The sequence below is a fragment of the Flavobacterium sp. CG_23.5 genome, assembly GCF_017875765.1.
Lineage (GTDB): Bacteria > Bacteroidota > Bacteroidia > Flavobacteriales > Flavobacteriaceae > Flavobacterium.
In genome coordinates this window covers 3,439,799-3,555,141 of the sequence record NZ_JAGGNA010000001.1, presented here as the reverse complement: position 1 = coordinate 3,555,141, position 115,343 = coordinate 3,439,799, and the positions used below count along the sequence as shown (strand labels likewise).

Below are 115,343 nucleotides of genomic sequence, written 5' to 3'. Positions count from 1 at the left end.
AGACTGGCTTTATAAAACGATTCCTTATTTTAAAAATCCAAAAATTGGAGTAGTTCAAACCCGCTGGGGACACCTGAACCGCAATTATTCGGTTTTGACAAGGATTCAGGCTTTTGCTTTAGATGCTCATTTCACTTTAGAACAAGTGGGACGAAATTCTAAATTGCATTTCATCAATTTTAATGGAACTGCTGGAGTATGGAGAAAGCAATGCATCCTTGATGCGGGGAACTGGGAGAGTGATACCCTGACCGAAGACTTGGATTTGAGTTATCGCGCTCAGTTAAAAAACTGGGAATTCAAATATCTAGAAAATGTAGTTACACCTGCTGAATTACCTGCTATTATTAGTGCCACCCGATCCCAACAGTTTAGGTGGAATAAAGGAGGCGCCGAAAATTTTAGCAAGAATGCCACTCGCGTTCTACAATCAAAATCTATTGGATTCAAAACAAAAGCTCATGGAATGTTGCATTTATTGAACAGCACTATGTTTCTGGCTATTTTTACAATGGCCGTTTTAAGTGTACCTATGTTGTATATCAAAAATGAGTTCTCGCAATTTGAAAAAGTTTTTGACTTGTTAGTCTTTTTTGTCATTACGTCCATCCTCTTTTTTATTAGTTACTGGGCGACATACAAAAGTATTCATGGAGGCGGTTTTAAAAATTTTCTAACATATATTGCTTTATTCATCACATTTTATACCATCGCTATGGGATTTTCATTTCACAACTCCATCGCAGTATTAGAAGGTTTGTGGGGTAAGAAAAGCGAATTCGTGCGTACTCCAAAATTGAATATCGAAGGATTTAAAGAAAAATGGAAACAGAATAGCTATATTTCAGATACTATTTCAAAAAACATCATTGTTGAAGGAATATTGATCCTCTACTTTATTTTTGCGATGTATAGTGCTTTTCGATTAAATGATTACAGCTTGATTGCTTTACATTTAATGCTTTTCCTCGGTTTTAGTTTTGTATTTGTCAAATCAATACAAATCAATAAATGAGTTTGAATTCTTCAAAGAACATAAAGTCCTATGGCTTTCTAGCATTAAGCACTCTAATCTATGCCTATATCGCTTATGTTTTAAAACGAACCGATTTCCTCTATTTACTGCTTTCTTATAGTTTTTTGTTTGTCTCTTTTTATCAAATTATAAAATTGCAGAAAGACAATCTCCCTTTTTTAATTGGAGCAGCAATGGTATTTCGCTTGGTTTTTCTTTTGTCTTTACCCAATTTATCTCAAGATTATTTTCGCTTTATATGGGATGGAAACCTTATCCTTGAAAATATAAATCCCTATTTGCAGTTGCCGAAAGACTTAATCAATCAAAGCACCTTTATTATTCCGAATGCCGATGAATTGTATCAAGGAATGGGAAGTTTGAGCGCAGGACATTATTCTAATTATCCACCCGTAAACCAATTATTTTTTGCTGTTGCGGCCTTTTTTAGTCAGCAATCTATACTGGTAACAGCAATAGGTATGCGACTCCTTATTATTGCTGCCGATTTTGGGACGTTTTATTTTGGTGGTAAATTACTTGTCCGCTTAGGAATGGAGAAGCACCGTATTTTTTGGTATATATTAAATCCATTGATAATTATAGAACTAACCGGCAATTTGCATTTTGAAGGAATCATGCTTTTCTTTTTTGTTTGCGCAATGTACCTATTAGATCAAAATAAATGGAAATTAGCTGCCTTAATTTTGGCGTTATCTATTTCTGTGAAATTGCTCCCATTATTACTTTTGCCTCTCTATTTTAGAAAATTAGGATGGAAAAAGGCTATTTGGTTTTACACTATTGTTATTGGTGTAAATGTGTTGCTCTTCCTCCCCTTTCTTTCGAAAGAATTAATTCAGAATTATAGCGAAACCATTGGATTGTGGTTTACTAATTTTGAATTCAACGCCAGTATCTATTACATTATCCGTCAGATTGGTTTCTGGATAACTGGATACAACATCATTCATATCAGTGGAAAAATCATTCCTGTTTTTATGGTTGCTTATATTGCTTTCCAAGGTTTAAAAGAGAAAAACAAAAATAGTGTCACACTGTTCAACAGCATGTTATTAGTTTTGACTGTCTATTTTTTCACTTCCACGACAGTGCATCCCTGGTATGTAATCAACCTTATTTTGATTGGTGTTTTTACATCCTACAAATACCCTCTTTTATGGAGCTACACAATAATTCTCAGCTATAGCGCCTACTCAAAAACCGAATTCTCGGAAAATTATTGGTTAATTGCTATCGAATATAGTACGGTTTTCCTTTTCCTTTTTTATGAAAAAAGTAAGATTTTAAGGTCGGAAAAAAGAGTATATTTGGATTTTTAACCAAATAGGCAAAATTAATGGACCTGATAAAAGAAAATTCAAAATCCGTTTTAGAGCAATGGGTCAATCAATTTAGTGATGAACTCTATTCTTGGGCATTTTTTAAAACTTCTTCCAAAGAAGTTGCCGAAGATCTGGTACAGGATACTTTCTTGGCTGCATTTCATAAAATAGATAGTTTTCAAGGAAAAAGCCAACCAAAGACCTGGTTGTTTTCTATACTCAACAATAAAGTGATTGACTATTACCGATTGACTGCGCGAACTACAAAGAAAAACTTCAGTTTGACCGAAAATAGTGGTTATGAAATTTCTGATGGACTTTTCAATAAATATGGCTGCTGGAAAACGAATGATATCAATGCCGTTTGGGAACAAGAAGAGGAATTATTAGACAATCCTGATTTTAATTCGGTGATGGAAGCATGTATGGAAGACCTGCCACAGAAATGGAAATTAGCCGTAACCTCCAAATATTTAAGCGAAAAAAAAACAGAAACCATTTGTCAGGAATTAGAAATTACTGCGTCTAATTATTGGCAGATTGTTCATCGATCTAAGCTACTTTTAAAAAAATGTCTAGAATTAAAATGGGTTTAATCAAACTTTAATATTCGAAGAAAATGAATACAGTAATGAGAATATTGTTGAGACCCTGCAAAAAGACAACAGAGTTAATCGACAAACAAATGTTCACTCCTTTGACTTTAAAAGAAAAAGTGCAATTACAAGCGCACAAAGCCATGTGTGGAACTTGCAATGCTTATGAAAAACAATCCAAATTACTCGAAGACCTCATAGGGAAATGGTTTGCAACTGACTCCTACAAAAAATATTCAACATTAGACGAGGACAAGAAAAATAAAATTATTGAAGAGATTAAAAAAATCTAAGCTATTTTAATTTGTCAGGAATTAGTAATAATCGTGTCTATACCTTTATTAGAAACCAGTGTATAAAAACATGAAAATGATTGCTGACTTACTTTCCAAAAAGAATTCGCTTTTACTAGGTTTTTTAATCAGTTTAATTGGTGCATTACCCTTAGGATACATCAACGTTATCAGCTTACAAATTTTATTGGAACAAGGAAATTGGGCATCACTCGCCTTTATTCTAGGAATTATTTCTATCCAATACTTTGTACTGACAACAGTAAATAAAATAGCGCGCTGGCTCGTTAATCAAGAAAAATTACTGTTACTCATTGACCTTTTCACCATTATATTCCTTTTAGCAATTGGCTTATACTTCATTACTACTACAGATAATCATGAAAATAGTAATGTATCTCAATTTAAACTGGCACAATATCCTTTTCTTTTAGCACTATTTTTAAATAGTTTAAATTTTATCCAGTGGCCCTATTGGTCCGGAATTTATATCTACCTTTTTAGAACGGCTAAACTAGATACCAATAAAATGACTAACAATAAATTTGTCCTAGGAGCTCTTCTGGGAACTAGTTTAGGGATGTTTGTTTTTGCGCATGTTGGACAATTTTTAATAGTAGCAAATCATATCAAAATGAGTACTTACCTTAACCCTATTTTTATGATTCTTTTCTTGTTATTAGCTTTAATACAAACGGTGAAATTTATTTTAAAAAGGAATTTGGTACTCCGTAAAAAAATAAACCGATTTTAAAACCTGCAAAAAAATCTTAAATTTCATGTAGAAATTAGTATTCCCTTTTTTAATAATTAACTTTACTGTTATGAAAAAAGCTTTTTTTATACTAGCTCTACTTTTATTGATAATTGTGAGCGGATATTCTTTCTATCACTCCTCTACTACTACCGAGTCACCTGATAAAACCAAACTAGAATATAAAGGAATGAATTTGGTCGCGCCAATCAAGGAATTAAAAAACACCACTTTTGATGAATTGACAGCGAATCATATTAATTCGATATCTTTAATTCCATACGCTTTTGTTGATGTAGATGATGCCTCGGTCCACTACAATAATAAACGACAATGGTGGGGAGAAAGAACCGAAGGAATCAAAGCTAGTAATCAAATCGCCCATGATTATAAAATGACAGTAATGCTAAAACCTCATCTTTGGATAAACCACAATTTTTATACAGGGAATTTAGATTTTTCAACGGATGCCGAGTGGAAAAAATGGGAATCTGATTATGAGAAATATATTCTTGATTTTGCCAAACTAGCCCAAAAAGAAAACATCGAACTCTTTTGTTTCGGAACTGAATTAGGAAATTCCGTTGAAAAACGACCTAAATACTGGTTGCAGCTAATTCAGAAAATTAAAAAAATATACTCCGGAAAACTAACCTATGCCGCAAATTGGGATGATTTTGACAAAGTACCATTTTGGAATGAGTTGGATTACATCGGGATTGACGCCTATTTTCCTTTGTCTGACGCTAAAACCCCCGCAGTATCTGATCTTAATGAAGCTTGGAAAAAATACATTATAAAAATGGAAAAGCTTCAAGCAAAAACAAGCAAGAAAATACTCTTTACAGAGTTTGGCTATCGCAACTCTGATCAAGCAGCCAAAGAACCTTGGACAGAAAATCAAAATAGCATTAATAATTTGGCGCAGGCCAATGCGTATGAATCCTTATTTCAAACCTTAACACAAAAGGCTTGGTTTGCTGGGGGTTATGCTTGGAAATGGTATGCGGATGCTTATCATAAAGAAAAAAGAAATAGTGTTGATTATACTCCGCAGGAAAAACCCGCGCTACAAACCATTAAAAAATGGTACAAATAATTTAAAATTTAAGCAATGACGATACAAAAAAGTAAACCCGTAATAATTTTTGATGTAAATGAGACCTTACTAGACATGAGTCCATTAAAAAAGTCCATTAATACACTACTTGGTAATGAGCAGGGATTCCGAATCTGGTTTGGAATGTTACTGCTCTACTCCACTGTATCGAATAGCATTAATGAGTATCATGACTTTGGTACAATTGCAGCAGCTACATTAGCGATGGCAGCTACCTCCATGAATAAAAAAGTTAATGAGGATGAAATTAAAGAAGCCCTTTCAACAATTTTAACATTACAAGCTTACCCAGATGTAGAGAAAGGATTAAAGTTCTTGAAGGATCATGGTTTTAGATTGGTTACATTGACCAATTCCCCACCACAAGCGCTAAAACAACAGTTACTCAATTCAAATTTAACCGATTACTTTGAGCAAGCATTAAGCATCGATAGTCTTAAAAAATACAAACCAGAAGCAGAAACCTATTTATGGGCGGCAAAAAAACTAGCGGCAACTCCCCAAGAAATGCTAATGATTGCAGCACATGGTTGGGACATAGCGGGTGCCTCACATGCTGGCTTATCTACTGGCTTCATTGCCCGCGAAGGGCAATCATTATACACTTTATCCAACAAGCCAAATTTTCAGGCCAATGATATTTTAGCAATGGCACAACTATTAGTTGCTTTCTATAGCGAATAGCTTAACAATACATAATAAAAAAGGGAGATTGTTTCATCTGAAACAATCTCCCTTTTTTGAATTAAACGTTTAACCACTATTTATTTTGACTCTTTGAATAACATCGCTGCAGAATTCATACAATATCTTAATCCGGTTGGTTGAGGTCCATCGTCAAAAAGATGTCCCAAATGCCCTTCACAACGCGCACATACAATCTCGCCACGCACCATTCCCATGCTTTTGTCCACCACTTCTTTAACTCTATTTTTATTTATAGGAGCATAAAAACTAGGCCATCCTGTCCCTGAATTAAATTTTGTTTCAGAAGCAAAAAGAGGCAATTTACATGCCGCACAAAAATAGTTTCCTTTTTTATGGTTCTCATTAAATTCATTTTGAAAAGGACGCTCCGTTCCTTTTTTTCGCAAAATATTATATTGTTTGTCCGTGAGTATCTTTTTCCATTGTGCATCCGTTTTTATAACTTTCTTCAAAGAGGTATCCGTCAATGATAATGCGGGTTGCTGCTGCATAGTTGTTTCTACTGCTGCGCTTTCTTTATCTGTTTTATTTGCTTGCATACATGCCATAAAGCTAAAAGCGATTACTGGTAATAGTAAGATTTGCTGATATATTTTCATAATTTTAATGATTTGGTTTTAATTTTCCTTTGTATGTTTTTATAAACTTGTTGTATCGCGGTAATGAAACCCCTTTTACATAAGGCTGATTGGGATTGTTTTTTACATAATTTTGGTGGTACCCCTCGGCTTCATAAAAATCAGAAACGGGCTTAACCTCGGTAACAATAGGATTTGCGAAGACTTTATTGGCGGTAAGCTCCTTAATTTTGTCTTCAATAATTTTTTTCTCAGCTGCATTTTTATAAAAGGCAATCGAGCGGTAGGAAGAACCACGATCAGGACCTTGCTGGTTTGGTGTTGTAGGGTCTTGTGAGGCAAAAAACACAGTCACTAATTCTTTGTACGAAACAACTTTAGGGTCATAATAGACCGCTACAGACTCGGCATGTCCTGTCCTTTCAGCGCCCACTTGCTCATAGGAAGGATTTTTTATTTTTCCTCCAGAATATCCAGAAACTGCTTCGTCAACTCCTACCACAGCTTCAAAAACGTGTTCACTGCACCAAAAGCAACCCTCGGCAAAAACAGCAACTGCTTTCCCTTTCTTGGGTTCTAATGACAATTTCTTTGTTTGCGCGTTACAACTTATAATTGTAAACAACACTACTACGTAACTTGCTAATTTAATTTTCATTTGTTTGCTTTTATTTGTTTTATCTAATCTCCTAACTACTTTGCTACTACTGATTTTACATCTTCTAGTAAACTTGCTCGTCTTATAACCTAATCTCTCCTAATTTACGGCTTATTTCCAGTTTTGGTTTTAAAATAAACCTTAAAGTTTTGTTAGTTTTTTACACGTAGCGTTTCTAATATCTTTTCCTCAAATCCTTGCAACGCTCTTCGGGCGTATTTTACCTTCTTTTGGCTTTTAAATTTATAGGAAACCTCAAGAAAATTTTTAAAAGGTTTATTTGGTTGAATGGCTAAGGCATCGTTCTTTTTATAGGTGACTTTTATGGGAATATTTTCATAATAAGTAAAATATTCCGGATGGGTTACAATACCCAAAGTTGAGCAGTCAAAAGGTATGAATCCACGAACACCAAAATAGCGTTCGTTCAACTCCATCCACGGTTGCACAATGTCATACAGCCACTTATCTGCTTCATTTGTTAAATCTAAACTAGCTAAATCAATTTTCCCAATATGCGTGTAAGAACTCGGATCATATCCTGCAAACTCTAACGGAATAGTAGAATGCAACAATACATCCATGGAAGCGGTATCGAATTCATAGTTATAATCAAATACATTTAATTTTCCGTTGCCAGGATTAAAAAGTAATCCGGGCGTTCTGGCAGCACAAATCACCACACGATCAATTTGCGGAATAATGTCAGGATGGTTTTTGACTAAAGTCGCAATATTGGTCATTGGTCCAAGTGCCAAAATAGTGAGTTTTTCTTTTTTCAATGCTTGGTACAACGCTCTCGTTCCATCATTTTCGGTTCCTAAATCATTGGCGAAAGCCGAGCCTTTATAAACCGGAATTGCGGTTCCTTTGTTGTGCCAATTCAAAATTTTATTAATGACCCCAAAACCATAATCCACATAGGTGATATTGCTGATGCCCACAATTTGAATTTGAGGTTGTTTGAGTGCCATAATAAGTGTGATACCATCATCAACTTCACGAGCTTCTTTATCTGGCATTCCAATCATGATATCAGTGTCGAACCAAACTTTGGTTTGTGCCGTAATACCAGTTGTCAGTAGTAGAAAAAACAGTATTTTATAAATTTTCATCTTTATTTCATTATTAATTGATTTGCTAATTCTAGCAGTTTTCCTTTCTCATTTAACTCCATTTGTAATGGCAATTGCGCTAATCCTATTAAGCGACGCATGATTTCGACACCTACAAAACCATTCAAAATTTCAGGATTTAAGTCTGCAAAAGCAGCGTATTCTTTTTCTATGACAGTTATTAAATGCAGATCTTGTTGACTCAGATACAAATGGGCGATTAAAACACCCAAATCAAATTCTCTAGAACCAAAGTAGCAAAATTCCGGATCAATAATTTTAATGCCATCATCGGTTTTTAACCAACTCCCGGGATAATAATCACCGTGCAGTAGATATTTCCCCTTAGAAAGATACAAAGACCCCAACAGTTCCACCTTGCTTTTTAGTGCCGCATTTTTTTTGTACGGTAGCGCTAATTCTTGTAAACCCATTTGAACGGAATTCAAATCAAACCCATTCTCTTCAAGAAATGGATATCTAAATATATGTTCATAATTCAGTTTTCTCAATTCCAAATTAGCCAATTCATCGTCCATTTTCGTTTTCTGAAAACGAGTGTGCAATTCGTTCAAATAAGAAACCAATACTGTAATTTCTTCGGCGGTCAATCGCTGTTTCAAATCATACAAAACACTGTAGTCATTGGATTTCCCCAAATCTTCCAACAGCAAAATATTACTTACTGTATCCAATCCCAACAAATGAGGCATTCTACTTTGAACGGCGTTCACGCTGGCAATTTTTTGATAAAAACCAGCTTCGGTAATCACACGTTCCGCTGGAGCTGGGACTTGCGGATATTTTTCAACGTAAGCACGAGATTGCTTAATGATAAATGTTCGCAAATTAGTAGTAACTCGCAACACATAATTCATATTTCCTTCCCCTGGCTTTGTCAACGAAAGAATAGATTCTGCATCAGCTAACCATTGATTTTCTTTTAAATATTGAGCCAATTCTTTCGGCTCACTGGCATTAAGTATAAACATAATTTATTGTTATTAATTTGGGCGTTTCCGCCAAAAAAAGGCGGTCAGGCTATCCGCTGCAATCTTTTTTGGGCCAAAAAGCCCAAAAAAGGATTTTCACTTCTATCCTTAACGCAAAAAAAACATAGGTTCAAAATCCTGCGAAATTCCACAACCTTGCAGGACTGAAATTTCTAGAATAAATACCGCACTCCAAATTGAAACTGTCTTGGTGGCGAAGCATTTCGCTTCGTAAACAATCCACTAGCCATAGAACCACCTTGAATTTGGTTACTTTGGGTCGCATTGTTGCTATACCCACTTAAATTTTCAGCATTAAACAAATTGAAAATATCTGCACGCAATTCGATTTTATTGTTTCCCGATATTTTAAATTGATGTTGCAAACCAATATCAAAAGTAGTACTCCAAGGCAAACGATCGCTATTTCTGGTTTCTCCAGGATAACGGTCGCTATTCCCTTGGTACGCATCACTAAAACCAGAACCATCCCCATTCAAATCCGTAGTTCCAAAACCAAGAGGAATCCGATTTATCGGTTGACCACTTTGTAACAGTCCAGCCAAAGTTAACGTCGTTGCAGTAAACGGATAATAGCTATAAATTCCGTTAATATTGTGTGTTCTGTCGTTTATCGAGGGTCCCCATTCATTACCGTAATTATTCCCATCCATTGCTCTAAAGTTAATGTCTTCAGTATCATTTTTTAAAGAAGATAAGGTGTAATTCAAACGATACGAATACTTGTCTTCTCCCCTAGCTTTTTGATAATTCAAACTCATCGCATAGTATCTTGACTTCCCTTCTGTTTCACTAATAACCACATTTCTGGCCACTCCTGTCACGGTTTGTCCATTAATAGTTGCTACTCCATTTGAGATTGGTATAGGTCTTGTTGCGTCCGCTTGAGATGGTGTTCTAACAATCACGTTATTCGGATCAACAGTGTACTCAGCAGCAGCGTTCAAATTTCTCAAACGAAACAAATTTTCCCCGCGATTATGCACTAAATCAACAAAAAACAATTTATTTTCATCAACTTGTAGTTGGTATCCCAATGAAAACTGTTGAGAATAAGGATTGTTATACCCGTTCGGATTTAAAATACGTCTTTCATTAGAAAAAACTCCTTCTCGTTGCGCTTGCAATTGGTCGCCACTTGGTCCTTGTAAATAGGTAACATTTGGTTCACTTGCTGATATGTTTCCGTTGAAAGTAATCGCATCCAGATTAGTATTTGCGGGCAGTATTCCTAAGGTTATAAATTGTTGCAATTGCTTTCTATAATCTGCTGATTTTGTGTTTTGTTGCAAGGCATCACTATAAATTGCATAATTAATTTTGTCGTAAGCAATCCCATAACCCCCGCGAAAACTGCTGTTATTGGTTAATTTATAATTAAAATTAAATCGGGGAGCCAGATTGTTATTATCCCCTTTGTTGCTTCCTCCTTTAGACAAATTGTCATAATCATACCGCAATCCAAGAGTAATATTTAGTTTTTCAGTCGCAGACCATAAATCCTCCACATAAGCGGAATATATATCTTGATGCGTTCCAAAAGAAGCGGGACGCAATTCTACATTATAATTTACGACCGTCGCATTTGATGGAATATCATCAAAAGACAAACTACTTCCCACACCACTATTATTTATTGCATCAATTTGAGATTGTGTCAATTTAACAGTATAATTTCCATTAGGATTCCCACCACCAAACAGATCATGATTCCCTCTAATGTAATTCAATCCCCCTTTCAAAGTATGATTATCTAAATAGTATTTGATTTTTTGTTGTATTTGAACTGTATTTTCAACAGCTTTAAACAAATATCCTGGATGGCCTAAAACAGCTAACGTTTCATCATTAGTTCCTAAAACCACTACTTGTGGGTCTTTCACATTCTGAGGATTGGCATAATCCCAATTAAAATGACTGTATTGAATGTTAGTTTCTCCACTTATTTTACCAAAACTATATGAGTTTTTCAAAGCCAATAAAACACTATTTCTCTTTTGCGTATTAGCCGAAGATGGAAAAGCAACGCCTCCTTCAAGTCCTCCGCCTTGTCTCTCGATATCCACTAAACCAACATTGGCACGAATCGAACTTCTGAAATTCTTGTTCCAATTTTGGTCTATTTTAGAAGAAAAATAATTAAACGTATTGGTTCCTCTTACCGTTTCATTCACACCCAAAGCAGGAACATTCAATAAATTATCTTTTATATCAGTAGTATGTTCAAAATTGAAATAATAGAACGTCTTATCTTTTACAAAAGCTCCACCAACTCCGCCACCTGCTTGATATCTAGCAAAACCATCTTTAACTTGATTCCCTGACAAATCACGTTGCGCAAATGAAGAATGTCCATCAATGGTGGGTCCAGGCCGTGTAATAAAAAAAGCTTCTCCTCGCAATTCGTTAGAACCGGAACGAGGCGTAATATCGATGATTCCACTTCCTGTCAAGCCATATTCTGCCGAAAAATTACTGGTCAAAACGGTAATATCTTTTACAAAACCGGATGGTATGGCAAACTTTTGACCTCCTAGAAATCGTTCGTTATTGTCTAATCCGTCAATCAAATAGGAGGTAAATAAACCATTGATTCCATTAATACTCACGTTGGGCGCTTCCGGATAAAATCCTGTGGCTTGCGAAACATTGGGTAATCGATACAAAACCCGCGTAATATCTCGACCTTCAACTGGAATTTCTTGAATTTCAGCAGCTTTTAGTTCCGAAGAAACTTCGGCATCACGACGATTTATTTTGGAAGTCGAACCAGTAGAAATTACAACCTCATCTAATTGTTGTGCGTTCCTTTTTCTTAAAATTAAAGTCACATTTGGATTTTGATTGGAACGAATACTGATAAAATCAGAACTCTGGGCAGCAAAATCCTGACTTCCTTCAGAAATGATTTGGTACCCATCAAGCGCTTCCAAGTTTCTAAAAATCACTTTACCTTGTATGTTTGAACTTTGAATTAAGTGTAGGTTTCTACTTTTATTTACTAAAACTATGGATAAATTAGAAACTGGTTTTTGTGTTGCTGCATCAATAACAGAAACGGTTAAATCTTGTTGAGCCATCGCTATTGTTGATACAAACAGCACTGCCCAAATATAAAATTGCTTCATTTGGCTTGAATAATTAATTTAAAAAAGTTTTAAACGGAAGTTGATGAGCTAACAGGCGACCCTTTGTTAAAGTTCAAAGGATGATAATCATAGGAAAAAAATCCTATTTCAAAATAATTTTGAATTTTATTTATGGACAAAAAAGAAAGAAGTATTTTTCTAAAAGCATCGGAGAATGATAATTTATGAGTAGCTTTTTTAAAATCAAAAGCGTCATTGCAATCATTCAAACAAGCAAGATAAGCGATTGATTGCGTTTTGTAAAGTGTTTGTAAAGCTGTCAAAACCCCTTTTGTTTGCCAAGGCAAAGTTTCAAATAAATCGGCATTAAATTCCGATTTTGAAATACCTATTAAATAAGCGCCACCGGAATAATCGGAACCAATAACTAAATCATTGGTTTTTAAATCCTTTTCGGCTTGAAGCAAATGCTGTACTTTCAATTCAATACAATCATTTCCAATGACAATAACTTTTGCAAAACCTTTAACAAAAACGGCTTGGATAGCATGCGTTATTTTTTCTCCAAAAGTGGTGCCAACTTGACTATTTTCATCTGAAACAAAATAAGGTAATTTGGATTTTTGAATAAGTTTTGTAACATTACCATTCATTTTTTTCCACAATAATACGTTTTGCTTTGAACAAGATGCAATTGGTTTTAAACCACTTTCTATCTTTTCACTTTGAGCAAAAAGCAGGACGGCAGTAGTTGTAGAATAATCCTTTATTGTATACATAAACGTATAGACGAAACTCTCTGTTAAAACTGACAAAAAAAATAAACTATTCAAATTTCACTTCAGTTTTCAGGAATTGAATTTTTATTGGTTCCTAAAGATAATATTTTAATATTCAAATATATGAAAACACTCCTTTTATAAGCTTACAAATTGTCGTTGCATTTTATCCGCTTAACTAACTATTTTAAATTAGACCAATAAATTTTCATAACTTAGTTTTGTCTAAGCGAAAAAAATATAAAAAGCCTCTCAACCTTTTTATCACTTAGATTTGCAAGACAGCTTATGAAAAATTCAATGTACTTAAATGAAACTCGACACTCAACCTGGCTCGAACTCTTTTTTGATCTAATCTTCGTTGTGGCATTGGGAAAGGTGACGCATCTCTTCGCCCACACTCATAACAATGAATTAGACAGTCGAGTATTTTTAACATTCATTATATTGTTTTTACCTTTTTGGTGGATTTGGGTACTGCACACCTCGTTTTCAAATAGGTTTGATAATGATAGTCGGTTCCATAGAATATTTACGCTGCTCATTATGTTTGTTCTTATAATTTTATCTACGACCATCGATTCTGGAATTGACAATAACTATTCAGTTTTTTTAATGGTGTATGGAATAGCAAAAATAATAACTGCTGGACTATACGCTAAGGATATTCAGAAAATAAAAGGTAGATCAATCAACGGTCGAATTATTGGGGTATTGGCTTTTGGAACGACGCTTGCTTTATCTGGCATATTTTTCTCATTTAAAATAGCTGCATTACTGCTAACCTTCAGCATTATTATAGAAATTATTATTATTCAGACTACTCTTAATTCTAAAAATTCTACAAAACCAGTGGATAAAGAACATTTAGTAGAACGCATAGGGTTATTAGCCATTGTACTTTTAGGTGAGTCTATAGCATCATTGACATCGGGTCTTACTAAAGTAGATTGGACTATTTTAACTATTGCCACTGGACTGGTAGGCTTTTCGATAATCGCTATGATCTGGTGGATTTATTTTGATTCGTTAAACTTATTGATTGAAAGTAAAAGAGATAAATATGGAACTGGTATTATCTACTCACAATTATTAGTTTATATGTCGTTTGCCTTACTCGCTAATACAATAAGGCATGCGATCCTTAACGATTTAAATTTGTTTGAATTTAGAATTTTAGCGATTTCAGGAATGTTGTTACTATATATTGGAAAACAAACCGCATATGCAATCAATGTACCGGAAAATGGCAAATATAGGATAATAAATACATTAATCGTACTTGGTATTGCCACAGCATCCTTGCTTTTAGAAAGAGTGCAATACATTCTTTTTGGGATGGCATTTTCTTTTGCGATTTACATAGTCCTTAATTATAAAACACAAATGAAACTATATGGTAAAGTAAATTTTTGAACTTTTCTTCTATAATTTTATCAACATAAACCTGAGCAAAAACTAAAAAAGGGAGATTGCTCTCCCCTGTTTGTTTTTTATTTCTCATTGCAGTCAACAGCACTAAATTTATATTTCACACGCTCAAAATCGATAGGCTCGCCTTTAGCAAAATCAGAGGCTCCCATCATTGTTTGTATTTTCCCATTACCTAAGATAAGTTGGTTGTTTCGCTTTAGAAATGCCATTGGGTTTTTATACGTTTTTTCTTTATAACCGCCCTGGGTAAACGTATAACTGGCAAATAAAGTATCACCACGAAATTCTCCGACGATTTCACCAACCTTTTTCGGCATGTTAGCAATTGTCATCTCCATATTACCTGTTATTTCTCCATTTTTGAAAGTGTTTATTTTCAAATCAAGTGTATCTTGCTCATAAAGCGCCTTGTAACACTGTACGGACATTGGTTCTTCGGCTTTCTTAGCTTCAATGATTTTTTCACTTTGATTATTTTTACAACTTTGGAGTCCAACACAAGTCAACAGCAAACAAAAAAGGCCTAAGTTTTTCATAATAGTTTCTATTAGTTAATAATTTTGGCAATAGCCAATGCTAATTTACGAATAAATAGCGTGCATTAATGTAGAATTTATATAAAATTTTATGGGTAATTATCTTAATAAAACAATTGTTTATACCCAAAGCTAAACTAGTATGGCATACATTTATATGAAGCAACTACTATCAATTATATTAATTGCAAGACACATCTCAAGCAAAATGGATTATTGCTACTTATTTGAACACAATTTTAAAATTATATTTAACTCCATACATTTTTAATCTATCTATAAAAGACCGGACAGATCTATTCTTATATATAAACTTGGCTAGGTAATTATAGAACCCAATATCTTATAGCCATCCGCTTCTTCTATTGCTATAACTATACCTTAATGTATTCCCAGAGTTATTCCAGAAATTTGAGTTACATTTTGTAAAAATAATTTAGTACCAAAAACATCGAATACTATCTCATCATATTTTATGAAATGATTCAAAAATCAACTCCAAACTCCTCTTAAATAAATTTTAAATTATTCCTTTATTACTTTTTTGCTAATTATCCCTTTGTCGGTAATTACTTTGATTAAATATACACCGCGTTGAACATTAAATGGAATTTCTATTGTATTAAGATTCGGTACTTTTTTCAAAGTGCTTAATTGTTGACCAATGATATTGTAAATTGAAATTTCTTTGATATCAATTGATTGATTTTTACTAACAAACAATTTCTTTTTTACCTCATTATTGTAAATCATCAGCATTGATTCCGGCAATTCGTTTTCTTTTACAGCTAGTGATTTGTCTGTTTGAAAAGTCAATTCAAAACGAGTATTATAAGTTCCCGCAGGCAAATTGACTTCAGCTGCTTTGTTAGTGATATCATAGTAAATTGCCGTTTCCTTATCGTGTATATATATTTTTTGATTTGCAGGCAAAAATTCTGCACTATCAATGACAAACTGAACATTACCCATTGTATCCGTTTTTACACCTACCGGATATGCTTTGCTAACATCAAATGCACCAACACCTTGAATAGTGTATTCCAAATCATTAATCAGAAAATAGGAATCGTTGGTTTGTGTATCTATTTGATAACCATCATACCCTAAATCCAAACCATCAGTTGCTACATTATTCATAAACCCAATCAACAATTGTCTGTGATGATTATTAGCGGTATTGAAGCCTAACCTGATTTTTGGATTATAATCATTATAAACCGGATCATTAGAATTATCTGTAAAGCGATCAACAGTAGTTATTTCTGTCTTTTTCTTAGGACTAAATTTAAACAAAGTATTAGAAATTGGAGCAGACAAATCATCAATATCATTTTCCTTAACAAAAGAACGCTGATTATTATTGAATACAATATCTCCCGAACCTGTACTACTTGCATCTCTATATACAAAAAATCCTTGACCAACAGGAATGTACTGGTATGGTAATTTAGAAGCATTTCCCAAGCCAGCAATCCCTAGTGGAACTTCTGGACCAACAGAACCTGTTAAAGTCAATGTAGCATATCCACCTGTATAACCAGCTAAAAAATGGGTGCTGTTATCGGGCGCATGTTGCCAAAAATATAGGGTTCCATCAATTACGTCAGTAGTGTTGTATCCACCAATATTTTCTCCAGTAATTAAAATATTAGGTTTAATATTATCTTTAATAAATTTAAAACCATCTAAAGCCGAAGGATAAGGATTTCCTACCAAAAATAAGTTATCCGCCAAAACAGAATTGCCATTTATTGGTCCATTGTAAGGTTTTCCCACAAATGTATAATTCTGAGTTGTAGTGTTAGCCCCATCCCCTTTTGAAGTAAATCCTTGAGACGGACGGATCTCCTGTGTTTCATCAAAATGTACCCAATCGGCATATTCTGTACCGTTTTCAAATTTAAACAACCAATATCTGGCTAAACTTAATGGTGAAGTACTTCCATCTAAGCCTGCTACCCAGTTTATATCAGTAGGAGTTGATGTGGTTCCAGATTTAAAAACACCAGTAATCGTGTAATTTTTATTATTAAAACTTGAATCTACTGGTCCTACTGGGGATGACCAGTAATTATAATTAAATTTATTAGCAGTTCCCTGTTGATCTCTTTTTATAAAGCCTTTACTCGTTGGGTCTAGTTCGCTATCAAGGCTCTGTACTAATTGGGAGCGGCCTTTTAAGTCAATTAATCCATCTAATTTTAAATAATGAGAAACTTCAATTTTGGTTCCGTCAGTTTGCAACCCTGAAGAAGATGCTGCTGTCAGAGTTTTATAAGTTGTAGCATCAGTCCCTTCAACAAATAACCCTAAGACCGTTTTGTTTCCTATGGAAGTAATATTGTGTTTGATATTTACGATATTTCCATTAACAGATTTGCTATTATTGATTACAGAAATATCATTTGGAATTGTTTGCACATCCCCATTTTTCCAGGTAGCAGGTAAACTCCATGCGCCATCAGCTATAGTTTCATATGGTAGAGGAGCCGTCTGCGTACTAAGTAACTGTTTATTTTTATTTAAATATTTAATCCTCAAAAAATTTCGCTCACCAGTCAAACCTTCGACAGTGGTACCATAAAAAACATTGAAGTCATAGTACGCGACAAGTAACGACCAATCAACCGTTTTAAATTCATTTTTGGTAATGCTTTGTGGTAACACTTTACCGCTGACTTTACCATCAGAATATTTTTCCATCTCCTGATTCATCAAATAATTTATTTGATTAGATGTTAATGCCATATCCCAAATATTTATTTGGTCAATTTCACCTAGAAATGGATTGATGATATTGTTTTTGTCGACATACAAGGCTCCTACAGAGAACCTGTTAAAATTAGGAGAAGGATTCTGTAAATTAAAACTAGCATTGTCTTTTACCCCATCAATATATAAATCTGCTGCCCCATAATAGTAAACGGCTACTACATTATGCCATTTGCCATCAGCCACAGCCGTTAGAGAGGTAAATCGTGGAACACCATCCCAGCAAGCCTCAACCTTATGCGCGGCATTCAATCGAATTTGCAACTCATTTCCTTTTCCAAAAATCGTCCTATAAGCAGTGCTGGCACCATCATTTCTAATCCAGCAACCCACAGTAAAAGCACCACTCTTTAGATTTAATGCATATTCCCCAACTAAGAAGTCTTTATCCGTAGTACTTCCGGTGATATTTACTAATTGCTTAACTTCATTTCTTTGCGCTACTCCAAGTGTAAAATACTTGGTTCCATCAAAATCATACCATGTTTGATAACTTGCAGTTCCTTGCTTATCTAGTATAGGATTACCATATACATCTTTACTAATCTTAAGTGGAATAATATCAATTATATCAGAATTTGTGAAATTTGAATTATCCGCTACAATTAAAACGTATTCCTCAGTAACAGCTTTAGGTAAATTAGAAAAAGCAGTTTCAGGTATTCCTACAAAAACATTTCCTACATCACCATCGACATCATTCTTAGTTTCTACAATTTTCCATTTTTTATTAATGCGGTTGGCAGTAGTCGTAATTCCTGGAGCAATGGTAACTGTGTTGCTCCCTGCTATGGCAAAAGTACCATTATCAGAGCCCCACACTAGGAAATCGCGGTCTTTTTTAAACTGATTTATATTACCATTATTAGTTGTAGCAATTACTCCCAATCCGATAGTCAATGCATTGACATCATTACTACTTTTGGATTGTTTTTGGTATAGATCAGAAGCCACATCTTTACCTATTCCAGCAATGTTATAATTAAATCCCGCATTTGTAGTTGTATTCCATATAATTGAGCCGGCAGAATCTAGATAATTAGTACTCGTACCATTAATTCCTAGGGTAATACCGTATTTAATGGCCAAATACGATTCGATTTTAGGTCTATTCCCATCTAAAACTCGTGAAGCATAAGAGATAATTTCTGCTACTCTTCCGTTTAAATTTCCATTTGCACCACCGCTATTGATGTTTTTACCAATGTTATAAGGTGTTCCTTTAAATAAATTAGGAGTTACGCTAGTGTCAGTAAATCCCAGGTTAGCAAAGGCTACTGTATTGGTAATCGCCCCTTTAATATTAGTATTGAACAGCATTTCAACACCGTCACTAGCTGTGATGGTTTTATTGCGAGTGTTGATAATTCCAGCAATGGAATAATCTCCTGAACTGTCGGCTACACTATAATGATTCCCTACATTTTCTTGCCATTGGCCAAACCACACACGCTCATTTGCATAACGTGAGGTGAAATTTCCAAGACCAATTCCAGTATGTTCCCCCGTCACTATTGGGTAGGAAGGATTTGCCGCAGAGGTCCCTGATATAATGGTCATAGGTGCAGTTGATCCATCAATGGTTACATCTGGCTGAACAACGACAAATGTCTCATGTGTGTAATAACCATTATCAATGTTATACATAAATTGATTAGTAGTTGCGTCATTCTTAAATTTGACAACAGGATTGTAATTAATATTATTGCTCGTATCATCTAGAAATGTAGGCATATTAGCAGCAGTAGTTTGTGATGCGTCCTTCCCGGTTGACCCTAAGTCTTTCCAAAGTGAAACTGCATAATTTGTCGTTACTGCACTTCCTGAACTTATTCCTCTATTGGATTTTAGCCACAATCTGAAGTCCGGATTTCCTCCTCCAGGTCCATTGATATTAGGGTTGTAACCTTCACCACTAACCACAAAAGTATACGGACTTTTACTGGTGTCATTGCTAGGTATGCTAATTACGGCATACTTTATCCCTGGTGAAAGCGGCAAAAATCTTATTACAAAATAAGAGTTAGCTCCCGGCTGAATTATATTATTTGACGGCGTGCCGGCGGCAGAAGGATAAGGTGTTGGAGCAACAACAATAGCAAAGTCAGTAGATTGTACTCCTGTAATAGGATTATAACCAAAACATGTAAGAGCCCCCAAATCCAAAGGACAAGTCCCTGTATTCGTGATTATATAATTTCTAGTCGCGAAATTACCTACAGTCTGTGTTCCAAACAGCGTTCCGTTAGTAGATGTGGCCACAGTTTGACCATTAGGAACCGTTTGAGTAGGCGATCCGCCCAATACGGAAATGGATGGCTTATTGCTATAAGAAAGTATAAATGAAAATTCTGGATAATTCTTAGCGTTTGAATGAATTGTCAATACGGAACCCGTAAAAGACCCACATTGTGTGTTTAATTTTCTGACTTTGAAGGTCGAAGGACTATCTTTTTTGATATTAAAACCTGGCCTATTCAACAACATAAAGTCGGTACCAGTTATTGTTACCTCTGGATTACTAAGAACAAGAGACGGATTTCCGCTAGTAGTTGGAACATTTGTTATAGTAAATTCTACAATGGTACTCGAACCAAAGTCTACTGTTGATCCATTTAAGATTTCTATTCCGTTACCATAATAGACATGAATGGCTTGGCTAGTCCCTTGAGAAAAAGCCATTAAAGACCAGAGAAGTGCAAATGCAACTAGAATATTTTTTGGGTAGTTTTGTTTCAAAGTGGTATTTTTTTTGTGCAACAATTAAATCTATTTTATGGCTTAAAATTAACACTTTTAATACGAAATGCAAAAATAAATACAAAATTAAACCGATTAAATACAATATTAATCGACTAAGTACACTAATTCATCATTTTTATTACCTCGTGACTTGTTTAATGTACTGACATTCAGCCTAATGATATAATTCACCAATATTAAGAATCATAAATATATTTATTAACAATTCAGCTGTTTGTTTTAGGATTTCTAATTTGGTCTGAAGAAAAACAAATACAAAATAGGTAAAGACCTACTTTAATGTAAAATTTTAGATTCTGAAAAAATAAAAAACGCTCTTTATCAATCTCAATTTTTGTTAAATTTGTATAAAATTGTTTGTTTATGGAAATTCGAATCGAAGCTGTTCAGGTTGCAGAGTCCTTCAATATGAAAAAATTTCGTACGGAATTTGGTGTGGAAATATATTCGGGTTCCACTTCAGAAGTTTTTTACGCCATGGAAGACACAGGGCGCTTTTTATACGTTTTTGACTATGGCGTAGTAGTATTCGCTAATTATGATGTGCATGCCAAAAGTGAATTGATCCGTTTTATAAAAAATTACGCCACAACCCTTGTGGATTTGGATTTGTTCGAGGAATACCGAATTGAGACGGACGAAAAATTGCAAAAGGTCACCGTAAAAAATAATTACGTCACGGTTCCTCAAATAGATTCTTCTATTTTACGCATTGTAATGCTCAATATTGGGCAATCCGTGGCGCTCGAATATTATGAAGTACTGACGGACGAACTTATTTCATCCTCAAAACATTTTATTCTGCAATTGGAACAACACGGCAAAATCAGTATTTCAAAAACCAATTTACTAAAATACATTGGCAAAGTTTTGAATGTAAAAAACAGTATTGTCGACAATTTATACATCTTGGATGATCCGAACTTAGTTTGGGACAATGAAGAACTTGATTTACTAAACCGAAACCTCAAAGCCAATTTTGATATCAATACCCGTTTCAAAGACCTTGATTACCGCTTGCAAATTGTAGAAAATAATCTGACTCTTTTTACTGATGTTTTGAACGTAAGGGAAAGCTCCCGACTGGAATGGATTGTTATTATTTTAATCGCTTTAGAAATAATGATTGCTTTATTTTTTCATTGATGATAATGCAGTAATTACATTTTTATGAAAGCAATTTTATTTCCATTTATATCTTTAAATCTTCCAAAGTCAAATTAGAAACAACCGATTTATTTTCCTCTAAAATATTGGTATTTAGAGCAAAATCATCACTTTTCTTTATCAAAAGCCAAGCATTTTTTTGTTTGATTTTTAATTTCACTAATGCAAATTCTCCTTTTAATTTCTTCCCTTTAAGAATAAAACTAAGGTGTCCTTTTTGCAAATCTGTTTCTAAAATATTTTCAATTTCATCGTTATTTTTTTGTTCCTCCACTAAAGAATAGGTACCATTATCCCAAACAATAACGGAACCTGCACCGTAATTTCCTTCGGGAATTATCCCTTCAAAGTCTTTGTAACTGTACGGATGATCTTCGACCATAATCGCAAGTCTTTTGTCGGCTGGATTCATTGATGGACCTTTAGGTATTGCCCAACTTTTTAATACACCACCCATTTCCAACCGAAAATCATAGTGCAAATGCGATGCTGCATGTTGTTGCACTACAAAAATCAATTCGGTTTCAGACTTTCCAATTTCACCTTCGGGTTCATTGGTCGCATTAAAATCGCGCTTTTTCTTATATTTATCCAAGGACATAGCAAAATGAATTTATCGTTGTACAAGATGAAATTTATGATGTACATTAATAAAACGACACTCTAGAAAAACAGCATTTAAATAATACAATTTTCTAAAGTTCTTTAGCTTTTTATTCCGTCATTTTCATCTAAATCACTGTGGTTATCACCACCAATACTGTAATAATTATTTTCTTCGTCTTCACTTCCTATATTCTCTTCATCATTATCTAATTCTGAACCAGGTATATCCAAATCTCCGCCAGATACATCGTCTTCAAAATCTTTTTCATTAAATTCCGTGACATTATCTATTTCAACGGGTATTTTCTTTTTCGAAATATCTTCCGGGTTAATATCGCTCTCTTTGTGAAACTTATTATAAATATCTTCACTTGGTGGATATAAAAGAGAATCTGGCACTTTATTTATATCTTCTTTATCTGACTTCATTGCATTATGTTTTGATTTATCAGCTTGATTTTCCATTAGATTTTTTTTTAATTTATTGATTACTAAGTTAACCTTTTTTGTCCAAAAATGCATTTTATTTAACTTTAAAAGAAGAGAAACGGACTAAAACCAAGAGACTAAATCCTGACGGGATTTTTAAAATTAACAATAAATCCAAAAAAATAAGCTCTCACAGTATCAATTCCCTTGTGTCAAAAAATATTTTTGTAGCAGTAGTAGAAAATATCATTTTAGAATCTTGAATCTATTTCGTTTTATAATTTATTTAATGACTTATATCATATAATCAATGCTTTAAATAAGCGACCTTTGAGTAGAACAATTACTGCTTTGCAGTTGAATATCACTTATCTCAATATCATAATTGCATCGGCCTTTAGAAGGGTAAGAATTCAAATTTAGGTCGTCACGATAAATTCATTCTAATAATTGAGGAAATAATATTAAAAAAAATAAAAATGGAACAAACTAAAACAATGAAAGCTCTTGTATATGGCGGACCAGGTAAAATTGAATTAAAAGATGTCCCGTTACCTAAAATTGAAAAAACCACTGATGTACTGGTAAAAATACTTAAAACCACTATTTGCGGCACAGACTTAGGCATTTTACACGGAAAAACCCCATCCGTGAAACCTGGAACGACTTTGGGACACGAAGGAGTTGGCGTAATTGAAGAAATTGGAACTTCTGTTAGAAATTTTAAAAAAGGAGACCATGTAATTATCTCCTGCATCACATCAGATGGTAGTTGCGAATATTGCAAAAAACAAATGTATGCGCATTGTGAAGACGGCGGTTGGATTTTAGGACATCTTATTAATGGTACTCAAGCAGAATACGTGCGAATTCCACATGCCGATAACAGTCTCTATCTTATCCCTGATGGATCTGATGAAGAAGCTCTAGTAATGTTAAGCGACATTTTACCTACGGGACACGAAATTGGCGTGATTAATGGCGGTGTAAAACCCGGAGACACCATTGCGATTGTAGGCGCTGGACCTATAGGAATGTCAGCCTTGCTTACGGCGCAGTTCTATTCTCCTGCTAAAATATATATGATTGATATTGATGAAAATCGGTTGGAAATGGCGAAAAAATTTGGAGCGACCCATACTATTAATTCCACCAAAGAAGATGTTGCAAAAAGAATTAAATCGGAAACCAAGGATGGTGTAGATGTGGCTATCGAAGCAGTTGGAGCGCCAGCTACGTTTGATATATGCCAGAAAATTGTTCGTCCCGGTGGACACATTGCCAATATTGGAGTACATGGAAAACCGGTAGAATTGCAAATTCAGGATTTATGGATTCAAAACATCACTATAACAATGGGGTTGGTAAATACGAATACTACTCCAATGCTTTTGAAAACGGTTTCCTCTGGAAAATTAGAACCTTCTAAACTGATAACTCATCATTTTAAATTAAAAGAAGTCCTTAAAGCCTATGAAGTTTTTGGCAATGCAGGGAAAGAAAAAGCGATGAAGGTAATTATTGAACCCTAAAATCTGTTTCGGATTTTGAATCATTTTTTTTTATTATCATCTAATGATAGTAAGAAAGCAAATCATAATTTCAAGACCATTCCAAGAAGTGAAAAGTAATGCAATCGAGGGGAATTCTCTTTACTCCTACTCGATTACATTACTTCTTTATTTTTAAAATTAAAAGATAATTACCGCTTTATAACTTTAAAATTTATTGCTAATTTAACAACAAAGATAATTGCGGTTGCATTAATTATCGTAATATTGCAATATAAATATATAGCGATGGGAATTACTAAAACACAACATTTTACGGAGGAGCAAAACGAATTGGCTATTCTTGCCAAAGCATTGGGTCATCCGGCTCGTATTGCCATAATAGAACATCTTATAAAAGTTGATAGTTGCATCTGCGGAGATATTGTAAACGAATTGCCTTTGGCACAACCTACGGTTTCGCAACATCTGAAAGAATTAAAGAATGCTGGGCTCATTAAAGGAAATTTCGAAGGCGCATCGATTTGCTATTGCCTTAACGAAGAAGGGTTTGAGAAAATAAAAGGCTTTTTTACCCTGATCAATACCTATTTAGAAAACAAGAAAAACCAATGTTGTTAATTTTTAAATTATAAAAAAAATGAAACTATCAGAAATTAAAAAACAGTTGAGCACGTTAGAAAACGTTGTATTTGTATTGCCAAACGGAACTTATGTTCCAGAACATTTTCACGTAACTGAAGTGGGTTTAATCACTAAAAACTTTATTGATTGTGGTGGAAAAGTCCGTAATGAGAACGTTGTGAATTTCCAATTGTGGGATGCCAATGATTTTGATCACCGTCTTAAACCAAAAAAATTATTGGATATAATTGAATTATCTGAAAAAATACTGGGCATTGAAGATAATGAAGTAGAAGTGGAATTTCAGAGAGAAACGATTGGTAAATACGATTTGGGTTTTAACGGTACAGCATTTACCTTATTAAACAAACAAACCGCTTGTTTAGCTGAAGACCAATGTGGCATTCCAGCAGAAAAACAGAAAGTGAAATTGTCTGAGATTTCAAACCAAACCAATAGCTGCACTCCTGGTGGCGGCTGTTGCTAATTCTTTAAAATAATAAAATGACTTTAACCAAAACCATTCTATTCCCGGAAATTGAAAAAGCAATCCTTACTTTAGATTTAAAAAGCATAACAGCAGAACGTAAAATTATTTTGCAACCGCTTGTTGATTTTATCCAAAACAAAGTTTCCAACCAACAAGAAGTTAGGCTGAACTTCATTTGTACCCACAATTCAAGAAGAAGTCATTTGTCACAAATTTGGGCGCAAACAGCAGCAGCTTATTTCAATATAAAAAATGTTTTTTGTTATTCGGGTGGCACTGAAGCGACAGCATTATTCCCTATGGTTGCAAAAGCATTGGAGCAATCCGGATTTAAAATTAAAGCTATTTCTGAAGGAAATAACCCAATTTATACAATAAAATATGGGGAGAATGAACATCCAATTATCGGTTTTTCTAAAACGTATGATGATAATTTTAATGCTCAAAGTGAATTTGCGGCTATACTGACTTGCTCACAAGCGGATGGCGGTTGTCCTTTTATTGCAGGAGCCGAAAAGCGGATTCCAATCACTTTTGAAGATCCAAAAGCATTTGATAATAAACCACAACAAGCCCAAAAATATCAGGAACGCAGTTTGCAAATTGCAACCGAAATGTTTTTTGTATTCTCTCAAATAAAATCTCAATAATGGCCGCTAAAAAAAGATTAAATTTTCTCGATAGTTACCTTACACTTTGGATATTTCTAGCAATGATAATTGGGGTTTGCATAGGATATTTCATCCCTTCCAGTAGCAGTTTTATCAATTCCTTTTCAAGCGGTACGACCAATGTTCCTCTAGCAATCGGGTTAATATTAATGATGTATCCGCCATTGACTAAAATTGATTTTTCGAAAATTCCTTTAATGTTTGAAAAACCAAAATTACTGACCGCCTCTTTCTTAATCACCTGGATTGTAGGTCCATTTTTAATGTTTTTATTAGCAACATTTTTTTTGAAAGATTACCCGGAATACATGACTGGTTTAATCATAATTGGAATTGCACCTTGTATCGCCATGGTAATTGTATGGAACGAATTAGCCGAGGGAAATCGGGAATTAACCGCAGGTTTAATTGGAATAAACAGCTTACTTCAAGTCCTCTTTTTTAGTTTATACGCTTATTTCTATTTGGAAATCATGTTGCCATTATTTGGAATAAAAGGTTTGGAATTAAATATTACAGTTGCTGAGATTGCAACGACAGTCGGAATTTATTTAGGAATTCCATTTGCACTAGCAGTAATTAGTCGCTATACCATCAAAAAATTCATTGGTGACAAATGGTTCAATCAAAAGTTTATTCCGTTTGTTTCTCCCATTACTTTGATTGCTTTGCTTTTTACAATTGTAGTCATGTTCAGTTTAAAAGGCGAAATGATTGTTGACTTGCCTTTTGATGTGATTAGAATTGCTATTCCGCTGGTGATTTTCTTTACTATCATGTTTTTCCTGATGTTTTTTGTTTCCAAAAAAATAGGGGCAAATTATAGAGATGCTGTTGCACTATCATTCACTGCATCTGGAAATAATTTTGAATTGGCAATTGCAGTTTCAATCGGAGTTTTCGGAATCAATAGCGGACAGGCATTTGCAGGAGTTATAGGGCCATTAGTAGAAGTTCCGGCTTTGATAATTCTGGTTAATGTCGCTTTTTGGTTAAGAAAAAAATATTATTCTAATTAAGTTTTAGTAATTTATAAAATAGAAAAAACCCAAAATTAAATAGATTTTGGGTTTTCTTATAATAACTAAAAGCAGCAATAAACTATTCTACCGGTAAAATAAGTGTTGAAGTGATTGCTTCTAATACTTCAAAAGCTGTTTCTGCCATCTTATTTCCTTTGGTGTCCAATAATGGATTTACTTCCACAAATTCGATACAAACTACCTTTTTTGACTCAATAATTTGATTGATAATTGTAATAATTTCGTACTGATCAAATCCTTTAGGAACTGGCGTTCCAGTTCCATAAGAAATCATATCACAATCCATCGAATCCACATCAAAAGAAATATACAATCGATCGCAGTGCGACAACTTTGACAACGCTTCTGTAACACATTTTTCAAGACCTCGGTAGCGCACTTCGGCCACCATATAATTCCTGATTTTTAATTTTTCAATTTGCTTGTCTTCAGCTTCTTCTGTATCACGAACACCAAAGTAAACTAAATTTTCAGCAAGTATTTTAGCACCGTCGCAGCCAATATTTTTCATATCTTCCCAATGCTGTTGCGTTTCCGCAGGAACTTCATTATTCTGACAACTTAAATTATCGTCAGCAATGGCAGCAGATAAAGGCATTCCGTGAATATTTCCAGAAGGCGAAGTGTATGGCGAATGCAAATCCGCATGGGCATCAATCCAAATAACACCTAATGTTTGTTCTGGATAAACCGCTTTTATCCCGCTTATTGTCCCTAACGCCGAAGAATGATCTCCTGATAACACTATTGGAAAAAAATTAGCCGTTAGATTTTTCTTTACCGCATTAGAAACCCGAGTGCATTGTTCTACAACGTGCTCAATTCTTTTGGCAGAAGTACTTCGGTTTTTATCATATATGGATTCGTTATGCGTTTTTACATCTTCAAATTCAAATTGATTAAAATAATCACTGTTTTGATTGATTGCTGCAATTTCGATTGCATCAATACCCATATCGGAACCTCTTGTTCCTGCACCAATATCGGATCTGTTTTTTATTAATTTTATTGCTTTTTCCATTGTAATAACCATTATCTGAAATCGTTTAAGGCCTTTTCAATAATCGCAAGACACTCGTGAATTTGAGTTTCGGTAATCACTAATGGCGGAGCAAATCGAATTTTATTTCCGTGTGTTGGTTTTGCCAATAGACCATAATCTCTAAATTTCATACAAATATCCCAAGCCAAATCGGATTCCTCGTCACTATTAATCACAATAGCATTTAATAATCCTTTACCACGAACCAATGTAATTATAGGATTTCTTGAAGCAATGTCGTTAAGACCTTTTCTCAAAATAACTCCTAATCTTTCAGCATTTTCCGCCAAATTTTCTTCTCTCACAACTTCAAGTGCAGCAATGGCAACGGCCGCTGCAACTGGATTTCCACCAAAAGTTGATCCGTGTTGTCCTGGTTTGATTACATCCATAATCTCGTTATTTGCCAAAACAGCCGAAACCGGATAAACACCACCTGAAATGGCTTTACCTAAAATAAGGATATCTGGTTTTACTTCTGGTTTATTTTCGCAACCTTTTTTACAATCACAATTCCCACAAGTCGCCAATAATCTTCCGGTACGAGCAATTCCTGTTTGAACTTCATCTGCAATAAATAAAACGTTGTGTTGTTCACAAAGTGCTTTGGCTTTCGCCAAATAACCTTCGGTAGGAACGTAAACACCAGCTTCTCCCTGAATTGGTTCCACTAAGAAACCTGCTATATTTTTTGTTGATTTTAAAACATTTTCCAATGCGTCAATATCATCGTATGGTATTTTTATAAATCCTTCTGTAAACGGACCAAAGCTTTTACGTGCATTTTCATCATTCGAAAACGAAATAATAGTAGTGGTTCTTCCGTGGAAATTGTTTTCACAAACTATTATTTGTGCTTGATTTTCAGGAATTCCTTTAACTTCGTACGACCATTTTCTACATATTTTTAAAGCAGTTTCTACTGCTTCAGCTCCCGTATTCATTGGTAAAACCTTATCGAAATAAAAATATTTCGTCATGAATTCTTCATACGGACCCAATTGATCGTTATAAAAAGCACGTGAAGTCAAAGTAAGTGTTTGCGCTTGTTTAACCATAGCACCCACAATTTTAGGATGACAATGTCCTTGATTAACCGCAGAATAAGCAGATAAAAAATCAAAATATTTCTTTCCGTCAATATCCCAAACATGTACTCCTTCTCCTCTTTCCAAAACTACCGGTAAAGGATGGTAATTATGAGCACCGTATTTATTTTCTTTTTCTATCAACTCGTTAGACTTTGAAGAAAGTGTTTGATCAATGTGTTCCATGACTTTATATTTTTTAAAACTTTGAAACAAAAATAACTAATATTTTTTATTTTACAAGAATATTTGATAATTTTGACTTACTTTTAATTAAAAAAAGTTAAATTTACTTTTATTTGTACGAAATTAAGTCATTTTACAATATTTAATGAAATGATTTTCGCCCAATAATATAAAAAATAATAATTACTTTTATACTTCTAAAAATACCCTTACAACTTAAAAATAAATTCCAATGGACGCATTAGATGAATTCGATATAAATATCATTAAAGAATTGGAAAAAGACGGCCGAATGGCGTATTCAGCAATTGCCACTGCTTTGAAAATATCCAATACAATGGTTCACCAGAGGATAAACCGATTAATCGAACAAGGAATAATCGTGGGGATAAAGCCCATTATAAACGAGAAAAAAATAGGATATGACTGGGCCTCATTCACTGGCATCACTTTAAACAAAGACCAGGATTCGAATCGAATTATTGAAGAATTAAAAAACATTCCAGAAATCACAGAATGTTATTATGTAACGGGCTCTTTTACGCTATATATAAAAATTGTCGCGCAAGACCATGAGCACATGAGAAAGATTCTTTACGAAAAAATAGACAACATTCCCGGCATTTCAAAAACAGATTCTATCATAGAGTTGGGATGTGCTTTTAAAAGAAACATATCGCTTTAAAAAGAAATAATTTGGTGTCATTCCAAAGATTAAAGGAGTATTTATAACGAAATTCAAAAATTTAAAATTCAATAAAATGGATCATTTCAAAAGAAAAATCGCTGTACTATTTTTATTTTTTTGCTGTACTACTCAAGTATTTTCTCAAAACAGCAATTTAATAGAAATTAAAAGGCTTCAAAAATCTGCACAACAAGTAACGATTATCCGAGACAATTGGGGAATTGCTCATGTGTATGGAAAAACGGATGCAGATGCGGTTTTTGGCATGCTTTACGCGCAGTGCGAAGACGATTTTAAACGTGTAGAAATGAATTATATAGAAAAACTAGGTCGTCTTTCAGAAATAAAAGGACAGTCGGTTTTATATAATGATTTAGAAATACGACTTTTAATGGATGCCAATGAAGCCAAGGCCGATTATAAAAAAGCAGCACCTTGGCTGAAAAAATTATTGAATAGTTATGCTGATGGAATTAACTTTTACTTGCACAAACACCCCGAAGTGAAACCTGCTTTATTAACTCATTTTGAACCTTGGTTTCCTTTGCTTTGGACAGACGGAAGCATTGGTGCCATCAGCACTGCAGATTTAACGACTGGTGAACTCAAAGCTTTCTACTCTGGAAACACGGATAAGGTTGCTTATGTAGAAAGAGAGAAAGACGTGCAAACTGGTTCTAATGGTTTTGCTTTGGCTCCAGCCAAAACGGCTTCGGGAAATGCTATTCTTTACATTAATCCGCACACGACTTTTTACTTTAGACCTGAAATACAAATGAGCAGCGAAGAAGGATTGAATGCATATGGTGCGGTAACTTGGGGACAATTTTTTATATACCAAGGATTTAATGAAAATTGCGGCTGGATGCACACTTCCTCTAATGTGGATGTCGCCGATATGTATGCCGAAAAAATTATAACCAAAAACAATAAACTTTTCTACGAATACGACTCTAAATTAGTACCCGTTAGCGAAAAAATGATCTCCATTAATTATCTTGAAAGCGGAAAACAAATCACTAAAAAATTCAAAACATACTTTACAAGCCACGGTCCAATTATGGCCAAACGAGATGGGAAATGGATTAGTTTGAAATCGAATAATCGTTCGATGAATAGCTTGGTTCAAAGTTGGGTGAGAACAAAGTCGAAAGGATTTGACGAATATAAAAAAGCAATGGATTTAAAAGCCAACACATCTAATAACACCATTTTTGCTGACAATAAAGGAAACATTGCTTATTGGCACGGGAACTTTATTCCTATTAGAGATAAAAATCTGAATTGGTCAAAAGTTATGGACGGTTCCACATCAAAAACCGACTGGAAAGGATTGCATGATGTTTCTGAAACAGTTCATTTATACAATCCTACAAACGGTTGGTTGCAAAATTGCAATTCAACACCCTATTCCGTAGCGGGTGCCGATAGTCCAAAAAAGAAAGATTATATGCCTTACATGGCTCCTGACGGAGAAAGTTTCAGAGGAATAAATGCTGTTCGCTTGTTAAGCAAAGGCGAAAAATATACTTTAGACAAAATAATTGCCGACGGTTACGATACAAAACTGTCCGCTTTTGAGGTCCTAATTCCTTCTTTAATTTCGAGTTTTGAAAAAAATATTAATAAAAATGAACCCATTTATTCCGAATTATTAGAACCCATTACTACATTAAAAAAATGGGATTATTATTCGAATGAAAGTTCGGTAGCGACGACATTAGCCATTGAATGGGCATCCAAATTAAATCCTATCATTCAAAAAGTATATATTGATGAAGGCGAATTAGACCAAGTGGAAAACACTCAGAATTTTGCAAAAAATGCATCTTCAGATCAACTTATTCCGCAATTACAAATGGTCGTTAATGAATTGAAGGCTAAATTTGGAACCTGGCAAATTCCTTGGGGCGAAATCAATCGCTTCCAAAGACCATCTGGCGACATTGATTTAACTTATAATAATGCATTGGTGAGTTTGCCCATTGGTAATGCACCTGCTCTTTGGGGTTGTTTACCTGCTTATAAAAGCAATTATCAAAAAGGTACCAAAAAGCGTTACGGATATAATGGTAACAGTTTTGTGTGCGCGGTAGAATTTGGACCAAAAATAAAAGCCAAATCATTACTTGCTGGCGGAAACAGCGGTGATCCAAAATCGAAACACTTTTATGACCAGGCAGAAATGTATCGAAAAGGACAATTCAAAGACGTACTTTTTTATAAGGAGGATGTTCAAAAAAATGCGGAACGCACCTATCACCCCGGTGAATAGTTTTTTTCAACTTTTTATCATAAGAATTAAAAATACAGTCATAAGATAAAAAAATCAAAGTCTTAATTTTATGACAAATTAATTGAGAATTTTGTATAAATAAAAATAGCTAATATGAAAAATATATTCTTTGCCTTTTTAGGAATTCTAGTGTTCTCTAATGGCGCATTCGCACAATTGAAAGCCGTAAAATACACTGATGGAAATCAAAAATTAAATGGTTTATCAATTGTACCAAAAAAAGCAAGCAAAACTAAACCTGGAATTTTAATCCTTCCCGCTTGGAAAGGGATTGACACCCATGCAAAACAATCTGCGGAAAAACTTTCAAAAATGGGGTATTATGCCTTTGTCGCTGATATTTATGGTGAAGGAAATTATCCAACAAATATGCAGGAAGCAGGAAAACAAGCCGGTTTTTATAAAAAAAATGTAGCTGATTATCAACGACGCATTCAACTCGCTTTAGATCAATTAGTAAAAGCAGGTGCTAATCGTGATAATATTGTTGTAATAGGATATTGCTTCGGAGGAACGGGGGTACTTGAAGCTGCCAGAGCAGGAATGAAAATTAAAGGAGCAGTTTCTTTTCACGGTGGTTTAGGGCGCGATGCGACCCGAATGAACAATCCAATCACTACAAGAGTTTTAGTTTTACATGGTGCTGATGATCCTTACGAACCCAAAGAAGAAATTACTGCTTTTCAGCAAGAGATGCGTGATACAAAAGCAGATTGGGAAATGATTTATTATGCTAATGCAGTTCACGCCTTTACAGATCCTGAAGCAGGAAATGACAACTCTAAAGGAGCGGCTTACAATGAAAAAGCGGCTAAACGATCTTGGGAACGTATGAATTCTTTCTTAAAAGAAGTTTTGAAATAATTTATTAAATATATATTTTTAAAAAACGGTATAAGTTCTGGATTTTTGTTAGATTTATAAGTTGAAATTTAACAAAATCATAGAATTTATACTCTTTTTTTATGTCAAAAAGTAAAATCAGGAGCGACAAAACTTGTCTGAACTGCAGATATGTGGTCGAAAATAAATTCTGCCCTAATTGCGGACAGGAAAACACGGATACCAGAAAAACATTTCATCATTTGTTTATTCATTTTTTTGAAGATTTGACACATTATGAAAATGCGTTTTGGAAAACCATAAGAAACCTGTTATTCAAACCGGCGACTTTAACCAAGGAATATCTTTCCGGAAAGCGATTATCTTATTTGGCGCCAGTCCGGCTCTACATTTTTATCAGCTTTATTACATTTTTTTTAATTGCCATTTTTCCAAATAAAGAATCGGAACCTATAAAAATTGACGAAAAAAAACCAATCACAATTACAAATAAAGACACCAAAAAAGAATATCAGATTTTTGGGGAGCAATATAAATCAGTCAAAGAACTAGATTCCCTTCAGAAATACGCGCCACAGTCTAATAAATTAGACGATTTTAGTTATTGGATAACCAAGAAAGTATTAACTGTTACCGAAAACAATAGCAATCAAGAAATTATTAAAAAATTCTTGGAATCGTTTCTGCATAATTTACCGAAGGTTTTATTCATATTCATGCCTCTTTTTGCATTTTTTCTATGGCTTTTTCATAACAAGAAACGCTGGTATTACTTTGATCATGGTATATTTACCTTGCATTATTTTTCGTTCTTATTGCTAATTTTTTTAATCTTGTTTTTAATTACAAAGTTATTTTCGTTATTTGCATTGTCAGGTTTCGCCAGTTTCATTGAGGGAACAATTAATTTTATAGGATATAGCTGGATGGTTTATTATTTTTTTCCAGCACACCATAGATTTTACGGTGAAACACGATTAGTTTCCTTTATAAAAAGCAGCATCCTGTTTTTAATCAACGCTATTATAATTGTAATTATTCTTACTTTATATGCCATTTATACATTTATCAATTTACATTAAAATCATGAAAAAAATCCCTTTACTAGGTTTGTTATTCGTTTTAAGCACAAGTTGCACTAGTCAAAAAACCACTGTTGACAATGCTGACCCAACAAAATACATGAATACTATAACTGCCAATGAATTAAAAACACATCTTTATATTGTCGCTTCTGATTCGATGGAAGGCCGTGAAACCGGATCAGCAGGTCAGAAAAAAGCAGGAGTTTATCTTATCAATCAATACAAAAAAAACAATGTTCCTTTTCCTAAAGGAGCCAAAGATTACTACCAAAGAATTCCTGCGGCTTTCTTGAATGCCAAGCGAAATGAAAATTTAGCTGATTCAGAGAATATCTGGGCATTTATTGAAGGTTCTGAAAAACCAAACGAAGTCCTTGTCATTTCAGCGCATTACGATCACGTAGGAATTAAAAATGGCGAAGTATATAACGGTGCTGATGATGACGGTTCTGGAACCGTTGCTTTATTAGAGATTGCACAAGCATTCGAAAAAGCAAAAAAAGAGGGTCACGGTCCTAAACGGTCTATCCTTTTTCTACACGTTACCGGCGAAGAACATGGCTTACACGGATCTCGCTATTATTCTGAAAACCCCTTGTTTCCAATAGCAAACACAATAACTGACATCAATATTGATATGATTGGTCGTCGCGATGAGGCTCATGCAAATACTAATAATTACGTCTATGTAATTGGCGCAAACCGTTTATCAACTGATTTAGATAATATCTCCAGAATGGCAAACGCCAAGTACACCAAGTTAGATTTAGATTATAAATACAACGAATTATCAGATCCTAATCATTTTTATGAGCGTTCTGACCATTATAATTTTGCCAAAAACGGCATTCCTGCTGTTTTCATTTTTAATGGCGTCCATGCAGATTACCATCAAAAAACGGATGAACCAAATAAAATTGAATACGATGCTTTGGCTAAAAGAGCTCAATTTGCATTCGTAATTGCTTGGGAGTTGGCAAACAGAGAAAATAGACCTGTAGTCGATAAAAAAATAGAATAGTTATTTGGGCACATCCACGATTTCACTCCCGATAATTATCGGGAGTGAAATCGTCTTCGGGCTATACGCTACAATCTGCGCTGAAAAAAGCGCAGGATTTTCGCTGCTATCCCTTGTGCAAATCCGATAAAAAAAAAAGCTTTGAATTCCTTCAAAGCTTTTTTTTATATCAATTATAGATTAAACCCTTTCGTCAAATTCAATTTTATCTACACTATCAATTTTATACAAGGGTTGCTCAAGAGGCAATGTAAAATAAAAAGAAGAGCCAATTCCTTCAACACTTTCGACCCAAATTTCACCATCATTTTTTTCTAAAAACCCTTTTACCAATAATAGGCCTATTCCTGCTCCTTTGTTATCTTTCCTTGCTTTAGAGAGTGTGCTCATTTGCGGGGTAAACAGTTTATCTTGTACCTCTTTAGACATTCCAATTCCGGAATCTTTTATCTGAATTATTACTTTTTGTGCTTCAATTTTTGCCGAAACGATAATTTCTCCTCCAGGTAAAGAATGCTTGATAGCATTGGAAATTATATTTTGGAAAACAGACAGCAACATCTTTCCATCGGCAAAAACACTTACATCATCTTCGATTTCATTACGAAGATTTATGGAATTCATAGAAGCCGTTTCACGTAATGATTCAAAAACCTTTTGCACATAAGTAGAAGGCTTAATTTTTGCAGGAGAGAATACTTCCGATGCATATTTTATTCTTGCCCATTCCACTAAATTGTCCAGCATGTTTAACTCATCTACTGCAGTTTTATGGAGTAAATCAAGCATTTCTTTTGCTTTCTGAGTTTCCAATCTGTCTAGATTGGTTTTCAGATATTCTGTAGTTCCAATAATTCCAGACAATGGACTTCTTAAATCATGGGAAACAATTGCAAGCACATTCTCTTTGTGTGCATTGAGATCTTCCAGCTCTTTCACATATTTTTTTATAGCATCCTCTGATTTCTTTCTCTCCGTCAAATCTCGCAGGATTTTAACGTATCCTAACCTCTCCCCTTCAACTCCAATAAGCGGAAAAACTAAACCATAAGCATAAAATACACTTTTGTCCTTACAAATGTGCCATCTGTTATCAGTTGCTCTCCCCTCTATTAATGCAGCTTGAATTTCTGTTTGCGGAATACCATTTTGTATATCTTCTTCAGTAAAAATTACATCAAAATGTTCTCCTATAATTTCATCGGATTCATAACCAAATATTTTTGTTGAACCAGAACTCCAACTATTAATTATAAATTCATTATCAAGAGTGAAAATCGAATAATCTTGTAAACTATCTATTATTTGGCTGTAAAACTCATCTGTTGGAAGGTAATTACTGTTAAGAATTTTAGAATTAATTTTCTCGTTTTTCATTAAATTATATAAATAATATTTAAAATTTTGAAAGCTTATTTTCGGTTTATTTAACTAAGAAATACGCTCAAAGATACACAAAAGAATATAGGAATGATCTATAACTCAAATTATAACCGTTAATACAAGAATGTAGGTCCATGAAAGATACTGCTACAATTTATTTGCTCATTAAATCCTACATAACTTCCTTGAATCCAATATGATACTATTCCTTTTACAAAAGTCAAGCCAATAAATTAGTGAATACAATTTCATGATACATTATCCCACAAAAAAAGCCGCGAATTTCTTCGAGGATTCTGACCTCTAAATTATTCTGTTGTTAAAATATTGCATCCCATTTAACAGTAAAATATATATTAATCCATATAAATTTTCAAATTTCGCTATAAACTGTGTTAAAAAAATCGAGGATTTAGGTAGATAAAAAAAATTAAACGATCAAAAATTTAACTTTAACAATTTTGATAAACTCACTTCTAATATTTAACAATTTTAACTCTATTGTAGTTTAATCAAATTTAATAAAAACTCAGATTAGGCTTATTAATTAAAGTTAACTTATTGTTAAATAATTAATTATAAGGTAATTATGTAAATTTTTTTAAAATTTTTTGTCTAAATTTGAGAGTGATAAATTTTTAGAAAGTGCTATAAGCGTAAAAATAAAAATGAATCATAAAGCATAAGTTGCGTGATTAATAAGATAGTTAATAATGAGATGTCTATTTCTTATTTTTGTCAAAATCAGGGGGTCTACTTTAAGTTTTATTCAATTATTAACCCTTTAGACGTTAAAGATGGAAATCAAACAAATTTTACTTTCTTATTCAACAGCTTCGATTGTATTCCCAAAACATTTAAAAAACCAACATACAACTTTATACGTAAGTAATTATTAAACAGTTGTCTAAAACAGCAACTAACACCTAAAGATCCCAAATCTTCCACAAGTTTAATTAAATGTGATGGTTAATAAATTTTATTATTAACTTTTAAATGTTTAATTATGAAAAATGAAGTAAAAATTCATGAAGTGAGCTCCTCACCCCTCAAAGGCCGACGTGAGTTTCTGAAATTAAGTGGAATGGCAGTTGCCGGAACAGGATTATTTCTGACAGGTTGTAGTTATGACGAAGGAATAGGTCTAAATAATTCTTTTGACAGTACAGCTAAAATTGGAAGTAACGGACACAAGCCTGGTGTTAAAGACGGCGTGTTTGACCTAGGTGGTAATGATTTAGGCGTACTTACATATGCGTATGCGTTGGAGCAGCTAGAAGCCGACTTTTATACCAAAGTAGTAAATGCTTCCGGTTTCACCTCAACATTCAATTCGATCGAGCAACAAGTTATGACTGATTTGTATTATCATGAGGTCATCCATCGAGAATTTTTCAAAGCGGCATTGACAGGAGCACTACCAAATCCAGAAAAGCAGTTGCTACCTAACTTGGCTTTTAATTATGGAAGTTTAAATTTTAACAGTCGTACAGATGTCTTAGCAACTGCGAAAGCACTTGAAGATACTGGAGTAGCTGCCTACAATGGTGCCGGAAGATTACTTTCCAATCCTGATTATTTATTGCTTGCGGGAAAAATCGTTTCTGTAGAAGCAAGACACGCATCAGCAATTAGAAGTTTAATCAATCCTAACTCAAACGATTTTGCTGGTGATGATGTGGTAGATCCCACTACTGGATTAGACGTTAAGTTGAATCCATCGCAAGTACTGCTTATTGCCGGAGGATTTATCACAACAGAATTTACTGCAAAATATTTACCGTAACCTAAAAACTTATCATTATGAATATATTAAAATTTTTAGAGCCGTTTACCAACGACAACTTAATGAACGGTAAAGGTTCCAGAAGAGACAGTTTCAATTTTTTTGGACAATTAGGTAAAAATGCCGCTTATGCTGCAATTCCTTTCGGTCTTGCTGCGTTGACTTCAACTAAAGCATCCGCTGCTGATATTAGCCCTACACCCTCCACTCCAATTGGAGCCTTACAACTGGCTTTGACACTTGAATATTTAGAAAAAGAATTCTATCTTATGGGGTTAGCATCAGGTGTGATTCCAACGGGTGGCCGAGATGAAAAAGTATTTATGCAAATTTCAGCGCATGAAACAGATCACGTAACCTTCCTGATTGCAGGTTTAGGTGGAGCTGGAAGTCCGAATTTTGTTGCCAAACCCACTTTTGACTTTACTGTTGGCGGTGCATTCGATCCCTTTAATGCTACTGGGATTGGAAATACTGCTGCATACGCACAATTCTTAGCATTAGCACAAGCATTTGAAGATACTGGAGTACGAGCGTACAAAGGACAAGCTACAAATCTAATTTCAGCTCCGGATTTATTGACTGCTGCATTACAAATTCATTCAGTTGAAGCGCGACATGCCTCAGAAGTGAGAAGGTTACGTGGCTTAAAAGGATGGATAACCGGAAACGAAAGAGGGGCAGGAATGCCAGCTGCAACACAAGCTGTATATAATGGCGAAGAACTCACAACTCAGGCGGGTTATAATACAGCCACACTTTTTGGAGCAGCCGCAGGATCTGAATCTTATGATGAGCCCTTAACAACTGTTGAAACAGTAACTATCGCAAATCTGTTCATCGTGTAAGTATTGCTTATAATTTCAAGAATATAATTCAATGAATTTCAAATTTTAAATTAAGAAATTTGTTTTTACAAAAAAGCCTCGAAATTCTTCGAGGCTTTACCTTTTTGGGACATTTCTTGTTTAAAAACGGCTTTTCCTTTCATTTAAAACTTGAAGTGTCAAGTAGATAATTTTAAACTGTCCTATGAACTTTCTCTGGAAAATTGCGCTCTTTTAGCAAAAAAACAAACCATTGAAATAGTACTTTGTAACAATATCGAAACGTTTTCTTTAAAACTTTTTCAATTTTAGCACTACATTTTTCTAAACATTAAATTTAATAAAAACTGTACTCAGCCTGTACAAACTAAATCTAACTTATTATTAAATAGTGGTTTAGGAAAAATTATATAAGTTTTTCGGCAAATTATATAAGTTTTTTTTTAAAATTTAAGATTAAATTTGATTTTGAAAAAGTTTTAAATCAATACGAAATCTTTAAAAAAATTAGGGATATCATAAAAACATAATTCACGGACTATTAATTTATACTAAAATACCTATATCAAATTGTTCTGAAAAGCATGGAAAATAATTTAATTTTTATTCAATTATTAACATTCAAATAACCAACGGATAATTTCTAAAGTCAGCACCTTTTCTAAAATATATTTTTTTTTGAATACACATTAATCGTAAGATTCCAAATTCACAGTAAGTCAAAATAAATGCAGTGTTTAATAAATTCTATTACTAATTTTTAAATGTTAAATTATGAAAAATGAAGTTAAAATTCATGAAGTAAGTTCCTCTCCTCTCAAAGGACGACGGGAATTTCTTAAAATCAGCGGACTAGTCGTTGCCAGCACCGGGCTGATTATGATGGGATGTAATGATGATGACAATTCTTCCCCAACAGATGACAAACTACCTGGGGTTCGAAATGGAAAATTCGATTTAGGCGGTAATGATTTAGGCGTACTTAGTTATGCGTATGCTTTGGAACAGCTGGAAGCTGATTTTTATACCAAAGTGGTTAATGCGAGCAATTTCAGAACTGTATTTAATTCGACAGAACAAGAAGTTCTAACCGATTTATACAATCATGAGGTAATTCATCGCGAATTTTTCAAGGCGGCATTGACGGGTGCTCTGCCTAATCCAAGCCTTCAATTACTTCCTAATTTGGCTTTTAATTATGGAACCTTGAATTTTAACAGCCGTGCGGAAGTTTTAGCAACTTCAAAGGCGTTGGAAGATACTGGGGTAGCTGCATATAATGGAGCAGGAAGATTGCTGACGAATCCTGATTATTTATTGCTAGCAGGAAAAATTGTTTCTGTTGAAGCAAGACATGCCTCCGCAATACGAAGTTTAATCAACCCTAATTCAAATGATTTTGCGGGTGATGACGTAATAAACACTAGTACTGGACTGGACGTAATGAAAACTCCTTCTCAAGTTCTGCCAATCGCTGGTGGATTTATCACAACTGCTTTTACAGCACAATTTTTACCATAAACCTTACCTAAAACTTATTATTATGAATATATTAAAATTTTTAGAGCCGTTTACCAACGAAAATTTAATGAACGGTAAAGGTTCAAGAAGAGACAGTTTCACTCAATTTGGACAATTCGGTAAAAACAGCGTACTAGCTGCAATACCTTTTGGACTTGCTGCGCTGACTTCAACAAAAGCATCCGCTGCTGATATCAACCCGACGCCCTCAACACCAATTGGGGCCCTACAACTGGCGCTAACCCTGGAATATTTAGAAAAAGAATACTATATTATGGGGTTAGCATCAGGTGTGATTCCTACGGGTGGCCGAGATGAAAAAGTATTTATGCAAATTTCTGCGCATGAAACGGATCACGTAAGCTTCCTTATTGCAGGTTTAGGTGGAGCTGGAAGTCCTAATTTTGTTGCCAAACCAACATTTGACTTTACAGTTGGCGGTGCATTTGATCCTTTTAATGCTACTGGTATTGGAAAAACGGCAGCATACGCACAGTTCTTGGCATTAGCACAAGCATTTGAGGATACTGGAGTACGTGCGTATAAAGGACAAGCCGCAAATCTAATTTCAGCTCCGGATTTACTGACTGCTGCATTACAAATTCATTCAGTGGAAGCGCGACATGCCTCAGAAGTGAGAAGGTTACGTGGCTTGAAAGGATGGATAACTGGAAACGAAAGAGGGGCAGGAATGCCAGCTGCAACACAAGCTGTATATGACGGGGAACAAGTGACAACTCAAGCGGGTTACAATACAGCTACACTTTTTGGAGCGGCCGCTGGATCTGAAGCTTATGATGAGCCTTTAACGACAGCTCAAACGGTAACAATTGCAAATATTTTTATCGTCTAATCTATTTATTATAATTTCAAAATATGGAATTAAATTAAGAAATTAATTTCCACAAAAAAAGCCTCGAATTTCTTCGAGGCTTTTGCCTTTTTGGGTGGGAGACGGGGCTCGAACCCGCGACCCTCGGTACCACAAACCGATGCTCTAACCAACTGAGCTACAACCACCATAATGCTTAGCGGTGGCAAATATACAACATAAGTTTACTTTTGCAAATAATTTTTTTAAAAATTTACAGCAAAATTACCTCAAATCTGCTAAGCTATTGACTGCCAAATATCTTTCAACTGTAAAACCTTCGGCATGATCTACGCCTACGAGTCTTCCTAAATCCTGCGAACGGTAATTTAGGCTTTCAAAGAAGTTTTTACTGGTAATTGGTGATTCCGGTTCATTAGAATTGGCATCATAAAATTGCGACCGATAAGCTAATATAGCTTCAATCTTCTTATCAGTAAATCCCGAAATGTCAACTACAAAGTCAGGCTCAATATTTTTCCATTGAATATAATGATAAACTAACTTTGGTCTCCATGCCGCTTGAATTTCACCATCCAGAATCGTCTCCACTTTCCTCAAACCTGATAAAAAACAAGCATCCGAAACTAATTTACTGCCTTTTGAATGATCAATATGACGATCATCAATTGCATTACACAATACAATTTCTGGCTGGTATTTGCGAATCATTTTTATAATTTCCAATTGATGCTTTTCATCATTCACAAAAAAACCATCCCGCATACTCAAATTTTCCCTTACAGAAACACCCAATATTTCAGCAGCATCATTTGCTTCCTGATCTCGAATTTCAGCCGAACCTCGCGTTCCTAATTCACCATGTGTCAAATCAATTATTCCTACTTTTTTTCCTAAGGAAATTTCTTTTAAAATAGTTCCGGCACAACCCAATTCTACATCGTCCGGATGCGCACCAAAAGCTAATATATCTAGTTTCATTTTTTTTTGTTTAATTTTAAGAGCTTAGAACAAACTCTTCCTCCTTTTATAATTTAATCCGTACTCTTTAAATATAGAATATTAAATTTTGAATGTACAATCTACCTACTACAAAACTCTTTTCATCGTCATCGATTTATTGACGCTTTCCCCCCACTCTTTTTCCGCAATACTATCTTTTGTTACACCGCAACCCATATACAAATGCGCTTTGGTCATTGCAAGATTCGAAGAAATCTTAATTTGCATACATCGTAAATTGACATACAAATCAGATTTCATTTCTGATTTTTTAAATCCTTCTTTATTTAATTCGCCTAAAAAACCAGTGTAATATTCTCTGTCATAGTCTTCATTTTCCAAAATAAAATCTATTGCAACTTCTTTAGGCAAGCCACATACAGCGGGTGTTGGATGCAAAGCCAAAACTACTTGCTTCAAACTTGAATTCTTATTTATCAGCCCCTCAATATCTGTTTTAATGTGCACTAAGCTTCCCGCTTTCAAATTATAAGGGCTGGAAATAACTATTTTTGAAGTCAATTCTTTTAAACTATTCAAAATAAAATCGGTTACAAATTGCTGTTCCTCGATTTCTTTTTTCTCCCAAACTGCTTCTGCCGTATCTTGAAGTTTTTGCGTTCCCGCCAATGCTGTTGTATAAAATTTATTGTTTTTGGTCTTCAGCAATCGCTCAGGTGTAGCGCCCATCCATAATCCAATTTTTGGGTGAAACCAGCAATAACAAAAAGCAGTTGGATAGGTTTGAACCAATTTTTGAAAAACTGAAACCAAATCAAAATCAGTCAAATCAACAATCTCTTTCCTAGACAGAACTACTTTGTTCATACTCCCTTTTGCAATAGCGTCAATTCCTTTTTGAACAAGAGTTTTAAAATGCTCTTTGGATTCTTTGTTTTCGGAGTTAGCAAAATCTAAATTATTATCCTCTTCAGAAGAAGTTATTAAAGTTTCCCATTTTACAGATTGATCTGCAGGAATAAGTATCATTTGGCTGCCTTCAAAAGGAGCAAAAACAAAACCTGTTTCTTCAAAATTTTCAGCAAAATACAAATGATCATTGTTTTGAAACAAGCCTACTAACTTGATATTATTGGGTTTTTTGTACAATACAAAAGGTAGATTTTGAGCTTCCTGCTGTTTTACTTTTATGAAAAAATCAATCATACTTAATTATTTTTAAAACTAAGTTACAATAAAAAACTAAATTTATTTCTTTTCTTTGGTCAAAACCATATTCGTTAATTTACATAACGAAATCAAGTTTCCGGCTTCATCCGTAATTTTGATTTCCCAAAGATGTAAACTTCTTCCTTTATGAATAATGCGGGCAGTTCCATAAACAACTCCTTCACGAATGCTTCTTAAATGATTCGCCGAAATTTCAATCCCACGCACTTCTTGCTCTTTGTCGTTTATAAAAAAATGAGAAGCCGCACTTCCCACACTTTCAGCCAAAGCTACTGACGCGCCGCCATGCAACAATCCCATAGGCTGATGAACGGATGAATTTACTGGCATTTTGGCCACCAAGAAACCTTCTCCTGCATCAATATATTCAATTTTTAGGGTTTCCATCAATGTGTTTTTCGAAAACTCATTGCAATATTCAAGCATTTTATTTTTATCTAAAGTCATGTATTATATTTTAAAAATGTAAATTTAAAAAAAAGATGAGTTAGAAAACAGTAAATGAATTGTTATTATACCCTCAAAATTAAAATTGCTCTCTATTCAAATGAGTTTTTTCTTATTTTTACAAAAAATAAATCCAAATGCGTCCTATCACTTTATTGTTTTTTATTGGAATATTAATTTCGGTTTGCTCTTGTCGAAGTGATTTTGAGACTGTGAGCAGCACGGGTGATTTGTCATTTTCGAAAGACACCATTTATTTAGATACAGTTTTTACAAACATTGGCTCCAGCACTTACAGACTAAAAGTGTACAACAAAAGTAAAAATGACATTCGTATTCCAACCATTCAATTAGCCAAAGGATTAAACTCAAAGTATAGAATGACCGTTGACGGAATGCAAGGAAATAATGGTAAAATATTCAACAATGTAGATTTATTGGCCAAAGACAGTTTGTATATTTTCATTGAAACCACCGCTAATACTAAGGATGCAAACCCAACCGATTTCCTATACACCGACCAAATTCAGTTTGATAGTGGAGAAAATCTTCAAAAAGTGGAATTAGTTACATTGATTCAAGACGCTGTTTTCTTGTATCCAAAACGTTTTGCTGACGGTACGACGGAAACACTTCCAGTTGGTGATCAAAAAATTGATGGTTTTTATTTGGATGAAAACGATGCTATAAACGGAAACGAACTGCATTTTAAAAATACAAAACCTTACGTCATATATGGCTATGCCGCCGTTCCTTCGGGAAAAACTGTAACTTTTGATGCGGGTTCCAGAGTTCATTTTCATGCAAATTCAGGACTCATTGTGCCCAATAAAGCTTCAATAGTAGTAAACGGAGCAGCATCTACCACCGCCAGACTTGAAAATGAAGTCATTTTTGAAGGCGACCGTCTAGAACCTGATTTCTCGGATGTTCCGGGACAGTGGGGAACTATCTGGCTGACCAATGGCAGCACAAACAACAATTTGAATCATCTTACCATCAAAAATGCCACAATCGGACTATTGATACAAAATAATGACGGAACAACCGTAAACCTAAAAAGTACCCAAATTTATAATTGTGCTAATTATGGGATTTTGGCGCAGACTGCAAAAATTAACGGAGAAAATCTGGTAATCAATAATGCCGGGCAAGCGAGTTTGGCTTGTTCTTATGGAGGAAATTATAAATTTACCCATTGTACTTTCAACAATAATTGGAATAGTTCTGAGCAAGTGGCCGTTTTTCTGAGTAACAATATTACGGGCGCCGTTCCGGAGGTCAAAGATTTAACCGCGGCAACATTCAACAATTGCATTATTTATGGTTCGTATTCCACTGAAATGATACTGAACAAAAAAACAGGTGCGGCTTTCCAATACCAATTCAACAATTGCCTGCTCAAATTTGATAATATTTCCAATTCATTTACCACTAATCCCGATTATCAATTTGGAACTGACACGGCACATTACAACGCAATAATTTTGAACAAAGACCCAAAATTCTTTAAAGTCTCACTAAATAAATTCAATATTGACGATACTTCTGCCGCTTTCGCAAAAGGGAATTCGGCCTATCTCATTCCGTCCGATATTTTAGGAAACACCAGAACTCTTCCTCCAGATTTGGGTGCGTATCAAAACAAAGTATTCCCAAAATAAACATCCCTGAATAACAATCCACGGCATCTAAAACCAAGAAAACATTATTAATTTAATTAAACATTTGGTAACCTTAAATAATAATTAAAATAGTAGTTTTGTCAAAATTTTAACTCCAAAATCTAATCCTTTTTAAAACCAAATTAATCCATTATCAGACTATGAAACAAATCTACTTGCTATTATTTTTATTTCTTTTTACAGCAGGTTTTGCGCAAGCGCCAGCTGGGTATTATAGTAATGCCACAGGAACAGGTTACGCGTTGAAAACACAATTATACAATATTATAAAAGATCATAAGGTAAATGATTACGCAGGTCTGTATGTCACGTACGAAACTTCTGATATTGATAATTTCTTTGAAAATGACGGTTCCGTTTTAGATATGTATTCTGAAAATCCTACTGGTGTTGACCCGTATACTTATAGCATAACATCAACACAACGATGTGGGAACTATACTAATGAAGGAGACTGTTACAATAGAGAACATATCATACCGCAATCAGTATTCAATCAGCAATCCCCAATGGTTTCGGATGCGCATTTTATCACGCCTACAGATGGAAAAGTAAACGGAATTAGGTCCAATTATCCCCATTCAGTGGTAGCAGTTGCTACAGAAACTACTCGAAATGGAAGTAAACTAGGAGCCAGTACAACTGCAGGTTACACCGGTCCAGTTTTTGAACCAATAGATGAATTCAAAGGGGATATTGCCAGAATGTATTTCTATTTTGCTACACGTTATGAAAATACAATTGCTGGATATTCTTACGCTATGTTTAATGGTTCAACCAATAAAGCATTTACTACTGCATTTTTAAATCAATTGCTGGCTTGGCACAATCAAGATCCGGTAAGCGCTAGAGAAATTGCGCGTAACAACGCTATTTATGCGCGTCAAAATAATAGAAATCCTTACATTGATCATCCAGAATATGTAATATCTGTATGGACTACAGAGCCTCTTGATACTCAAGCTCCAACAGCAGCAACAAATCTGACAGTAACTTCTACTACATCAAACTCAGCTACTTTAACTTGGACCGCAGCAACGGATAACATTGGTGTTACCGGTTATGATTTGTATGTAAACGGTACTATTAAATCTACAGAAACAGGATTAACGGCCACAGTAACTGGTTTAACGGCTTCAACTAAATATTCCTTTTATCTTATAGCTAGAGATGCCGAAAGAAATTCTTCAGTTGCCAGTACATCAGTAGATGGGACTACAACTGCAGCACCTATAGGCGGTACAACAGCATCAGAAATATTCTTCTCAGAATACGTAGAGGGAGGTAGTTTCAACAAGGCTTTAGAAATTGCTAATTTCACAGGAGCTTCTGTTGATTTATCCGTTTATTCCATAAAAAAGCAATCAAATGGTGCCGGAGCTTGGAGTGCTGGTTTGAATTTAGCTGGTACATTAAACAACGGAGCCGTATTTATACTTGTAGATCCTGGCATTGCAACGACTTGTTATACAGCTGCCAGCGCAAACCTATCGTCTGCACAAGAAGCATTTAATGGAAATGACCCAATGGGCTTGTTTAAAAATGGTGTACTTATAGATATTATAGGAACATTCAATGGTGGAACGGCAAATTTTGGAGCTGACGAGACCTTGCGAAGAAAACCAAGTATTTCAGCACCAAATACAACTTTCAACAAAAGTGGTGAATGGGATTCATATATTAAGGATACTTGTAATGGTTTAGGAAGTCATTCATTGGCAACCCTTTCTAATATTGATTTTGATTCTAATGAATTTAATATTTATCCAAATCCATCCAATGGAAATGTCAAAATAAATTTCGAAAACTCAAATGAAAAATATTCTGTTCAGGTATTTTCAGTATTAGGACAAAAAGTTTTTGACAAAGAATACACAAACAGTTCCTCTGCAGCGGTAAACAATCTTCAAAAAGGAGTTTACTTCGTTAAGATAACAAACGATACTAAATCAATTACTAAAAAACTTATTGTAAACTAGTTTAAAAGCAAACTATTCATTTAAAGCGGCATCTATTGCCGCTTTTTTTTGGTTTATTTTAAAAAAAAACACCCTTGTCTAATAAATAAAAAGAAGATTTCTTAATCATATATTTCAACTTAGCGCTACGGTTTCATTTCTATTTTTCATAAAGTAAGACTAAAACTACTTTAATTAAAATGTTAATAATTATGTTAAGAAAACCATAATTATGTTAATAATTCCTTAACATAAACCATCGAAAAAGTTATAAATTTGCGCGTCTTAAAAATTTTAAGAATTTAAAATTAAGCTTTCAACCAACCCAAATAACCAAAACCAATTTTTTAAACGATGAAAAAAATCTACTCTTTTTTATTATTAATGTTCTTTACTGCGAGTATTGCCCAAATCCCAACGGGCTATTATTCAACGGCTACCGGAACCGGGTACGCCTTGAAAACCCAATTATACAACATTATTAAAGGTCATGTTGACAACGGATACGCCGGTTTATATACAACTTACCAAACATCTGATGTTGATAATTTTTATGAAAATGATGGCTCCGTTTTAGATATGTATTCAGAAAAACCTGCTGGAACAGACCCTTATAATTATTCTTTGGGAACAACACAAAGATGCGGAACGTATAGTGTTGAAGGAGATTGCTACAATAGAGAGCACATCATTCCTCAATCCTCTTTTGGATCAGCGGCACCAATGGTTTCCGACGCACATTTTATAACACCTACAGATGGAAAAGTAAACGGTCAACGATCTAATTATCCTCACGGAATGGTTGCGTCTCCAACTTGGACCTCTTTAAACGGAAGTAAGCTTGGAGCAAGTACCACCCCTGGATATACGGGAACTGTTTTTGAACCAATCGATGAATTTAAAGGAGACATTGCCAGAATGTATTTTTATTTTGCAACGCGTTATGAAACAACCGTTTCAGGATATACTTTTGCTATGTTCAACGGTACAAGCAATCAAGTTTTTACAACCGCTTTTTTAAACATGCTTTTGGCTTGGAATGCTCAAGATCCAGTAAATGCAAGAGAAATTGCTCGTAATAATGCTATTTATGGCACTCAAAACAATAGAAATCCTTACATAGATCATCCTGAATATGTACAAGCGGTTTGGAATCCAACAGCTGATTCTCAAGCGCCAACTGCGCCAACAAGTTTAGCAGTAACTGGAACAACAACGAGTACAGTTTCAATAAGCTGGTTAGCTTCTACCGATAATGTAGCAGTAACTGGATATAATGTATATATGAATAACGTTTTAAAAACAACGGTAACTGGATTATCAACAACAATAACAGGACTTACCGCTTCAACAGCGTATTCATTCTATGTAACTGCCAAAGATGCTGCCGCGAATTCTTCTACAGCCAGTAATACAGTTAGCGGAACAACCTCTAGTACTAGTGACACGCAAGCTCCTACTGCTCCAACTTCATTACTAGCCTCAGGAACTACTAGTTCATCAACAAATTTAAGTTGGACTGCCTCTACTGATAATACTGGCGTTACCGGGTATGATGTTTATCAAGGAACAACATTAAAAGCAACAGTAACAGGTACAACTTACGCGGTAACCGGCCTAACAGCTGCCACAGCCTATTCTTTTTCAGTAAAAGCAAAAGATGCTGCTGGAAATGTTTCTGCTTCCAGTAATGTAGCTAATGCTACTACTTCAACGGCTTCTATATCGTATTGTGCTTCTGCAGGGACTAGTACCGCAGATGATAAAATCAGCAAAGTTGTTTTTGGGTCTATAAATAACACATCGACAGGAACAGCAGGTTATGAAAATTTCACTTCATTATCTACAAATACTGCACGTGGAACCTCTTATACAATTACTATTACCCCTATTTGGACAAGTACGGTTTATAGCGAAGGATATTCAGTTTGGATTGATTACAACCAAAATGGTGTGTTTACGGATGCTGGTGAGCAAGTTTGGACAAAAGCTATTTCGACAACAACTCCGGTTTCTGGCACTTTCATCATACCTGCAACCGCTACTTTAGGAACAACTAGAATGAGAGTTTCAATGAAATACAATGCAATTCCAACAGCATGTGAAGCAATTCCTTATGGACAAGTAGAAGATTATTCTGTAAATATTATTGCTGCCACTACTGACGCGACGGCTCCAACTGCTCCAACTTCTTTGACAGCTTCTGGAACTACTGCTACAACTACCAATTTATCTTGGACCGCTTCAACTGATAATGTGGGCGTTACTGCCTATAATGTGTACCAAGGTGCAACTTTGAAAGCTACTGTAACTACTACAACTTATGCTGTAAGTGGATTAACAGCTTCAACTGCCTATACTTTTTCTGTGAAAGCCAAAGATGCAGCCGGAAATGTTTCTGTTTCAAGCAATGTAGCAAATGTTACTACTGCTGCCGGTAGTTCAACCGCTACTGACTTATTATTCTCTGAATACATTGAAGGTTCTTCCAATAATAAAGCTTTGGAAATTTCAAATGCAACAGGAAGTGCCGTAAATATGTCACTTTACAGCATTAAAAAACAAGCAAATGGCGCCGGTGCTTGGAGCACAGGATTGACCTTGACTGGAACTTTAAATAATGGAAGTAAATTTACGATTGTAAACAGTTTGATTGCTTTAAGTTGTTATTCTACAAGCACAGCAAACCTTTCTACATCAGCTGCTGAAATGGCTTTTAATGGGAATGATGCTGTAGGTTTATTTAAAAACGGAGTGTTAATCGATATCATAGGAACTTTTAATGGAGGAACGGCTAACTTTGCAATAGATATAACTTTAAGAAGAAAATCGACTGTAACTTCTCCAACCACAACATTCAATATTGCTACGCAATGGGATTCCTATGCCATGGATACTTGCACTAATTTAGGAAGCCGCATTGCTGAAAAACCGGCTAAAACGGCACTAAGTGGAGATTCGAACGACTTTAAAATGTATCCAAATCCTTCTAAAGGTAACTTTTATATAGAAAATTCAAACAAGGCCTTTTCTATTGAAATCTATAACATTGTTGGACAAAAGGTTTATGAAAGAAAGAATACAACTGGCTCAACCTTAACTGTAACTAACCTTAACAAAGGAGTCTATTTAGTAAAAATCACTGATGATTCTAAATCTTTGATTAAGAAACTGATAATTAATTAGTTATTATTAATGAATCAAAAATTAAAAAGCGGCAATTTTGCCGCTTTTTTTTATTAGAAATTTTAATCTTAATTGACTAAATTTGCACCGCAATACAACAAACTATACAACAATGATCCATTTCTTTGAAAACCAAAGCAAAACTGTTTTTGCAGTACAAACGCAAAACGAAATTTCAGCTCAAGACATTTCAAAATTAAACTGGCTTTTTGCCGACTCAAATAAAATCGAAAAATCCGTACTGACGGATTTTTTTGTTGGTCCTCGTGCCGCAATGGTGACTCCATGGAGCACCAATGCCGTGGAAATTACCCAAAATATGGCGATTTCTGGAATCATCAGAATTGAGGAATTTCATTATGCTGCGGCTGATGCGGAGGATTTTGATCCTATGCTTTCTCAAAAATATTCCGAGTTGAATCAAGTTATTTTCACCATAGATATCGCACCGGAAGCAATTTTAGAAATTGATGATATTGCGGCATACAACAAAAAAGAAGGATTGTCTTTAAGTCCGGAAGAAGTAGAATACCTAAATGATTTAGCGATCAAACTAGGTAGAAAACTAACCGATTCTGAAATTTTTGGTTTCTCACAAGCCAACTCAGAGCACTGTCGTCACAAGATTTTTAATGGGAAATTTGTTATAGATGGTGTGGAAAAAGAATCTTCTTTATTCAAAATGATTAAGAAAACATCGTTAGAAAATCCTAATGATATCGTTTCAGCATATAAAGACAACGTTGCTTTTGTAAAAGGGCCTCGTGTAGAGCAATTTGCTCCAAAAAGTGCAGACAAACCTGATTTTTATGAAGTCACTGAATTTGATTCGGTTATATCCTTAAAAGCAGAAACACATAATTTCCCAACAACTGTCGAACCTTTCAATGGCGCCGCAACTGGTTCAGGTGGAGAAATTCGTGATCGTTTAGCAGGGGGACAAGGTTCTTTGCCTATGGCAGGAACAGCAGTTTATATGACTTCCTATTCTCGATTAGAACAAAACAGACCTTGGGAAAACGGAATGACCGAGAGAAAATGGTTGTACCAGACTCCAATGGATATTTTAATCAAAGCCTCTAACGGAGCATCTGATTTTGGAAACAAATTCGGACAACCGCTTATTACAGGTTCTATTCTGACTTTCGAACACGAAGAAGACGCACGCAAATTAGGTTTCGATAAAGTGATTATGCAAGCGGGCGGAATTGGTTACGGAAAATTAGATCAAGCCATTAAAAAAACACCACAAACGGGAGACAAAATCGTTATTCTGGGTGGAGAAAATTATAGAATCGGAATGGGTGGAGCTGCGGTTTCTTCTGCAGATACAGGTGCTTTTAATTCTGGTATCGAATTAAATGCAATCCAACGTTCGAATCCAGAAATGCAAAAAAGAGTAGCCAATGCCATTCGTGGATTGGTAGAAAGCAATGAAAACCCAATCGTTTCCATTCACGATCACGGTGCTGGAGGACATTTAAACTGTCTGTCAGAATTAGTGGAAGATACTGGTGGTTTAATTGATTTGGACAAATTGCCTGTGGGCGATCCTACACTTTCTGCAAAAGAAATCATCGGTAACGAGTCTCAAGAAAGAATGGGATTGGTTATTGGACAAAAAGATATTGACACCTTACAAAAAATTGCCGATAGAGAGCGTGCTCCTATGTACCAAGTAGGTGACGTGACCGGAGATCATCGTTTTACTTTCGAATCAAAAACTACAGGTGCTAAACCAATGGATTTTGCTTTGGAAGACTTTTTTGGAAGTTCCCCAAAAGTAGTTATGACAGATTCAACTATCGACCGAAAATATGCTGATTTAGATTATAACATCACAAATATATCAACCTACTTAGAACAAGTGCTTCAACTGGAAGCCGTGGCCTGTAAAGACTGGTTAACAAACAAAGTAGACCGTTGTGTGGGTGGTAAAGTAGCCAAGCAACAATGTGCCGGACCGTTGCAACTGCCGTTGAATAACTGCGGAGTAATGGCTTTGGATTATAACGGAAAAGAAGGAATAGCTACTTCTATCGGGCATTCGCCTGTAGCCGCTTTGCTTGATCCTGTTGCAGGAAGCAGAACCGCTATTGCTGAGGCTTTATCGAATATTGTTTGGGCTCCAATTAAAAATGGTTTAGACGGAATTTCACTTTCGGCAAACTGGATGTGGGCTTGTAAAAACGAAGGAGAAGATGCTCGTTTGTATGCCGCCGTAGAAAGTTGTTCAAATTTTGCAATTGAATTGGGGATAAATATTCCAACGGGAAAAGATTCACTTTCGATGAAACAAAAATATCCAAACGAAGAAGTAATTGCACCGGGAACGGTTATTATTTCAGCAGGTGGAAACTGTACCGATATCAGAAAAGTGGTAGAACCTGTTTTACAAAAAGACGGTGGTTCTATTTATTATATCAATTTATCGCAAGATGAATACAAACTGGGTGGTTCATCGTTTGCACAAACGTTGAACACAATAGGTAAGGACGCACCAACAATTAAAGATGCGGCCTTTTTCAAAAGAGCTTTCAATACCATTCAGGAATTAATCCTTGAAGACAATATTTTGGCGGGACACGACATAGGAAGTGGTGGTTTAATTACAACTTTATTAGAAATGTGTTTTGCTGATACTAATTTAGGAGCTAAAATAGATTTCTCTCCCGAAGCTTCGGGATTCGAAGAAAAAGATATCATCAAATATCTTTTTGCTGAAAATATCGGGATTGTTTTCCAAGCAAAATCAGATGCTGAAGTAGAATCTAAATTAGAAGCAAATAAAGTTACGTTCTACAAACTTGGAAAAGTGGTCGAAAACGGAACTTTAGACCTTGGACATTTGACTTTTGACATACCTACATACAGAGACATTTGGTTTAAAACTTCGTTTTTATTGGACCAAAAGCAATCTAAAAACGGAATGGCTCAGGCGCGTTTCGAGAATTATAAAAATCAACCTTTAAACTATACTTTTCCAACACATTTTACAGGAAAGAAAGCAGTAATCGACAATTCTAAACCACGTCCAAAAGCGGCTATTATTCGTGAAAAAGGAAGTAATTCCGAGCGTGAAATGGCGAATGCGATGTACTTAGCTGGTTTTGATGTCAAAGATGTTCACATGACTGATTTGATTTCGGGTCGTGAAACCTTGGAAGACATTCAGTTCATTGGTGCTGTGGGAGGATTCTCGAATTCGGATGTATTAGGTTCTGCCAAAGGTTGGGCGGGAGCCTTTTTATACAACGAAAAAGCAAAAACCGCTTTGGATAATTTCTTCAAACGTGAAGATACCTTGTCGGTAGGGATTTGTAACGGTTGCCAGTTATTTGTAGAATTGGGTTTAATTCATTCAGAGCATGAAGAAATGCCAAAAATGCTGCACAACGACAGTAATAAACACGAAAGTATTTTTACCTCTGTAAAAGTACAGGATAACAAATCGGTGATGCTATCTAGCTTGGCTGGAGCCACACTTGGAGTTTGGGTTTCGCATGGAGAAGGAAAATTTGAATTGCCTTTGGGCGAAGAAAATTACAATATCGTTGCCAAATACGGTTACGAAGGCTACCCTGCCAATCCAAACGGTTCTCATTATGATGTGGCGATGCTTTGCGACACCACAGGACGCCATTTAGTTATGATGCCTCACATTGAGCGTTCTACGTTCCAATGGAATTGGGCACATTACCCAAAAGATAGAAACGACGAAGTTTCGCCTTGGCATGAAGCCTTTGTGAATGCGAGATTGTGGATTGATAAAATCTAATTTTTGTTTTTAATAGATAGAAAGCGTTCTCGAAAGGGAACGTTTTTTTTGTGGGATATTATTTATATCTTTAATGCTAAATAAAAATACCCCTTTGAAAAATAGGAAAAGCAATAGATTAAAAGGATATGATTACGCACAGGATAATTTGTATTTTGTTACAATATGCGTTCAGGATAGAAATTGTTGTTTTGGATCGATCGTAGGGACAGGTCGCGACCTGTCTCTACTCTTTATAAAATCAAACCGTTAATGTATCAACAATAGCAGAAACTGGGCGTATTGCCCTCGTGTTTTCAATTGTTGGTCCGGCAACCCAAACCGTTTTATAGGTAACTTCAGTAGCTGCTTTGGTCACTGCATTAGATCCCAACACATATCGAATCATTTTCACCCACTTTTTCAAGCTTTTATTTTTATTTAAAGTGCTTTCTAACCACGTTTGTTTTGTTCCTACTTTTTGAATGTAAGGCGTGTTAATAACCGTACAAGGCGTCCCCGAAATTTTCTCAGTCAAAACAATATCTTTTGCACCATAATCAACACAGGCTTGCTTGTATTCCTCTGAAACGCCAGACTCATGTGAGGCTATAAAAGGACTACCCACAGACACCCCTACCGCACCATAACTCAACATTTTATCTAAATCTGATTTAGTACTAACACCACCAGCGGAAATAACTGGTAATCCCGTATTTAAATTTAACTCTTTAATTAATTCTTCTGGAGCATAATTCCCTCTATGTCCACCAGCCAGTTTGTTAACTGCAATTACGGCATCAGCACCTAAACTTTCCACTTTTTTGGCAAAAGCCAAGTCAGTAACATCACAAAAAACTTTAATACCTACTTTATGGGCTGCCTTAATGGTTTCTTCTGGTGAACCTAAGGAAGTGATTATGAAATCGACTTTTTCTTCGCACAAAACAGCTAATTGATCTTTGTATTTGATATTTGATTTATTCACAATCAAATTATAACCAAAACTACCACCTACAACTTTAGCTGCTCTAAGTTCAATAATTGAAGCGCGCAGTTCCTCTAATGTGCGGTAATTTAAGGCTGGAATACAACCTGCCACACCCGATTTCATTCCTTCAATTACCATTTTAGTATTCGATACTAGAAACATAGGAGCCATTATTAGCGGTTGACTAATATTTAAAATGGAAGTTAAGCTGGGCTTTGTCATTTTTTAAGGTTTTAATGGAACCAAATATAACTAAATATACTATGCGTGCCTAGTATTTTAAAGTAAAAGAAAATGTAGCATTCAAACAAGAAATGGAATGTTTTTAAATAATTTTTTAGCGTGGACTCGGTTCGCAAGTTCCTATTGACTTTGCCTCAAGTCAATAAAATTCCGTCGAATTATATTTCCTTTTTGCTGGCGATGGGCAATAATAAATACTACAGTATGTAAAATCCTTAAACAAAGCTTATTTTTGTAGCGTGAAGAAATCAGTCTCAATTATTGGTGGAGGACCTGCAGCACTTTTGCTTGCCGCATTTCTCGACCCTCAGAAATTTAACGTTACCATTTACGAGAAAAACAAAACGCTGGGAAGAAAATTCCTTGTGGCTGGAAAAGGAGGCTTTAACCTTACTCATTCAGAACCCATTGCGCAACTTGTTGATCGATATACGCCATCGCATTTTTTGCAAGAAGCGCTACTTGATTTTGATAACCTTGATTTTCAAAAATGGATTGATACTATGGGTATCCCAACTTACATAGGTAGTAGTAAACGCATATATCCTGAAATCGGAATTAAACCTATCGAAGTGCTTAACGCTATTTTAGATGTGCTTAGTAAACGAGGTGTTACCATTCAGTATCAAAATACTTGGACAGGCTGGGACAGTGACCATAATCTTGTCTTCAATGATGCCATTGAAGTTCAATCTGACTATACTGTTTTCGCCTTGGGCGGAGGTAGCTGGAAAGTAACAGGCTCTGATGGGACATGGCTCGAACTATTCAAAACACAAGGGATAGAAGTTATTCCTTTTAAAGCCTCCAATTGCGCTTACGGGGTAAACTGGAATCCTGATTTCATTGACTTATATGAAGGAAATCCGCTTAAAAATATAGCAGTTAGCTGTGGCGATAAAAGTCAAAAAGGCGAAGTAGTGCTTACACGTTTTGGTTTAGAAGGAAATGCCATTTATGCAATCAGCCCGCAAATTCGGGAAGAACTTAATGACAAGCAAAATGCTACTATCTTCTTAGATTTAAAACCAACATTAAGCTATGATGATTTGCTTCATAAGCTCAAAAAATCAACCTTAAAAAAAACGAGCGAAAAATTACAAAAAGAGCTTAAAATGAGTCCGGCACAAATTGGACTTTTGAAAATATACCTTTCAAAAGAAACCTATCTTAATTCGGAACTTTTGGCACAAAACATCAAAAAACTCCCAATTGAAATAATGGGTTTTGCCCTATTAGACGAAGCCATATCCACCACTGGAGGAGTTAACTTGAATGCCTTAGATGAAAATTTTGAATTGAAAATGTTGAAGAATCATTTTTGTATTGGAGAAATGATCGATTTGGATGCACCCACGGGCGGCTATCTTCTTCAATCTTGCTTTAGCATGGGCGTTTATCTTGCGCGTCACCTGAATTCGATCCCTTAATTTTTAAAATGATTGGCGAAACGAGGTATTTGATTAGCTTTGGATAAAATAAAAAATTCTATTTAGTAACATCATTATTCAATACTAATTAACGGGTATCAAGCTCGTGTACCGATTCGTTGGTCATAGACGGAAGGTTGGGAAACCTCTATGTACTTGATGCCATTTTGCCAACCTATCAAATTAGCTGTAATATTACTAAACAGAATTTATATATTACAAAGATAAGTAGAACCTACAGCTTGAATTTTATATAATTTTTTGATTATTTTGCAAGATTTACAGTTTATGGTATTTATTGTAAAATCATCACAAAATTCACACTTGTTGGCGTAACAAATCAATTTTTAAAATTCTATAGTAAAGCTATGCAAAAAAGTAATTTTGAACGGATGTTACAACTGGCTGATACTGTTTTTGCCGTCAAAAATGACCCAAGCCAACTTGATGTAGATGACAAGGTAATCGAGCAATTAAAAAGGATACATCCAGAAACAGTTTTAGAATTTGATTTTGGAAATGGTCCTGTGGCGTGGGTTTTACTAATTCCGACGACACTTAATTTAATGCACCAATTTCTTGAAAATAAAATCTCTGAAAAAGAACTATTTGAACTGACGCCTTTGGATACTGCATATGAAGCTTTGTATTTATGCTCCGCGTTAGTCTTAGAAGAATATCGGAGAAAAGGAATTGCAAAGCAACTGACACTGCAGGCAATTGAAAGCATACGCAGCGTTCATCCTTTGAAAGCTTTATTTGTCTGGACATTTAGCAAAGAAGGAGATTTGGGTGCGGAAGCGCTTGCATACTTGACCTCCTTACCTTTATACAAACGACCAAAATAAAAGCAGAAACTAAACATACTAATTAGCCAACAAATGATAATGAAGAATTTGTAATCAAGAGATTTTTATTTCAATTCTGCCAAAAATCAACTTGATTAACACAATAGTTTAAAGGATATTTTATTAGTTTTGTTCCAAGGTCGATGCTATCAATTTGAAATTCTCACCATCAAAACTAAATAATTCCTTAAAATCTTTAAAACATAAATAACCTAAAATGATAAAAACCATTACTCTCCCATTTCTTGCGTTTCTGTTATTTGCAACGCTCTCCAATGCCCAGAACAAAGTCGAAGAAATCACAGCCAAAGATGGACATCATTATATTACTACAGATATAGATTACCCAATAACCGGAACGTATTTATTTGAAGGTGAAACCGAACCCATTGTACAATTAAATCCAGACGGAACAGGAATTTTCCAGTTGAATGATTTGTCAAAAACAGCAATGATTTGGGGTATCGAATGTGATAAAAATGGGGAACCCAAATTTCATAAAGGATTTAATTATGCAGTTTACACACTTTGGTACAAAAACAATGAAGTAATTTCAGAAACTGATGCCGCGAACAATTGGATTAATGTGCATTTTTCCATTCATTTTGAAAAAAAGAAAATGTTTATCTTAGGAGAAAGAAGTAAAGACTACATTGAATAATTGAATTTATCTTTTCTCTTAATTATAAAATCAAAAGCCGAAACAAATTGTTTCGGCTTTTGATTTTATAGAAAATTCCGTTTCATTTACTCATCAATGAATCACTGAAATAGGCCATTTCATCCACAATCATTCCTTCATCATTAAAGGTGTCTATGAATAATATGGGTACAACTACATTTTTCTTATCTGATTTGCGCGTCATTCGCATGTTCCACCAGGATTGCACTACTTTGGAATTTCCCATTTCATAATTTAAATAATCTGGATAACCTACCACATCAATACTTGTTATTTCAAACTCATCCATCATTTTTTTATCGCTATCTTTCATTTGGTCCAAAGTCATACTTTTAGCATCGATGGGCATATTTATATTTCTAAACTGCGCTTTTTTATCATAAAAACTGTATGCTTTTGCAAAATCTTTATTTTCAAATGCACGAATCATCAGCCTGATTTTGTTAATGTAATCATGGTGATTATAGATAGTTCCATTTTTTCGGTCAACAGAACTTTCTCCTATTTCATTATAAATTCCTGAATCGGAATAGGTAGTCATCATTTTGATTTTGTTGTTCTTATCCACGGTAAAAAGTCTGTGAATTGGCATATCTAAGGCAACACCTGTTTTGTTGTGAACTCCTTTTAAGTTATCCCACGTCTGCACCCAAGTCACATCTTTATTGTTCGCATCTTTGTATTCTAAGGCATCAGGATAAGCACCATCGGAACGTTTTATACTCAAGTAATCAATATTACTGTTCCAAAATTTTAATTGATTTATGAAACCCTTTTTATCGATTCCTTTATCCTGTTTATTGGTATTAGATCCATTGAACGATTTGAAATCATCCGTTAAATAACCGGCAACTTTTACAGAGTCACCTTTTACAAATGCCTGTTGCATTGATTCTACCACATTAATTGCCGGATGCTCAACATAAATAGTTCCGTTGACTTTTTTTTGCGCGTAAGTGATGAATGTTAAAACCATCATCACAATCAGTAATGCTTTTTTCATTTTAATAATATTTAGTTGGTTAATACTACTATAAATATACTTATTATTTTTTTAACTAACTGAAATTCAGTTATATAAATTTATTAATTATAATAAAAACTCATGTGTACTGACTGTTCATTTGTAAAATCAAAATAAGGCATACTAACAGTTCTAGCGACGCAAAAATTGATTGTTTTAGCGAATAAATTAAGAAACGTTAAGCCAATTAAAGACGCCTATTTTAAGCTTTTTTTATCAAGTGGCCACGTTTTTTACTTTTCATACAGATATATCTGCATAAATTTAGATTTTATCGCAGCGATTCCAAATGTTCTCTATCAAACTTCGATCTACTATCACAACACTTTTGACACTTAAAATCAATCCTTTATACCAATTTTTAAGAAAACGATTTCGTTGAGTGGGAAAGCTACTGTTTAATTTTGCTATTTAATTTTTGAAAAATAAAAAATATCGTTAATTTTTATTTAATTTGCGATAAAATTCAATAATCTATAATGATAACTATCTCCCGCCTTTTTGATTTTCCTTATTATCAACAAGAAAAATATACTAACATTCCGGATGCTTTAGTAAGCAAGCAGGACGGTGTTTGGGTAAAAACTTCTACTCAGGAATACATTGACAAAGCAAATGCTGTTTCTAGGGCATTTTTGAAAATGGGCATTCAAAAAGATGATAAAATTGCCATTATTTCCACTACTAATAGGACTGAATGGAATATTATGGATATTGGTACTTTGCAAACGGGAGCACAAACCGTTCCTATTTACCCAACAATTAGCGAAGAGGATTATGAATACATCCTGAACCATTCGGGGGCGATTTATTGTTTTGTATCGGATGTTGAAGTACTTAGAAAAGTAAATTTGATTCGAAATAAAATTCCAAATCTAAAAGAAGTTTATTCATTCAACGAAATTGACGGCTGCAAAAACTGGAAGGAATTGCTTATTCTTGGCGACGACCAAAGCAATCAAAATGATGTTGAAAATCGAAAAAACAATGTAAAAACAGAAGATTTAGCAACTATAATTTACACTTCGGGAACGACAGGAAGACCAAAAGGAGTTATGCTCTCGCATAAAAATATCGTATCCAATGTTTTAGACAGTGCAAAGAGAATTCCTTTTGAAGCTGGAAAAAGTCGTGCGTTGAGTTTCCTACCGATCTGTCATATTTTTGAAAGAATGATTTTGTATTTATACCAATATTATGGCGTTTCGGTCTATTTTGGAGAATCAATTGATAAAATCAGTGACAACCTTAAAGAAGTAAAACCAACGGTAATTACAGCTGTTCCAAGACTACTTGAAAAAGTATATGATAAAATTTATGCTAAAGGAACTGAGCTAACTGGAATAAAAAGAAATCTTTTCTTTTGGGCTATTGATTTAGGGTTGAAATTTGAACCGTATGGAGCCAATGGTTTTTGGTATGAAATGCAACTTAAAATTGCCCGAAAATTGATTTTCAGTAAATGGAAAGAAGGTCTAGGCGGAAACTTGGATTTAATGGTCTCTGGAAGTGCAGCCTTACAACCCAGATTAGCTAGAGTTTTTGCAGCTGCCGAAATTCCAGTAATGGAAGGATACGGTTTAACCGAAACTTCTCCAGTAATATCTGTAAATGATATGAGAAACAAAGGTTTCAGAGTAGGGACTGTAGGAAAAGTAATTGATAACGTGGGAGTTAAAATTGCAGAAGACGGCGAAATCCTATGTAAAGGACCTAACGTAATGATGGGTTACTTTAAAGATGAAAAATTAACGAGCGAAGTAATAATAGACGGTTATTTCCACACCGGCGATATAGGAATTTTTGACAATGACGGATTCTTGAAAATCACGGACCGTAAAAAGGAAATGTTTAAAACCTCAGGAGGAAAATATATTGCACCGCAACTTATTGAAAACACAATGAAACAATCGCGTTTCATTGAACAAATAATGGTGATTGGTGATGGACAAAAAATGCCTGCAGCCTTCATTCAGCCTAATTTTGATTTCTTGAAAGAATGGGCTGTCATTCACGGAATTGATATTGGGAAAACAAACGAAGAAATTATCTCTAACGAAAAAGTCATCGAACGAATTCAAGGAGAAATCGATACATTGAATGAAAAATTTGGTAATTGGGAGAAAATCAAACGTTTTGAATTGACTCCTGATGTTTGGTCTATCGAAGGCGGACAATTGACTCCAACTTTGAAATTAAAACGAAAAATAGTTATGGAAAAATACATTATTTTATTCAATAAAATCTATAATTAATTGATTTAATACCCGTAATAATTAAGACTGTAATAAAAATTTAATAAATCGCATTGCTATGAAAATGAAAATCATAATTTGTTCGTTATTAACTGTTCTTATGTTTTCTAATTGTAAAGAAAAAAAAGAAGTAGATTCGATTAAGGCAAACTATTTAGATTTTTCAAAGCGGGATGATCAGTTTACAGGCGGAATTAAAATGATTCCTATTACTACGCCAAAAGGCACCTTTAAGGTCTGGACAAAAACCGTTGGAAATAATCCAACAATAAAAGTGTTACTATTACATGGCGGTCCAGGCGGAACACATGAATTTTTTGAATGCTTTGACGGTTTCTTTCCCAATGAAAGCGTTGAATACATCTACTATGACCAACTAGGCTCTTATTATAGTGATCAGCCCAACGATAATAGCTTATGGACTAATGAACGGTTTGTTGAGGAAGTTGAACAAGTACGCAAAGCATTGAAACTAGACAATTCTAACTTCTACCTGATGGGGCAATCCTGGGGTGGAATTCTAGCAATGGAATATGCTTTAAAATACCAAAAAAATCTAAAAGGATTGATCATTGCCAATATGATGGCGAGTGCTCCGGCATATAACAAATATGCAGATGAAGTACTCGGGCCACAATTAGACCCAAAAGTATTTGTGCAAATTAAAGAATTTGAAAAAAACAAAGATTACACCAATCCTAAATATACTGAACTACTTTATAAATATTATTATACCGAACATATTTTAAGAATGCCGATCGATAAATGGCCGGAATCTATTAATAGAGCTTTCAAACATATAAATCCAAACGTATATGTTTATATGCAAGGTCCAAGTGAATTTGGGATAACTGGAGATGCTACATTAAAAAATTGGGATGTTACTGCAAGACTTAAAACTATAAAAGTTCCTACACTTGTCATCGGTGCAAAATATGACACCATGGATCCAAAACATATGGAATGGATATCCAAAGAAGTTCAAAATGGTCGCTTTTTATATTGTCCAAATGGAAGTCATTGCTCACAATATGATGACCAAGAACATTATTTCCCTGGGGTAATCAAGTTCTTGAAAGACGTGGATAGCGGTAATTTTAAGAAATCATAATCTAAATAATCCATGATTAAACACAAAACTCCTTAATTTTTTAAGGAGTTTTTTTTTATTTTAACAATTCTTAACAAAAAAATAATTGTATTTTATTATGCGTGCATAGTATTTTTTATTATATTTGAAATCGATATAGTTGATAAGTCTAATATATTTGTTAAAACGGAGATTCTTTTTTATTCTTTTACACAATATACTCTTTATATCCCAAATAAAAACAAATATTATCTACATATGAAAGACAAAACAATAGATTATATTTTAAGAGCTACTTGGCAGGCCGTTTCAAGAATGTATAATGAGGAAGCGTCAAAATATGATGCAACAATGGCAACTGGTTTCGCATTGTTGAGTATGGACAAGGAAGATGGAACACCATCAACCGCTTTAGGACCTCGAATGGGTATGGAAGCCACCAGTTTGACTCGTACTTTGAAATCTATGGAGGAAAAAGGATTAATTCTTAAAAAGAAAAATCCAGATGATGGCCGAGGAGTATTGATTTACCTGACTGATTTTGGTAAAGAAAAAAGAGAACTTTCTAAAAATACCGTTTTAAAATTTAACGAAACCATCCGACAACACGTTTCGGAAGACAAACTTAAACATTTCATAGAAGTAGCAGAAACTATCAATGAATTGATTCAAGACAAAAATATATTTAATCACACGAGCGTCAGCGAACTGGCGGAGCAAACTGAAAAAACAGAAAATGACATCGCCATGATTCAAAAAACAATCAATAATTAAGAATGGCGATACCATATTCCAATAAAAAAACAAATATTAACTACGTATGAAACGCACAATTAAAAAAGTTGCAGTAATTGGATCCGGAATTATGGGTTCAGGAATTGCTTGTCATTTTGCTAACATTGGTGTAGAGGTTTTACTTTTGGACATTGTTCCAAGAGAACTTACCGAAGCAGAAGCCAAAAAAGGCCTTACTTTAGAAAGCAAAATCGTAAGAAATCGATTGGTGAATGAGCATTTAGCTAATTCCCTGAAATCGAAGCCCTCTCCTATTTACAGTCAGAAATTTGCAAGCAGAATCACAACTGGAAATACCACTGACGACATGGCAAAAATTGCTACTGTTGATTGGATTATTGAGGTTGTAGTGGAACGTTTGGACATCAAGAAAATGGTTTTCGAACAAATTGAAAAATTCAGAAAACCGGGAACTTTAGTTACTTCAAACACATCCGGAATTCCGATTCACTTTATGAGCGAAGGAAGAAGTGACGATTTCCAAAAGCATTTCTGTGGGACACACTTTTTTAACCCTGCGCGTTATTTAAAGTTATTCGAAATTATTCCTGGTCCACAAACTTCAACTGAAGTATTGGACTTCCTTACTATTTATGGAGAAAAATTCTTGGGAAAAACTTCGGTTGTTGCCAAAGATACTCCTGCATTCATTGGAAATAGAGTTGGGATTTACGGGATTCAGAGTTTGTTTCATTTGGTAAAAGAATTGGGACTTACGATTGAAGAAGTAGATAAATTGACTGGTCCAGTTATTGGCCGACCAAAATCGGCCACTTTTAGAACCGTTGACGTTGTTGGATTGGATACTTTGGTACATGTTGCCAATGGTATTTATGAAAATTGTCCTAACGACGAACAACACGAGTTATTCAAACTACCAGAATTTGTCAACAAAATGATGGAAAACAAATGGTTGGGAAGCAAAACGGGTCAAGGTTTTTATAAAAAAGTAGATAGAGATATTCTTTCTTTGGATTTAGATACTTTAGAGTACCGTCCGGCTAAAAGAGCTTCTTTTGCTACTTTGGAACTTACAAAAACGATCGATAAACCAATTGACCGTTTTAAAGTTCTGGTAAAAGGAAAAGACAAAGCAGGTGAATTCTATAGAAAAAGTTTTGCTGGAATGTTTGCTTATGTTTCGAACAGAATTCCTGAAATCTCAGATGAATTATACAAAATTGACGATGCGATGAAAGCCGGTTTTGGATGGGAAAATGGTCCTTTCGAAATTTGGGATGCAATCGGTGTTGAAAAAGGAATTGAAATCATGAAAGCGGAAGGTCTTGAACCAGCTGCTTGGGTAAATGATATGTTGGCTTCTGGAAGTACTAGCTTCTATTCTGTAAAAGAAGGTGCAACTTTTTTCTACAATATCCCTACAAAATCACAAACTAAAGTTCCAGGTCAGGATTCATTTATTATCCTTAACAACATTCGCGAAAGCAAAAAAGTATGGAGTAATAGCGGTGCGATTATACAAGATTTAGGAGACGGAATTTTGAATTTAGAATTCCAATCTAAAATGAATACGATTGGCGGCGATGTTTTGGTCGCTATCAATAAAGCGATTGATTTATCTGAAAAAGAATATCAAGGATTGGTTATTGGAAATCAAGCAGCGAATTTCTCTGTGGGTGCCAATATTGGAATGATTTTCATGATGGCCGTAGAACAAGAATATGACGAATTGAACATGGCCATCAAAATGTTCCAGGACACTATGATGCGCGTGCGTTATTCTGGAATTCCAGTTGTTGTTGCGCCACACGGAATGACTTTTGGTGGTGGATGCGAAATGAGTTTACATGCTGATAAAGTAGTTGCTGCTGCTGAAACTTACATGGGATTAGTAGAATTTGGAGTTGGTGTACTTCCAGGTGGTGGTGGATCTAAAGAGATGGCGTTAAGAGCATCAGACTTATTCCATAAAAATGATGTTGAGTTGAATGTTCTTCAAGAATATTTCTTGACAATCGCTATGGCTAAGGTATCTACTTCAGGATACGAAGCTTTTGATACCGGACTTTTACAACAAGGGAAAGATATTATTGTGGTAAACAAAGACCGTCAGATTGCCGAAGCGAAGAAACACGCATTATTAATGGCAGAAGCAGGTTATACTCAACCTATTCGCAGAAGTGATGTAAAAGTATTGGGAAAACAAGCCTTAGGTATGTTCTTAGTAGGAACGGACCAAATGGAAGCCGGAAAATACATCTCAGAACATGACAAGAAAATTGCTAATAAACTAGCCTATGTAATGGCTGGTGGTGATTTATCTGAACCAACATTAGTAACGGAACAATATTTATTGGATTTAGAACGAGAAGCATTTTTAAGCTTGTCTACAGAACGTAAGACATTAGAAAGAATTCAATTTATGCTTACAAAAGGTAAACCATTAAGGAATTAGAAAAAGAATTAAGTATTTTGTATTAAGAATTAAGATTTTAAACCAGACAATTATGCATCAGTTTGAAAAATTAAAAATTTGGCAAAAAGCAATGGATATTGCTGAAAACGTATACCGTGTTTGCAAAGATTTGCCAATTGATGAAAAATTTAATTTAACACATCAAATTAAAAAATGCGCAGTTTCTATTCCTTCTAATATCGCAGAAGGTTCAGGAAGAAATTCAAATAATGAATTTGTATATTTTCTTGGTGTTGCTAATGGTTCAACTTATGAATTGATAACTCAATTAATGATTTCAAAAAGACTTGAATTAATTTCAGAAGAACAAATAACACCAATTGTAAATGAATTGGTAGAAGTAAGCAATATGAGTTTCGCTCTTCAAAAATCTCTAAAAAGTAAAAATTTATAACGATTGGCTAGTCTTAATTCTTAATACTCCAATCTTAATACTCAATTTATGAAAACAGCATATATAGTAAAAGCATACAGAACAGCCGTGGGGAAAGCTCCAAAAGGCGTTTTTAGATTCAAACGTCCTGACGAATTGGCAGCAGAAACTATTCAATTTATGATGAATGAGTTGCCTGATTTCGACAAAAAACGTATTGATGACGTGATGGTAGGAAATGCGATGCCGGAAGCAGAACAAGGTTTAAACGTAGGTAGATTGATTTCTTTGATGGGATTGAAAATCGAAGATGTTCCCGGTGTCACCGTAAACCGGTATTGCGCTTCAGGATTAGAAACAATTGGTATGGCTACAGCCAAAATCCAATCGGGAATGGCGGATTGTATCATTGCCGGCGGTGCCGAAAGCATGAGTTTTATTCCAATGGGAGGCTATAAACCTACTCCGGATTATGCTGTAGCAAAAGCTGGAAACGAAGATTACTATTGGGGAATGGGACTTACTGCTGAAGCGGTAGCCCAACAATTCAATGTATCTCGTGCGGACCAAGATGAGTTTGCGTACCAATCACATATGAAAGCCCTGAAAGCGCAAGCCGAAGGTAAATTTGACAAACAAATTGTTCCTATTACTGTGGAACAAACGTTTATCAACGAGAACGGTAAAAAAGAAACTAAATCGTATATCGTAAATAAAGATGAAGGTCCTAGAGCAGGAACTTCTGTGGAAGCTTTGGCAGGTTTAAGACCCGTTTTTGAAGCAAACGGAAGTGTAACTGCAGGAAACTCTTCTCAAATGAGTGATGGAGCAGCATTTGTTTTAATCATGAGCGAAGAAATGGTAAAAGAATTGAACCTTACTCCTATCGCCCGTTTGGTAAACTTTGCATCAGCAGGAGTTGAACCAAGAATCATGGGAATTGGACCGGTAAAAGCGATTCCAAAAGCATTGAAACAAGCCGGATTAACTTTGAATGATATTGATTTAATAGAGTTAAACGAAGCTTTTGCATCACAAGCATTAGCTGTAACGAGAGAATTGAACCTAAATCCTGAAATCATTAATGTTAATGGTGGTGCGATTGCGTTAGGTCACCCTCTGGGTTGCACTGGAGCTAAACTGTCGGTTCAATTATTTGACGAAATGAAACGCAGAGGAAGTAAATACGGAATCGTTTCCATGTGTGTAGGAACAGGACAAGGTTCAGCAGGGATTTACGAATTGTTGTAAAGCCCCCTAACCCCCGAAGGGGGAACACTCCAATATTATAAATAATTTAGACAATCAATAACTTTACACCCTACTGACCCCTAGTAGGAATTCCCCCTTCGGGGGTTAGGGGGCTAATTATGGCAGATACAATTGAAAAAAACGTAACCCGTGGCGGTCAGTTTTTGGTTAAAGAAACAAAGTGCGAAGACATCTTCACTCCAGAAGATTTCAATGAAGAGCAATTAATGATGCGTGACTCAGTAAAAGAGTTTGTTGACAAAGAATTATGGCCAAATAAAGACCGTTTTGAAAAGAAAGATTATGCTTTCACAGAAGAGTCCATGAAAAAAGCCGGTGACTTAGGATTTCTAAGCGTTGCTGTTCCGGAATCTTATGGAGGAATGGGAATGGGCTTTGTAAATACTGTTTTGGTTTGTGATTATATTTCTGGAGCAACGGGTTCATTCTCGACTGCTTTTGGAGCACATACTGGAATTGGAACAATGCCAATTACTTTGTACGGAACTGAGGAACAAAAACAAAAATATGTACCAAAATTAGCTTCTGGCGAATGGTTTGGTGCGTACTGTTTGACTGAACCAGGAGCGGGATCTGATGCCAACTCTGGAAAAACAAAAGCAGTTTTATCTGAAGATGGTAAATATTACTCAATCACAGGACAAAAAATGTGGATTTCGAATGCAGGATTTTGTTCTGTATTTATCGTTTTTGCAAGAATTGGTGATGATAAAAATATTACTGGTTTTATACTTGAAAACACAGCCGATAATGGAATCTCAATGGGTGAAGAAGAACACAAATTAGGTATTCGTGCTTCCTCTACTCGTCAGGTTTTCTTTAATGAAACTAAAGTTCCTGTTGAAAACATGCTTTCTGAAAGAGGAAATGGTTTCAAAATAGCGATGAATGCATTGAACGTGGGTCGTATCAAATTGGCAGCTGCTTGTTTGGACGCACAAAGAAGAGTAATTTCAAGTTCAGTTAAATATGCTAATGAAAGAATTCAGTTTAACACGGCAATTTCACAGTTTGGAGCCATTCGTTCTAAATTAGCAGAGATGGCGACAAGCTGTTATGCTGGAGAAAGCGCGACTTATAGAGCTGCCAAAGATATTGAAGATCGCATTGCATCACGTGAAACTGAAGGATCTACACATCAGGAAGCTGAATTAAAAGGTGTTGAAGAATTTGCTATTGAATGTTCCGTATTGAAAGTGGCGGTTTCTGAAGATGTTCAAAATTGTGCCGACGAAGGAATTCAAATTTTTGGTGGAATGGGATTCTCTGAAGATACGCCGATGGAAAGTGCTTGGAGAGATGCACGTATTGCTCGTATTTATGAAGGAACAAACGAAATCAACAGAATGCTTTCTGTAGGAATGTTGATTAAAAAAGCCATGAAAGGACACGTTGATTTATTAGGTCCTGCAATGAAAGTAACCGAAGAATTAATGGGAATTCCTTCTTTCGAAACACCAGATTATTCTGAATTGTTTGCTGAAGAGAAAGAAATGATTGCTAAATTGAAAAAAGCATTCCTAATGGTTGCCGGAGGTGCGGTTCAAAAATACGGACCAGACTTAGACGCACACCAACAGTTATTGATGGCAGCTTCTGATATCTTGATTGAAATCTACATGGCAGAATCAACGATTTTAAGAACTGAAAAATTAGCTAAAAAAGAAGGCGAAGCTAAAGTACAAGAGCAAATCGCAATGGCAAAATTATACCTTTACCAAGCTGTTGATATTGTAACTCAAAAAGGAAAAGAAAGCATAATCTCTTTTGCCGAAGGCGACGAACAACGTATGATGCTAATGGGCTTAAGACGTTTTACAAAATACACCAATATGCCAAATATTGTTGGGTTAAGAGAAACAATTACAACCAAATTAGTAACAGAAAACCAATACTGTTTCTAATTGTAGAAGATAGTTTTTAGTAGATTTAGTTGTTAAAAAACCGCATCTGTTGTCATAAACAGTGCGGTTTTTTTTTTAAAATTATATAGTTAATTGATTTTAAATCATTACGAGAATTTTAATTATAATTTATCTGAAAATGTGGATTTTACCAAATAAAAACTGAAAGAAATAGCTTGAAATGCAGTTTCTTGTACGCTTACTTATTAGGGTCATTAACGATTAAAGTAGAGCACTTAAACTAAATTTATCAACAACTCACTAATCTAATTTACTGAAATATTTAAAAATAAATTGTAATTTACACAAAAATTGAACTAGTAAAAAAGTTTGAATTTTTACGTTCAAATTCTTCCTTCGATATAATTTTGATGTAGCAATCAATTTGATGTGATTTATTGAAAATAAAACAACTACACATTCAACCAAAAATGGATATCCAAAATGTTGTTGTAAAATTAAAAGCAAATAAATTAAAAGAACGTTATCAGTATTTCTCTGTAAAGAGAAATTCCCAGAATAGGAAAAGGTTAATAAAAGTTAAAAATGAAAAAAAATCTACACACGAAATTAAATCAATTACAAGCAACGGCAATTTGCGGAAATGATATTAGTTCATCTTGCCTATATGTCTCGGCACTTACTATCATGTATGCCGGTCAATATGCATGGATTTCATTATTAATAGTTGCAGTTGTACTTTTTTTGTTCAGAAAAATTTACGGAGAAGTAGTAGGTGCAATTCCTTTGAACGGCGGTGCTTATAATGTTTTATTAAATACTTCAACGAAAAGAATGGCTTCTGTTGCGGCAACGCTAACGGTCTTATCTTATATGGCAACTGCAGTAATTTCAGCGTCAGAGGGAATGCATTACTTGCATGGCATTTTTAGTGGCATTGATGTCACTATTGCAACAATTATTGTTTTAATGGCTTTTACGGGTTTGGCTATTTTAGGTATTGGCGAATCTGCTTTTGTTGCAGTAATTATTTTTATCATCCATTTAATTACATTAAGCACTCTAGTTTTAGCTTCAATATGGTTCCTTACAAATCACGGACTTCAGACTTTTAGCATAAATTGGGCAGTTCCAATTTCTTCTGGAAGCATAATAACCGCTTTATTTTTAGGGTTTTCAGCTGCAATGCTCGGAATTTCAGGATTTGAAAGTTCAGCTAATTTTGTAGAGGAACAAGAACATGGCGTTTTTCCAAAAACTTTACGAAACATGTGGGCTATTGTAAGTTTTTTTAATCCGGTACTAGCATTGCTACTTATATGTATTATTCCACTTGCAGAAGTTGGGGATCACCGTGAATCCCTACTTGCTTATTTGGGTCAAACTACAGGAGGTTATTGGTTAGCTTATCTAATCTCTATTGATGCAGTTTTAGTTCTATGCGGCGCTGTTTTGACTTCATTTGTTGGAGTTTCAGGTTTGCTTAATCGAATGACTTTGGACCGGATTTTACCTAACTACTTTTTGAAACAAAACAAACGTGGTTCAAATTATAGAATAATCATTAGCTTTCTGGTAATGTGCGTTTCAGTATTGTTTGTTACCAAAGGCGATCTCGTATCATTGGCAGGTGTTTATACTTTTTCTTTCCTGGCAGTAATGGGATTATTTGGAATCGGAAATTTATTATTGAAATTTAAACGTAAAAAATTACCACGTCCTGAAAGGGCAGGTGGGATTTCTGTAGTCATAGCCGTCTCGTTTATAGCAGTTGCTTTCATAGGTAATTTATACATGAATATTAATTCATTCTATACATTTATAAAATATCTATTACCTGCGCTATTGTTTATTAGCATTATGTTGAATCGAACAATTTTAATCCAATTATTAATTGACTCATTGGAATATTTCTCTAAACCATTTAGGAAATTAGTTATATTTAGCAATCGTTACTTAGTAAAATTACATTTAAAAATAAATTCACAGGAATTCGTATTCTTTACCAAGGGAGATGATGTTGCCATTCTAAATAAAGTAATGCAATATGTTGAATTCAACGAAACAACGAAGAAATTAAAAATTGTAAATATCAAAAAAGAGGGTGAATCAAATGAATTGCTTATAAAGGATATAGAAGTACTTGATCGTGCATATCCTGATATCGACATTGAATTCATTGAGATTAAAGGTGCTTTTGGTCCTGAAATCATAGATGAATTATCAAAAAAATGGGGCATTCCTAAAAACTTCATGTTTATAGGCTCTCCAGGAGATCGTTTTTCTTACAGGATTTCAGAATTAGGCGGAGTACGGCTAATTATGTAATCAGAAAAAGGAAAAAGAGGCTGAAAAATATTTTTTTGGAAATAAAAAATTTAAAATTAATGAAAGAAATATTGAACTACACCCTCCTGCAATTTGGAGATTTTAATTTCAAATTATCTACAATCTTTAAATTTGCTCTATTTATTGTAATTATTTTCGTTTTGCTGTATGTAATTAAAAAAACAATTTACAAAGCAGTCCATATTGACGTTGCCAAAAAATATTCTATTTACAGTTTAATTAAGTATTTTGTAATCATATTTTCTTTTATCATCAGCTTACAAATATTTGGTTTTAATCTATCAGTTTTAATTGCCGGCTCAGCAGCACTGCTTGTAGGCCTTGGTTTGGGATTACAAAATCTATTTAGCGACTTCATTTCGGGAATTATTATACTAATTGATTCTTCTGTAAAAGTTAATGATATCATTGAAGTAAACGGAATAGTTTGTCAAGTACAAGAAATTGATATCAGAACTACCACTGTTTTAACTAGAGACGACAAATATATTATTCTGCCTAATTCTGACTTAACGAGAAACCAATTGATAAATTGGACACATAGTAAGATTTCCTCTCGCTTCGAAATTACAGTTGGCGTGGACTATTCTTCTGATGTGAAACTAGTCATGAATATTTTGAAAGAAGCAGCTGACAAACAAAATGGTGTCCTTACAACCCCTAGCCCATTCGTACGTTTTACTGACTTTGGAGATTCCTCATTAAATTTTTCCGTAATTTTTTGGTCGGAAGAAGTTTTCAGGGTGGAAAACATTAAAAGTGAAATAAGAATTAGAATATTTGAATTGTTTAATTCGAATGATATTACAATCCCTTTCCCTCAAAGAGTTGTTCAAATAAATAAAGAATAAATAGAAGAGCAAATTCAACGATATCTTTTTAATCCTACGGTAGGTAAGATTGCGGCAATTTTAATTGGGATAGCGATTATCTGGTCAATAATCAAAGTATTTCAACGAAATTTTTTTTCAAAAATAAAGAATCCTGACAATCGGTATCGAACTAAAAAGTTCAGTAATTTCATCGGATATTTTTTAACTATTCTACTTATCACAATAGTTTTCAACGAAAAACTTGGGAATCTTACGGTAGCTTTGGGAGTAGCGGGCGCTGGTATTGCATTTGCTCTTCAGGAGGTGATTGCATCATTTGTCGGTTGGTTAGCAATTCTATTTGGTAATTTTTACAATACAGGAGATCGCGTTCAATTGGGAGGAATTAAGGGTGATGTAATGGATATTGGAGTATTTAGAACAACAATAATGGCAATTGGACAATGGGTTGACGGGAATTTATACACTGGCAGAATTGTGCTTATCGCCAATAGTTTTGTTTTTAAAGAACCGGTATTTAATTATTCTGGTGATTTCCCCTTTTTGTGGGATGAAATTAAATTACCAATTCAATAGGGTAGCAATTATGAAAAAGCCTCGGAAATTTTTCTTAAAATAGGCAAAGAGGTGGCTGGAGATTTGACTGAAAAATCAGAACAAAAATGGAAATCTCTTCAGATTAAATATCGACTGGAAGATGCACAAACAGAACCAATGGTATCGTTAATTGCCAATGATAACTGGGTCGAATTTACTTTAAGATATGTAGTAGGCTATAAAAAACGACGAGCTACAAAAACCATGTTGTTTTCTAAAATTTTAAAAGAAATTGACTCCACAAATGGTGAAATAAAATTTGCTTCAAACACGTTCCACTTAGTTCAGGAACCAGATTTGAATATTGTTATTAAAAAATAATATAGTTCTATTCTTATAAAAAATAGTAGTTTCAAAATTTATCATTAACTAAATACAATGAAGACAGCTAAAAATTTATTTTTTAATTTCTATTACTTCTACTTTAATTCCAACAGCATAAGCATTCGGAACAATTTTATCACCGTGTACATTGGCATAAACTTTGGTGAATTCGGCGCCGAAATACAAAATTATAGCAGAATAATAAACCCAAATTAAAATGATAATTACGGAACCCGCTGCGCCGTAAACCGTAGCTACAGTAGAACTTCCTAAATAAAATCCTATGGCAAACTTACCAAACATAAAGAAAAAAGAGGTAAAACTAGAACCTACTAAAGCATCTTTCCAAGCAATATAGCCATCGGGAAGTGTTTTAAATATAATTGCGAACAAAATTGTCGTGGTAGCAAATAAAACGATGATATTAAGAACATAAAATAAATAAACGGTCGAATCTGGAAAAAATCGCAGTAAACGGGTATTAATGACATCCATAACTGTATTGACCATTAAACTAACTAACAATAGAAAACCAACAGATGCAATCATTGAAAAGGACATTAATCTATTTTTAATGAATTTCATTATTCCTTTATTAGGTTTCGCTTTCAATCCCCAAATAAAGTTAATAGAACTCTGTATTTCAGCAAATACTCCCGAAGCACCTATTACCAGCAAAGTGCCCCCAAATATTGCTGCAAATGTATTGCTGTTAGACAATTCGATATTCTTAATAGTTTCTTGAATTTGAAGTGCTGCTTGGTAACCCACCATCCCATTAATTTGAACATAGAATTTTCCAGTAACTGCTTCAGGTCCAAAGAAAAAACTGAAAATAGATAAAATAATAATTAACAATGGAGGCAATGAAAATATAGTATAGTATGATAATGAAGCACTTAACTTGATACCATTATCATCATCGAATTCTCGATATGTTCTTTTTAATAATTCCCAACCTGACTTGGCTGCTTCGCGTCGTTTCATTTTTTAATAATTTTAAATTCTTTCGAAAGAAGAAAATCCTATCTAGATTTTAATTCTCCATAAATATTGGGCAGTTAATCGTATTCTCGTAAAACTATTATAATTATCAAAACTACAAAGTTATTGGATAGCAATATAAAGTATATTTTGCAAAATTCACGCTAACTATTTGGAATAAATCAGTACTAAAATAAAATGTCAAAAAACAAACAAACTCATTTATAAAAAACGGCTCTGATAAATTGTAAAATATTTTCATACTACTATTTAGTTCTTTTTATTAACACAAATTAAAATGTTTATCACTATCACACCAGTTCGAAAAAAAATAAATAAAAAAATGAAAGAAATCGTAAATAATTTTTTCCTTTTTTATCGCTGCTGAAAAATTTAAAATTAATAATCTTAAATTGAAATTTTATTTTTCATTTACGGAATTCAATAAAAATTAGAGTAACTTTACGTAATAAATTTATTATAATTCACACTCAATATGAAAAAAATAATCCTATCAATTGCTCTAATTTTAGCCGTTATCATTGGATGCAAAACAAGTAGCAGTTCAAAAGATTCTAAAAAATTAGATATAACTTTTGAACCAAAAAGTAACAGTACTGTTTCTGGTACAGCTTCATTTGTAGAAAATAACGGTAAAGTAACTTTTGTTGCTAATCTAGCTGGACTTCAACCAGGAGTGCACGCAATTCACATTCATGAGAAGTCCGATTGTTCGGCAGCAGATGGAAGTTCGGCTGGAGGACATTGGAACCCAACATTTAAAAAACATGGAAAATGGGGAATTGGTGAATATCACAAGGGTGATATCGGAAACTTTACAGCCGATGAAAAAGGTAACGGAACAATTACCTTAACTACAGATGAATGGTGCATAGGTTGTGAAGATGCAACTAAAAACATTCTTGGAAAAGGACTGATTGTACATCAAGGAGCAGACGATTTTGTTACACAACCTACAGGAAATGCTGGAGGTAGAGTAGCATGCTCAGCGATAATTAAATAGTTTTAAAAAAAAATAAAAATACCGTTTCATAGCAATATGAGACGGTATTTTTATTTTAATATAATGACAAAACCGTAAAAAAACATAGCTTTGTAATTTCAAATAATAAAAATGATTAACCCTTCGGCACCCGGTTGGATAGATAAATTTTTTATAGAACAAAAATTTTCAGAGGAGAATGTTTCTCAGACTATTGATACATTTTATCAGCAGGTCCGAGAGACAGGATTTATTTATGGACATATAATTTCTTTTGAAACGGTACGACCTATAGAAACCAAAGGCTGGTTTAAAGAAGAAATTTCTAAAGTCGCATTATTAAATACGCTCTATGCCATTTTTTGTTTAACCGAAAAAGAAATCAGCGCTGAAAATTTCATCAAACAAGCCGTTGCGTTTTACAATCAAATGAATCCGCAAGGATTTAATATCTTTAAAAAAATACTTCCTAAAAATTCACCTCAGTTAACTTTAGAAAAAATAATTGATGAGCGAGTGCAAACCAATGACACAATCATCAGTAAGAATTTTTCTCATTTAGTCACAAATGCCTTATTGTTTATTGATGTTCTTGCTTTTCGACAATATTTAATACACGGAGCAATACCAGAAAAATACCTTAAAAAAATAGAGGAAACCGTGGTTAATATTGTAACCTTAGCTCTAAAAATGAAATCCAATAAAACGCAATATGATGATTTGTTGATTAAACTTTTTGAAGCTTCGATACGTTACAGTAAATTTTCTAAAAATTCAGTTCAAAATTTAGAAACCATTCAATTGGATTATTTTACTAATGATCTTGAGAAATATTATCTTGTAGATATTGCCGGAATGGCTTTATGGAGCGATGGAAAAATTGAAAATAATGAAGCCTACTTTTTACATTCTTTAGCAAACATTCTTTCCATTTCAGAGAATTTTGTCGACAACAGTATTGGTAGCACAAATAATTTTATTACAAAACATAAAAAAGAAATTCCGTATTTTAATTATTCAAATCCCGTAAAACATTTTTACGACCACACGACTCAAAGTGTTATTACGTTGATTCGTAGAAATAAAAAGAGATTAGTTAAGGAAATAGTCCAAAGTAAAGAACTGATGCTCTTGCTTGCCTATTCTACTCGAAGGGATTTAAATGAGAAAGAAAAGAAAAAAGTCAAGAAGCAGATATTAGACATTTGCAAAACTATACCTTCTTTAACTATCTTTTTACTTCCCGGCGGAAGTTTATTATTGCCCATTTTAATAAAATTTATCCCCACACTTTTACCATCGGCTTTTAATGAAAATCTGGAAGAAATTGAATAAAAAAAGCCACTCGAAAGTGGCTTTTTTATCTAAAATTTCAATTTATAAACATCATCTAAATCTTTATCCGAACTTATATTAACGTCCAAATCAGTAATAAATCCGGAGTTTAGTCCGTATGCCCAGCCATGTAGGGTTAGCTCTTGTCCGTTTTTCCAAGCCGATTGTACTATTGACGTTTTTGCCAAATCAAATACTTGTTCTTTTACGTTGATTTCTACAAAAGCGTTAAAACGCTCCGCTTCATCAACAATAGAATCCAAATAAGTATTATGCAAACGATACACATCTTTGATGTGGCGAATCCAGTTGTCTATAATTCCAATCGATTCATTTCCCATAGCCGCTTTTACACCACCACACCCATAATGACCGCAAACAAGTACATGTTTTACCTTTAAAACGTTCACTGCGTAATCCAAGACACTTAACATATTCATATCAGAATGTACAACCATATTGGCAATATTTCTGTGTACAAAAACATCGCCAGGTTTTGCACCAACAATTTCATTTGCCGGAACTCGACTATCAGAGCAACCTATCCATAATAACGGTGGTGTCTGCCCTTTCGCTAAATCCTGAAAATAATTGGGGTCACTAGCCAAAGAGCTTTCTACCCATTTTTTATTATTTTCTATTATCTTTTTATAAAAATCGCTCATAAGGAATTACATTTTTTATTACACCAAATGTAAAACTAAATTTATTCATTTTTACTTTGGAAAATTACATATTAGATTTGAACTGATTTTAAACTTCTAAAAAGCTATTTTACAATTCTTCAACAAGCCACTCTTCCATCATTCTTATTGTTTTTTGTTCGTAAAAAAAATCGCTCAGCATTGAATTTGATTTTTTGCCTTGAATGTCTACTTACTTATTTGTAATTTCTATTTCCATTTTCAAAAAATTTAGATAATAAAAACCACCTCTTTTTACTATAAGTTAAATTGATTGTTTTTATATTTGCATCAGCAATTACTATAAAAATGACAATTACTCAATTAAAATATGTTTTGGCTGTAGCCGAACATAAAAATTTCACACTTGCTGCTGAAAAATGTTTTGTAACTCAGCCTACTTTGAGCATGCAAATTCAAAAAATAGAAGAAGAATTAAGTATTCAAATCTTTGACCGATCCAAAAAACCAATACAACTAACGGATATCGGACAAAAAATCGTGAATCAAGCCAAAAATATTGTCAACGAAGCTGACAGAATTCAAGATATAGTTGAGCAACAAAAAGGGTTTATAGGTGGTGAATTTAGATTAGGAATTATCCCTACTATCATGCCTACTTTATTGCCTATGTTTTTGAATAATTTTATAAAAAAATATCCAAAAGTAAAGCTCATCATAGAAGAGTTAAATACCGAAGAGATTATTACAAAACTCAATAACGGTCACCTTGATGCAGCGATTGCGGCCACGCCATTGATGGAAGAAAAAATCAAGGAAATCGTTTTATACTTTGAACCCTTTGTCGCTTACATCCCGGAAAGTCATCATAATTTTCAAAAAGAAGAAATTGAAGTCTCCGATTTAAACTTAGATGATATTCTATTATTGCAAGACGGACATTGCTTTCGCGACGGCATTTTGAATTTATGTAAAAGTCAGGGCCGAAATGAATTCAACCATTTTCAAATTGAAAGCGGCAGTTTTGAAACTTTGATAAAACTGGCAGATGAAGGTTTAGGAACAACACTACTACCCTATTTACACACATTAGATTTAAAAGAATCCGATAAATTAAAACTGCGCCATTTTAAAGAACCAAAACCAGCTCGTGAAGTCAGTTTGATTTTTCCAAAAAGCGAATTGAAAATCCAGATTATTGATGCCCTTAGAAATACAATTGCAGGAGTTGTAAAAGGAGCAATTGTTTTTCAGAATGTTCAAATTGTAAGTCCACTTCAAAAAAAATAAAAAAAAAGGAACCAATTTATGGTTCCTTTTCTTATTTATTTATTTATAATCAGCAAGCACTGTTTTAATTCTGGTTTTTCGATTGTGAAATTTAGCAACCATTCTCGCAATTGTTCCATTTCGAACGGCAACAATGTTTTAATGGCTTTTTCTAATTCTTTACAGAAAAGTATGGGATCAAAACTTACTCTTTCTAATATTGATTTTGTGTAATCAAACATGATTTTTGACATATTAAATTAAGATTTTAGGTTAGATCATGATTTTAAATTCATGTAAAAATACATTTTAAATAGACAGAAGATAACAAATTAACGTTCTTTTTTATTTTTTATTTATTGTGAAACAATAGTTAAATAAATAGCAAATCTAAGTATTTATTTTTTTCGTGCTCGAAACATTTCTCTCTTACCCGGAGGGCCTGCGAGCTTCTCAACCGTAAAACCAACCTCTATCATGCTCCTTTTCACTACACCTCTAGCGGCGTAAGTAACTAGAACACTGTTCGGTTTAAGTGCATTGTACATCTTTTTGAAGATTTCAGTGCTCCATAATTCTGGTTGCACTCGATAACCAAACGCATCAAAATAAATTAAATCGTATTTTTCAATATCATCAATTGCTTCAAAAAACTGTTTCCTTTTAGTCAATGAAAAATCCGTACTTAAACTGATTTTTTCCTCCCAATTACTGTCATGCATTTTCTTAAAAATGGCACTTTCGCTTATTGCATTCAACTCTTCGACATAGTTCATAGAGAGAATTTCGTCAGGAGACACGGGATATGCCTCTACTCCAACATAATCAATCGTTTGATTTAGTTTTTTTGCTTCTAAAAACGTGATAAAAGCATTTAATCCCGTTCCAAAACCAATTTCTAAAATAGAAACAGGATTAGAATCAAATAAAGACAATCCATTTTTTATAAAAACATGTTTTGCTTCTTGAATCGCTCCGTGTTTAGAATGATAACATTCGTCCCATTCCTCAATCTGAATCGTTGTAGAACCATCTAGAGTTCGGATAATTTCTCTTTTCAAAATTATAATTTAAGTTTGTTAGTACTTTTGGATGCTAAAAGCAGGTCAAATTTAGTCAAAACTAAAACGAATCGTCTAAATAAAATTATATTTTTTATGTATTTCATATAAATTACCTTCAATTATTTCGACTTTTTTAAATATAAATAAATCACAATTAAATCCTATAATTAATAGTTTTATCACAAGGATTTCGATGATTTTTATTTAATTTTGCAAATATTAAAGTTGTCTTTGTGAAAACCAAAGATTTAAAATATTCCAGTTGATCGATTTCAAAAAATATAAAAAAACAATACATTATTATGAGTACAACTCAAACTAACAAAATTGAAACAATAAAAGCAGCAGCTTCAAAAATTAATGAAGTAGACTTTCAAAACTTAAGCTTTGGCTCTGTTTTCACTGATCATTTATTCGAATGTGATTTTATAAATGGAGAATGGCAAAAACCCGTTATTAAGCCTTACGCACCCTTTTTATTAGATCCATCAACAAGAGTTTTCCATTACGGACAAGCTATTTTTGAAGGTATGAAAGCATATAAAGACGTTAATGACGATATTTGGCTTTTTAGACCTGATGAAAATTACAACCGTTTCAATAAATCTGCGGTAAGAATGGCTATGCCTGAGGTTCCTGAAAATATTTTCATGGATGGTTTGAATGAATTGCTGAAAATAGATGAAGCGTGGGTAAAAAAAGGAAAAGGAAATGCCTTGTATATTCGACCTTTTATGATTGCAACTGGTACTGGTGTGATTGCAAATCCATCGAATGATTATAAATTCATGATTATTTTATCTCCCGTAACATCTTACTATTCAGGTGATGTAAAAGTACTTATTGCAGAACACTACAGTAGAGCTGCAAATGGTGGAATTGGTGCTGCAAAAGCTGCCGGTAATTACGCGGCGCAATTTTACCCAACAAGTTTAGCTAATAAAGAAGGCTTCCAACAAGTGATTTGGACTGATGATGCTACACACACTAAACTGGAAGAAGCAGGTACCATGAATGTTTTTATCAGAATCAATGACACTTTACTAACCGCTCCTATTAGCGAAAGAATTCTTGATGGTGTAACCAGAAAGACTCTTATCGATTTAGCTAAAAGTGAAGGTATAAATGTAGAAATTCGTTCTGTTTTAGTATCTGAATTAGTTGAAGCTTCTAGTAACGGTACTTTAAAAGAAATTTTCGGCGCTGGTACAGCTGCTGTTGTAAGCCCAATCTGTGGATTCTCTTATCAAGATATTTATCACGAATTACCAAAACTTGACAATTCCATGGCAATTCAACTAAAAGATAAATTGACAAATATTCAAAATAAATTAGCTGAAGACACTTTTGGCTGGACAGTTAAAGTATAGATTTGAATCCCGAGAATTATCGAGATTAGATTTCCAATAAAAAAGCGATTTTCAATTTGAAAATCGCTTTTTTTTATGTTTTGTATCATCTGCAAACTACTATTCTACAGTGGGTATCTACTCTCCCAATATCTTTGAAAAATTTGGTTTAAAATAGTTAGGACCTTTCATCACTTTCCCGTCTTCACGATAGATAGGTTTACCATCCGCGTCTAACTTGCTCATATTACTGCGTTGAATTTCGTCGAAAACTTCTTCAATTTTATGTTGCAAACCATGTTCTATAATAGTTCCGCAAAGAATATACATCATATCACCAAGTGCATCCGCAATTTCTATCAAATCATTATTTTGAACCGCTTCAAGATATTCTTCATTTTCCTCTTTCATCAAGTTATAACGAAGTGTGTGTTTGCTCTCTCCCAAATCAGCCGTTGGAATTTCTTTATGACCTATTTTAAATGCAGTATGAAATTCCTTAACCGAATCTATTTGTTTTTGCATCTTTTTTATTTTTTAAATGAAAAGCCAAATTAGCAACTATTTCTAAACAATTAACTATTTTTGCTTTAAATAATTTAAACTATGTTTAGTCAAGGACAATTGATATTTGCAGGCTGTTTTTTTGTTGCTTTTGTTATCGCAATGTTTTTTGCTTATCGAAAGGATATAAAAATACACAAAATTTTTTATAAAGGAAATTACAAGATATTAATTGGATTTTTAATTTTTATCGGGCTCTTATTTATGATTAAAATATTTTTTAAACATTAGTTTTTTCCTTTTCGAAATAGAAAATGCCCACTTTATAGCGGGCATTTTTTATTCAAATTGTATTGTAACACTTAATTTTCTAGCGGCAAAAAACCAAAGTTTTTAGAATATTTCATCATTTGTTCCGCAAATGTTTTTGGCTGTTTTACTTTTATTGAAATAATATTTCCTTTTGCATCTAACTTCGGAACCAGCACTGGATTTACAAAACCACTGTACGCTGCCGAAGCAAATTGTTTATTGCGCTCTAAAACTTCCGCATGTAATTTTTGATCTACTTTTACACCGTAATTTTCAACTAATGCTTTTCCTGCATTAAAATCACCTTCAGATTTAATTCTTTGTACTTCTCTTAATAACTGTCCGAATAAATCGTGTAATTTTTCATAATCAGTAATGTTGAAATAAGTTTTTCCATTACGAGTTATCTTTTCGATAACATTGTCTTTTTTTCCTTTTTCAAAAACCCATGAACTTACCCATTGACGGTTTCTCATGTGTGCTTCTTCAATATTAGCGCCTAGTTCCAAACGAACCAATTGAGTCATCAAACCATTTCTGATATAACTATCGTAAGACTCCATTCCCATTTTTTTCCAATCGTCTACTAAACCTATTTCTTGCAATTTCGGGTTGTATAAATAGTGTAGCCCAACTAAATCCGCTCTACCTTCCTCAAGAGTGGAAGCATAACTTTTTAAAGATTCTTTTGGAGTTCCTACACCAGGATTTATTTGTCCTGAGGCATGACCAACTACTTCATGTAAAGCTGTATGCATCTTATCTCCTAGTTCACTATATTTTTTAGCCAAAGTAATTTCTTCTTCATCATTTGCAAATTCTTGCAATTTCCCTTTTCCGGCAGCTTTAGCATAAGCATCAATAATATTTCCTAAAGAAACTGATTTAGAACCATGTTCCGCACGAATCCAATCTGCGTTTGGAAGATTCACTCCAATAGGTGTAGCCGGAGACGAATCGCCAGATTCACCTGCAACAATAACTGTTTTATAAGAAACTCCTACGACATTTTTCTTTTTATGTTCTGGCATTAAAGGGGAATTGTCTTCAAACCATTGCGCATTTTTAGAAACAACTTCCATTTTTGCAGACATATCAAAATCCTTTATTTGTACAACTCCTTCATAAGAACCTCTGTATCCTAATGGATCATTGTATACCTCAATAAAGCCATTGATATAGTCAATGTTACCTTCAGTTGCATCTAGCCAAGCAATATTATAGTCATCCCAAGTTTTTAAACTTCCTGTTTTATAATAGCTAATAAGTAATCCTAGTGCATCTCCTTGTTTTTTATTTTCAGCAACACCTTTAGCTTTTTCTAACCAATAAATAATTTTGTCGATAGCCGCTCCATACATTCCCTTACTTTTCCATACTTTCTCTTCTAGCTGTCCTTTTGCATTTCGAACTAATTTAGAATTTAAACCATAAGAATATGGCTTTTTAGGATCTGGACTTGTTTTTTTGGCATAAAAATCTTCTGCTTCTTTTATAGAAATTCCTTTATCATAAAAGTTAATTGCAGATCCTTGCAATAAACCTTTTGATTCATCAAGATTAACTCTTTTTGTATCCACATCGTTAAAAATAATTGCTGTAACAGAAGGTGATAAAGTCGTTTTAGTAGCTTTCATCAAATTACTTAGATACTCTGGAGAAAATCCTGGTTTAATTTTTTCGCTCGAATAATGATGATGAATTCCATTTGAAAACCAAACTCTCTTGAGGTAAATTTCGAAATTCTTCCAATCTTCTGAAGTTTTATTTCCTTTGTAATTTTGATAAATATTCTCTAATGCTTTTCTAATTTTAAGGTTGTATTTATAATGTTGATCCCACATTATATCACGACCAGAAGTTCCTGCTTGCGTTAAATAATAAACTAACTTCTGTTCCTTTAGTGTCAAATTTTCCCAACCGGGAATTTGATAGCGCAATACTTTGATGTCGGCAAATTGTTCTACAACGTAATCAAAAGGAGCTTTATCTGTGATTTTTACTTCTGTAGTTTTTGCTATTTGAGCATTACAAACAACAGAAACTGCAAGAGTTGCAAAAATGCCTCCAATTTTAAGTAATTTCATTATTAATGATATTTAGATGTTTAATAAATTATTATTTAACAAATATACATATTCTTTGAATAAAACATAAAAAACAAGAATTACATTCTGTTAAACTAAAACCTAAATTAATAATTAGTCCCTCATTTACATACTTTTCGTATACAAATTATTTAAGTAGAATGAATTTTCGAAAAAATAATTCCTGATTTTTAAGATTTGCAAAAATTAATTGCTAGTCAATTTTAAATAAGATTTATTTTATTATTTTATAGTTACTTTACTTTATTAATAAAATTTATAACTTTACAGCATACAACACCCAATATATCATGAAGATTTTAAAATATTTATTTCTTTTACTTTTACTTAGTTTAGTAGCCCTATCCATTTTTATTGCAACACAAAAAGGGGAATTTACAGTTGAAAGAAGTAAAGTTATTAATTCTCCTAAAGCAGCTGTTTTTAATTATGTGAACGACTATAAAAATTGGGCAGATTTTGGTTCATGGATTACCGAAGATCCTGAAATGAAAATGAATTATTCCAAAAATACAATTGGTAAAGGCGGCTCTTATACTTGGGAAGGAAAAGATGGAAATGGAGATATGAAAACTATTTTTGTAAAAGAAAGTGACAGTATAGCTCAAAAAATGAATTATAATGGCACTCCTTCAGAGGTTTTCTGGAGTTTCAAGGATACGCTGGGCGGGACAAAAGTGACTTGGAAAACTACAGGTAAAATGAGTTTTCTTTTCAAAATTTATACTGCTTTTAATGGCGGCGTCGATAAAGTTATTGGTAATATGTATGAAAAAAGCCTTGCCAATTTAGACAAAACACTTGATTATGAAATAAACACATATTCGATAAAAGTAGATGGATTGGTAAAAAAACCAGAGACCTTTTATTTACATCAAACCTTTACCAGTAAAATTTCAAATGTTATTAAAAATTTCAGAATAGTTACTCCTAAAATTATTACTTTCTGTGAAAAAAATAATCTTGAATTGGCAGGAAAACCTTTTATAATTTATCATACCTATGATCTTGTGAATGGACTTGCAAAAATATCTATTTGTGTACCTATCAAAAGCCAAATTTATACTAGTGAAGGAAGTGACCTATTAACCGGAAAACTAGAAACATTTGAAGCCGAGAAAACCACTTTGACAGGAGATTATTCTCATATCACAAAAGCTTTGGACAAAACTCGAGCCTATCTTAATGCAAAACGACTTGCTACTGACCCAACCCTATCTCATATTGAAATTTTCACTATTGGTAAGACTGAAATAAAAAATCCTTCTAAATGGGTAACAGAAATTTATTATCTAATGCAACCAAAAGCAGTTCCATTTAAAATAAATGCTGCTGCAAAGAAACCAGCCGTTTCAACAACTACAGCGGCAACTGCTGTTCCACAAACGAGTACCGAAGTAATTGTTCCAAAAACTACGAACGAAGTAGTGATTCCAAAAGCTAAAACAGATGCAATTGTTCCAAAAGCAAAAACGCAAGTACTTGTTCCAAAACCTAAAAAAGAAGTAGTAGTTCCAAAGGTAAAAAAACCTGTTACGCCTCTTAAAGAAGGTGAAATTCCTGCTGAATTTTAATTTATTTTTCGAAACGATTAAACCTTTTTGATAAATTCCATTCTAAATACATAAAAAGACCTTGCAAGAAGAACAGGAATTCATTAAAAGATTATTGAACCCTAAAACGCAAAACGAAGCGTTCAAACAACTCTTGCTGGATTATCAAAGATCCTTATATAATCATATTCGAAATATTGTTTTGAATCATGATGATGCTGATGATGTTTTGCAAAATACTTTCGTAAAAGTGTTTCAATATTTAAAAAATTTCAAGGGAGAAAGTAAACTTTTTTCATGGATGTATCGCATCGCCACTAATGAAGCGTTAACTTTTTTAAATCAAAAATCAAAAATTAACGGAATTTCCTCAGAAGAATTACAAAACAAAACTCTTGATAACCTGCAAGCTGACGTGTTTTTTGACGGCAACGAAATTCAAATAAAATTACAAAAAGCCATTGCGATTTTACCTGAGAAACAACAATTAGTTTTCAAAATGAAATATTTTCAAGAGTTAAAGTATGAGGAAATATCAGAAATTTTAGGGACTTCTGTAGGGGCGCTGAAAGCCTCATATCATCATGCCGTAAAAAAAATTGAAGCCTTTGTAACGGCAAATTAAACCTTTTGAATTTAATTAAGTCTAATAAGTATTATGAAAGCATTTAAATTAGAAAATGAACCTAGAATTGAGCCAGGATTTAAAACTCCAGACCATTATTTTGATAATTTTTCGGCTAAAGTTTTGCAACAATTGCCAGAAAATGAACCAAAAGTAATTTCGATTTTTCAAAAGAAAAAAACGATAATTATGATGGTTGCAGCAGTTTTAATACTTGCTTTAATGATCCCGATTTACACCAGTATTTCAGCAAACTCAAAAGAACTTGACGAAGCTGCCTTAGAAAATTATCTAGCCTATCAATCTAATCTGAATCAATATGATTTAATTAGTGAATTAAAAACGGAAGATATTAGTAAGATGCAGCCTGTTTCATCACCGGAAGATCAAGCCATTGAAGATGTTTTAGCTGCAAATTCTGATATTGAACACCTTATAACTGAATAAAAATTAAAATTGAACTCGAAAAATAAAACAATGAAACTTAAAAAATTATTACCCATATTACTCCTATTGATTTCCTTTAACTTTTACGCTCAAGGTGAAAGAATGAGGGAAAAGAGAGAACAGATTAAAACTTTGAAAGTAGCCTTTTTGACTACTGAATTAAAATTAACTTCGAATGAAGCGGAGAAATTTTGGCCAGTCTACAATACTTTTGACGACAAACAATTTGAATTGAGACATCAAAAAATGAAATCATTCATGAGAAGAATGAATAATGAAACTTTAGATAAATTGACCGAAAAAGAGGCAGCAACTTTGTTAAATCAAATGGAAAGCACCGAAGAGGAATTATTTACTTTGCGAAAAAATTTCATCGGAACATTGAAAGGAATTATACCGGCGTCAAAAATCATCAAACTGCGTAAATCTGAAGATGATTTCAACAGAAAGTTATTACAACAATATAGAGACAAAGGTCATAAGAGAGAGTAGTTTCATTTTTATTTATTACATACAGAACCCTAAATAAATGATAATATTTATTTAGGGTTTTTTAATTCTTGAAATTAATCCGAATCATTTTATTTTTTCCTGCAGCAATGGCGGTATGATTATCTATAAACCGAATCGTAAAAAGGCTGGAATCAGTAGATAATTGCTTCCAAGAATTACCACTATCCCAAGAATAATATAAACCTGATGCTCCAACGGTAACTAATCCTTTCCCGTCGCTATTGGGAACATATTGAACACAAGAAGCATACCCAAAACCTTGATTTTCTGCTTTCAAAACCCATGTTTTTCCTCCATTTTTTGTTGAAGCTTTATTTCCAAAATTTTGATTGAGAACTTCATAGTTACCTCCAGCAATAAATCCAATTTTAGAATTATAAAAATCAGCTGTGAAAATTCCAGTCATCGTTTTACCTTGAATTATTGGTGTTTCAAAAACCTTCCAATTATTACCCTTATCCGGAGAATAAAAAACTCTAGCTTTTTTTCCGCCAGAAACAATCCAAGTTTTATTTCCTTTAAGAACAATATTAGTGTTGCTTGCCGCAAATGCTGCTTCACCATCACTAACTTTCGGTAATTTACGTGAAGGTATTTTAGTCCACGAATTTCCTCCATCACGAGTAACAATCATAGAAAGACAATCTTCGATAGGATCCCCGATGGCAATTCCTTCCTTGTCGTTCCAAAATTGTAAACAGTCATAAAATACTTTTTTATGCTTTTCCTGATAAACTAATTTTACCTCGGAATCGTCTTTCGCGATTTTATAAAGTAAAGCGGGATTAGAAACACTGAGTATAAAAATATTTTTAGATGTTTGGGCAATACTTCTAAATTCATATTTCAATTTATCAGTGCTAATGTTACTTTCAATTCTTTTATTTTTTTCTAAATCAAAAAAACCAAATTTAGAATTATCAGCGGCATACCAAACCTTATTTGCATCAATAACAACGGCTCGAATGCTGATTTTATCTTGAAAAAGCGTATCAATTTCTACGGATTTAAAATTTATATTTCCTAATTCGTTGTACGTGTAAACTTTTGTTTTACAGGATATTAAAACACTAAAAATCAATAGGATTAAAAAGAAATTTCTCATTTTGTGATAATTATTTATGGCTAATTTACAATAAAAATGTTCAACTAATGTAGCACTATATTTATTGGCACAGTAATTGAATATGGATTTACAATAAATTTAATTACATAAATCATGAAAACAAAACTATTACTATTGAGTCTATTGACTTCTGTTTTCGCAACACAAATACAAGCGCAAGGCAGGACTTCAGTAAACGCAATGAATTCTGAAATAAGCGACAATTTAGATTTAAGAGCTATTGCATCAATTTTTGGAGATTCTCGGAATCTTCAAGATTTTGAAAGACGATTGAATGATCCCAAACTTCAAATATCAAATTTAGATTTGAATAATGATGATGAAGTTGATTATTTACGAGTTATCGAATCCGTAGAAAATCGAACTCACGTTATTATTATACAATCTGTTCTTGATCAAGATTTGTATCAGGATGTTGCTACCATTGATGTTGAAAAAGACAGCTATAATAATGTTCATGTACAATTCATAGGTAATGAATTCTTGTATGGAGAAAATTATATATATGAACCGGTGTACTATACCACACCATTCTTTTATACATCTTTTTGGTCTTTTAACTATCGTGCTTATTATTCTACTTGGAATTGGAATTACTATCCTAGCTACTATTACGCATGGAATCCATATCCAGTTTACAGATACAGAAGCAACATTAATCTTTGCTTGAATATAAACAACAATTACAATTACGTTAGTTCAAGAAGAAGTAGTATAGCAATTGATTTATATAGTTCCCGACGCTCTAATAGCTACGAAAGACAACATCCTAATTATGCTTTCTCAAGAAGAAATGCTGAAGTAACAAATCGTTATGAATTAGATCAAAGAAGAGGGGACAGAAATGTAGGTACAAGAAATGAAGCTGTAAACTCTAGAAACAGAACAAATCCTTCTAGAGAAGCAACTCAAGAAAGAGGAGAACGACAAAGAGATTATTCCCAAAACAGAACAAATCCTTCTAGAGAAGCTAATCCACAAAGAGGAGAAAAACAAAGAGATTATTCACAAAATAGAACTAATCCAGCTGCTGAAGCTTCTCCACAAAGAGGAGAACGACAAAGAGACTTTTCTCAAAACAGAAATAATCCTGCCGCTGGAGCCGCTCCACAAAGAACAGAGCAACCAAGGGATTTTTCTCAAAACAGAAATAATTCCAGAGAGAGTGCTCCGCAAAGAACAGAGCAACCAAGGGATTTTTCTCAAAACAGAAATAATTCAAGAGAAAGTGCTCCGCAAAGAACAGAGCAACCAAGGGATTTTTCTCAAAACAGAAATAATTCCAGAGAAAGTGCTCCGCAAAGAACAGAGCAACCAAGAGATTTTTCTCAAAACAGAAATAATTCGAGAGAGAGTGCTCCGCAAAGAGCAGAGCAACCAAGAGATTTTTCTCAAAACAGAAATAGCCCCAGAGAAAATGCTCCACAAAGAGCAGAACAACAAAGAGGCAACACTGAAAACAGAAATAATTCATCAAGAGGAGAAGCTCCTCAAAGATCAGAACCTCAAAGAGATAATTCTTCTTCACGAAACAATAATAGAAGATCTTAAAAAATTAAATATCAATTTTAAAAACACGGTTTGAACGACCGTGTTTTTTTTATGTCTTTTTTCAAATAAACTGCTCTAATATCTTTTAAAACAGTACCTTTGACGAGTTTTTTAATAAATATACATGAGCGCATCGCACAAAGACCTGCATACTAAATTAACATTAGGCGGGTTATTAGTTTCATTAGGAATAATTTACGGTGACATTGGAACCTCACCTTTATATGTAATGACAGCCATATTAGGCAATCATATTATAAATGCAGATGTAGTTTTAGGAGGTATATCGGCTGTTTTCTGGACACTTACCTTACAAACCACCATCAAGTACGTAATTATCACATTAAGCGCAGACAATCACGGTGAAGGTGGTATTTTTGCTTTATATGCCTTAGTCAAGAAAACAAAAATTCAATGGTTAATTGTCCCCGCAATCATTGGGGGAAGTGCCTTACTTGCCGATGGAATCATTACACCTCCAATCTCGGTATCCTCTGCAGTCGAAGGAATTAGAACTTACTATCCTCAAATGGACACAGTTCCTATTGTTATAGGTATTTTATTTATACTCTTTACTATTCAACAATTTGGAACGAAATTAGTCGGTAAATTTTTCGCACCGATAATGATGATTTGGTTTGGAATGCTTGCTGTTTTAGGTGTAATACAAATCGCACAACATACCGAAGTTTTTAAAGCAATAAATCCATATTATGCGTATCATTTATTAAAAATTCACCCCGATGGTTTTTTTGTGCTGGGTTTTGTATTTCTATGTACTACTGGTGCGGAAGCGTTATATTCGGATATGGGGCATTGTGGGCGTAAAAACATTAGAATAAGCTGGATTTTTGTAAAAACAGCCTTAGTGCTTAACTATTTTGGACAAGGGGCTTATTTAATTCATCATGGAGGTCAAACTCTGCAAAGTTTAGGCGGAAAAAATGCAAATCCATTCTATCTGATTATGCCCAGTTGGTTTCAACCCATAGGAATTGTTATTGCTACCTTGGCTGCTGTAATTGCCTCTCAAGCACTTATCAGCGGTTCATTTACTTTGATAAATGAGGCTATGAGATTAAATTTTTGGCCAAAAGTAAAAATAAAATACCCAACAGAATTAAAAGGACAACTCTACATTCCGTCCATAAACTGGCTATTATTCTTTGGTTGTGTCGGCATCGTATTACACTTCGGAGAATCAAGTAATATGCAGCATGCCTATGGATTGGCCATTATATTATGTATGATCATGACCACTATTTTACTTAATTTTTATTTGATATTGAAAAGAGTAAAACTGTACTTTATTGTCCCTTTAATTACAATTTATTTAACTATCGAATTTAGTTTCCTTGCGGCCAATATAACAAAATTTGCAGAAGGCGGCTACGTAACCCTTTTTATAGCATTAGTATTAATATCGATAATGACTATTTGGTATTCCGCTAAGAAAATCAATAAAACGTATACCAAAATTGTTAAGATTGATGATTATAAGAAAGTCTTAATGGAATTAAGCGCCGATTTATCTATCCCAAAATACGCAACGCATTTAGTTTATATGACAAATGCCAATCGCACTGATGAGATAGAAGAAAAAGTAATGTATTCTATTCTACAAAAAAGACCCAAAAGAGCTGATATGTATTGGTTTGTTCATGTAAACATATTGAGTGAGCCGTATAAAAAAGAATATAAAGTAACCGAAATTCTTAAAGACGATCTTTATCGTGTTGACTTCAATCTAGGCTTTAGGGAACCTACTAAGATTAACCTGATGTTTAGAGAGGTAATAAGAGACATGGTAAAAAAAGGCGAAGTGGATATTACCAGCAGATACGAATCTTTAAATAAAAATAATATTATCGGTGATTTTAAATTTGTTCTATCTGAAAAATTCTTATCCAACGATAGTGACTTACGTTGGCATGAAAAAATAATAATGAACTCTTATTTCTTGATTAAAAAACTAAGTTTATCTGAAGAAAGCGCTTTTGGTCTTGACAGCAGTTCCGTTAAAATAGAAAAATTTCCAATGGTGCTTCATGCCCCGGAAAAAATTGAATTGGTCAGAGTTAAATAAAAAAAATTCCAAATTTATATGAATAAAACACTGTCTAAAAGCAGTGTTTTTTTTTGGATCAAAAATATAAAACCAACAATCATTATTAAAAATATAACATTCAATCAATTAATAGTACCTTTGCACCTCAATTATTTAAAATGAGATTACACAGAAATTTAGTTTATACTACCATTGACGCTTTAAATGCCATTTTTAACGAAGGCGAATATGCTGATAAAGTGGTAGCCAGATCCTTAAAAAAAGACAAACGTTGGGGAAGCTCCGATAGAAAATTTGTTGCGGAAACCATCTACGAAGTCGTTCGTTGGAAAAGATTATATGCAGAAATAGCCGAAGTAAAAGAACCCTTCGATAGAGACAATCTTTGGAGAATGTTCTCCGTATGGGCAGTCTTAAGAGGCTACCCTATTCCTGATTGGCGTCAGCTGGAAGGAACTCCGGAGAGAAAAATAAAAGGCCGTTTTGATGAGCTGTCTAAAGTTAGAGCTTTGAAAGAATCTATTCCGGATTGGATGGATGAATTAGGGGTTAAAGAATTAGGTGAAAAAGTTTGGGCTACGGAAATCACAGCTCAAAACCAACCAGCAAAAGTTATTTTAAGAGTAAACACCCTTAAGACAAATAGAGAAGCATTACGTGCTATTTTGATGGATTTAAACATCGAAACAGAAACATTAAAAAATCAACCTGATGCTTTAGTTTTAAAAGAAAGAGCTAATGTTTTCTTGACTGATGCTTTTAAACAAGGTTTCTTCGAAGTTCAAGATGCCAATTCCCAATTAGTAGCTGCTTTCCTTGATGTAAAACCAGGAATGCGTGTGGTGGATACTTGTGCAGGTGCAGGGGGAAAAACGTTGCACATCGCTTCTTTGATGGAAAATAAAGGACAGCTAATTGCAATGGATTTATATGAAAGTAAATTAAAGCAATTAAAAATCCGTGCAAAAAGAGACGGTGCTTTCAATATTGAATATCGTATTATTGACTCCACAAAAATTATCAAAAAATTACACGAAAAAGCAGATCGTGTATTGATTGACGCGCCTTGTAGCGGTTTAGGAGTACTTAAAAGGAATCCAGACGCTAAATGGAAATTAAAACCTGAATTCATTGACAATATTCGTAAAGTACAATCGGAAGTTTTAGAGAGTTATTCTAAAATTGTAAAACCGGGAGGTAAATTAGTATATGCCACTTGTTCTATACTACCATCAGAAAATCAAGAGCAAATTGCTCGATTTTTGACTACCGATATTGGTAAACAGTTCAACTTTGTAAAAGACCAAAAAATTCTGGCATCAGAATCTGGTTTTGACGGATTCTACATGGCTTTGTTAGAACGAAAAGAAGCTATAGAAAAACCTGAAAGAACTGAAAAATTAGAGAAAACTGAAAAATCTTAAGGTTTAAAAGCTGGTAAATATCATTCACAAAAAAGTCCTCGAAAATCGAGGACTTTTTTTATGGGATTATTTTTTTTAGTTCAACCTTATTCTAACCTTAAACTAAAAAACTTTAAACTAATTTATTAATCATTCATAGAAATTAAAAACTCTTCATTATTTTTTGTTTTCTTGAAACGATCGTTAATAAAATCCATTGCTTCCACCGGATTCATATCTGAAAGATATTTTCTCATAATCCACATGCGTTGTAATGTTTTTTGATCTAATAATAAATCATCACGTCTTGTGCTAGAAGAAGTCAAATCGATAGCTGGGAAGATACGTTTGTTTGCAATTTTTCTATCCAATTGCAGTTCCATATTTCCAGTACCTTTAAATTCTTCAAAAATCACTTCATCCATTTTGGATCCTGTTTCGGTTAAAGCGGTTGCAATAATACTTAACGAACCTCCATTCTCAACATTACGAGCAGCACCAAAGAAACGTTTTGGTTTTTGTAATGCATTAGCATCTACACCTCCACTTAATACTTTTCCTGACGCAGGCTGTACTGTATTGTACGCTCTTGCTAAACGAGTAATAGAATCCAAAAGAATCACTACATCATGACCACATTCTACCAGACGTTTTGCTTTTTCGAGAACAATATTCGCAATTTTCACATGCTCCTGAGGTTCTCTGTCAAAAGTGGAAGCAATTACTTCCCCACGTACACTGCGTTGCATATCAGTAACCTCTTCCGGACGCTCGTCTATCAACAAAACTATTAAATAGACTTCAGGATGGTTAGCTGCAATTGCATTTGCAATATCTTTAAGCAACATGGTTTTACCTGTTTTAGGCTGAGCCACAATCATACCACGTTGTCCTTTTCCTATTGGAGAAAACAAATCAATAATTCGGGTAGATATCGTGCTTTCCTTCTCGGCCAATTTGAATTTTTCCGATGGAAAAACAGGAGTTAAATGTTCGAATGAAACTCTATCGCGAACTACCTGCGGATCATGTCCGTTTATTTTCAAAACGCGAACCAAAGGGAAAAATTTCTCTCCTTCTTTTGGGGGACGAACTACTCCTTTTACGGTATCTCCAGTTTTAAGTCCGAACAATCTAATTTGTGATGTTGATAAATAAATATCATCCGGCGAAGCCAAATAATTATAATCGGAAGAACGCAAGAAGCCATAACCATCAGGCATCATTTCCAGAACGCCTTCACTTTCAATAATTCCATCAAATTCAAAATCAGAAGCTGCAAAATTACTTTTCTTACTTTTAAAGTTTGGGTTTTGATTTCCGTTTTGGTTTCCGTTTTGGTTTGGATTTACGGCTTGATTTTGCTTATGTAATTGATTTGGATTTATCTTTTTTACCGGTGCAGAAACTTCAATATTTTCTTCTGTCCCTAATTCTGTTGCACCTTCACTTTCTTTAGGAGCAGCTTCCTTTACTTCTTCTTTATCCTTTTTTAAGGCAATTTTCTTTTCGTAGGCTGATTTACTGAATTTTACAATTTTACCTACTTTGTTTTCAGTTTCAACGGTTTCTTTAGCTTCTAGTGTTTCCACTGTTTTTATAATCGGTTCCGCAGTAATTAATTGATCCGGAGAACTGATCTCCATTTGATTTTCTTCAACTTGCAAAATAGAATTTACTGGAGTCTTTTGAATCGCCACTTTTTTAGCAGGAACAATTCGTGCTCTTTTTGGTTTATCATCTTCACCAGTTTCTTCTTGTTTTCTATCAATAACAGAAACAACATTGCTTTCCTTATTTTTATCCAATGCTGAATCAACATTAGTAGTCTGATGTTCTAAAATCTGACTAATTAAGGTCTCTTTTTTTACACCGTTAAACTTTATGGTTTTAGCTGATTTAGCTATTTCTTGAAGCTCAGATAGCTTCATTTCTTTTAATGCAGAAATATCAAACATGAATATTCTATGAGTTTAATTAATTTGGAAAAATCTAAAGATAGGTAGTGAACTTTTTTATTTTGAATCAACCGCAGTATGAAGTGCTTACGGTATTGTTATGCAATAATACGAATAAAATTTAATCATACAATAGTATTTATTAAAAAGAAAAATATATTTTTGTAAAACAAATTCAAACCATGATACAAAGAATTCAGACTATATATTTATTTCTTGCTTTAATAGTTACTCTAGTGTTACCCTTCATTTTTCCACTTTGGATAATGAAAGACGGTTCTGATTATTATTTTATGCAAAACCAATTTTATGTTATCCTTTTAGGATTAAGCACAACGCTTTCCTTATTAAGTATTGTTTCCTATAAAAAAAGACAAAATCAATTTGTTATTGGCAGGTTGAATATCATATTAAATTTGATTTTATTAGGATTGTTTGTATATCGTTCACTAAATCTATCTGGAGAAACTCAAGTGGTTTCTGAGAAAGGTATTGGGATGTTTCTACCTATCTTGGCTATCGTGTTATTAGTCTTGGCTAATAAAGCCATCAAGAAGGATGAGGATCTTGTAAAATCTGTGGACAGATTGAGGTAAACCTATAAACTTAGTTTATTAGTGCGAAGGAAACCCGAATGTAACAGTTCGGGTTTTTTTGTACAATACATTAAAATTTTATATTTTAAAAATAATAAAAATCTTATTAAATGGTATCTTTATGGTTTTTTTATAAATTTGGCTAAAGTTTACAATATATGACAACTAAAATTAGAATCCACTTGGCCGATGATCATCAAATTCTTATTGATGGTATTAGTTCATTACTACAAACCATTCCAGATTTTGAAGTGGTGGGATTCTCTTTAAATGGCAGTAACCTTTTTGATGAAGTCACTCAAAACAAAACCGATATCCTCATGCTGGATATCAATATGCCCCAAAAAGACGGCATTGCAGTCATTAAAGAATTTGCCGAAAAAGGGTTTCCTTGTAAGGTAATAATTCTCTCCAGTTATGATGATTTAAAATTGATAAAAGAAATCATGAAATTGGGTGCCAGTGGCTATTTGACTAAACAATGTGCCGGAGAAAATATAGTCGAAGCAATTGAAGCAGTTTATAGAGGTGAAGAATATTTTTGCGAAGCGGTAAGAGAAAAAATATTCAATAATGTAACAAAAGACAATCCAAAATTAAACAAGATAGATTCTGCTCTTAATTCTATATTGACTGGAAGAGAAATCGAAATCATTACTTTAATTTCTTTAGAATATAGCGGTAAAGAAATCAGTGAACAATTATACATCAGTATAAATACCGTCGAAACCCATCGCAAGAATATTATGAAAAAACTAGACCTGAAAAATAGTATCGGTCTGGTTAAATATGCCATTAAAAACAATTTAGTCAAATCATAAATTATTTACTTTCTAATAAATCATTTATGCCCCAAACCCGAATCATTTTATTACTGCTGTTTGTTCTCAATCTATTAAATGCTGGTATTCTTGCAAAAGAAATAACCCCATCTAAGAATAAAATAACAGCATTGGCAAAAGAGGCGAACCAATACATGAAAGAGGATCAATTTGAAAAATCCTTAGTCAAATCCAGAATTGCGTTGCAGTACGCGATAGCAATTAAAGATGACAATCTCATCGCCACTATTTACAACACTATTGGGGCAAATTTTGATGAAATGACCGAAGTCGACAAAGCTTTTTTCTACTATAATAAAGGCTTGTTGTACGCAAATAAAACTAACAATTACCAATTAAAAAACTGGCTTTATAATAATTTAGGGAACATCTATTGCTTTGATAAAAAACAATACGAGAAAGGAATTTTCTTCTATAAAAAATCGCTAGAATACAGTGAAAAGATAAAAGACATCAGTCAGACTGTTTTTACAAAACTCAATATTACTTGGGCCTATTTTGATACTGGCCGTTTTGACGACGGGTACCCCTATTTACAATTCATAAATAAATTCCATAAAAAATACGGCGACGAAAGTACTATAGTCGCATTAAACATGCTCAACGGGATGTATTATAATCATAAAATGGATATTGAAAAAGCGGATCTTTTTTTTCAAAATGCCATAAGATTAGGAAAATTAGGAAATGAAAAATCAGATTTATCTTTTTCACATTTGGAGTACTCCAAATTTTTATTGAAAAATGGTAAGTATCAAAAAGCCTATCAAAACCTTGCAGATTACAATTCAATAACCGCTGAGCTTAACAATGAAGAAAAGCTCAAGAAAATTAACGTAGCTGGCATCAATCTCGAATTAGACGCGTATAAAAGAGAGATTGACAATATTGAAACCAAATACGAGACAAACCAGCAATTATTGATTGAAAAGCAATATAAAAACAAACAAATAAGCGTCATCATCATAGCATCATTACTATTAATCATCATTCTTTTTTACTTTTTCTTTCAAAATACAAGACTAAAACAAAATTCAAAACTCAAAGACCTACAAAGTCAAATTCAGGAAAATATCATCAATGCCTCTATTAACGGACAAGAAATGGAGCGAAAAAAAATCGCTTCTTTTTTACATGATAACATAAGTGCTTTGCTTTCCTCAGCGGGATTGCATTTGACAGTTTTTACCTCTCAAAATCAATCTCCTCCTCAAGAAATAGTTAAAACTAAAACCATCTTAAAAGAAGCCCACGACAAAGTCCGTGATTTGTCTCATGAACTTATGCCATCGCTTTTAGCGCGATTTGGTTTGTTTTATGCTTTGGAAGATCTATGCGAAAAAAATTCAAATTCGCTACTTCATTTTAACTATTCAAGTGTCGTATCCACTATAACTCGATACGATGAAGATTTTGAAATGAAAATTTATTTTATCGTAACGGAGCTTTTGAATAATATAATTAAACACAGTCAAGCCGGTAAAGCAAATGTGACCATTCAAGAATATAATGAATCACTCCAAATTCATATTACTGATAATGGAAAAGGCTTTGACACTGATAAATTTGGGTTTCTCGACGGTTTCGGACTCAATCAAATTCACGCCAGAATAAACAATCTAAAAGGAACCATCGCAATTAATTCTAAGGTTGATTCTGGTACCTCAATTTCCATCGCGGTACCTATTGCGTATCAAAAATAATTACGCCTTTTTTTCGATTTCAATAATCTCCAAGTCTTTGATTTTATCGCCATCAATCACAAAACGCAGCATGGTACGCACCTGGTGAAAACCACTTTTTCCAGCGGCTCCGGGATTCATATGCAAGAGATTGTGTTTTTTATCAAACATAACTTTAAGAATATGCGAATGTCCACAAATAAATAACTTTGGGGGATTTGCAGCCATCTCCGCTTTAATACTAGGGTTGTATTTGCCCGGATAACCGCCGATATGAGTAATCCAAACATCCACTCCTTCGCACATAAAACGGTTGTGTAACGGAAATTCTAATCGCGCTTTAGCATCATCAATATTACCATAGACACAGCGGAGCGGTTTCAGTTTTTTAATCGTGTCCATCACCGTCAAATCGCCAATATCTCCCGCATGCCAAACTTCATCAGCCTGAGCCACATATTTTAAAATCGTATCGTCAATATGACTGTGCGTATCGGAAAGTAGAAGGATTTTTTTCATTTTAAGCTGAATTAATTTCAGTTTTTAAGGAGCTATTTCCAGCTATCCGCTTGTATCTTTTTATCCGCCGAAAAGGCGTGATAAAAAGGATACCGCTTCTATCTGGGCTAGGAATTTTGGTAAAATTAGACATTCCCATTCCAAATAAAAAATAAGTTTCAGACCAAAAAACATTACACCTTTGATTCTTCGAGAGAAAAATTAATAAGTATCTTTGTATCTCCAAAAAAATTGCCTTGAGATATTTTATAAAATTAGCATACAACGGAACTCATTATCACGGCTGGCAATACCAACCTAATGCTTCGTCAGTGCAGGAAACGATGAACAAAGCCGTTTCCACCTTATTGAATTCCGAAATCAATCTCATGGGAGCCGGACGAACGGATACGGGAGTTCACGCCAAGGAAATGTATGCACACTTTGATTTTGAAACACCTTTTGACATTCCGAATCTGGTACACAAACTCAATTCCTACTTGCCAAAAGACATTGCTGTTTATGATATTATTCCCGTTCACGATGAAGCGCACACGCGATTTGACGCTGTAAAAAGAACCTATGAATACCACATCAACACGTTTAAAGATCCGTTTTTACAGGAACAAAGTTGGTATTTCCATCAGCCGCTAGATGTGGATTTGATGAACGAAGCTGCTGAATTATTGTTTAACTATACTGATTTTCAATGTTTCTCTAAAGTAAATACTGACGTAAACACCTTTGATTGCACGATTTTTGAAGCCAATTGGACTCGAGGCACAGCCGAACAGGGCGTAGACAAACAAGAAAACGGAAAGCTGATTTTCACCATTTCGGCCAATCGTTTTTTACGAAATATGGTTCGCGCCATTGTGGGAACTTTGATAAATATAGGTTTACACAAGATTACATTAGCCGATTTTAATGCTATCATAAAAAGCAAAAACAGAGACAAAGCTGGTTTTTCGGTTCCGGCGCATGGTTTGTATTTAACCGAAATAGAATACGATTACATTACGAAATAGCCCTGATAGCAGTGGAAATCCTTTTTTGACTCGTTTTTTAACGAGACAAAAAAGATTGAAACGAATAGCAGGACACGAGCGAAACGAACTGGCGAAGCAAATAGCTCCTGAAAATAATCAGGAAAAATCCAAAAAAATGAAAGCAAAAGCATTTGATACCCGATTATTCAAACGAATATTACAATATACCAAACCGTACCAATGGCGTTTTAATGGCGTGATTATTTTTGCCATATCGCTTTCGGTATTTGCGGCCTTGCGTCCGTATTTATTAAAGCAAACCGTTGATGGGTACATAAAAACCCAAGATCAGCACGGATTACTATTGTATGTAATCTTGATGGGAATCGTGCTTTTGATGGAAGTATTCTCGCAATTTTTCTTTGTTTACTGGGCAAACTGGCTTGGGCAAGACATTGTTAAGGACATTAGAACTAAATTATTTCGTCACATTTTAAGTTTTAGAATGAAATATTTTGATTTGGTTCCTGTGGGGCAATTGGTTACTCGTTCGGTTTCGGATATTGAATCAATCGCGCGAATTTTCAGCCAAGGATTGTTTATGATTATCAGTGACCTGATGAAAATGCTCATGGTTCTTATTTTTATGTTTTACATGAACTGGACGCTGACCTGGATTGTGATTGTTGCCATGCCAATTCTGGTTTTCATCACCCGAATATTCCAAAAAAAAATGCAAGTGGCTTTTGAGGAAGTGCGTACGCAAATTGCTAACATGAACTCCTTTGTTCAGGAACGAGTGACGGGAATGAAAATCGTTCAGCTTTTTAATAGAGAAGATATTGAGTTTGAAAAATTCAGAGAAATCAACGACAAACACAACAAAGCCTGGATAAAAACCATTCTTTATAACTCCATCTTCTTTCCCATTGCTGATATTATTTCGTCCTTAACCTTAGGTTTTATAGTACTTTATGGCGGAATGAAGATATTAAACGGAGATCATTTTACCACTTTTGGAGATTTGTTTTCCTACACGATGTTTATAGGAATGTTATTTAATCCGTTGCGCCAAATTGCGGATAAATTCAATGAGATGCAACTAGGAATGATTGCCGCTAATCGTGTTTTTGACATTCTCGATACCCAAGATCAAATTCAGGATACAGGAACTATTGAAGCGCCACTTTTTCAAGGAAACATTAGATTTGAAAACGTTCGTTTTGGTTATATTCCTGAGGAAGATGTGATAAAAGGAATTAATCTTGAAGTAAATGCAGGACAAACTATCGCGATTGTGGGTTCGACAGGTGCCGGTAAATCAACTATTATAAACTTGTTAAACCGTTTTTATGAAATCAACAGCGGTTCTATTTATATTGACAATCACAACATTGAAAATTATACCTTAAGTTCTTTACGCAACCAAATTGCAGTGGTTTTGCAGGATGTTTTCCTTTTTGCCGATACGATTTTCAATAATATTACCTTAAATAATCCTGCTATTTCTCGCGAACAGGTTTTGGCTGCTGCCAAAAAAATTGGTGTGCATAATTTTATAATGAGTTTACCCGATGATTACAACTTTGATGTAAAAGAACGCGGTGTTATGCTCTCGTCAGGACAGCGTCAACTAATTGCTTTTTTAAGAGCGTATGTGAGTAATCCTAGCATTCTTATTCTGGACGAAGCAACTTCTTCAATAGATACGTATTCTGAGGAATTGATTCAACGTGCCACCGAGACCATTACCAAAGGAAGAACCTCGATTGTCATTGCGCATCGTCTCGCAACTATTGTCAATGCTGATAAAATTGTGGTCATGGATAAAGGTTTAATAGTTGAGCAAGGAACGCATCAGGAATTAATCAACCGCGAAAATGGGTATTACAAAAACTTGTATGATTCCCAGTTTTCGGTAGCGAATTAGTTTTTCAACAAAGAGGTGAAGAGATAAAGAGTAAAATCCGTGAAAATCCGCAGAATCAGTGTAATCCGCGTGCCATAAATTTTACTAAAACGTTTTTAGGCTGTACGGTTTTGCGTCCAATTAAAAATTTGTGAATTCGTGGTTAAAAAAATCCTAAATCTGGATTTACACAACAACAGTTTGTTTCAAATAAAGGTCTTTTTCTAAAAATTTGTTAGTTTATTACTTTATTACTTCGAAACTTTCTCAAAACAGAATAAATCCTTAAATTCGCCCAATCAATTAAATAAGAAAAACACAGAAAATGAAATGAGTTTTTACGAATTCCATTTTTAATAATAATAAATATTTAAAAAATGACACGAGCGTTAGCGACTGCATTTCACCAATAAAAAACAAATAAAAAACTTTGAAATGAAATACGATATTATAGTTTTAGGAAGTGGTCCTGGAGGATATGTTACCGCCATTAGAGCATCGCAATTAGGCTTTAAAGTAGCCATAATTGAGAAAGAAAACTTAGGTGGAGTTTGTCTAAACTGGGGTTGTATCCCAACAAAAGCATTACTAAAATCAGCTCAGGTTTTTGATTATCTAAAACACGCTTCTGATTATGGATTGACTGTTTCTGAATTTGATAAAGATTTTTCAGCAGTTGTAAATCGCAGTAGAAATGTTGCAGACGGAATGAGCAAAGGGGTTCAATTCCTGATGAAAAAAAATAAAATTGACGTAATCGATGGTTTTGGAAAACTAAAACCAGGAAAAAAAGTGGATGTTACTGACAAAGATTCAAAAGTTACGGAGTACGAAGCAGATCATATCATTATTGCTACTGGAGCGCGCGCTCGTGAGTTGCCTAATTTGCCACAAGACGGTGTAAAAGTAATAGAATATCGTAAAGCAATGACTTTGGCAACACAACCAAAATCGATGATTGTCGTAGGTTCTGGAGCAATTGGAGTTGAATTTGCACATTTCTATAACACAATGGGAACTGATGTTACCATCGTTGAATTCATGCCAAACGTAGTTCCTGTTGAAGATGAAGATATTTCGAAACAAATGGAACGCTCGTTAAAAAAAGCGGGAATCAAAATCATGACCAGCTCATCAGTAGAAAGGATTCTCACGACTGGTGATGGAGTAAAAGCATTTGTAAAAACGGCCAAAGGAGAAGTAGTTCTGGAAGCTGATATTTTGCTTTCTGCTGTTGGAATCAAAACTAACATTGAAAACATAGGTCTTGAAGAAGTTGGAATTGCTACTGACAAAGATAAAATTTTGGTGAACGATTTCAGCCAAACCAATATTCCGGGTTATTACGCCATTGGTGATGTTACGCCGGGACAAGCATTAGCTCACGTAGCTTCTGCCGAAGGAATCAATTGTGTGGAAAAAATTGCAGGTCTTCACGTAGAACCTATCGATTACGGAAACGTACCGGGTTGTACCTATGCAACTCCTGAAATTGCTTCTGTTGGTTTAACAGAAAAACAAGCTAAAGAAAAAGGATACGAATTAAAAATTGGTAAATTCCCATTCTCAGCTTCTGGAAAAGCGAAAGCTGCCGGAACGCCGGATGGTTTTGTAAAAGTAATTTTTGACGCTAAATATGGCGAATGGTTGGGTTGCCACATGATTGGTGCTGGCGTTACGGATATGATTGCGGAAGCAGTTGTAGCGCGTAAACTGGAAACAACAGGACACGAAATCCTAAAATCAATTCACCCACACCCTACAATGAGTGAAGCTGTTATGGAAGCTGTGGCTGATGCATACGGTGAAGTAATCCATTTATAGATATAAACGCGTATAGACACATTACGGTAGAGACGCACTGCAGTGCGTCTTTACGAAATAATCTAAAATCCGATTTGTGAAAGCAAGTCGGATTTTTTTATGGGGCTCTCATTACACACCTATAATCAATTAATTATGAAACTTTTCTAAATAATTTCGTAACAAAAAAAAATCATCAAATCCCGTACTTTGAATAGATCAAAATAGTTAAAAAAACAGATGGAGTTCATTTACTTTTTATTACTATTCAAAATGTAGTGTTATGAAAAATATTTATCTAAATACCGGAACAATAAATGAAGTTTTTAATGGACTTGAAACTTCTTTTAAAGGTGTATTAAATTCAAACGACAATGAATTTAAATTAGCCTTAGATTCAGATTTAATTAAGGGAAATATTGATGGAGTTACCTTTATAAATGGCATCACTTCCATTCAGGTTAGCATTACATTTTCTGATGATACGCTGCTAAGTATTGAACCATTAAGTAAATCGTCTGTTTTATTTGCCTACTGCACTGAGGGATCTATCAAACATAGTTTTGGTATATCTGGACACAAATCAATCCTTAGAAAACACCATTCAGCAGTAGTGACCAGTAGCCGAAGTATAAATACTATTTTACATTTCAAAAAAAATATACCTGTTAAACTTTCTCTTATAAAAGTGGAAACTGAAGAAAGAGCACACACTAACAGCTCCCTAATTTCACAATTGAAAAAGACATTTTTAAAGAAAGAACCAAATTATAGCTATCAAGGTCTGCAAAATCTAAAAATTGCAGCAAAATTCAATCAACTGAATTCTATTATTGAACACGGCATGATTGGCCATACAATGAAAAAAGAAATTTTAGAATCTATATTAGCCCTCGAAATCGAAGATAATACAGATAATTTGATTAAAATGTCCCGAGCAATCAAACAGTCGGCTCTAAACCAAATTAACGAATTAAAAAAGATACCCATTTCTATTAAAAAATATGCTATCGATGCAATTTACAGTAAAGTAGCGCCTTCCAGAAAAACAGAATCTTTATCAACTAACTTATAGAAGTGATTGTTTTAACCGCAATTTCACTAATGCTGCCGATACTTCAAGATTTCAATAATAAGGATTATCAATTTTCAACATTAATAAAGAAAAAAAATAAAGCAGGATTTATCTACTAAAGATGGTGTAATTTTTTTTCCTCCCCAAAAAGTGGAAGAAACATCAAACAAAAACCACAACAAAATCTAATTCTGTTGTGGTTTTTAGATTTAAAAAATTGGGATTACTACCAAGGAATAGGATTGTAATCTTTCAAGAATTTTCCGCACCAATGTTTCCCTGTATTAATACCGTCAAACAAAGGATCCATCACTCGTGCAGCACCATCAACAATATCTAATGGCGGTTGGAAATCTTCCAATTCCTGCTTCTTTTTGGCTAATTCTGCCGGATCTTCGTCAGTTACCCAACCCGTATCAACGGCGTTCATAAAAATTCCGTCTTTGGCCAAAGTTCCAGAGGAAGTATGCGTTAACATATTCAAAGCGGCTTTTGCCATATTGGTATGCGGATGGCGATCTTCTTTAAAGAAACGATGAAACTTTCCTTCCATCGCCGAAACATTAATGATGTGTTTTTGTCCAGTATTGTCTTTCTTCATCACTTCCGAAAGTCGGTTACATAATACAAATGGAGCCACAGAATTTACGAGTTGTACTTCTATCATTTCGGTCGTTTCAATTTGCCCCAGACGCAAACGCCAACTGTTTGTTTTTCTCAAATCTACTTGCTGTAAATCGGCATCCAACTCCCCTTCCGGAAAAACTTCATTTGCCACGAGCGTATTATCAAAACTATACGGAATCTGAGATAATTTGGCGGAAGCCCGTAAACCAATTCCTGGCTCCGGTCCATGCCAAGTCACTGGCATATTTTGATTCGAGGAAACTCCCAAAGTCAATACTTTTAATTCCTGTAAACAATCCGTATGATCCAGTAATAAATCCTGTGCATATTTGGGTAAAGAAGCAATTGGACGTTCTTCATTCTCCATTAAATGGGTATAGAATCCAGCTGGACGTCTTACAGTTTGTGCTGCATTATTGATCAAAATATCCAGACGCTCGTATTTTTGTTCAATAAAATTGCAAAAGATTTCTACACTCGGAATATGTCGTAAATCCAACCCATGAATTTTTAGGCGATGTCCCCAATCCATAAAATCATCTTCTTTCGAAAAACGCAATGCCGAGTCGACCGGAAAACGAGTAGTCGCAATGACAGTTGCTCCACCTCGCAAAAGCATTAAAGTAATATGATATCCAATTTTCAAACGAGAACCTGTAATAACCGCAACCTGTCCCGTTACATCTGCGGTTTGAAAGCGTTTGGCATAATTAAAATCACCACAATCGGTACACATAGTATCGTAAAAGTGATGCATTTTAGTAAATGCCGTTTTACAGACATAACAATTTCTTGGCGTTTCCAGTTCCAATTGTTCTTTGTGAGCAAGAACATTATGAGCCAGTAATTTTGGCGCAACAAACACACTCGCTTCGCGGGCATGACGTATTCCGGTTTCTTTACGGGCGGTTTTGTCTTGTTTTTCTTTTTTACGCTTTGCGACTAATCTTCCGTCCTTTTTTCTACGCGAAAGCTCGTCGCGGTCAGGTCTGGAAAACATTCCTGCTGCTTTGATCAAGGCTGTTCTCTGCTCTTTCTCAATATCAAATATTTGATCTGTATCATCAACCAATTGCGCCAATATAGCGATGCATCGGTCAATTTCTTCTGAAGTAATTGCGCTTTTATTTTCTATTTCTTCCATCACCATCTTAAAAAAACATATATCAATCTTGGCGGAAATACCAAGGCCGCAAATATAGTTCTAAAATCTTGGTTGTGATTTCTTTTTTTTAATAGTCTGCAAAGTGATTGTAGTATGATTTTTGAGCCTTGATTGGTATTTTTCTGTCTTCGTTTTTGCACAGCAATAAATTGGCACAAAGTAAAATAAATAGGAGATAATTTAAACTCAAATGCAATTATCATTGCCACTTGCTTGTCTTAAATTTTTAGATTTTTGACATTCTTTTTTATGATACTCCTCTTACTTTACCGTTATTTCATAAAAACTTAACAGTTCCCCACATTAATTATCACTTTACCCTATAAATTTAAAAATCATAAAGATAACAATCAATAATTAACATTTTATCAGTGAATTTTAGATATAATTCTAAGATTTGTTTAGTACCAACAAATAAAAGCTCCTTTTAATTACCGGATCATAAAATGGTTTCATTTGTTGAATTAATTGCTTTTTGATACCTTTGTAAAGTAAAAAAAACACGGCTACTGTTTCCCAAATCAACTTAGCCACAGGAAGTTGGAAGTAATCTACGAAAATTTTATGTAAATCTAAAAAGCAACAAAATGAGAAGAATCGTTTTTACTTTAATTTTGATTGGAACACTACTATTGAGTTTTACAATTTCTTCAAAAAATTTGGGGAAAAAAACTTCTGAAACTTCTGAATTAAATGATTTAGCGGAGAAAAAACTTTTACAACACGTAGCACGTTTAAAGGAATTAGTAAGCAAAAATCCTAATTATAATAATGAAATTGCTTTTTTTATCGATATGGAAATCATGTCTGGAAAAAACAGATTTTTTGTATACGATTTAAAAAATGATAAAATAATTGATCAGGGTTTAGTAACTCAAGGTTTTGGTTCCAGAATTGATTCAGCAGGGAAATTAAAATTTAGCAATGAAAATAATTCCCTTTGCACTTCATTGGGAAAATACGCTATTGGTAATAGTTACAATGGCCAATACGGCAAAGCGTATAAGTTATATGGATTAGACCCTACAAATAATAATGCCATATCACGAAATATTGTGCTACATAAAAATATAAAAGTACCTTATGAAGAACAAGATAAGCCAATAGGTTATAGTTTTGGTTGTCCAATGATAAATGACATCTATTATTCCCGAATTGAAAAACGAATTGACGATTCAAAACGAAATATTGTTTTAGACATTTACTATTAATCTGCTGATAGGAATTTCGGCTTTAAGTCAAATGATCAAGGACCGTAGATTTTGTGTTGTGACAAATTCGAATTTTATTTATTGAGAAGCCTCTTAATTCTCACAATCAACTCATTAGGGCTAAATGGTTTGGTTATAAAATCATCAGCGCCCAGATCGAAAGCTTTTAAAACCGTTTTTTCTAAACCTACGGCAGACAAAATAATTATTGGGATGTCTAGTTTAGACTCCATTTTTACTTTATTAACAATATCAAGACCAGTCGCAAATGGCATCTCAATGTCTGAAATGATTAGATCCGGGTTTTCAGAAAATATTTTATCCAAAGCCTCTTTTCCATCAATGCATGAAATCACTTCATACCCTTCACGGGTCAGCTTAAACTCCATAGTTTTAAGCATCATTTCATCATCTTCGGCAATTAGAATTTTCATTTTTTTAACTATTTAAATGCAAAAAATAAATCTCTGCAAATGGTTGTATTGTATTTATAAAATTGGGAGAAGATACTTTTCAAAAATAGTCTTTTTATCTAAATAATGAGTATAAATAAGACTTGATATTCATTAATTATTAAGTTCTTTTTTCAAAAAGTGACATCACAATCGTATCAAAAAAGTTCCTATTTTGCAGTACTATTATACATATCTTCTAACTCTAAGTAAGCTTTCAGACAAATTTCATTGAATCTTACAACTTCCTTTTTTCTCATCTCCCCAAAAGGATTTGTTCTAATCTCATTTTCAATAATCTCAATACTTTTAGATGCAGTATCAATTCCTACTAAACTAATGGAAGATTTCAATTTGTGAACTTCTGCTTTTAAAGTTTTTATATCATCTGTTTCATTGGCCTTTACTATTATATCTAACGACAATGGGAGATTTTGCATAAACAAATCTATCATCGCTCTAATAAAAGTTGCGTCTCCTTCAGTAAATTCATTTAAATAAGTGAGATCTATCAGTGATTGATTAGGCTCATCTAGTTTTAATGAGTTCGTAAAAATATTGCTGTTAGTATCCATTAAATTCTGGTGTATTTTTTTAAGTAATTCATTGAAATCAAAAGGCTTAGAGAGGTAATCATTCATCCCGCTATCTAAGCATCGTTTTTTCTCGACTAATGTGGCGTGTGCTGTTAACGCTATAATTGGCGTTTTTGATTTAGATCCTAAGTTGGACCGTATGTACTTTGTAAGTTCAATACCATCCATTTCTGGCATTTGAATGTCCATCAAGATTATATCGTAATTGTTTTTTTCAATTTTATCTATTGCAATTTTTCCATTATCGGCGATATCAATCGTTTTATCAAATTTTTCAAACACCTTAATTGCTAAAAGCTGGTTCAGTTCATTATCCTCAACCAACAGAATATTTATGTTTTGCAGGAAATCAGGAGATAATTTCTCCTTTTTCAATTTTACCGTTTTAACAATACCATTTTGCGCCTTTTTAAATTGAATTAAAAATGAAAATTTGCTTCCTTTTTCAATCTCACTTTCTACCATTATTGATCCCCCTTGCAATTCAATAAGTCTGCGAGTAATGGTAAGTCCCAAACCAGTTCCTCCATATTTTCTTGTCGTTTCATTTGAAGCCTGATTAAAACTTTCAAAAATAGAATCGATCTTATCTTCTGGAATTCCTAAACCAGTATCAATTATTGCAAATTGTAAAAAAGTTTCCGTTTCTGTTTCTTTCACTTGGGAAACAATTAGTTCGACATACCCCTTGTCCGTAAATTTCACGGCATTCCCAATTAGATTAATTAAAATTTGGGATAATCTTGTAGGATCTCCAGTCAAAAAATCATTTATTTGAGGGTCAATCTCAAAAATAAGTTTTATTTTTTTTCCTATTGCAATTGGTGAAAGCAATTCGATTACAGATTTTATATTTTTTGACAAAGAAAAATCTACTGCTTCAAATGTCATTTTATCGGCTTCTATTTTAGAGAAGTCAAGAATGTCATTGATAACAACCATTAAATTTTTACCAGCCCTTTTTATGGCATTTACACTTTGTTTCTGTTCAGTATCTAAATTAGTTCCTTCCAAAATTTTAGCAAATCCAATAATTCCATTCATCGGAGTCCTAATTTCATGACTCATATTAGTCAGAAACTGCTCTTTCACACGAGTCGATTGCTCCGCTAAATCTTTGGCTTTTATTAATTCTCTTTCAATTTCTTTTTGGTCACTTACATCTTGAATAGTCCCTAAAATTTTGAGTGGTTCATTAAGTTCTCCATTCAGGCATTTTATATATTCATTGATATATCTAATTGTACCGTTTTTACTAATTAAACTATGTGTAAATTGCACTTCGGAATTGTTTTCCTTAACATAATCCAGATTTTTTTCAAAGAGTGCAACGTCATCTGCATTAATCAATCGTGATTTCAATAGAGTCATTGACGGCGACTTATCTTTGTCAATTTCAAAAATAGTATAGAATTGGTCCGAAATAAAAACTTCTCCATCAGTGAGATTAATTTCCCAACTTCCTATTTTAGCTAATTGCTGTGCTTCAAAAAGCCTGTTTGCATTTATTTTCAACTCTAATTCCGTCTTTTTACGAAGAATAAGACTTTCATGAAGCTTGAGTGCATTTCTAATACTTTGCGAAACACCATCGGGGGTCAATAAGGTTTTTGGAATATAATCTGAGGCACCTCCTAAAATAGCCTGGCTAGCAATTTTTTCATCACCTTGTGAAGTCACAAAAATAACTGGGGTTTCTATACCCAAATCTCTGAGTTTTTTTAGAAAAGAAATACCATCACTGTCGGGCATCATATAATCCAGAAAAATTAAGTCATAATTAAATGATTTAATTTTTTCAATACCTTCTTTAGCTGAGAAAGCACTTTCCACATTGGCTATTATTCCAGAGTGAGATATAGAACGAATTATAGTGACCGTATCGACTTTATCATCATCAATTACCAGTATATTTAAAGTAACAGCCATATTTTTTTTTTATTTTTCGCCTGAAAGTTCGATAATTTGCCAGTATTCATTCAAAGTGGAGAAGAAATCAATAATTTCTCCATTTTCAAACGGTTTCTGCATATATCCAGCAATATTCAAGTTTAGAGCAGCAATTTTATTTTCATCGTTATTTATGTTGCTTATCACAAATATCAAAATTGATTTTAATTCAAAATCAAGTCTAATTTTACTTATTAAATCAATTCCATTAATACCTTCAGCATTAATATCAATCAACATAATTTTGGGCAGCGGCGACAACTTAAAGTCGCCTGTAAGCATTGACCATGCTTCGATGTCGCTTTCGGCAAAATGCAAAGTAGATTGTATACCAATATCAGAAAAAGCCCTAACAGCATTTTCAAAATAAGTTTTACAATTATCTACTAACAAAATGTTTGAGTTGATCATAGATTTTAATTATTAAAAAAATTACATCTCACACAATGACCAAAAATTCTTTAAGGTAGCAACTGATGTAATGAATTTTTCGAAAGATAATGGTTTCAAAATATACCCGGCAACATTCAGATTGTAAGCATTAATCTTGTCACTATCCTCATTGGAAGTAGTCATAACAAATACGGATATATTTTTAAGATTTTCATCTTCTCTTAAGACTTTTAGGAATTCAATACCATTCATTTTTGGCATATTAATATCCAAAATAATGATTCTTGGTAAAGGAACAATACCTGAACGCAACATATCTAGCGCTTCAACTCCATTGCCGGCAACATAAAGTTCATTCTTGATATTGTTTTTGGTAAATGCTCTTTTTACATTCATTACGTCAACCTCATCATCTTCTACTAATAGAATATTCACTAATTTTTGTAACATAATTTTAATTTTTTAAGTTTATTTTTTTTGGCCAATTAATTTGAAAAATTGACCCGCTATTTTCGGCTGGTATGTATCGAATTGATCCACCCACCATTTCTATTATTTTACTGCTAATTGTTAATCCCGCACCCGTCGAATCTATAACATCTTTTGAATTAACGGTATAGAAAATGGAAAAAATTCTCTCTTTTAATTCTGTGGATATTCCAGGACCATCATCACTAATTTTTAATTCGTAATCAAGTTCTTTTTCAGTAACATCCACAAATACGTTTTTTATTTCTTTATCGTGAAACCGAACCGCATTATCGAGTAAATTAAAAATAACTTTATTCAATTTTTTTCCCAAGGTAACACAGTTTTCACTTAACAAATTATAATTCACATGAAATGTAACATTTAGTTTATTATCCAAAGAGGCAATACATCCCTCCACGATTTTGGGAATATTCACTTCATAAAACTCCATTTCAGTACGATTGACTCTAGAGAGTTCCAGCAAAGCGTTCAACATATTTTCTAGACGTCCTACCCTATTCTTTAATAAAGTAAAATTGTTTAAAACATCAATATTTATATCGGCACCTAAATCATCTTCAATCCATTTTGCAATGTTACTAATCGCTCTCATGGGTGTTTTTATATCATGCGAAACAATGTAAACAAAATCTTCATATTCTTTTTTAAGAGCTGATAACTCTTCTTGACATTTTTTCTCTGCTTCTGCCATTTAGATTGATTTAGGAATTGTAAAAATAAAACTCGCCCCTTTATTTTCTTTTGATTCTATGCGAATGCTTCCTCCTGCTTCTTCTATTATCTTTTGAACGATTGATAATCCGATACCGGTACTTTCTTTTTTATCCCGTGCTTCAATGGTTTGAAAAACTTTGAATACTTTTTTATGGTATTCCTCCTCAATTCCAGGTCCATTATCTTTTATGGTAAATTGATGAAAATCAGGCAAAGATTCATAGAGGCATTCTATTTTTCCAATTGGTTTATCATTATACTTTACTGCATTACTGATCAGATTACTGAATATCTGTTGGAACAATATTCTTGCAATTTTAATTTCTGGAATGTTATCAGCAATGTAAATTTCAAATCCTTCTGTTGGAACAATTGAATCAACAATCTGATTTAACATTTTAGTCAAGTCAGTTGTTTCCTTTTCTATTTTTGTCCGACCAATGCGCGAATAGTCTAATACCCCATTAATTAAATTCTCCATGCGCAAGATTCTACCACGTAATAATCCAAAATTAGCATTTACCGCTTCAGGCATCTCGGGCATATCTTCAACAATCCATTCCGAAAGATTATTTATGGCTCTTAGTGGGGCTTTAAGATCATGAGAAATGATATAGGCAAACTGATCTAGTTCTTTATTCTTTTTTTCAAGAGTAGTTAAGGCCAAATTTAAATTCTCCTTGGCTAACTTTTGATCCGTAATATCAGAACTTATGGCTATATATTGATACGGTTTTCCTTCATTATCCAAAAATGGGACAATTGTAGAATCTACCCAATAATAAGAACCGTCTTTTGCTCTGTTTTTAATATCTCCCTTCCAAACTTTTCCGTTGGCAATGGTTTTCCAGATATTTTTTATGAATTTATTTAATTGATATTCTGGGTTGTTAACATAATGGTATTGCCCAATAAGTTCTTCTTTTGAATACTGCGAAATTGAGCAAAACTTATCATTTACAAAAGTAATTACTCCTTTTTGATCTGTAATTGTTACAATTGTAGACTCATCTAGTGCGGATCTGATATCATTGATTTCTTTTGCTTTTTCTGCAATTTTTTGTTCTGCAAGTGCTTTTTCTGTAATATCCAAAATAGAACCCTGCAATCCAATTATCTCTCCTTTTTCATTTTTAAATGGCTGCCCTATTTCTTGTATGTATTTAATTCTATTATCCGGAAATAAAATTCTGTAATCCGTTTTATAATTTTCTCCTGTTTTTATAACATTTTCATCAAATTCATCCAGTTTTGCTAAATCTTCAGGAAGGATTCTACTGCGATATGCCATATATAATTGATCTGCTGGCACTCCATCTAATTCAAAAATCGTATAATGTCCTTTAGACAACATCAAATCCTTCGTGGTTAAATTAAATTTCCAACTTCCAATTTTAGCAATACTTTGAGATTCATCTAATAACTTATTGCTATTTACTAAATTTTGTTCTGCTAGCATTTTTTCAGTAATATCCTGAGTACTTCCTTGGGCACCTATTACATCTCCAAATTCATTTTTAATAATCTGACCTAAAGTTAAAATGTATTTTACTCTGTCATTCGAAAATTCAATATTGTTAAGAAATTCAAAATCCTGCCCCGTAGTAACGCTTTTTTCTATCTTTTTATCTAATTCAACTAAGGCTTCTGGGCGAAGAATTTTTCGATAGGCATCGTATAACTTATTTGCAGGTAATTCTTCAAATTCGAAAATTTTATAATTCCCTTTTGACCAAATCAAATCCTTTGTTAATAAATCAAATTTCCAGCTCCCCGTTTTGGCGATACTTTGCGATTCATCAAATAATTTGTTGCTGTTTATTAAATTTAATTCTGCTTCTTTTTCTTTAGTAATATCCTTGGATATCCCTAAATAACCAGCAATTTCACCCTGATTGTCCTTAATTGCAGTAACTGATAAAACTACAGGAATCAAACTGCCGTCTTTTCTCACGTAAGTCCATTCATTTGAGTCAGCAGCTCCTAATGTTCTTGCGTTCAGAACAAATGTGTCATAACCCGGAACTAGATTTTCTCCAAATTCTTTTGTTAAATCTTCTGTTCGTTTAACTACTTCATCCCATAAGTGAAAAATAGATGGACTAGTCTTTCCTACCACTTCTTCAGATTGATATCCAAGTAATTTCTCAGCTCCTCTATTGAATTCTTTAATCGTTCCATCTAAATC

The 115,343-nt window shown here is 33.9% G+C and carries 95 protein-coding genes and 1 tRNA gene (2 of these 96 running past the window's edge); 61 read left to right on the top strand and 35 right to left on the bottom strand.

Annotation, left to right across the window (positions count from 1 at the left end; translation table 11 throughout):
* The 7 genes from H4V97_RS15245 to H4V97_RS15215 form a co-directional block, all read left to right on the top strand.
* Positions 1-1,015 carry the 3' portion of a cellulose synthase family protein gene (locus tag H4V97_RS15245; RefSeq protein ID WP_196849235.1) on the top strand. The gene continues 467 nt to the left of window position 1, outside the view, so the window shows 1,015 of its 1,482 coding nt (coding positions 468-1,482); the start codon falls outside the window, past its left edge; the stop codon is at positions 1,013-1,015.
* Positions 1,012-2,358, top strand: a complete 1,347-nt coding sequence (locus H4V97_RS15240; RefSeq protein ID WP_196849234.1) for a glycosyltransferase 87 family protein — start codon at positions 1,012-1,014, stop codon at positions 2,356-2,358. Before H4V97_RS15245 ends, H4V97_RS15240 begins: the two co-directional genes overlap by 4 nt.
* Before the next feature lie 17 nt (positions 2,359-2,375).
* Complete coding sequence (locus H4V97_RS15235) at positions 2,376-2,957, top strand: sigma-70 family RNA polymerase sigma factor (RefSeq protein WP_196849233.1); 582 nt, start codon at positions 2,376-2,378, stop codon at positions 2,955-2,957.
* Positions 2,958-2,980: 23 nt separating this feature from the next.
* Complete coding sequence (locus tag H4V97_RS15230; protein WP_196849232.1) at positions 2,981-3,250, top strand: hypothetical protein; 270 nt, start codon at positions 2,981-2,983, stop codon at positions 3,248-3,250.
* Between the two features lie 70 nt (positions 3,251-3,320).
* Positions 3,321-4,004: a hypothetical protein gene (locus H4V97_RS15225; RefSeq protein WP_196849231.1), complete on the top strand. Its 684-nt coding sequence runs from the start codon at positions 3,321-3,323 to the stop codon at positions 4,002-4,004.
* 70 nt (positions 4,005-4,074) lie between these two features.
* Positions 4,075-5,103 carry a glycoside hydrolase family 113 gene (locus H4V97_RS15220; protein WP_196849230.1) on the top strand — a complete coding sequence of 343 codons (1,029 nt, stop codon included), beginning with the start codon at positions 4,075-4,077 and terminating at the stop codon, positions 5,101-5,103.
* 15 nt (positions 5,104-5,118) lie between these two features.
* Entirely contained in the window at positions 5,119-5,808 is a 690-nt protein-coding gene (locus H4V97_RS15215) for a haloacid dehalogenase type II (protein ID WP_209550170.1), read from the top strand.
* 80 nt (positions 5,809-5,888) lie between these two features.
* On the opposite strand, the gene msrB is transcribed toward H4V97_RS15215, so the two are convergent.
* From msrB to H4V97_RS15185, 6 genes are all read right to left on the bottom strand, one after another.
* A complete protein-coding gene (gene msrB, locus H4V97_RS15210) occupies positions 5,889-6,431 on the bottom strand; it encodes a peptide-methionine (R)-S-oxide reductase MsrB (RefSeq protein ID WP_196849228.1) in 543 nt (180 codons plus the stop codon).
* 4 nt (positions 6,432-6,435) lie between these two features.
* The gene (gene msrA, locus H4V97_RS15205; protein WP_196849227.1) at positions 6,436-7,068 is read right to left on the bottom strand and encodes a peptide-methionine (S)-S-oxide reductase MsrA; all 633 of its coding nucleotides are present in this window, start codon (positions 7,066-7,068) and stop codon (positions 6,436-6,438) included.
* Positions 7,069-7,220: 152 nt separating this feature from the next.
* Positions 7,221-8,183, bottom strand: a complete 963-nt coding sequence (locus H4V97_RS15200; protein WP_209550169.1) for a nucleoside hydrolase — start codon at positions 8,181-8,183, stop codon at positions 7,221-7,223.
* A gap of 2 nt (positions 8,184-8,185) precedes the next feature.
* Entirely contained in the window at positions 8,186-9,175 is a 990-nt protein-coding gene (locus tag H4V97_RS15195) for a phosphotransferase (RefSeq protein ID WP_209550168.1), read from the bottom strand.
* A 173-nt stretch (positions 9,176-9,348) separates the two neighbouring features.
* Positions 9,349-12,324 (bottom strand): TonB-dependent receptor plug domain-containing protein, encoded by a 2,976-nt coding sequence (locus H4V97_RS15190; RefSeq protein WP_209550167.1) that lies wholly within the window; start codon positions 12,322-12,324, stop codon positions 9,349-9,351.
* A 29-nt stretch (positions 12,325-12,353) separates the two neighbouring features.
* A complete protein-coding gene (locus H4V97_RS15185) occupies positions 12,354-13,064 on the bottom strand; it encodes a DUF2064 domain-containing protein (protein ID WP_209550166.1) in 711 nt (236 codons plus the stop codon).
* 288 nt (positions 13,065-13,352) lie between these two features.
* Between H4V97_RS15185 and H4V97_RS15180 the strand changes: the two genes are divergently transcribed.
* Positions 13,353-14,480: a low temperature requirement protein A gene (locus H4V97_RS15180; protein ID WP_317192096.1), complete on the top strand. Its 1,128-nt coding sequence runs from the start codon at positions 13,353-13,355 to the stop codon at positions 14,478-14,480.
* 77 nt (positions 14,481-14,557) lie between these two features.
* Here the strand turns inward: H4V97_RS15180 and H4V97_RS15175 are convergent, their stop codons facing one another.
* Both H4V97_RS15175 and H4V97_RS15170 read right to left on the bottom strand, forming a co-directional pair.
* Entirely contained in the window at positions 14,558-15,034 is a 477-nt protein-coding gene (locus H4V97_RS15175; RefSeq protein ID WP_196849221.1) for a hypothetical protein, read from the bottom strand.
* A gap of 525 nt (positions 15,035-15,559) precedes the next feature.
* Entirely contained in the window at positions 15,560-20,548 is a 4,989-nt protein-coding gene (locus H4V97_RS15170; protein ID WP_209550165.1) for a LamG-like jellyroll fold domain-containing protein, read from the bottom strand.
* A gap of 387 nt (positions 20,549-20,935) precedes the next feature.
* On the opposite strand from H4V97_RS15170, the gene H4V97_RS15165 reads away from it, so the two are divergent.
* A complete protein-coding gene (locus H4V97_RS15165; protein ID WP_196849219.1) occupies positions 20,936-21,718 on the top strand; it encodes an RMD1 family protein in 783 nt (260 codons plus the stop codon).
* A gap of 46 nt (positions 21,719-21,764) precedes the next feature.
* Here H4V97_RS15165 and H4V97_RS15160 read toward each other — a convergent pair whose 3' ends face one another.
* Together H4V97_RS15160 and H4V97_RS15155 are read right to left on the bottom strand one after the other, a co-directional pair.
* Positions 21,765-22,340, bottom strand: coding sequence for a DNA polymerase ligase N-terminal domain-containing protein (locus tag H4V97_RS15160; RefSeq protein WP_196849218.1), 576 nt, complete (start codon positions 22,338-22,340; stop codon positions 21,765-21,767).
* 104 nt (positions 22,341-22,444) lie between these two features.
* Positions 22,445-22,810 (bottom strand): hypothetical protein, encoded by a 366-nt coding sequence (locus tag H4V97_RS15155; RefSeq protein ID WP_196849217.1) that lies wholly within the window; start codon positions 22,808-22,810, stop codon positions 22,445-22,447.
* A gap of 443 nt (positions 22,811-23,253) precedes the next feature.
* Here H4V97_RS15155 and H4V97_RS15150 point away from each other — a divergent pair, with 443 nt between their 5' ends.
* The 5 genes from H4V97_RS15150 (at position 23,254) to arsB (ending at position 27,089) form a co-directional block, all read left to right on the top strand.
* The gene (locus tag H4V97_RS15150; RefSeq protein WP_231385389.1) at positions 23,254-24,306 is read left to right on the top strand and encodes a zinc-dependent alcohol dehydrogenase family protein; all 1,053 of its coding nucleotides are present in this window, start codon (positions 23,254-23,256) and stop codon (positions 24,304-24,306) included.
* Between the two features lie 267 nt (positions 24,307-24,573).
* Positions 24,574-24,906, top strand: a complete 333-nt coding sequence (locus H4V97_RS15145) for an ArsR/SmtB family transcription factor (RefSeq protein ID WP_196849216.1) — start codon at positions 24,574-24,576, stop codon at positions 24,904-24,906.
* A 19-nt stretch (positions 24,907-24,925) separates the two neighbouring features.
* Entirely contained in the window at positions 24,926-25,396 is a 471-nt protein-coding gene (locus tag H4V97_RS15140) for a DUF6428 family protein (protein ID WP_196849215.1), read from the top strand.
* A gap of 17 nt (positions 25,397-25,413) precedes the next feature.
* The gene (locus H4V97_RS15135) at positions 25,414-26,049 is read left to right on the top strand and encodes a low molecular weight phosphatase family protein (RefSeq protein ID WP_196849214.1); all 636 of its coding nucleotides are present in this window, start codon (positions 25,414-25,416) and stop codon (positions 26,047-26,049) included.
* Positions 26,049-27,089, top strand: coding sequence for an ACR3 family arsenite efflux transporter (gene arsB / locus H4V97_RS15130; protein WP_196849213.1), 1,041 nt, complete (start codon positions 26,049-26,051; stop codon positions 27,087-27,089). The genes H4V97_RS15135 and arsB overlap by 1 nt, the downstream gene beginning before the upstream one ends.
* A gap of 82 nt (positions 27,090-27,171) precedes the next feature.
* Here the strand turns inward: arsB and H4V97_RS15125 are convergent, their stop codons facing one another.
* Both H4V97_RS15125 and rocD read right to left on the bottom strand, forming a co-directional pair.
* Positions 27,172-28,146 (bottom strand): arginase, encoded by a 975-nt coding sequence (locus H4V97_RS15125; RefSeq protein ID WP_245345247.1) that lies wholly within the window; start codon positions 28,144-28,146, stop codon positions 27,172-27,174.
* On the bottom strand, positions 28,146-29,429 hold the full coding sequence (gene rocD, locus H4V97_RS15120; protein ID WP_196849212.1) for an ornithine--oxo-acid transaminase: 1,284 nt from the start codon (positions 29,427-29,429) through the stop codon (positions 28,146-28,148). The genes H4V97_RS15125 and rocD overlap by 1 nt, the downstream gene beginning before the upstream one ends.
* A 232-nt stretch (positions 29,430-29,661) precedes the next feature.
* On the opposite strand from rocD, the gene H4V97_RS15115 reads away from it, so the two are divergent.
* The 5 genes from H4V97_RS15115 to H4V97_RS15095 all read left to right on the top strand — a co-directional run bounded on the left by H4V97_RS15115 (position 29,662) and on the right by H4V97_RS15095 (position 35,362).
* Positions 29,662-30,114 carry an Lrp/AsnC family transcriptional regulator gene (locus H4V97_RS15115; RefSeq protein ID WP_196849211.1) on the top strand — a complete coding sequence of 151 codons (453 nt, stop codon included), beginning with the start codon at positions 29,662-29,664 and terminating at the stop codon, positions 30,112-30,114.
* A 76-nt stretch (positions 30,115-30,190) separates the two neighbouring features.
* On the top strand, positions 30,191-32,392 hold the full coding sequence (locus H4V97_RS15110) for a penicillin acylase family protein (protein WP_196849210.1): 2,202 nt from the start codon (positions 30,191-30,193) through the stop codon (positions 32,390-32,392).
* Between the two features lie 114 nt (positions 32,393-32,506).
* Positions 32,507-33,277, top strand: coding sequence for a dienelactone hydrolase family protein (locus tag H4V97_RS15105; protein WP_196849209.1), 771 nt, complete (start codon positions 32,507-32,509; stop codon positions 33,275-33,277).
* Positions 33,278-33,378: 101 nt separating this feature from the next.
* Positions 33,379-34,338, top strand: coding sequence for a DUF3667 domain-containing protein (locus tag H4V97_RS15100; protein ID WP_196849208.1), 960 nt, complete (start codon positions 33,379-33,381; stop codon positions 34,336-34,338).
* Between the two features lie 4 nt (positions 34,339-34,342).
* Entirely contained in the window at positions 34,343-35,362 is a 1,020-nt protein-coding gene (locus H4V97_RS15095) for a M28 family peptidase (RefSeq protein WP_196849207.1), read from the top strand.
* Between the two features lie 180 nt (positions 35,363-35,542).
* Here the strand turns inward: H4V97_RS15095 and H4V97_RS15090 are convergent, their stop codons facing one another.
* Positions 35,543-36,739 carry a PAS domain-containing sensor histidine kinase gene (locus tag H4V97_RS15090; protein WP_196849206.1) on the bottom strand — a complete coding sequence of 399 codons (1,197 nt, stop codon included), beginning with the start codon at positions 36,737-36,739 and terminating at the stop codon, positions 35,543-35,545.
* Positions 36,740-37,751: 1,012 nt separating this feature from the next.
* Here H4V97_RS15090 and H4V97_RS15085 point away from each other — a divergent pair.
* The 4 genes from H4V97_RS15085 to H4V97_RS15070 all read left to right on the top strand — a co-directional run bounded on the left by H4V97_RS15085 (position 37,752) and on the right by H4V97_RS15070 (position 41,732).
* On the top strand, positions 37,752-38,531 hold the full coding sequence (locus H4V97_RS15085) for a ferritin-like domain-containing protein (protein WP_196849205.1): 780 nt from the start codon (positions 37,752-37,754) through the stop codon (positions 38,529-38,531).
* A gap of 17 nt (positions 38,532-38,548) precedes the next feature.
* Entirely contained in the window at positions 38,549-39,379 is an 831-nt protein-coding gene (locus tag H4V97_RS15080) for a ferritin-like domain-containing protein (RefSeq protein WP_196849204.1), read from the top strand.
* Positions 39,380-40,132: 753 nt separating this feature from the next.
* The gene (locus H4V97_RS15075; protein ID WP_196849203.1) at positions 40,133-40,879 is read left to right on the top strand and encodes a ferritin-like domain-containing protein; all 747 of its coding nucleotides are present in this window, start codon (positions 40,133-40,135) and stop codon (positions 40,877-40,879) included.
* A 22-nt stretch (positions 40,880-40,901) separates the two neighbouring features.
* On the top strand, positions 40,902-41,732 hold the full coding sequence (locus tag H4V97_RS15070; RefSeq protein ID WP_209550164.1) for a ferritin-like domain-containing protein: 831 nt from the start codon (positions 40,902-40,904) through the stop codon (positions 41,730-41,732).
* A gap of 92 nt (positions 41,733-41,824) precedes the next feature.
* Here H4V97_RS15070 and H4V97_RS15065 read toward each other — a convergent pair.
* The 4 genes from H4V97_RS15065 to H4V97_RS15050 form a co-directional block, all read right to left on the bottom strand.
* Positions 41,825-41,900: transfer RNA gene (locus tag H4V97_RS15065), tRNA-His, on the bottom strand.
* Positions 41,901-41,975: 75 nt separating this feature from the next.
* The gene (bshB1, locus tag H4V97_RS15060; protein WP_209550163.1) at positions 41,976-42,692 is read right to left on the bottom strand and encodes a bacillithiol biosynthesis deacetylase BshB1; all 717 of its coding nucleotides are present in this window, start codon (positions 42,690-42,692) and stop codon (positions 41,976-41,978) included.
* 108 nt (positions 42,693-42,800) lie between these two features.
* Complete coding sequence (locus tag H4V97_RS15055) at positions 42,801-43,880, bottom strand: chorismate-binding protein (RefSeq protein WP_209550162.1); 1,080 nt, start codon at positions 43,878-43,880, stop codon at positions 42,801-42,803.
* A 42-nt stretch (positions 43,881-43,922) separates the two neighbouring features.
* Positions 43,923-44,351 (bottom strand): PaaI family thioesterase, encoded by a 429-nt coding sequence (locus tag H4V97_RS15050; protein ID WP_209550161.1) that lies wholly within the window; start codon positions 44,349-44,351, stop codon positions 43,923-43,925.
* Positions 44,352-44,488: 137 nt separating this feature from the next.
* Here H4V97_RS15050 and H4V97_RS15045 point away from each other — a divergent pair, with 137 nt between their 5' ends.
* From H4V97_RS15045 to purL, 4 genes are all read left to right on the top strand, one after another.
* Entirely contained in the window at positions 44,489-46,015 is a 1,527-nt protein-coding gene (locus H4V97_RS15045; RefSeq protein ID WP_209550160.1) for a hypothetical protein, read from the top strand.
* Positions 46,016-46,176: 161 nt separating this feature from the next.
* Entirely contained in the window at positions 46,177-48,015 is a 1,839-nt protein-coding gene (locus H4V97_RS15040; protein WP_209550159.1) for an endonuclease, read from the top strand.
* A gap of 333 nt (positions 48,016-48,348) precedes the next feature.
* A complete protein-coding gene (locus H4V97_RS15035) occupies positions 48,349-51,180 on the top strand; it encodes an endonuclease (RefSeq protein ID WP_209550158.1) in 2,832 nt (943 codons plus the stop codon).
* Positions 51,181-51,292: 112 nt separating this feature from the next.
* Entirely contained in the window at positions 51,293-54,958 is a 3,666-nt protein-coding gene (gene purL / locus H4V97_RS15030) for a phosphoribosylformylglycinamidine synthase (protein ID WP_209550157.1), read from the top strand.
* A gap of 241 nt (positions 54,959-55,199) precedes the next feature.
* Here the strand turns inward: purL and H4V97_RS15025 are convergent, their stop codons facing one another.
* Positions 55,200-56,150: an NAD(P)H-dependent flavin oxidoreductase gene (locus H4V97_RS15025; protein WP_209550156.1), complete on the bottom strand. Its 951-nt coding sequence runs from the start codon at positions 56,148-56,150 to the stop codon at positions 55,200-55,202.
* Positions 56,151-56,410: 260 nt separating this feature from the next.
* Between H4V97_RS15025 and H4V97_RS15020 the strand changes: the two genes are divergently transcribed.
* The 3 genes from H4V97_RS15020 (at position 56,411) to H4V97_RS15010 (ending at position 59,110) form a co-directional block, all read left to right on the top strand.
* Positions 56,411-57,601 carry an NAD(P)/FAD-dependent oxidoreductase gene (locus H4V97_RS15020; protein WP_209550155.1) on the top strand — a complete coding sequence of 397 codons (1,191 nt, stop codon included), beginning with the start codon at positions 56,411-56,413 and terminating at the stop codon, positions 57,599-57,601.
* Between the two features lie 368 nt (positions 57,602-57,969).
* Positions 57,970-58,449: a GNAT family N-acetyltransferase gene (locus H4V97_RS15015; protein ID WP_196849192.1), complete on the top strand. Its 480-nt coding sequence runs from the start codon at positions 57,970-57,972 to the stop codon at positions 58,447-58,449.
* 217 nt (positions 58,450-58,666) lie between these two features.
* Positions 58,667-59,110 carry a hypothetical protein gene (locus H4V97_RS15010; RefSeq protein ID WP_196849191.1) on the top strand — a complete coding sequence of 148 codons (444 nt, stop codon included), beginning with the start codon at positions 58,667-58,669 and terminating at the stop codon, positions 59,108-59,110.
* A gap of 82 nt (positions 59,111-59,192) precedes the next feature.
* Here the strand turns inward: H4V97_RS15010 and H4V97_RS15005 are convergent, their stop codons facing one another.
* Positions 59,193-60,134: a nuclear transport factor 2 family protein gene (locus tag H4V97_RS15005; RefSeq protein ID WP_196849190.1), complete on the bottom strand. Its 942-nt coding sequence runs from the start codon at positions 60,132-60,134 to the stop codon at positions 59,193-59,195.
* Between the two features lie 500 nt (positions 60,135-60,634).
* Here H4V97_RS15005 and H4V97_RS15000 point away from each other — a divergent pair, with 500 nt between their 5' ends.
* The 11 genes from H4V97_RS15000 (at position 60,635) to H4V97_RS14950 (ending at position 74,342) form a co-directional block, all read left to right on the top strand.
* Entirely contained in the window at positions 60,635-62,410 is a 1,776-nt protein-coding gene (locus H4V97_RS15000) for an AMP-dependent synthetase/ligase (RefSeq protein ID WP_209550154.1), read from the top strand.
* Positions 62,411-62,468: 58 nt separating this feature from the next.
* Positions 62,469-63,521 carry a proline iminopeptidase-family hydrolase gene (locus H4V97_RS14995; RefSeq protein WP_209550153.1) on the top strand — a complete coding sequence of 351 codons (1,053 nt, stop codon included), beginning with the start codon at positions 62,469-62,471 and terminating at the stop codon, positions 63,519-63,521.
* A 237-nt stretch (positions 63,522-63,758) separates the two neighbouring features.
* Positions 63,759-64,274, top strand: a complete 516-nt coding sequence (locus H4V97_RS14990) for a MarR family winged helix-turn-helix transcriptional regulator (protein ID WP_245345246.1) — start codon at positions 63,759-63,761, stop codon at positions 64,272-64,274.
* Positions 64,275-64,320: 46 nt separating this feature from the next.
* Entirely contained in the window at positions 64,321-66,711 is a 2,391-nt protein-coding gene (locus H4V97_RS14985) for a 3-hydroxyacyl-CoA dehydrogenase/enoyl-CoA hydratase family protein (RefSeq protein ID WP_209550152.1), read from the top strand.
* Between the two features lie 52 nt (positions 66,712-66,763).
* On the top strand, positions 66,764-67,126 hold the full coding sequence (locus H4V97_RS14980; protein ID WP_196849186.1) for a four helix bundle protein: 363 nt from the start codon (positions 66,764-66,766) through the stop codon (positions 67,124-67,126).
* Between the two features lie 48 nt (positions 67,127-67,174).
* On the top strand, positions 67,175-68,356 hold the full coding sequence (locus tag H4V97_RS14975) for an acetyl-CoA C-acyltransferase (protein WP_209550151.1): 1,182 nt from the start codon (positions 67,175-67,177) through the stop codon (positions 68,354-68,356).
* 119 nt (positions 68,357-68,475) lie between these two features.
* The gene (locus H4V97_RS14970) at positions 68,476-70,281 is read left to right on the top strand and encodes an acyl-CoA dehydrogenase family protein (protein ID WP_209550150.1); all 1,806 of its coding nucleotides are present in this window, start codon (positions 68,476-68,478) and stop codon (positions 70,279-70,281) included.
* 546 nt (positions 70,282-70,827) lie between these two features.
* Positions 70,828-72,570, top strand: coding sequence for an APC family permease (locus tag H4V97_RS14965; RefSeq protein ID WP_209550149.1), 1,743 nt, complete (start codon positions 70,828-70,830; stop codon positions 72,568-72,570).
* A 59-nt stretch (positions 72,571-72,629) separates the two neighbouring features.
* A complete protein-coding gene (locus H4V97_RS14960; protein ID WP_196849182.1) occupies positions 72,630-73,442 on the top strand; it encodes a mechanosensitive ion channel family protein in 813 nt (270 codons plus the stop codon).
* Positions 73,443-74,000: a mechanosensitive ion channel domain-containing protein gene (locus tag H4V97_RS15905; protein WP_209550319.1), complete on the top strand. Its 558-nt coding sequence runs from the start codon at positions 73,443-73,445 to the stop codon at positions 73,998-74,000.
* A 51-nt stretch (positions 74,001-74,051) separates the two neighbouring features.
* The gene (locus tag H4V97_RS14950; RefSeq protein WP_196849181.1) at positions 74,052-74,342 is read left to right on the top strand and encodes a hypothetical protein; all 291 of its coding nucleotides are present in this window, start codon (positions 74,052-74,054) and stop codon (positions 74,340-74,342) included.
* A 75-nt stretch (positions 74,343-74,417) separates the two neighbouring features.
* Here H4V97_RS14950 and H4V97_RS14945 read toward each other — a convergent pair whose 3' ends face one another.
* Positions 74,418-75,332 carry a YihY/virulence factor BrkB family protein gene (locus tag H4V97_RS14945; RefSeq protein ID WP_209550148.1) on the bottom strand — a complete coding sequence of 305 codons (915 nt, stop codon included), beginning with the start codon at positions 75,330-75,332 and terminating at the stop codon, positions 74,418-74,420.
* A 493-nt stretch (positions 75,333-75,825) separates the two neighbouring features.
* Between H4V97_RS14945 and H4V97_RS14940 the strand changes: the two genes are divergently transcribed.
* Together H4V97_RS14940 and H4V97_RS14935 are read left to right on the top strand one after the other, a co-directional pair.
* The gene (locus H4V97_RS14940; RefSeq protein ID WP_209550147.1) at positions 75,826-76,353 is read left to right on the top strand and encodes a superoxide dismutase family protein; all 528 of its coding nucleotides are present in this window, start codon (positions 75,826-75,828) and stop codon (positions 76,351-76,353) included.
* A 111-nt stretch (positions 76,354-76,464) separates the two neighbouring features.
* Positions 76,465-77,667, top strand: a complete 1,203-nt coding sequence (locus H4V97_RS14935; protein ID WP_209550146.1) for an LETM1-related biofilm-associated protein — start codon at positions 76,465-76,467, stop codon at positions 77,665-77,667.
* Positions 77,668-77,696: 29 nt separating this feature from the next.
* On the opposite strand, the gene can is transcribed toward H4V97_RS14935, so the two are convergent.
* Positions 77,697-78,332: a carbonate dehydratase gene (can, locus tag H4V97_RS14930; RefSeq protein WP_209550145.1), complete on the bottom strand. Its 636-nt coding sequence runs from the start codon at positions 78,330-78,332 to the stop codon at positions 77,697-77,699.
* A 327-nt stretch (positions 78,333-78,659) separates the two neighbouring features.
* On the opposite strand from can, the gene H4V97_RS14925 reads away from it, so the two are divergent.
* Positions 78,660-79,601: a LysR substrate-binding domain-containing protein gene (locus tag H4V97_RS14925; RefSeq protein WP_196849176.1), complete on the top strand. Its 942-nt coding sequence runs from the start codon at positions 78,660-78,662 to the stop codon at positions 79,599-79,601.
* A gap of 35 nt (positions 79,602-79,636) precedes the next feature.
* On the opposite strand, the gene H4V97_RS14920 is transcribed toward H4V97_RS14925, so the two are convergent.
* Positions 79,637-79,834, bottom strand: a complete 198-nt coding sequence (locus H4V97_RS14920; RefSeq protein ID WP_196849175.1) for a hypothetical protein — start codon at positions 79,832-79,834, stop codon at positions 79,637-79,639.
* Between the two features lie 144 nt (positions 79,835-79,978).
* Entirely contained in the window at positions 79,979-80,641 is a 663-nt protein-coding gene (gene mnmD, locus H4V97_RS14915; protein ID WP_209550144.1) for a tRNA (5-methylaminomethyl-2-thiouridine)(34)-methyltransferase MnmD, read from the bottom strand.
* A gap of 305 nt (positions 80,642-80,946) precedes the next feature.
* Here mnmD and H4V97_RS14910 point away from each other — a divergent pair, with 305 nt between their 5' ends.
* Positions 80,947-82,014: a branched-chain amino acid aminotransferase gene (locus tag H4V97_RS14910; protein ID WP_209550143.1), complete on the top strand. Its 1,068-nt coding sequence runs from the start codon at positions 80,947-80,949 to the stop codon at positions 82,012-82,014.
* Between the two features lie 117 nt (positions 82,015-82,131).
* On the opposite strand, the gene H4V97_RS14905 is transcribed toward H4V97_RS14910, so the two are convergent.
* Entirely contained in the window at positions 82,132-82,518 is a 387-nt protein-coding gene (locus tag H4V97_RS14905; RefSeq protein WP_209550142.1) for a nucleoside triphosphate pyrophosphohydrolase family protein, read from the bottom strand.
* A gap of 81 nt (positions 82,519-82,599) precedes the next feature.
* On the opposite strand from H4V97_RS14905, the gene H4V97_RS15900 reads away from it, so the two are divergent.
* Complete coding sequence (locus tag H4V97_RS15900; RefSeq protein WP_245345245.1) at positions 82,600-82,788, top strand: hypothetical protein; 189 nt, start codon at positions 82,600-82,602, stop codon at positions 82,786-82,788.
* A 71-nt stretch (positions 82,789-82,859) separates the two neighbouring features.
* On the opposite strand, the gene H4V97_RS14900 is transcribed toward H4V97_RS15900, so the two are convergent.
* Positions 82,860-84,896 (bottom strand): dipeptidyl-peptidase 3 family protein, encoded by a 2,037-nt coding sequence (locus H4V97_RS14900; protein WP_209550141.1) that lies wholly within the window; start codon positions 84,894-84,896, stop codon positions 82,860-82,862.
* Positions 84,897-85,207: 311 nt separating this feature from the next.
* Here H4V97_RS14900 and H4V97_RS14895 point away from each other — a divergent pair, with 311 nt between their 5' ends.
* From H4V97_RS14895 to H4V97_RS14880, 4 genes are all read left to right on the top strand, one after another.
* On the top strand, positions 85,208-86,491 hold the full coding sequence (locus H4V97_RS14895; RefSeq protein ID WP_209550140.1) for an SRPBCC family protein: 1,284 nt from the start codon (positions 85,208-85,210) through the stop codon (positions 86,489-86,491).
* A 61-nt stretch (positions 86,492-86,552) separates the two neighbouring features.
* Positions 86,553-87,095, top strand: coding sequence for an RNA polymerase sigma factor (locus tag H4V97_RS14890; protein ID WP_209550139.1), 543 nt, complete (start codon positions 86,553-86,555; stop codon positions 87,093-87,095).
* A gap of 33 nt (positions 87,096-87,128) precedes the next feature.
* Positions 87,129-87,542 carry a hypothetical protein gene (locus H4V97_RS14885; RefSeq protein WP_209550138.1) on the top strand — a complete coding sequence of 138 codons (414 nt, stop codon included), beginning with the start codon at positions 87,129-87,131 and terminating at the stop codon, positions 87,540-87,542.
* Between the two features lie 30 nt (positions 87,543-87,572).
* Positions 87,573-88,034, top strand: a complete 462-nt coding sequence (locus tag H4V97_RS14880) for a sensor of ECF-type sigma factor (RefSeq protein WP_209550137.1) — start codon at positions 87,573-87,575, stop codon at positions 88,032-88,034.
* A gap of 61 nt (positions 88,035-88,095) precedes the next feature.
* On the opposite strand, the gene H4V97_RS14875 is transcribed toward H4V97_RS14880, so the two are convergent.
* A complete protein-coding gene (locus H4V97_RS14875; protein ID WP_209550136.1) occupies positions 88,096-89,160 on the bottom strand; it encodes a sialidase family protein in 1,065 nt (354 codons plus the stop codon).
* 114 nt (positions 89,161-89,274) lie between these two features.
* Here H4V97_RS14875 and H4V97_RS14870 point away from each other — a divergent pair, with 114 nt between their 5' ends.
* The 3 genes from H4V97_RS14870 to H4V97_RS14860 all read left to right on the top strand — a co-directional run bounded on the left by H4V97_RS14870 (position 89,275) and on the right by H4V97_RS14860 (position 94,224).
* Positions 89,275-90,732 carry a hypothetical protein gene (locus H4V97_RS14870; protein WP_209550135.1) on the top strand — a complete coding sequence of 486 codons (1,458 nt, stop codon included), beginning with the start codon at positions 89,275-89,277 and terminating at the stop codon, positions 90,730-90,732.
* A 124-nt stretch (positions 90,733-90,856) separates the two neighbouring features.
* Positions 90,857-92,818: a KUP/HAK/KT family potassium transporter gene (locus H4V97_RS14865; protein WP_209550134.1), complete on the top strand. Its 1,962-nt coding sequence runs from the start codon at positions 90,857-90,859 to the stop codon at positions 92,816-92,818.
* A gap of 140 nt (positions 92,819-92,958) precedes the next feature.
* Positions 92,959-94,224, top strand: coding sequence for an RsmB/NOP family class I SAM-dependent RNA methyltransferase (locus tag H4V97_RS14860; protein ID WP_209550133.1), 1,266 nt, complete (start codon positions 92,959-92,961; stop codon positions 94,222-94,224).
* Positions 94,225-94,349: 125 nt separating this feature from the next.
* Here H4V97_RS14860 and rho read toward each other — a convergent pair whose 3' ends face one another.
* Entirely contained in the window at positions 94,350-96,161 is a 1,812-nt protein-coding gene (gene rho, locus H4V97_RS14855; RefSeq protein WP_209550132.1) for a transcription termination factor Rho, read from the bottom strand.
* 182 nt (positions 96,162-96,343) lie between these two features.
* On the opposite strand from rho, the gene H4V97_RS14850 reads away from it, so the two are divergent.
* The 3 genes from H4V97_RS14850 (at position 96,344) to H4V97_RS14840 (ending at position 99,302) form a co-directional block, all read left to right on the top strand.
* Entirely contained in the window at positions 96,344-96,757 is a 414-nt protein-coding gene (locus tag H4V97_RS14850; protein WP_209550131.1) for a DUF4293 family protein, read from the top strand.
* Positions 96,758-96,915: 158 nt separating this feature from the next.
* A complete protein-coding gene (locus tag H4V97_RS14845) occupies positions 96,916-97,578 on the top strand; it encodes a response regulator (protein WP_209550130.1) in 663 nt (220 codons plus the stop codon).
* A 26-nt stretch (positions 97,579-97,604) separates the two neighbouring features.
* The gene (locus tag H4V97_RS14840; RefSeq protein WP_209550129.1) at positions 97,605-99,302 is read left to right on the top strand and encodes an ATP-binding protein; all 1,698 of its coding nucleotides are present in this window, start codon (positions 97,605-97,607) and stop codon (positions 99,300-99,302) included.
* On the opposite strand, the gene H4V97_RS14835 is transcribed toward H4V97_RS14840, so the two are convergent.
* Positions 99,303-99,800 carry a metallophosphoesterase family protein gene (locus H4V97_RS14835; RefSeq protein ID WP_209550128.1) on the bottom strand — a complete coding sequence of 166 codons (498 nt, stop codon included), beginning with the start codon at positions 99,798-99,800 and terminating at the stop codon, positions 99,303-99,305.
* A 236-nt stretch (positions 99,801-100,036) separates the two neighbouring features.
* On the opposite strand from H4V97_RS14835, the gene truA reads away from it, so the two are divergent.
* From truA to H4V97_RS14815, 4 genes are all read left to right on the top strand, one after another.
* On the top strand, positions 100,037-100,807 hold the full coding sequence (truA, locus tag H4V97_RS14830) for a tRNA pseudouridine(38-40) synthase TruA (RefSeq protein ID WP_209550127.1): 771 nt from the start codon (positions 100,037-100,039) through the stop codon (positions 100,805-100,807).
* Positions 100,808-100,943: 136 nt separating this feature from the next.
* Positions 100,944-102,698 (top strand): ABC transporter ATP-binding protein, encoded by a 1,755-nt coding sequence (locus H4V97_RS14825; RefSeq protein WP_209550318.1) that lies wholly within the window; start codon positions 100,944-100,946, stop codon positions 102,696-102,698.
* 414 nt (positions 102,699-103,112) lie between these two features.
* Positions 103,113-104,501, top strand: coding sequence for a dihydrolipoyl dehydrogenase (gene lpdA, locus H4V97_RS14820; protein ID WP_209550126.1), 1,389 nt, complete (start codon positions 103,113-103,115; stop codon positions 104,499-104,501).
* A 262-nt stretch (positions 104,502-104,763) separates the two neighbouring features.
* Positions 104,764-105,555, top strand: a complete 792-nt coding sequence (locus H4V97_RS14815; protein ID WP_209550125.1) for a hypothetical protein — start codon at positions 104,764-104,766, stop codon at positions 105,553-105,555.
* Between the two features lie 226 nt (positions 105,556-105,781).
* On the opposite strand, the gene H4V97_RS14810 is transcribed toward H4V97_RS14815, so the two are convergent.
* Positions 105,782-107,332 (bottom strand): SDR family NAD(P)-dependent oxidoreductase, encoded by a 1,551-nt coding sequence (locus H4V97_RS14810; protein WP_209550124.1) that lies wholly within the window; start codon positions 107,330-107,332, stop codon positions 105,782-105,784.
* A 602-nt stretch (positions 107,333-107,934) separates the two neighbouring features.
* Here H4V97_RS14810 and H4V97_RS14805 point away from each other — a divergent pair.
* Positions 107,935-108,558 carry a murein L,D-transpeptidase catalytic domain-containing protein gene (locus H4V97_RS14805; protein ID WP_209550123.1) on the top strand — a complete coding sequence of 208 codons (624 nt, stop codon included), beginning with the start codon at positions 107,935-107,937 and terminating at the stop codon, positions 108,556-108,558.
* Between the two features lie 74 nt (positions 108,559-108,632).
* Here H4V97_RS14805 and H4V97_RS14800 read toward each other — a convergent pair whose 3' ends face one another.
* The 6 genes from H4V97_RS14800 to H4V97_RS14775 form a co-directional block, all read right to left on the bottom strand.
* The gene (locus H4V97_RS14800) at positions 108,633-108,992 is read right to left on the bottom strand and encodes a response regulator transcription factor (RefSeq protein WP_196849151.1); all 360 of its coding nucleotides are present in this window, start codon (positions 108,990-108,992) and stop codon (positions 108,633-108,635) included.
* A gap of 188 nt (positions 108,993-109,180) precedes the next feature.
* On the bottom strand, positions 109,181-111,535 hold the full coding sequence (locus tag H4V97_RS14795; protein ID WP_209550122.1) for a response regulator: 2,355 nt from the start codon (positions 111,533-111,535) through the stop codon (positions 109,181-109,183).
* Between the two features lie 9 nt (positions 111,536-111,544).
* Complete coding sequence (locus H4V97_RS14790; RefSeq protein ID WP_209550121.1) at positions 111,545-111,967, bottom strand: response regulator; 423 nt, start codon at positions 111,965-111,967, stop codon at positions 111,545-111,547.
* A 21-nt stretch (positions 111,968-111,988) separates the two neighbouring features.
* A complete protein-coding gene (locus tag H4V97_RS14785) occupies positions 111,989-112,399 on the bottom strand; it encodes a response regulator (RefSeq protein WP_196849148.1) in 411 nt (136 codons plus the stop codon).
* Between the two features lie 4 nt (positions 112,400-112,403).
* On the bottom strand, positions 112,404-113,132 hold the full coding sequence (locus H4V97_RS14780) for a sensor histidine kinase (RefSeq protein ID WP_209550120.1): 729 nt from the start codon (positions 113,130-113,132) through the stop codon (positions 112,404-112,406).
* On the bottom strand, positions 113,133-115,343 hold the 3' portion of the coding sequence (locus H4V97_RS14775; RefSeq protein WP_209550119.1) for a PAS domain S-box protein. Its footprint extends 930 nt past the window's final position; only the last 2,211 of its 3,141 coding nucleotides appear in the window; the start codon falls outside the window, past its right edge; the stop codon is at positions 113,133-113,135.

What these genes read in the sequence shown, in the direction of transcription:
- H4V97_RS15105 (WP_196849209.1), top strand. Translation starts at nt 32,507, where the DNA reads ATGAAAAATATATTCTTTGCCTTTTTAGGAATTCTAGTGTTCTCTAAT.
- H4V97_RS14805 (WP_209550123.1), top strand. Translation starts at nt 107,935, where the DNA reads ATGAGAAGAATCGTTTTTACTTTAATTTTGATTGGAACACTACTATTG.
- H4V97_RS14970 (WP_209550150.1), top strand. Translation starts at nt 68,476, where the DNA reads ATGGCAGATACAATTGAAAAAAACGTAACCCGTGGCGGTCAGTTTTTG.
- H4V97_RS14845 (WP_209550130.1), top strand. Translation starts at nt 96,916, where the DNA reads ATGACAACTAAAATTAGAATCCACTTGGCCGATGATCATCAAATTCTT.
- H4V97_RS14875 (WP_209550136.1), bottom strand. Translation starts at nt 89,160, where the DNA reads ATGAGAAATTTCTTTTTAATCCTATTGATTTTTAGTGTTTTAATATCC.
- H4V97_RS15195 (WP_209550168.1), bottom strand. Translation starts at nt 9,175, where the DNA reads ATGTTTATACTTAATGCCAGTGAGCCGAAAGAATTGGCTCAATATTTA.
- H4V97_RS15135 (WP_196849214.1), top strand. Translation starts at nt 25,414, where the DNA reads ATGACTTTAACCAAAACCATTCTATTCCCGGAAATTGAAAAAGCAATC.
- H4V97_RS15000 (WP_209550154.1), top strand. Translation starts at nt 60,635, where the DNA reads ATGATAACTATCTCCCGCCTTTTTGATTTTCCTTATTATCAACAAGAA.
- H4V97_RS15200 (WP_209550169.1), bottom strand. Translation starts at nt 8,183, where the DNA reads ATGAAAATTTATAAAATACTGTTTTTTCTACTACTGACAACTGGTATT.
- H4V97_RS15085 (WP_196849205.1), top strand. Translation starts at nt 37,752, where the DNA reads ATGAAAAATGAAGTAAAAATTCATGAAGTGAGCTCCTCACCCCTCAAA.
- H4V97_RS14860 (WP_209550133.1), top strand. Translation starts at nt 92,959, where the DNA reads ATGAGATTACACAGAAATTTAGTTTATACTACCATTGACGCTTTAAAT.
- H4V97_RS14880 (WP_209550137.1), top strand. Translation starts at nt 87,573, where the DNA reads ATGAAACTTAAAAAATTATTACCCATATTACTCCTATTGATTTCCTTT.
- H4V97_RS14985 (WP_209550152.1), top strand. Translation starts at nt 64,321, where the DNA reads ATGAAACGCACAATTAAAAAAGTTGCAGTAATTGGATCCGGAATTATG.
- H4V97_RS14960 (WP_196849182.1), top strand. Translation starts at nt 72,630, where the DNA reads ATGAAAGAAATATTGAACTACACCCTCCTGCAATTTGGAGATTTTAAT.
- H4V97_RS15220 (WP_196849230.1), top strand. Translation starts at nt 4,075, where the DNA reads ATGAAAAAAGCTTTTTTTATACTAGCTCTACTTTTATTGATAATTGTG.
- H4V97_RS15230 (WP_196849232.1), top strand. Translation starts at nt 2,981, where the DNA reads ATGAATACAGTAATGAGAATATTGTTGAGACCCTGCAAAAAGACAACA.
- H4V97_RS15110 (WP_196849210.1), top strand. Translation starts at nt 30,191, where the DNA reads ATGGATCATTTCAAAAGAAAAATCGCTGTACTATTTTTATTTTTTTGC.
- bshB1 (WP_209550163.1), bottom strand. Translation starts at nt 42,692, where the DNA reads ATGAAACTAGATATATTAGCTTTTGGTGCGCATCCGGACGATGTAGAA.
- H4V97_RS14980 (WP_196849186.1), top strand. Translation starts at nt 66,764, where the DNA reads ATGCATCAGTTTGAAAAATTAAAAATTTGGCAAAAAGCAATGGATATT.
- H4V97_RS15015 (WP_196849192.1), top strand. Translation starts at nt 57,970, where the DNA reads ATGCAAAAAAGTAATTTTGAACGGATGTTACAACTGGCTGATACTGTT.
- H4V97_RS15215 (WP_209550170.1), top strand. Translation starts at nt 5,119, where the DNA reads ATGACGATACAAAAAAGTAAACCCGTAATAATTTTTGATGTAAATGAG.
- H4V97_RS15900 (WP_245345245.1), top strand. Translation starts at nt 82,600, where the DNA reads ATGTTTAGTCAAGGACAATTGATATTTGCAGGCTGTTTTTTTGTTGCT.
- H4V97_RS14885 (WP_209550138.1), top strand. Translation starts at nt 87,129, where the DNA reads ATGAAAGCATTTAAATTAGAAAATGAACCTAGAATTGAGCCAGGATTT.
- H4V97_RS15235 (WP_196849233.1), top strand. Translation starts at nt 2,376, where the DNA reads ATGGACCTGATAAAAGAAAATTCAAAATCCGTTTTAGAGCAATGGGTC.
- lpdA (WP_209550126.1), top strand. Translation starts at nt 103,113, where the DNA reads ATGAAATACGATATTATAGTTTTAGGAAGTGGTCCTGGAGGATATGTT.
- H4V97_RS15055 (WP_209550162.1), bottom strand. Translation starts at nt 43,880, where the DNA reads ATGATTGATTTTTTCATAAAAGTAAAACAGCAGGAAGCTCAAAATCTA.
- H4V97_RS14810 (WP_209550124.1), bottom strand. Translation starts at nt 107,332, where the DNA reads ATGGTGATGGAAGAAATAGAAAATAAAAGCGCAATTACTTCAGAAGAA.
- H4V97_RS15050 (WP_209550161.1), bottom strand. Translation starts at nt 44,351, where the DNA reads ATGACTTTAGATAAAAATAAAATGCTTGAATATTGCAATGAGTTTTCG.
- rho (WP_209550132.1), bottom strand. Translation starts at nt 96,161, where the DNA reads ATGTTTGATATTTCTGCATTAAAAGAAATGAAGCTATCTGAGCTTCAA.
- H4V97_RS14910 (WP_209550143.1), top strand. Translation starts at nt 80,947, where the DNA reads ATGAGTACAACTCAAACTAACAAAATTGAAACAATAAAAGCAGCAGCT.
- H4V97_RS15180 (WP_317192096.1), top strand. Translation starts at nt 13,353, where the DNA reads ATGAAAAATTCAATGTACTTAAATGAAACTCGACACTCAACCTGGCTC.
- H4V97_RS15095 (WP_196849207.1), top strand. Translation starts at nt 34,343, where the DNA reads ATGAAAAAAATCCCTTTACTAGGTTTGTTATTCGTTTTAAGCACAAGT.
- H4V97_RS14975 (WP_209550151.1), top strand. Translation starts at nt 67,175, where the DNA reads ATGAAAACAGCATATATAGTAAAAGCATACAGAACAGCCGTGGGGAAA.
- H4V97_RS14850 (WP_209550131.1), top strand. Translation starts at nt 96,344, where the DNA reads ATGATACAAAGAATTCAGACTATATATTTATTTCTTGCTTTAATAGTT.
- H4V97_RS14800 (WP_196849151.1), bottom strand. Translation starts at nt 108,992, where the DNA reads ATGAAAATTCTAATTGCCGAAGATGATGAAATGATGCTTAAAACTATG.
- H4V97_RS15035 (WP_209550158.1), top strand. Translation starts at nt 48,349, where the DNA reads ATGAAAAAAATCTACTCTTTTTTATTATTAATGTTCTTTACTGCGAGT.
- H4V97_RS15100 (WP_196849208.1), top strand. Translation starts at nt 33,379, where the DNA reads ATGTCAAAAAGTAAAATCAGGAGCGACAAAACTTGTCTGAACTGCAGA.
- H4V97_RS14825 (WP_209550318.1), top strand. Translation starts at nt 100,944, where the DNA reads ATGAAAGCAAAAGCATTTGATACCCGATTATTCAAACGAATATTACAA.
- H4V97_RS14785 (WP_196849148.1), bottom strand. Translation starts at nt 112,399, where the DNA reads ATGTTACAAAAATTAGTGAATATTCTATTAGTAGAAGATGATGAGGTT.
- H4V97_RS15145 (WP_196849216.1), top strand. Translation starts at nt 24,574, where the DNA reads ATGGGAATTACTAAAACACAACATTTTACGGAGGAGCAAAACGAATTG.
- H4V97_RS14780 (WP_209550120.1), bottom strand. Translation starts at nt 113,132, where the DNA reads ATGGCAGAAGCAGAGAAAAAATGTCAAGAAGAGTTATCAGCTCTTAAA.
- H4V97_RS15090 (WP_196849206.1), bottom strand. Translation starts at nt 36,739, where the DNA reads ATGAAAAACGAGAAAATTAATTCTAAAATTCTTAACAGTAATTACCTT.
- H4V97_RS15045 (WP_209550160.1), top strand. Translation starts at nt 44,489, where the DNA reads ATGCGTCCTATCACTTTATTGTTTTTTATTGGAATATTAATTTCGGTT.
- H4V97_RS14990 (WP_245345246.1), top strand. Translation starts at nt 63,759, where the DNA reads ATGAAAGACAAAACAATAGATTATATTTTAAGAGCTACTTGGCAGGCC.
- arsB (WP_196849213.1), top strand. Translation starts at nt 26,049, where the DNA reads ATGGCCGCTAAAAAAAGATTAAATTTTCTCGATAGTTACCTTACACTT.
- H4V97_RS14840 (WP_209550129.1), top strand. Translation starts at nt 97,605, where the DNA reads ATGCCCCAAACCCGAATCATTTTATTACTGCTGTTTGTTCTCAATCTA.
- H4V97_RS15075 (WP_196849203.1), top strand. Translation starts at nt 40,133, where the DNA reads ATGAAAAATGAAGTTAAAATTCATGAAGTAAGTTCCTCTCCTCTCAAA.
- H4V97_RS14835 (WP_209550128.1), bottom strand. Translation starts at nt 99,800, where the DNA reads ATGAAAAAAATCCTTCTACTTTCCGATACGCACAGTCATATTGACGAT.
- H4V97_RS14995 (WP_209550153.1), top strand. Translation starts at nt 62,469, where the DNA reads ATGAAAATGAAAATCATAATTTGTTCGTTATTAACTGTTCTTATGTTT.
- H4V97_RS15155 (WP_196849217.1), bottom strand. Translation starts at nt 22,810, where the DNA reads ATGGAAAATCAAGCTGATAAATCAAAACATAATGCAATGAAGTCAGAT.
- H4V97_RS14795 (WP_209550122.1), bottom strand. Translation starts at nt 111,535, where the DNA reads ATGGCTGTTACTTTAAATATACTGGTAATTGATGATGATAAAGTCGAT.
- H4V97_RS15185 (WP_209550166.1), bottom strand. Translation starts at nt 13,064, where the DNA reads ATGTATACAATAAAGGATTATTCTACAACTACTGCCGTCCTGCTTTTT.
- H4V97_RS15005 (WP_196849190.1), bottom strand. Translation starts at nt 60,134, where the DNA reads ATGAAAAAAGCATTACTGATTGTGATGATGGTTTTAACATTCATCACT.
- purL (WP_209550157.1), top strand. Translation starts at nt 51,293, where the DNA reads ATGATCCATTTCTTTGAAAACCAAAGCAAAACTGTTTTTGCAGTACAA.
- H4V97_RS15040 (WP_209550159.1), top strand. Translation starts at nt 46,177, where the DNA reads ATGAAACAAATCTACTTGCTATTATTTTTATTTCTTTTTACAGCAGGT.
- H4V97_RS15150 (WP_231385389.1), top strand. Translation starts at nt 23,254, where the DNA reads ATGGAACAAACTAAAACAATGAAAGCTCTTGTATATGGCGGACCAGGT.
- msrA (WP_196849227.1), bottom strand. Translation starts at nt 7,068, where the DNA reads ATGAAAATTAAATTAGCAAGTTACGTAGTAGTGTTGTTTACAATTATA.
- H4V97_RS14815 (WP_209550125.1), top strand. Translation starts at nt 104,764, where the DNA reads ATGAAAAATATTTATCTAAATACCGGAACAATAAATGAAGTTTTTAAT.
- H4V97_RS15165 (WP_196849219.1), top strand. Translation starts at nt 20,936, where the DNA reads ATGGAAATTCGAATCGAAGCTGTTCAGGTTGCAGAGTCCTTCAATATG.
- H4V97_RS15160 (WP_196849218.1), bottom strand. Translation starts at nt 22,340, where the DNA reads ATGTCCTTGGATAAATATAAGAAAAAGCGCGATTTTAATGCGACCAAT.
- H4V97_RS15115 (WP_196849211.1), top strand. Translation starts at nt 29,662, where the DNA reads ATGGACGCATTAGATGAATTCGATATAAATATCATTAAAGAATTGGAA.
- H4V97_RS15125 (WP_245345247.1), bottom strand. Translation starts at nt 28,146, where the DNA reads ATGGTTATTACAATGGAAAAAGCAATAAAATTAATAAAAAACAGATCC.
- H4V97_RS14905 (WP_209550142.1), bottom strand. Translation starts at nt 82,518, where the DNA reads ATGCAAAAACAAATAGATTCGGTTAAGGAATTTCATACTGCATTTAAA.
- H4V97_RS14945 (WP_209550148.1), bottom strand. Translation starts at nt 75,332, where the DNA reads ATGAAACGACGCGAAGCAGCCAAGTCAGGTTGGGAATTATTAAAAAGA.
- H4V97_RS14935 (WP_209550146.1), top strand. Translation starts at nt 76,465, where the DNA reads ATGATTAACCCTTCGGCACCCGGTTGGATAGATAAATTTTTTATAGAA.
- H4V97_RS14790 (WP_209550121.1), bottom strand. Translation starts at nt 111,967, where the DNA reads ATGATCAACTCAAACATTTTGTTAGTAGATAATTGTAAAACTTATTTT.
- H4V97_RS15190 (WP_209550167.1), bottom strand. Translation starts at nt 12,324, where the DNA reads ATGAAGCAATTTTATATTTGGGCAGTGCTGTTTGTATCAACAATAGCG.
- H4V97_RS15240 (WP_196849234.1), top strand. Translation starts at nt 1,012, where the DNA reads ATGAGTTTGAATTCTTCAAAGAACATAAAGTCCTATGGCTTTCTAGCA.
- H4V97_RS15080 (WP_196849204.1), top strand. Translation starts at nt 38,549, where the DNA reads ATGAATATATTAAAATTTTTAGAGCCGTTTACCAACGACAACTTAATG.
- rocD (WP_196849212.1), bottom strand. Translation starts at nt 29,429, where the DNA reads ATGGAACACATTGATCAAACACTTTCTTCAAAGTCTAACGAGTTGATA.
- H4V97_RS14925 (WP_196849176.1), top strand. Translation starts at nt 78,660, where the DNA reads ATGACAATTACTCAATTAAAATATGTTTTGGCTGTAGCCGAACATAAA.
- can (WP_209550145.1), bottom strand. Translation starts at nt 78,332, where the DNA reads ATGAGCGATTTTTATAAAAAGATAATAGAAAATAATAAAAAATGGGTA.
- H4V97_RS14900 (WP_209550141.1), bottom strand. Translation starts at nt 84,896, where the DNA reads ATGAAATTACTTAAAATTGGAGGCATTTTTGCAACTCTTGCAGTTTCT.
- H4V97_RS15225 (WP_196849231.1), top strand. Translation starts at nt 3,321, where the DNA reads ATGAAAATGATTGCTGACTTACTTTCCAAAAAGAATTCGCTTTTACTA.
- H4V97_RS14895 (WP_209550140.1), top strand. Translation starts at nt 85,208, where the DNA reads ATGAAGATTTTAAAATATTTATTTCTTTTACTTTTACTTAGTTTAGTA.
- H4V97_RS14920 (WP_196849175.1), bottom strand. Translation starts at nt 79,834, where the DNA reads ATGTCAAAAATCATGTTTGATTACACAAAATCAATATTAGAAAGAGTA.
- msrB (WP_196849228.1), bottom strand. Translation starts at nt 6,431, where the DNA reads ATGAAAATATATCAGCAAATCTTACTATTACCAGTAATCGCTTTTAGC.
- H4V97_RS15070 (WP_209550164.1), top strand. Translation starts at nt 40,902, where the DNA reads ATGAATATATTAAAATTTTTAGAGCCGTTTACCAACGAAAATTTAATG.
- H4V97_RS14965 (WP_209550149.1), top strand. Translation starts at nt 70,828, where the DNA reads ATGAAAAAAAATCTACACACGAAATTAAATCAATTACAAGCAACGGCA.
- H4V97_RS14940 (WP_209550147.1), top strand. Translation starts at nt 75,826, where the DNA reads ATGAAAAAAATAATCCTATCAATTGCTCTAATTTTAGCCGTTATCATT.
- H4V97_RS14865 (WP_209550134.1), top strand. Translation starts at nt 90,857, where the DNA reads ATGAGCGCATCGCACAAAGACCTGCATACTAAATTAACATTAGGCGGG.
- H4V97_RS15025 (WP_209550156.1), bottom strand. Translation starts at nt 56,150, where the DNA reads ATGACAAAGCCCAGCTTAACTTCCATTTTAAATATTAGTCAACCGCTA.
- H4V97_RS14870 (WP_209550135.1), top strand. Translation starts at nt 89,275, where the DNA reads ATGAAAACAAAACTATTACTATTGAGTCTATTGACTTCTGTTTTCGCA.
- H4V97_RS15010 (WP_196849191.1), top strand. Translation starts at nt 58,667, where the DNA reads ATGATAAAAACCATTACTCTCCCATTTCTTGCGTTTCTGTTATTTGCA.
- H4V97_RS15175 (WP_196849221.1), bottom strand. Translation starts at nt 15,034, where the DNA reads ATGAAAAACTTAGGCCTTTTTTGTTTGCTGTTGACTTGTGTTGGACTC.
- H4V97_RS15140 (WP_196849215.1), top strand. Translation starts at nt 24,926, where the DNA reads ATGAAACTATCAGAAATTAAAAAACAGTTGAGCACGTTAGAAAACGTT.